The 102,222-nt window shown below is 38.3% G+C and carries 94 protein-coding genes, 2 tRNA genes and 2 pseudogenes (1 of these 98 cut by a window edge); 38 read left to right on the top strand and 60 right to left on the bottom strand.

The window, feature by feature from the left end:
- Positions 1 to 22 precede the first annotated feature (22 nt).
- Together BTN98_RS04160 and BTN98_RS04155 are read left to right on the top strand one after the other, a co-directional pair.
- Positions 23 to 99 (top strand) — tRNA-Val (locus BTN98_RS04160).
- Positions 100 to 242: 143 nt separating this feature from the next.
- A complete protein-coding gene (locus BTN98_RS04155) occupies positions 243 to 587 on the top strand; it encodes a hypothetical protein (protein WP_060996473.1) in 345 nt (114 codons plus the stop codon).
- A 71-nt stretch (positions 588 to 658) separates the two neighbouring features.
- Here the strand turns inward: BTN98_RS04155 and BTN98_RS04150 are convergent, their stop codons facing one another.
- The 4 genes from BTN98_RS04150 to BTN98_RS04135 all read right to left on the bottom strand — a co-directional run bounded on the left by BTN98_RS04150 (position 659) and on the right by BTN98_RS04135 (position 4,831).
- The gene (locus BTN98_RS04150) at positions 659 to 1,720 is read right to left on the bottom strand and encodes an FAD:protein FMN transferase (RefSeq protein ID WP_060996474.1); all 1,062 of its coding nucleotides are present in this window, start codon (positions 1,718 to 1,720) and stop codon (positions 659 to 661) included.
- A gap of 123 nt (positions 1,721 to 1,843) precedes the next feature.
- Positions 1,844 to 2,953 (bottom strand): ABC transporter permease, encoded by a 1,110-nt coding sequence (locus BTN98_RS04145; RefSeq protein ID WP_060996475.1) that lies wholly within the window; start codon positions 2,951 to 2,953, stop codon positions 1,844 to 1,846.
- Complete coding sequence (locus tag BTN98_RS04140) at positions 2,950 to 3,876, bottom strand: ABC transporter ATP-binding protein (RefSeq protein ID WP_060996476.1); 927 nt, start codon at positions 3,874 to 3,876, stop codon at positions 2,950 to 2,952. Before BTN98_RS04140 ends, BTN98_RS04145 begins: the two co-directional genes overlap by 4 nt.
- A complete protein-coding gene (locus tag BTN98_RS04135; RefSeq protein ID WP_060996477.1) occupies positions 3,866 to 4,831 on the bottom strand; it encodes an HlyD family secretion protein in 966 nt (321 codons plus the stop codon). The genes BTN98_RS04140 and BTN98_RS04135 overlap by 11 nt, the downstream gene beginning before the upstream one ends.
- Before the next feature lie 553 nt (positions 4,832 to 5,384).
- On the opposite strand from BTN98_RS04135, the gene BTN98_RS04130 reads away from it, so the two are divergent.
- Entirely contained in the window at positions 5,385 to 6,785 is a 1,401-nt protein-coding gene (locus BTN98_RS04130; protein ID WP_060996478.1) for an APC family permease, read from the top strand.
- An 83-nt stretch (positions 6,786 to 6,868) separates the two neighbouring features.
- Here BTN98_RS04130 and BTN98_RS20825 read toward each other — a convergent pair whose 3' ends face one another.
- The 3 genes from BTN98_RS20825 to BTN98_RS04115 all read right to left on the bottom strand — a co-directional run bounded on the left by BTN98_RS20825 (position 6,869) and on the right by BTN98_RS04115 (position 9,061).
- On the bottom strand, positions 6,869 to 7,084 hold the full coding sequence (locus tag BTN98_RS20825; RefSeq protein WP_060996479.1) for a helix-turn-helix domain-containing protein: 216 nt from the start codon (positions 7,082 to 7,084) through the stop codon (positions 6,869 to 6,871).
- 255 nt (positions 7,085 to 7,339) lie between these two features.
- Positions 7,340 to 8,629 (bottom strand): L-cysteine desulfidase family protein, encoded by a 1,290-nt coding sequence (locus BTN98_RS04120; protein ID WP_060996480.1) that lies wholly within the window; start codon positions 8,627 to 8,629, stop codon positions 7,340 to 7,342.
- Positions 8,630 to 8,680: 51 nt separating this feature from the next.
- Positions 8,681 to 9,061: a RidA family protein gene (locus BTN98_RS04115; RefSeq protein WP_060996481.1), complete on the bottom strand. Its 381-nt coding sequence runs from the start codon at positions 9,059 to 9,061 to the stop codon at positions 8,681 to 8,683.
- 327 nt (positions 9,062 to 9,388) lie between these two features.
- Here BTN98_RS04115 and BTN98_RS04110 point away from each other — a divergent pair, with 327 nt between their 5' ends.
- Entirely contained in the window at positions 9,389 to 10,177 is a 789-nt protein-coding gene (locus BTN98_RS04110; protein ID WP_060996482.1) for an AzlC family ABC transporter permease, read from the top strand.
- A 14-nt stretch (positions 10,178 to 10,191) separates the two neighbouring features.
- Positions 10,192 to 10,572: an AzlD domain-containing protein gene (locus tag BTN98_RS04105; RefSeq protein ID WP_060996483.1), complete on the top strand. Its 381-nt coding sequence runs from the start codon at positions 10,192 to 10,194 to the stop codon at positions 10,570 to 10,572.
- Positions 10,573 to 10,712: 140 nt separating this feature from the next.
- On the opposite strand, the gene BTN98_RS04100 is transcribed toward BTN98_RS04105, so the two are convergent.
- The 4 genes from BTN98_RS04100 to BTN98_RS04085 form a co-directional block, all read right to left on the bottom strand.
- On the bottom strand, positions 10,713 to 11,108 hold the full coding sequence (locus BTN98_RS04100) for a YgiW/YdeI family stress tolerance OB fold protein (protein WP_060996484.1): 396 nt from the start codon (positions 11,106 to 11,108) through the stop codon (positions 10,713 to 10,715).
- Between the two features lie 88 nt (positions 11,109 to 11,196).
- Positions 11,197 to 11,832, bottom strand: coding sequence for an AcfA family outer membrane beta-barrel protein (locus tag BTN98_RS04095; RefSeq protein ID WP_060996485.1), 636 nt, complete (start codon positions 11,830 to 11,832; stop codon positions 11,197 to 11,199).
- A gap of 141 nt (positions 11,833 to 11,973) precedes the next feature.
- Entirely contained in the window at positions 11,974 to 12,528 is a 555-nt protein-coding gene (locus BTN98_RS04090; protein ID WP_060996486.1) for a 4Fe-4S binding protein, read from the bottom strand.
- Positions 12,528 to 13,103, bottom strand: coding sequence for a molecular chaperone TorD family protein (locus BTN98_RS04085; protein ID WP_060996487.1), 576 nt, complete (start codon positions 13,101 to 13,103; stop codon positions 12,528 to 12,530). The genes BTN98_RS04090 and BTN98_RS04085 overlap by 1 nt, the downstream gene beginning before the upstream one ends.
- Positions 13,104 to 13,413: 310 nt before the next feature.
- Here BTN98_RS04085 and BTN98_RS04080 point away from each other — a divergent pair, with 310 nt between their 5' ends.
- Genes BTN98_RS04080 through BTN98_RS04070 form a run of 3 tightly spaced genes read left to right on the top strand, consistent with a single transcriptional unit; the run spans position 13,414 to position 17,329 of the window.
- Positions 13,414 to 15,855 carry a DmsA/YnfE/YnfF family dimethyl sulfoxide reductase gene (locus BTN98_RS04080; protein WP_060996488.1) on the top strand — a complete coding sequence of 814 codons (2,442 nt, stop codon included), beginning with the start codon at positions 13,414 to 13,416 and terminating at the stop codon, positions 15,853 to 15,855.
- Positions 15,856 to 15,864: 9 nt separating this feature from the next.
- On the top strand, positions 15,865 to 16,482 hold the full coding sequence (locus BTN98_RS04075) for a DMSO/selenate family reductase complex B subunit (RefSeq protein WP_060996489.1): 618 nt from the start codon (positions 15,865 to 15,867) through the stop codon (positions 16,480 to 16,482).
- Between the two features lies 1 nt (position 16,483).
- Positions 16,484 to 17,329: a DmsC/YnfH family molybdoenzyme membrane anchor subunit gene (locus BTN98_RS04070; RefSeq protein ID WP_060996490.1), complete on the top strand. Its 846-nt coding sequence runs from the start codon at positions 16,484 to 16,486 to the stop codon at positions 17,327 to 17,329.
- Between the two features lie 91 nt (positions 17,330 to 17,420).
- Here the strand turns inward: BTN98_RS04070 and BTN98_RS04065 are convergent, their stop codons facing one another.
- Positions 17,421 to 17,849: a lysozyme inhibitor LprI family protein gene (locus BTN98_RS04065; RefSeq protein WP_060996491.1), complete on the bottom strand. Its 429-nt coding sequence runs from the start codon at positions 17,847 to 17,849 to the stop codon at positions 17,421 to 17,423.
- A gap of 256 nt (positions 17,850 to 18,105) precedes the next feature.
- Between BTN98_RS04065 and BTN98_RS04060 the strand changes: the two genes are divergently transcribed.
- Positions 18,106 to 19,413, top strand: coding sequence for a hemolysin family protein (locus BTN98_RS04060; RefSeq protein WP_060996492.1), 1,308 nt, complete (start codon positions 18,106 to 18,108; stop codon positions 19,411 to 19,413).
- A 40-nt stretch (positions 19,414 to 19,453) separates the two neighbouring features.
- Here BTN98_RS04060 and BTN98_RS04055 read toward each other — a convergent pair whose 3' ends face one another.
- Complete coding sequence (locus tag BTN98_RS04055; RefSeq protein WP_060996493.1) at positions 19,454 to 19,927, bottom strand: carbohydrate-binding protein; 474 nt, start codon at positions 19,925 to 19,927, stop codon at positions 19,454 to 19,456.
- Positions 19,928 to 20,045: 118 nt separating this feature from the next.
- On the bottom strand, positions 20,046 to 20,327 hold the full coding sequence (locus BTN98_RS04050) for a membrane lipoprotein lipid attachment site-containing protein (RefSeq protein WP_060996494.1): 282 nt from the start codon (positions 20,325 to 20,327) through the stop codon (positions 20,046 to 20,048).
- Between the two features lie 307 nt (positions 20,328 to 20,634).
- Here BTN98_RS04050 and BTN98_RS04045 point away from each other — a divergent pair, with 307 nt between their 5' ends.
- On the top strand, positions 20,635 to 21,006 hold the full coding sequence (locus BTN98_RS04045) for a hypothetical protein (protein WP_060996495.1): 372 nt from the start codon (positions 20,635 to 20,637) through the stop codon (positions 21,004 to 21,006).
- A gap of 104 nt (positions 21,007 to 21,110) precedes the next feature.
- Here BTN98_RS04045 and BTN98_RS04040 read toward each other — a convergent pair whose 3' ends face one another.
- Positions 21,111 to 22,445 (bottom strand): diguanylate cyclase domain-containing protein, encoded by a 1,335-nt coding sequence (locus tag BTN98_RS04040; RefSeq protein ID WP_060996496.1) that lies wholly within the window; start codon positions 22,443 to 22,445, stop codon positions 21,111 to 21,113.
- A gap of 404 nt (positions 22,446 to 22,849) precedes the next feature.
- Here BTN98_RS04040 and BTN98_RS20565 point away from each other — a divergent pair, with 404 nt between their 5' ends.
- Positions 22,850 to 23,224 carry a PAS domain-containing protein gene (locus BTN98_RS20565; protein WP_240616106.1) on the top strand — a complete coding sequence of 125 codons (375 nt, stop codon included), beginning with the start codon at positions 22,850 to 22,852 and terminating at the stop codon, positions 23,222 to 23,224.
- Positions 23,225 to 23,324: 100 nt separating this feature from the next.
- Positions 23,325 to 24,371, top strand: coding sequence for a methyl-accepting chemotaxis protein (locus BTN98_RS04035; protein WP_240616105.1), 1,047 nt, complete (start codon positions 23,325 to 23,327; stop codon positions 24,369 to 24,371).
- Positions 24,372 to 24,485: 114 nt separating this feature from the next.
- Here BTN98_RS04035 and BTN98_RS04030 read toward each other — a convergent pair.
- The 5 genes from BTN98_RS04030 to BTN98_RS04010 all read right to left on the bottom strand — a co-directional run bounded on the left by BTN98_RS04030 (position 24,486) and on the right by BTN98_RS04010 (position 28,464).
- Positions 24,486 to 24,576, bottom strand: a tRNA-Ser gene (locus tag BTN98_RS04030).
- An 80-nt stretch (positions 24,577 to 24,656) separates the two neighbouring features.
- Positions 24,657 to 25,451 carry an ATP adenylyltransferase family protein gene (locus BTN98_RS04025; RefSeq protein WP_060996498.1) on the bottom strand — a complete coding sequence of 265 codons (795 nt, stop codon included), beginning with the start codon at positions 25,449 to 25,451 and terminating at the stop codon, positions 24,657 to 24,659.
- 17 nt (positions 25,452 to 25,468) lie between these two features.
- Positions 25,469 to 25,858, bottom strand: coding sequence for a hypothetical protein (locus BTN98_RS04020; RefSeq protein WP_060996499.1), 390 nt, complete (start codon positions 25,856 to 25,858; stop codon positions 25,469 to 25,471).
- Positions 25,859 to 25,968: 110 nt separating this feature from the next.
- A complete protein-coding gene (locus BTN98_RS04015; RefSeq protein ID WP_231730611.1) occupies positions 25,969 to 26,805 on the bottom strand; it encodes a TPR end-of-group domain-containing protein in 837 nt (278 codons plus the stop codon).
- 510 nt (positions 26,806 to 27,315) lie between these two features.
- Entirely contained in the window at positions 27,316 to 28,464 is a 1,149-nt protein-coding gene (locus BTN98_RS04010) for a polysaccharide export protein (RefSeq protein WP_060996501.1), read from the bottom strand.
- Positions 28,465 to 29,629: 1,165 nt separating this feature from the next.
- Here BTN98_RS04010 and BTN98_RS04005 point away from each other — a divergent pair.
- Positions 29,630 to 30,109 (top strand): hypothetical protein, encoded by a 480-nt coding sequence (locus tag BTN98_RS04005; protein ID WP_105029946.1) that lies wholly within the window; start codon positions 29,630 to 29,632, stop codon positions 30,107 to 30,109.
- 84 nt (positions 30,110 to 30,193) lie between these two features.
- On the opposite strand, the gene htpX is transcribed toward BTN98_RS04005, so the two are convergent.
- Positions 30,194 to 31,078, bottom strand: coding sequence for a protease HtpX (gene htpX, locus BTN98_RS04000; RefSeq protein ID WP_060996503.1), 885 nt, complete (start codon positions 31,076 to 31,078; stop codon positions 30,194 to 30,196).
- Positions 31,079 to 31,464: 386 nt separating this feature from the next.
- Between htpX and BTN98_RS20250 the strand changes: the two genes are divergently transcribed.
- Positions 31,465 to 31,629 (top strand): hypothetical protein, encoded by a 165-nt coding sequence (locus tag BTN98_RS20250; RefSeq protein ID WP_162840637.1) that lies wholly within the window; start codon positions 31,465 to 31,467, stop codon positions 31,627 to 31,629.
- Between the two features lie 63 nt (positions 31,630 to 31,692).
- Here BTN98_RS20250 and bioD read toward each other — a convergent pair whose 3' ends face one another.
- The 4 genes from bioD to bioB are packed head-to-tail and all read right to left on the bottom strand — an operon-like array spanning position 31,693 to position 35,382.
- The gene (gene bioD, locus BTN98_RS03995; RefSeq protein ID WP_060996504.1) at positions 31,693 to 32,397 is read right to left on the bottom strand and encodes a dethiobiotin synthase; all 705 of its coding nucleotides are present in this window, start codon (positions 32,395 to 32,397) and stop codon (positions 31,693 to 31,695) included.
- Positions 32,390 to 33,214 carry a malonyl-ACP O-methyltransferase BioC gene (gene bioC / locus BTN98_RS03990; RefSeq protein WP_060996505.1) on the bottom strand — a complete coding sequence of 275 codons (825 nt, stop codon included), beginning with the start codon at positions 33,212 to 33,214 and terminating at the stop codon, positions 32,390 to 32,392. Before bioC ends, bioD begins: the two co-directional genes overlap by 8 nt.
- Positions 33,204 to 34,343: an 8-amino-7-oxononanoate synthase gene (bioF, locus tag BTN98_RS03985; protein ID WP_060996692.1), complete on the bottom strand. Its 1,140-nt coding sequence runs from the start codon at positions 34,341 to 34,343 to the stop codon at positions 33,204 to 33,206. The genes bioC and bioF overlap by 11 nt, the downstream gene beginning before the upstream one ends.
- Entirely contained in the window at positions 34,330 to 35,382 is a 1,053-nt protein-coding gene (gene bioB, locus BTN98_RS03980) for a biotin synthase BioB (RefSeq protein ID WP_060996506.1), read from the bottom strand. The genes bioF and bioB overlap by 14 nt, the downstream gene beginning before the upstream one ends.
- A 209-nt stretch (positions 35,383 to 35,591) precedes the next feature.
- Between bioB and bioA the strand changes: the two genes are divergently transcribed.
- The 7 genes and pseudogenes from bioA (at position 35,592) to BTN98_RS03945 (ending at position 42,636) form a co-directional block, all read left to right on the top strand.
- Positions 35,592 to 36,854, top strand: a complete 1,263-nt coding sequence (gene bioA / locus BTN98_RS03975) for an adenosylmethionine--8-amino-7-oxononanoate transaminase (protein ID WP_105029995.1) — start codon at positions 35,592 to 35,594, stop codon at positions 36,852 to 36,854.
- Between the two features lie 169 nt (positions 36,855 to 37,023).
- Positions 37,024 to 37,587, top strand: coding sequence for an LON peptidase substrate-binding domain-containing protein (locus tag BTN98_RS03970; RefSeq protein ID WP_060996508.1), 564 nt, complete (start codon positions 37,024 to 37,026; stop codon positions 37,585 to 37,587).
- A gap of 670 nt (positions 37,588 to 38,257) precedes the next feature.
- Positions 38,258 to 38,575, top strand: a pseudogene (locus BTN98_RS03965) (L-lactate permease); the annotation flags it as partial.
- 112 nt (positions 38,576 to 38,687) lie between these two features.
- Positions 38,688 to 39,407, top strand: coding sequence for a (Fe-S)-binding protein (locus tag BTN98_RS03960; protein WP_060996509.1), 720 nt, complete (start codon positions 38,688 to 38,690; stop codon positions 39,405 to 39,407).
- 12 nt (positions 39,408 to 39,419) lie between these two features.
- Positions 39,420 to 40,835, top strand: a complete 1,416-nt coding sequence (locus BTN98_RS03955; protein WP_060996510.1) for a LutB/LldF family L-lactate oxidation iron-sulfur protein — start codon at positions 39,420 to 39,422, stop codon at positions 40,833 to 40,835.
- An 11-nt stretch (positions 40,836 to 40,846) separates the two neighbouring features.
- Positions 40,847 to 41,590 carry a LutC/YkgG family protein gene (locus tag BTN98_RS03950; RefSeq protein ID WP_060996511.1) on the top strand — a complete coding sequence of 248 codons (744 nt, stop codon included), beginning with the start codon at positions 40,847 to 40,849 and terminating at the stop codon, positions 41,588 to 41,590.
- 143 nt (positions 41,591 to 41,733) lie between these two features.
- A complete protein-coding gene (locus BTN98_RS03945) occupies positions 41,734 to 42,636 on the top strand; it encodes a LysR family transcriptional regulator (protein WP_060996512.1) in 903 nt (300 codons plus the stop codon).
- On the opposite strand, the gene mlc is transcribed toward BTN98_RS03945, so the two are convergent.
- Entirely contained in the window at positions 42,633 to 43,847 is a 1,215-nt protein-coding gene (gene mlc, locus BTN98_RS03940; RefSeq protein ID WP_060996513.1) for a sugar metabolism global transcriptional regulator Mlc, read from the bottom strand. The genes BTN98_RS03945 and mlc overlap by 4 nt on opposite strands.
- A 281-nt stretch (positions 43,848 to 44,128) precedes the next feature.
- On the opposite strand from mlc, the gene queE reads away from it, so the two are divergent.
- The 4 genes from queE (at position 44,129) to BTN98_RS03920 (ending at position 49,418) form a co-directional block, all read left to right on the top strand.
- The gene (gene queE / locus BTN98_RS03935) at positions 44,129 to 44,797 is read left to right on the top strand and encodes a 7-carboxy-7-deazaguanine synthase QueE (RefSeq protein ID WP_082732082.1); all 669 of its coding nucleotides are present in this window, start codon (positions 44,129 to 44,131) and stop codon (positions 44,795 to 44,797) included.
- A 263-nt stretch (positions 44,798 to 45,060) separates the two neighbouring features.
- On the top strand, positions 45,061 to 46,461 hold the full coding sequence (asnS, locus tag BTN98_RS03930; protein WP_060996515.1) for an asparagine--tRNA ligase: 1,401 nt from the start codon (positions 45,061 to 45,063) through the stop codon (positions 46,459 to 46,461).
- A 310-nt stretch (positions 46,462 to 46,771) separates the two neighbouring features.
- Positions 46,772 to 48,058, top strand: a complete 1,287-nt coding sequence (locus tag BTN98_RS03925) for a GGDEF domain-containing protein (protein ID WP_060996516.1) — start codon at positions 46,772 to 46,774, stop codon at positions 48,056 to 48,058.
- A 169-nt stretch (positions 48,059 to 48,227) separates the two neighbouring features.
- Positions 48,228 to 49,418, top strand: coding sequence for an amino acid aminotransferase (locus BTN98_RS03920; RefSeq protein ID WP_060996517.1), 1,191 nt, complete (start codon positions 48,228 to 48,230; stop codon positions 49,416 to 49,418).
- A gap of 74 nt (positions 49,419 to 49,492) precedes the next feature.
- On the opposite strand, the gene BTN98_RS03915 is transcribed toward BTN98_RS03920, so the two are convergent.
- Positions 49,493 to 49,798: a hypothetical protein gene (locus BTN98_RS03915; RefSeq protein WP_060996693.1), complete on the bottom strand. Its 306-nt coding sequence runs from the start codon at positions 49,796 to 49,798 to the stop codon at positions 49,493 to 49,495.
- A gap of 218 nt (positions 49,799 to 50,016) precedes the next feature.
- A complete protein-coding gene (locus tag BTN98_RS03910; RefSeq protein WP_060996518.1) occupies positions 50,017 to 50,391 on the bottom strand; it encodes a hypothetical protein in 375 nt (124 codons plus the stop codon).
- Between the two features lie 297 nt (positions 50,392 to 50,688).
- On the opposite strand from BTN98_RS03910, the gene BTN98_RS03905 reads away from it, so the two are divergent.
- Positions 50,689 to 51,351, top strand: coding sequence for a DUF2982 domain-containing protein (locus BTN98_RS03905; protein WP_060996519.1), 663 nt, complete (start codon positions 50,689 to 50,691; stop codon positions 51,349 to 51,351).
- A 2-nt stretch (positions 51,352 to 51,353) separates the two neighbouring features.
- Here the strand turns inward: BTN98_RS03905 and uhpC are convergent, their stop codons facing one another.
- The 10 genes from uhpC to BTN98_RS03855 all read right to left on the bottom strand — a co-directional run bounded on the left by uhpC (position 51,354) and on the right by BTN98_RS03855 (position 63,320).
- Positions 51,354 to 52,649, bottom strand: coding sequence for an MFS transporter (uhpC, locus tag BTN98_RS03900; RefSeq protein ID WP_060996520.1), 1,296 nt, complete (start codon positions 52,647 to 52,649; stop codon positions 51,354 to 51,356).
- 31 nt (positions 52,650 to 52,680) lie between these two features.
- Positions 52,681 to 54,231, bottom strand: a complete 1,551-nt coding sequence (gene uhpB, locus BTN98_RS03895; RefSeq protein WP_060996521.1) for a signal transduction histidine-protein kinase/phosphatase UhpB — start codon at positions 54,229 to 54,231, stop codon at positions 52,681 to 52,683.
- Positions 54,231 to 54,839 carry a response regulator transcription factor UhpA gene (gene uhpA / locus BTN98_RS03890; RefSeq protein WP_060996522.1) on the bottom strand — a complete coding sequence of 203 codons (609 nt, stop codon included), beginning with the start codon at positions 54,837 to 54,839 and terminating at the stop codon, positions 54,231 to 54,233. The genes uhpB and uhpA overlap by 1 nt, the downstream gene beginning before the upstream one ends.
- 210 nt (positions 54,840 to 55,049) lie before the next feature.
- The gene (locus BTN98_RS03885) at positions 55,050 to 55,703 is read right to left on the bottom strand and encodes an MBL fold metallo-hydrolase (RefSeq protein WP_060996523.1); all 654 of its coding nucleotides are present in this window, start codon (positions 55,701 to 55,703) and stop codon (positions 55,050 to 55,052) included.
- Between the two features lie 79 nt (positions 55,704 to 55,782).
- On the bottom strand, positions 55,783 to 56,337 hold the full coding sequence (gene mepK / locus BTN98_RS03880; protein WP_060996524.1) for a peptidoglycan L,D-endopeptidase MepK: 555 nt from the start codon (positions 56,335 to 56,337) through the stop codon (positions 55,783 to 55,785).
- 153 nt (positions 56,338 to 56,490) lie between these two features.
- Entirely contained in the window at positions 56,491 to 58,185 is a 1,695-nt protein-coding gene (locus tag BTN98_RS03875) for a L,D-transpeptidase family protein (RefSeq protein WP_060996525.1), read from the bottom strand.
- Between the two features lie 187 nt (positions 58,186 to 58,372).
- Positions 58,373 to 59,503: a DUF1513 domain-containing protein gene (locus tag BTN98_RS03870; RefSeq protein WP_231730606.1), complete on the bottom strand. Its 1,131-nt coding sequence runs from the start codon at positions 59,501 to 59,503 to the stop codon at positions 58,373 to 58,375.
- On the bottom strand, positions 59,484 to 60,524 hold the full coding sequence (locus BTN98_RS03865; RefSeq protein ID WP_065189927.1) for an imelysin family protein: 1,041 nt from the start codon (positions 60,522 to 60,524) through the stop codon (positions 59,484 to 59,486). Before BTN98_RS03865 ends, BTN98_RS03870 begins: the two co-directional genes overlap by 20 nt.
- 10 nt (positions 60,525 to 60,534) lie before the next feature.
- Positions 60,535 to 61,974, bottom strand: coding sequence for a di-heme oxidoreductase family protein (locus tag BTN98_RS03860; protein ID WP_082732083.1), 1,440 nt, complete (start codon positions 61,972 to 61,974; stop codon positions 60,535 to 60,537).
- Between the two features lie 92 nt (positions 61,975 to 62,066).
- On the bottom strand, positions 62,067 to 63,320 hold the full coding sequence (locus BTN98_RS03855) for an imelysin family protein (protein ID WP_060996527.1): 1,254 nt from the start codon (positions 63,318 to 63,320) through the stop codon (positions 62,067 to 62,069).
- Between the two features lie 286 nt (positions 63,321 to 63,606).
- Here BTN98_RS03855 and BTN98_RS03850 point away from each other — a divergent pair, with 286 nt between their 5' ends.
- Positions 63,607 to 64,107 (top strand): MarR family winged helix-turn-helix transcriptional regulator, encoded by a 501-nt coding sequence (locus tag BTN98_RS03850; RefSeq protein ID WP_060996528.1) that lies wholly within the window; start codon positions 63,607 to 63,609, stop codon positions 64,105 to 64,107.
- A 211-nt stretch (positions 64,108 to 64,318) separates the two neighbouring features.
- Positions 64,319 to 65,164, top strand: a complete 846-nt coding sequence (locus tag BTN98_RS03845; protein ID WP_060996529.1) for a LysR family transcriptional regulator — start codon at positions 64,319 to 64,321, stop codon at positions 65,162 to 65,164.
- Here the strand turns inward: BTN98_RS03845 and BTN98_RS03840 are convergent.
- From BTN98_RS03840 to cmoM, 9 genes and pseudogenes are all read right to left on the bottom strand, one after another.
- Positions 65,115 to 65,894 (bottom strand): TSUP family transporter, encoded by a 780-nt coding sequence (locus BTN98_RS03840; RefSeq protein WP_060996530.1) that lies wholly within the window; start codon positions 65,892 to 65,894, stop codon positions 65,115 to 65,117. The two genes, BTN98_RS03845 and BTN98_RS03840, sit on opposite strands and share 50 nt — an antisense overlap.
- A 134-nt stretch (positions 65,895 to 66,028) precedes the next feature.
- Positions 66,029 to 66,487, bottom strand: a complete 459-nt coding sequence (locus tag BTN98_RS03835; RefSeq protein ID WP_060996531.1) for a group II truncated hemoglobin — start codon at positions 66,485 to 66,487, stop codon at positions 66,029 to 66,031.
- Positions 66,488 to 66,607: 120 nt separating this feature from the next.
- Positions 66,608 to 69,088 carry a trimethylamine-N-oxide reductase TorA gene (gene torA, locus BTN98_RS03830; protein ID WP_060996532.1) on the bottom strand — a complete coding sequence of 827 codons (2,481 nt, stop codon included), beginning with the start codon at positions 69,086 to 69,088 and terminating at the stop codon, positions 66,608 to 66,610.
- Positions 69,089 to 69,159: 71 nt separating this feature from the next.
- Positions 69,160 to 70,343: pseudogene (gene torC / locus BTN98_RS03825) on the bottom strand (pentaheme c-type cytochrome TorC).
- A 40-nt stretch (positions 70,344 to 70,383) separates the two neighbouring features.
- Positions 70,384 to 70,554 carry a periplasmic nitrate reductase, NapE protein gene (locus BTN98_RS03820; RefSeq protein ID WP_060996534.1) on the bottom strand — a complete coding sequence of 57 codons (171 nt, stop codon included), beginning with the start codon at positions 70,552 to 70,554 and terminating at the stop codon, positions 70,384 to 70,386.
- A gap of 216 nt (positions 70,555 to 70,770) precedes the next feature.
- Positions 70,771 to 75,231: a chromosome partition protein MukB gene (gene mukB, locus BTN98_RS03815; RefSeq protein WP_060996535.1), complete on the bottom strand. Its 4,461-nt coding sequence runs from the start codon at positions 75,229 to 75,231 to the stop codon at positions 70,771 to 70,773.
- Complete coding sequence (gene mukE, locus BTN98_RS03810) at positions 75,231 to 75,977, bottom strand: chromosome partition protein MukE (protein ID WP_060996536.1); 747 nt, start codon at positions 75,975 to 75,977, stop codon at positions 75,231 to 75,233. Before mukE ends, mukB begins: the two co-directional genes overlap by 1 nt.
- Positions 75,958 to 77,280, bottom strand: coding sequence for a chromosome partition protein MukF (mukF, locus tag BTN98_RS03805; RefSeq protein WP_060996537.1), 1,323 nt, complete (start codon positions 77,278 to 77,280; stop codon positions 75,958 to 75,960). The genes mukE and mukF overlap by 20 nt, the downstream gene beginning before the upstream one ends.
- Positions 77,277 to 78,110: a tRNA uridine 5-oxyacetic acid(34) methyltransferase CmoM gene (gene cmoM / locus BTN98_RS03800; RefSeq protein WP_060996538.1), complete on the bottom strand. Its 834-nt coding sequence runs from the start codon at positions 78,108 to 78,110 to the stop codon at positions 77,277 to 77,279. Before cmoM ends, mukF begins: the two co-directional genes overlap by 4 nt.
- 119 nt (positions 78,111 to 78,229) lie before the next feature.
- Here cmoM and elyC point away from each other — a divergent pair, with 119 nt between their 5' ends.
- Together elyC and BTN98_RS03790 are read left to right on the top strand one after the other, a co-directional pair.
- Positions 78,230 to 79,036: an envelope biogenesis factor ElyC gene (elyC, locus tag BTN98_RS03795; RefSeq protein ID WP_060996539.1), complete on the top strand. Its 807-nt coding sequence runs from the start codon at positions 78,230 to 78,232 to the stop codon at positions 79,034 to 79,036.
- 213 nt (positions 79,037 to 79,249) lie between these two features.
- Positions 79,250 to 79,486, top strand: a complete 237-nt coding sequence (locus tag BTN98_RS03790; RefSeq protein WP_060996540.1) for an RNA recognition motif domain-containing protein — start codon at positions 79,250 to 79,252, stop codon at positions 79,484 to 79,486.
- An 87-nt stretch (positions 79,487 to 79,573) separates the two neighbouring features.
- On the opposite strand, the gene kdsB is transcribed toward BTN98_RS03790, so the two are convergent.
- The 5 genes from kdsB to BTN98_RS03765 form a co-directional block, all read right to left on the bottom strand.
- Positions 79,574 to 80,320 (bottom strand): 3-deoxy-manno-octulosonate cytidylyltransferase, encoded by a 747-nt coding sequence (gene kdsB / locus BTN98_RS03785; protein ID WP_060996541.1) that lies wholly within the window; start codon positions 80,318 to 80,320, stop codon positions 79,574 to 79,576.
- A complete protein-coding gene (locus BTN98_RS03780; RefSeq protein WP_060996542.1) occupies positions 80,320 to 80,499 on the bottom strand; it encodes a Trm112 family protein in 180 nt (59 codons plus the stop codon). Before BTN98_RS03780 ends, kdsB begins: the two co-directional genes overlap by 1 nt.
- Positions 80,480 to 81,514: a tetraacyldisaccharide 4'-kinase gene (gene lpxK / locus BTN98_RS03775; RefSeq protein ID WP_060996543.1), complete on the bottom strand. Its 1,035-nt coding sequence runs from the start codon at positions 81,512 to 81,514 to the stop codon at positions 80,480 to 80,482. The genes BTN98_RS03780 and lpxK overlap by 20 nt, the downstream gene beginning before the upstream one ends.
- Positions 81,515 to 81,516: 2 nt before the next feature.
- On the bottom strand, positions 81,517 to 83,274 hold the full coding sequence (gene msbA / locus BTN98_RS03770; RefSeq protein WP_060996544.1) for a lipid A ABC transporter ATP-binding protein/permease MsbA: 1,758 nt from the start codon (positions 83,272 to 83,274) through the stop codon (positions 81,517 to 81,519).
- A 140-nt stretch (positions 83,275 to 83,414) separates the two neighbouring features.
- A complete protein-coding gene (locus BTN98_RS03765; RefSeq protein WP_065189928.1) occupies positions 83,415 to 85,709 on the bottom strand; it encodes a DNA internalization-related competence protein ComEC/Rec2 in 2,295 nt (764 codons plus the stop codon).
- Positions 85,710 to 85,738: 29 nt separating this feature from the next.
- On the opposite strand from BTN98_RS03765, the gene BTN98_RS03760 reads away from it, so the two are divergent.
- From BTN98_RS03760 to BTN98_RS03750, 3 genes are all read left to right on the top strand, one after another.
- Positions 85,739 to 86,263, top strand: a complete 525-nt coding sequence (locus BTN98_RS03760; protein ID WP_060996546.1) for a DUF2062 domain-containing protein — start codon at positions 85,739 to 85,741, stop codon at positions 86,261 to 86,263.
- 306 nt (positions 86,264 to 86,569) lie between these two features.
- Entirely contained in the window at positions 86,570 to 87,127 is a 558-nt protein-coding gene (locus BTN98_RS03755) for an HdeD family acid-resistance protein (protein ID WP_060996547.1), read from the top strand.
- 597 nt (positions 87,128 to 87,724) lie between these two features.
- Positions 87,725 to 88,390, top strand: coding sequence for a DedA family protein (locus BTN98_RS03750; RefSeq protein WP_060996548.1), 666 nt, complete (start codon positions 87,725 to 87,727; stop codon positions 88,388 to 88,390).
- 79 nt (positions 88,391 to 88,469) lie between these two features.
- Here the strand turns inward: BTN98_RS03750 and BTN98_RS03745 are convergent, their stop codons facing one another.
- The 4 genes from BTN98_RS03745 to lolC all read right to left on the bottom strand — a co-directional run bounded on the left by BTN98_RS03745 (position 88,470) and on the right by lolC (position 92,756).
- A complete protein-coding gene (locus tag BTN98_RS03745) occupies positions 88,470 to 89,021 on the bottom strand; it encodes an outer membrane beta-barrel protein (protein WP_060996549.1) in 552 nt (183 codons plus the stop codon).
- Positions 89,022 to 89,621: 600 nt separating this feature from the next.
- Positions 89,622 to 90,866: a lipoprotein-releasing ABC transporter permease subunit LolE gene (lolE, locus tag BTN98_RS03740; RefSeq protein ID WP_060996550.1), complete on the bottom strand. Its 1,245-nt coding sequence runs from the start codon at positions 90,864 to 90,866 to the stop codon at positions 89,622 to 89,624.
- The gene (gene lolD / locus BTN98_RS03735; RefSeq protein ID WP_060996551.1) at positions 90,866 to 91,555 is read right to left on the bottom strand and encodes a lipoprotein-releasing ABC transporter ATP-binding protein LolD; all 690 of its coding nucleotides are present in this window, start codon (positions 91,553 to 91,555) and stop codon (positions 90,866 to 90,868) included. Before lolD ends, lolE begins: the two co-directional genes overlap by 1 nt.
- Positions 91,548 to 92,756, bottom strand: coding sequence for a lipoprotein-releasing ABC transporter permease subunit LolC (gene lolC, locus BTN98_RS03730; protein WP_060996552.1), 1,209 nt, complete (start codon positions 92,754 to 92,756; stop codon positions 91,548 to 91,550). Before lolC ends, lolD begins: the two co-directional genes overlap by 8 nt.
- 240 nt (positions 92,757 to 92,996) lie before the next feature.
- On the opposite strand from lolC, the gene BTN98_RS03725 reads away from it, so the two are divergent.
- The 5 genes from BTN98_RS03725 (at position 92,997) to BTN98_RS03705 (ending at position 98,597) form a co-directional block, all read left to right on the top strand.
- Positions 92,997 to 93,581 carry a PilZ domain-containing protein gene (locus BTN98_RS03725; RefSeq protein ID WP_060996553.1) on the top strand — a complete coding sequence of 195 codons (585 nt, stop codon included), beginning with the start codon at positions 92,997 to 92,999 and terminating at the stop codon, positions 93,579 to 93,581.
- Positions 93,571 to 97,032, top strand: a complete 3,462-nt coding sequence (gene mfd, locus BTN98_RS03720) for a transcription-repair coupling factor (protein WP_060996554.1) — start codon at positions 93,571 to 93,573, stop codon at positions 97,030 to 97,032. The genes BTN98_RS03725 and mfd overlap by 11 nt, the downstream gene beginning before the upstream one ends.
- Positions 97,033 to 97,119: 87 nt before the next feature.
- Positions 97,120 to 97,671: a GNAT family N-acetyltransferase gene (locus BTN98_RS03715; protein WP_060996555.1), complete on the top strand. Its 552-nt coding sequence runs from the start codon at positions 97,120 to 97,122 to the stop codon at positions 97,669 to 97,671.
- Positions 97,672 to 97,769: 98 nt separating this feature from the next.
- Positions 97,770 to 98,018, top strand: coding sequence for a YecH family metal-binding protein (locus BTN98_RS03710; protein WP_060996556.1), 249 nt, complete (start codon positions 97,770 to 97,772; stop codon positions 98,016 to 98,018).
- Between the two features lie 105 nt (positions 98,019 to 98,123).
- Complete coding sequence (locus BTN98_RS03705; protein ID WP_060996557.1) at positions 98,124 to 98,597, top strand: BamJ family beta-barrel-assembly machinery protein; 474 nt, start codon at positions 98,124 to 98,126, stop codon at positions 98,595 to 98,597.
- Between the two features lie 98 nt (positions 98,598 to 98,695).
- Here the strand turns inward: BTN98_RS03705 and BTN98_RS03700 are convergent, their stop codons facing one another.
- The 4 genes from BTN98_RS03700 to lpoB all read right to left on the bottom strand — a co-directional run.
- Positions 98,696 to 99,985, bottom strand: coding sequence for an NAD(P)/FAD-dependent oxidoreductase (locus tag BTN98_RS03700; RefSeq protein WP_060996558.1), 1,290 nt, complete (start codon positions 99,983 to 99,985; stop codon positions 98,696 to 98,698).
- Between the two features lie 188 nt (positions 99,986 to 100,173).
- Positions 100,174 to 100,713 carry an alpha/beta hydrolase YcfP gene (ycfP, locus tag BTN98_RS03695; RefSeq protein WP_060996559.1) on the bottom strand — a complete coding sequence of 180 codons (540 nt, stop codon included), beginning with the start codon at positions 100,711 to 100,713 and terminating at the stop codon, positions 100,174 to 100,176.
- Positions 100,714 to 100,927: 214 nt separating this feature from the next.
- Entirely contained in the window at positions 100,928 to 101,848 is a 921-nt protein-coding gene (locus tag BTN98_RS03690; RefSeq protein WP_060996560.1) for a phosphotransferase, read from the bottom strand.
- Positions 101,849 to 101,883: 35 nt separating this feature from the next.
- Positions 101,884 to 102,222, bottom strand: the 3' portion of a protein-coding gene (lpoB, locus tag BTN98_RS03685) for a penicillin-binding protein activator LpoB (protein WP_060996561.1). The gene runs 255 nt beyond the window's last position; only the last 339 of its 594 coding nucleotides appear in the window; the start codon falls outside the window, past its right edge — the gene reads right to left on this strand; the stop codon is at positions 101,884 to 101,886.

The raw sequence follows: 102,222 nt of genomic DNA, 5'->3' as shown, positions 1-102,222 counted from the left end.
GCGGTTTATTACAGTACAATTTGCTCGCTTAGCTCAGTTGGTTAGAGTACTTGCATGACATGCAAGGTGTCACTGGTTCGAGTCCAGTAGCGAGCACCATCTTTTAGATACAACTAAGCCTGCTTTTTAGCAGGTTTTTTTGTATCTGGATCATAACAATTGCAATCAATAGCATAGGTTAGCGACAACCGAACAGTAATTAGGTAATATTTATATCAATTATAATAATTGACGATATAACGATGAAAATTACTGTTGATGGTGGCTCGTTTAAAGTATCAGTTGATACCGAATTTGAAGGCTTACTCACTGAAGCTGCGGCGGTTTTTGATGAAACATTAGTCCAAGCTAAATCAAACGACAAGGCTATCTTACGCTTTCTACAAATCATTCTTGAACACCGTGAAAGCGATGATGCGGTTGGCTATGCTGTTCTCGGTTTACTTGGCTGGTATAACGCCGCAATTAATCCAGTTACAGATAAAGACATTGAATTAAATTTACCTAAAATCGTACCGCATTTACTCAACCCTGCTGGGGATATCAATGCAACTAGCGACAATGAAAAAACAACATTCAAGCATTGATTGACACCCTCCTATCATTAAAAAGCCACTCATCAAGAGTGGCTTATAAGCATCAAAAGATTGTTCTAAAATTAACTTAATGTAATGCGCTTATCTTTTTTAAGTGAATCGCTTTCAGAGCTTTTAAATGTGTTGTTTTCACTTTGAATAAAATATACCGACAAATCTTGCTCATTGGCGACAATTTTACCTTCAACAGGCCCTAAACATAACATTGAGGTTGCCCAAGCATCACTAACAATCGGATTATGACCAAATACAGAAGCTGACACTAAATCATGGGTTACTGGTGCACCAGTTCTAGTATCTAAAATATGAGAATAGTCTTTTTTACCATCTTTAAAATTATGATGGTAAGTACCAGAAGTATTTAATGACACGCCATCTTCCGCATTAATATTAACGATAGTATAAGGACGAATGCCGTCTTTTAATGCTATTGGCTGTTCAATGGCTACCCGCCATTTTTGACCTTCAAGTTTGCGACCTTTAATTTTCATATCGCCGCCAAACTCAACTAAATAATTATTAACACCATCAGCCTCTAAGATTTTACTGAGCTGACTGATCGCATACCCTTCGCCCATTGAAGATAAATCCACTTGTATCTGAGGAATAGTTTTTCTGATCCGTAAATTTACTGGGTCAATTTCAATCTTATCAATACCAATATCTTTTTTCAGCGCCGCTATTTGCTGAGCTGTAGGCACATTAAGCGTCTCACCTTGAAAACCCCACAATTTATACAAAGGCTGAATCGTAGGATCATAACAACCGTGGCTATCTTTATTTAATTTTTTCGCAAGCGACAACATATAAATGAAATCTTTAGAAGCGGGTTGCCACTGAGTCGATGTACTGTGATTAAACTTAGAAATATATGAATCATTACGATAAGTTGAATATTCTTTATCAATCGCTGCCAGCTTTTTATTAAACTGTTCGGTTACCTTCTCAACAGGTACATCCTGTTTTGACCAATATGTCACATGGTAACTAGTACCTTCAGCAAAGCCTGTGATCTTGTGTAATTTGGGCGCTTGACTACAACCAGACAACAGTACGATGGCAGATAAAGACAACGCAGCAACATAGCTTCGCTTTGACAATAATTTTGGCGAATGAGTGAACATAAAACGACCTTAGCTCTCTAAATAATGGTCGAAGTCTAACAATAGCGCCGAAAGATCGCTAGGCTATAAACAAATAATGCCACATCTACGTATACTCAAAAGATATAATTTGCAATCATGATCTTAATCTAACGTTTTCTTAAACCGTATGGACGCGACAATTAAACCAACAATTGTGAATATAATTAACCATAATGTATCACGCCACAAATCGACTAAATCTGCACCTCGCAACACAATGCCACGAATAATACGGATAAAATGGGTGGTTGGTAATACTTCTGCAATCCATTGGGCGACAACGGGCATACCTTCATAAGGGAACATAAACCCTGATAATAAAATTGAAGGCAATAAAATAAAAATGGTCATTTGCATCGCTTGTAGCTGCGTGGTCGCTTTGGTCGAAATCACCAGACCTAAGGTTAAACTCGCAACAATAAACAACAATGTTCCAAGAAATATTTGCGTTAATGAGCCATTAATTGGCACATCAAAAATGATATGTCCCAATCCTAAAATAATAATGGATTGAGTAAGACCAATAAATATATACGGCGTGATTTTGGCAAGCATCAACTCTAATGGCTGAATTGGGGTAGTAATTAATAATTCTAAATTACCCTGTTCTCGCTCACGTACAATGGCAACCGAGGTAAATAAAATCATTGTCATGGTCAGTATTACTCCGAGTAGCCCTGGAATAATATTAATTGCAGATCGCCGTTCAGGATTAAAATACAGCGTTACCTCAAAGTTATTCGGTTGTACTTTTCGTTGTGCGATCACTGCTGTTAATGGCATTTTTTGTAATTGCATGATGGTAGAGCTAATCAATGCATCAGATCCATCAACAAGCCATTGCCCTAGTGGTTGATGAGTTGCTATTCGTCGTTGAAAATCAGACGGAAGCACCAATACCGCTTTTACTGTGCCATCCATAATCGCTTGTTGCCCTTGCTGAGGTGTGGCATAACTCGCTATAACATCAACAACCTGTGTTGCTTTAATCGATTCCACCAGCATACGTCCAGTTGCTGAGTGGCTCTGATCAACGATTGCAGTAGGCACATTACGGACATTGGTATTGATCGCGTAACCAAATAATAACAATTGAATTAATGGGATCATCACGATCATGCCAAAGGTGATACGATCCCGACTAAGCTGTCGTAACTCTTTGCTAACAATTGCATTGATCCGCAACAGACTCCACCATAAGCGAGTGATCATTGTCGTCTCTCCCCTGTGCAGGTTACAAAAACATCCTCAAGGCTTGGTCGGCTAATTGTTATTGTCGCTGTTGCTAATACGGGTATTTGTGTTGGTAACCAACCAACAGGATCCTCAACATCCTTTGATACCAACACCCGTAACCTCACTCCAAGTTGAGCGGCAGATCGTACTTGGGGTAATTGTATAATTTGCGCTTTCAATTGACGTAATTGCTGGGCTTCTATTTCAACAACCGTCACCGCCATTGCCGCCATAAGAGAATTTGGTGTACCGTTAGCTCTTACTACACCGGCTTCCATAATAGCTAAGCTGTGGCATCGTTCTGCTTCATCCATATAATGTGTCGTGACTAAAATTGTGGTGCCTTGATCCGACAAATCAAATAATTGCTCCCAGAAATCACGTCTATTTTCAGGATCGACGGCAGATGTTGGCTCATCAAGAAGTAATAAGTCGGGTTGATGAATGGTGGCAGCAGCTAATGCTAAACGTTGTCGCTGACCACCACTTAATTCACCGGCTCGTCGTTTAGCCCGCTGATCAAGCCCATAAGTAATTAATTGTTGTTGAACACGTTGTTGTCGTTGTGCTCTTGGCATACCAAAAATTTGTGCCATAAATTCAAGGTTTTCTTGAATGGTGAGATCTTGATATAACGAAAATTTTTGGGTCATATAACCAATACGTAGCCGTAATTGTTCGGCTTGACGTGGAATCTCTAATCCAAGCACATTTACGCTACCAGTGGTTGGGGTTAATAATCCCGTTAGCATTCTTAATGTGGTAGATTTACCGCAACCATTAGGGCCTAAGAAACCATAAATTGTCCCTTTCGGTACCACTAAATTCAGATTATCGACCGCAACAAAATCACCAAACTTTCGACTTAGATTAGTTGCAATAATCGCATTATCGTTCATGTGGCATCTCCACTTGAACCGGCACCCCTGCTGGTAAATCCCGACCACTTTCAGGAAAGTCTACTTTGGCCAAATACACTAACCGCGCTTTATCACTACCATTAAGGGTGTAATAAGGTGTAAAAGAAGGCATGGTTGCTATCCAACGTACTGTGCCTTGAAAAGGCTGTTTAATACCATCAACATGTATCGTTAATTTATTGCCTGCTTTTATATTGACACGATAAGGTTCAGGTACATAAATACGTGCATAAGGGGTTGTGAAAGGCGTAATAATTGCAATTGTTGCGTTAGCAGTAACTCGATCACCAACATGATATGGCAGACTTTCAACAACGCCATTACGAGTGGCAATGATTGTATAATCTTGCAAAATTTGCTGTTGCAACGTCACATCAGTGATAGCTGCCATTAGTGCTGCTTGAGCTTGTTTGATATCTTCAACCCGCTCGCCACTGACTATTTTTTTCAGCCCATTAATTGCTGTTTGCAGTTCAGCTTGTGCTATATCACGCTGAGTTTGAGCACGATCACGCTCAGCCGTTGACACAACCTTTTTAGCAAATAAGCGTTGTATGCGTTGGTTATCTTCACTTTTATCGAGAAAATTTGCTTGATATTGTTCCACTTGGGCTTGAGCTGCGGCAATATCTTCAGGACGAGCGCCATTAGTTAAACGCTGTAAATAAGCTTGTGCTTGCTGCTTTACTGCTTGCGCTTTAGCAACTCGCGTTTGTTGTTGTTGCGATTTCAGCGTTGCAACTACCTGACCTTTTTTAATTGCACTGCCTTCAGCAATAGGTTGCGAGGTGATAATTTCATTTGCTGTTGCTGTAAGGGCTATCTGATCACGCTCAATCGTGCCTAGTGCTAAAGTGGCAGCTTGATCATTACATCCCGTAACTACGCCGAATAAGGCAATAAAAATACAATAACGCGACAATACGTATTTCATAATCAGCTCCATTAAACTCAAATAATATCCCTTTAACTGATCATCTCACTGCCAATTTTCAGCAACCACACAGATATACACGGCCATAAGAGATAGGTTTTTACCAAACATGTGTATCAATATTTAGTCGCAATAATATCAATTACAATAGTCATTTATCTTGTCATACGGATATTTGTCTACTTTATAATCAGTAAAGTATTCAAAAAATCACTAAATGATTAATTACTCATTTTTTTATACTACTTAAATAGCCTTAAGCATCGATATTAATTTTAACTACCGACACTTAAATACTACAATATAGCAACTAAATAAGCTTATAATTCTTAAACTTATACTGCTAACATTTCAATGTTGGACTAAAAAAATGTCTAAAAGTATTCATCGTTTACTATAATGAATCGTTATTACCATTTTTGATAATCAATATGTCATTTTTGCCTATATACCAATGTAAGCTACAGGCTCTAAAATGCCATTCTTTTTCTTTGAACACCGCATTGCTTGCTGTTTTATAACACATTTTGCGGACTTAACCTGAGGGCCTTTAATGGGCGATATCGCAAAATCTGCTGCAAAACTAAGCGTTTTCTCGATAATAATGATCACGATTACCTCGGTAGATAGTATCCGTAATTTACCGGGCGCAGCACTCTTTGGTAGCCATGCTATTTCTTTCTTTTTACTGGCAGGATTATGCTTCTTTGTACCAACAGCATTAGTCTGTGCAGAAATGAGTACTACTTACCCTAAACAAGGCGGGGTTTATCTGTGGGGTAAAGAAACTTTAGGCCACAACTTTGGTTTTGTTACTGTATGGTATCAATATGCTGAAAATATTGTCTATTATCCGCCACTGATCTCATTTATTGTTGCAACGGGTACCTACCCCTTTTTCCCTCATCTAGCAGAAAATAATATTTTTATGCTCGTGATGATTAATGTCATTTTTTGGGCGCTAACCTTAGTTAACATCTTTGGCTTACGTCTATCATCAATGATCACTAATGTTTTTGGTATGATTGGTCTGATCTTCCCTATTTTGCTTATTATCGCATTAGGTGGCTATTGGACATATACCAACCCTGAAGCATCACATATCTCATTACGTCATGTTTCAGATTGGTTACCAGATTTCTCTCAAAGTGGTATTGGTGCTAGTTTCACTGCCGTGGTGTTATCACTCACCGGAATTGAAATTACTACCGCTTATGCAAATGAAGTTAAGAACCCACAAAAAGCCTACCCTAAAGCATTATTAGTTTCGACTGTCATGATTTTAGTGTCATTAACGGCTTGTTCATTATCTATCGCAGCGGTTGTTTCACACAATAATTCAAGTTTAAGTGAAGGTATTATTCTTGCATTTAAAACCTTTTTTGAAGATATGAATTTGCCATTCTTATTACCTGTAATCGCACTTGCAATTGTATTTGGTAGCTTGGCTAGTTTGAACAACTGGATTATTGCTCCGACTAAAAGTTTACATGTTGCTGCTAAAGATAAGTTTATGCCTATCCGCTTATCTAAAGAAAACCGCAATAAAGCACCAGTGCCACTACTGCTGTTGCAAGGCGCGATTGTTAGCTTATTATCGTTAGTGTTTGTGTTAGTACCCAATGTAAACCAAGGTATGTGGTTACTTAATATTCTGATGACGCAACTTTACATGGTAATGTACATTTGTATTTTCATCAGTTTCTTAGCATCACGCCGCAAGCATCATCATATTGAGCGTCCTTTCCGCGTACCAGGTGGAAAATATGGCATGATTATCGCTTCAACCCTTGGTTTAATTAGTTGTTTTGTAACTATTTTTGTTTCTTTTGATGTACCATCTAGCATTAACAAAAGTACTGCTGCAATTGCATTAATTTCAGGGTTTATTATTTTTAGTCTTCCTGCTATTGCTGCTATTGTTTATCGCAATAAGCAGCTCAAACAGGCTTAATTACTCAAATAATAAACGTCTGTAGCGACATAAAAAAACCGCAGCATTTACCATAATGCTGCGGTTTTTTATTATTGCACTTATTAATGTAGTGCTTCATGATGACGTAATTCACGCAAATATCGATAAATGGTATGTATAGAAAGATTCAGCCCTTGAGCTGCAATCTGCGCACTGTCTTTTAAGTCAAAAATATTCATTTCATTTAAACGTGTAATAATTTCACGGCTTTTCTTTGATGGTGGAATACTATTATCTCCCATGATCTGAATACGAATCGACTCAATAGCACTATGCATCGTTTCATCATTATTTTGAGCAAACGTTTCAGCAGTAAAGCCCTGATCACAATAACACCTCTGTATGTTCACCTCGCATTGCGGCAATGCCATCAACAATATTCTCAATTGCATGAAGAATATGATAATCACTCGGTGTCAATTTTCGTAATAACATTCATAACTCCATTAGTTAAATTATAGATACAAAAAAACCGCCTTCTATTCTCATCCAGTTAATGAATGAATATAGATTAGGCGGTTAAAATGCAGTGATTATACAGACATAATCTTAATTATTGTTCTGTCAGTATTTGCCATACCTTCAGTAACCATACGACCTACATTACGGATCGTGGTTTCAACGTCATTAGCAATGATACCCTGAGCATGTGCCTCATGGTTATCAATTGCCATTAATGAGCTCATTACAGCTGAGCTGGTTGAACTCTTCACTTTCATCGCACACGTCGATTTAGCACCATCACAAAACATACCAGTGGTATCACTCAGCGTATTTTGAATAGCAAAGCAGATTTTTTCAAATGAGCCGCCTTGTAGATATGTCATCGCCATTGATGCGGCTGAGCTTGTTACCGCACAACCACAAAATGGTGATAGTGGTGGATAAAAGGACTTCATGTAAATAGCACCTAAATGGCTCATGATAAGCGCACGAGCAAGTTGTTCATCAGTAGAGTGACAATGCTCTGCAAAAACAATCACAGGCATAGATGCACAAATACCTTGATTACCACTACCATAGTTACTCATTGCAGGTAATGTTGCGCCACCCATTCGCGCATCAGATGCAGCCGCTGAACACATTACAGCACGGTTAGCGAGGCAAGCTCCTAGAACGCCATTTTCAATGTTCTTTTGGTAAGTACGGCCGACTTGCAGTCCATATTTATTATTCAAACCTTCGTTAGAAAGCGCGACTGTGAGTTCACGCGCTTGTAGAATAAATTCAATATCTGCAAAATCGGCTTCTGTTGCAAACTTATATATACCCGCAATAGAGATATCGATATCATCACATACAGAAGCGGTAGATTTTTGCTGTTGCTCACAGCCATTTAAAGCTGTCGTATCATAAACAATCTCACCGTTTAGGGTCTTTTTAATGATTTGCGTATGACCACCACTAATTTCGACAGTAGCAATACTGTCGCCCGCTTTTGCTTCTGCATAACAATAAATAAACTCTTCAACATCCTTACGACCTACATGCACTTTGCCTGCATCAATGAGTTGTTGAGCTTTCTCGACATCTTCAGCTGTAATGTTAACTAAAACTTCAAGACCACCTTCAGGATTACCACCGATAGCACCTACAGCGGAAGCAATTGGCAAACCAATCTTACCTGTACCAGGAACAAACACACCCATTGAGTTCTTAAATAAGTTGTCTGAAACCTTAACTGTTAATTCTTCAACCTCTTGACCCAATAATTGGGCAACAACAGCTGAGGCATAAGCAGCTGAGATAGGCTCAGTACAACCAAATGCCGGTTTAACTACAGTGTTAATGATTTTTTTGTATTGCTTCCATTGTGTATTCATATTGATGACCCTTAATGGCACTAATTATTTTAGTTATTATTTATGAGTAAATTACTTACGGTATGCAATTGCTTCAATTTCAACCAATGCACCCATTGGTAAGTCTTTAACAGCAAAGCAGCTACGTGCTGGACATTCTGTTGTAAAGAATTCTGCATAAACTTTATTAAAAGCAGCAAAATCATCAATATTTGCTAGGTAACATGTAGTTTTAACAACGGTATTCATATCACCGCTGCCAGCCTCTAATACAGAACGTAAATTTTCTAGAGATTGACGAGATTGCTCAGCAACACCACCATCAACAATGCCACCTTTCTCTTTACATACAGGTAGTTGACCTGATGTAAAAATCAATTCACCAAATACATTACCGTGAGAATAAGGACCAATTGCGTCAGGTGCTTTTTTTGAAGTGATTACTTTTGACATGTTTTTTATCTCTTTCTATCTAAAATTCAAATTTAGTTTAACCTCCAACCACAAAATTACGCAATTTTATTTGCACCAAATATTGAAATCATATGTTGCAACTTTAAATAAATAGCACTTATTCGTTATCAATCAATGATTAAGTTAGTCTTTTTATTAAAAACAATCAAAAACAGTCACAAAATAGCCCGTAATCACTTACAACTCACATTGCAAAAGCCATTTAAATCAAATATATTTGCACAAAACAAAATAGTAAAAAAACACCGTAAACTTATTTTCTGCAATTATTTTTGAATTAGACACACTCATTAAAGTAGGCCGCTCATGAAGAAACAATTAATACAAGCAGGACTAAAAGCTATCTTTCCTCTCTGCGTAGGAGCATTTCCTTTCTCGTTCATTGTAGGTGCGATCAGTATTAATGCCGGCATGTCTGTTTTACAAAGTACGTTATGGTCATTAACCGTCTTTGCAGGATCGGCACAAATGGTAGCACTTGGCTTAGTACAATCTTCGACCGAGATTATTGTTATTTTTGTAACCACGTTTGTTATTAATTTACGCCACATTCTTTATAGCGCCTCATTATCTGAATATGTAAAAGAATACAACATGCCAACACGAATGCTAATGTCATATGGTTTAACCGATGAGGTATATGCTGCAACCATTGGTGAGATGAAACATGAGAAGCCAGGTCGTCAGTGGTTCTATTTAGCGGCAATGTTTGGTTTTTGGGTTAACTGGGTAGTGGCAGATTTCTGTGGTGCAATGATTGGCTCTTCATTCCCACATATTGCAGATTACGGTTTAGATTTTGCGATGGTCGCTGCCTTTATTGCGATTGTTATTCCACAAGTTAAAAAACGCGAATGTATTGTTGCTGCTGTTATTGCAACAGTCACTGGTATTTTATTATCGGGCTTACCTTATTCATTAGGACTTGTGATTGCAGCAATCGCTGGTGTTTACGCAGGTTATAGAATGGATATATCAACAGAGAGAATGGAAGCAGAGACCAAAGCAGAAGCAAAAAAAGTTATTCTTCAAGAACTAGCTGATGAGCAGCAATACCAACAAGCACTTTCATCAACCACCACTATTAATAAATAACAAGGATCACAACCATGCATACTCACGCACATATTGCTTTAGATAATGATTATGTCCTTTATTTATCACTGGCGATGATTGCCGCTACATTTATTATTCGCTTTGCTGTAATTGGAATGGCTGGTCGTTTTACCATGTCAGAGCGATTCAAAAAGACATTACGCTTTGTTCCTGTAACCGTTTTACCCGCGATTATAGCTGTTGAAATTTTAGGTAAAGGTTCAAATTTTGCATTTAACCTTGAGAACCCTAAATTATTAGCAGCGATTGTTTGTACTATGATTAGTTTACGCTTTGGTCTTATCTGGGTTGTTATTGGTGGTTTGATTTCATTAGTTTTATTCCAAACTTACCTTGAGCCTATGATGCACTTTTTTCATCATCTAATGTGCTAAATAATATTACCGACTCTCAATAATAATAAATGTTCCACTCTCTCTTTTCCCGAGCTTTAACGCTCGGTTTTTTTATTTTTATAAATACTAAAAAGCCTAATCTAATAAAAAATCAGGCTTGATTGATATCTCAATATGTATTATTTCTGTGCTAAACGTACGTGATCAACATCAATTTTAGTATGGTTAAATTCTTTATCTATTTCACCTTGAATAGTGATTTTTGTTTGTGGTGTTACTTGAAGACCAAACCACTTGTCATGATCAATTTCAACCGTCATTGTGCCACTACCGTCGGTAAAAGTGTAATGCTCGCCACCCAGTGACGATGTTAGGTAACCTGTTAATGTTACAGGAGTATCATCACTAAACATGCCAGCATCTACTACACCTTTAACCGTATTAATGCCATGTGTAGGACCAGAAAATCCCTGTTGCTGTGGTTGGGCAACTTGATTAATAACTTGGTTATTAGCAAATACAGTTGTTGATGTCATTGCCGCTAGTAACGTAACAAGTAAAATTGACTGTTTCATTATTTAATCACTTCTTAATCTAATTATGTGGGTAATATTAAATGACTATTTAATAATGACATTTAATAGAAAATTTATTTATGAGGTATTAGAAGAAATACGTCGTATTGACTGTTACGTTACCGCCATTTGCAGTACTATCGGCATAATATTCCATGCCTGCACCAATATTGATATTACGGTAAACGTTATAATCAATACCAATACTGGCCATTACACCAAACTCACTCTTATTTTTGCTTTCGCCACCAGGACGAGGGTTACTATATTCAATATCATCATTTAATATATTTTCATACTCATCTTGAGCTGATGATGAATAATCATATTCTGTATAAGCAATACCGACACCTGCTTTTAATTGTACTTTTTCAGTCAGCGCATAAAAATAAACAGGCTTAACAACAAACTGCTGTACGTTAATATCAGCTTCCCACTCTCTTTCGTGAGTAAAGCCACCTTGCAGTGGTAAATATTGACTGGTTGAGCCTTCTAATTCAAATTGCTTATAACCTAACTCAATACCGATATTATTACTGCGGTAACCCACAAAGCCACCAAAGGTTGTTGATGAGTTACTTGGCGTTACAGTTTTAGCATCGGCAACAAAATGAGTGCTAAAATCATGGTTAATTGAAGCTGCACCAACCTCAAGGCCAACATACGCTCCAGCAAATGCTGGTGAACATAGTAAAGCTAACGGTAATAATAATTTGTTATTCATCGTATTATAAGCATCCAAAGCTCTTTCGTTGGAGTAACTTTATAACCATAAGCGTGAAGAGATCGTGAAGAAAGTGATAAATAACAAATTAAAATATATCACCAGTTAAACATTACACTCAACAATGAGACACTCATCACATCAAGTTGCAGTATCTAACCTCAAGGTCACCGCACCGATATAACAATTACTGCGACATAAACCACAACCATCACACCGACGACTGTCGACTTGTGGCTGTTGGTTGTTATTAATCGATAATGCTCGTTTAGGACACTGCTCAACACAGGTTTGACACTGCCCTGAAACGCGATTGAGACAACCTGCGCTAAATATTGGTCGATATTCAGTATCCGCTGTTGGTGATGATAATGCCGATGTTGGACAGAATCGCTGACACTCACCGCATTGAGTGCAGTGATTATAATCAAGATTTAACTGCGGTTTATTATCATCACCCCATTCAATCACTTGCTGAGAACATAGTTGTTCACATACTTTGCAACCATTGCACAATGCCGTAAATAAAGCCTCGTCTAACGCTGTTGGTGGACGAGCAACATCGCGTAACACTGCTATTTGTTGTTGAGGCTGGCTGTTCTTTAGTCCACCAAATAAGCCTCGAAATAATCCACAACGGCTAACATGGTAGTGATCCAAACAACTACGGTAATAACGCTCGTCGCGGTCAGCCATTAAAAATAAACCTTCATATCAGCAGGCGTTAATACTAATTCTTGTTGTAGATAACGTAACCACTGCTGCATAGCTATAGCTAGATATTGATAAGTTTTTGTTTTTGCACTTTTCTCCACCAGCTCTAGATAACGATAAGCCCAAGGTAATAAATGTTGCTCAAGTAACGCTTTTGCAGCTTCATGCTGTTGTTGCTCAATAAGATTTGCTAACGCCAATAACATCAATCCAAATTGATCTTCAGGCTCTCGCATTCCCGTATCTAATGCCATTTGTTGTTGAGCTAAAAACTCACGGTAGCGTAACAATGAATCGCCAAATATCACTTGTTCACGATCTAAATATACTGAGCCCCACGGTGGTGCAGGCATTACGTCCATACCTTCAAATAACTGCTGAAAATCTGTTGCTAAAGCAATTTCACCATCTAATGCCATTCGCTGGGCTAGCCCAGAAAACAAACTTTCCTCATAACTGTTATCCATCGCTTTTACGAGCTCAAGATTATTAGTGTGTGTCAGCGGATAATAAAAAAGGCTACCAAACACACGCGCTAAAATTGTTATTTGTTCCATCAAAGACTACTCACTCAAATTTTGCAAAAGATAACGTAAAAACAAAAAAAGTAAATTGTTCTATGACAAATTAATAAAATTAACAGTAAAACAAATAAAAATTAAAGCTTTAAAATCAACAAGATATACCATTAAGGTATATTACAAATAGTGATAGCCATCACAAATGCACTTAAAATCGATTTATTTACACATAATCATTAATATTTATTGATAAAGAGCAAAGTTATAAACAATTTTTACCGACATTATCGCGCAAAAAATTGCAGCACATAAAAAGCATGCTGCTTAATAAAGAGAATGTCGTTCAATGAAAACAAAAATAAAGCAGTTACTCAGCCCTATTTTTACCCGTCGAGATTTTATTAAATCAAGCTCTGCCGTTAGTGGACTTGCCATTGCAGCGAGCAGTCTTTCGCTACCTTTTAAGACCGAAGCTTCACAGCCTGTAGAAAGTCACAAACAAGAAAAAGTTGTTTGGAGTGCTTGCACCGTTAACTGTGGCAGTCGCTGTCCATTACGCATGCATGTTGTTAATGGTGAGATCAAATGGGTTGATGCCGATAATACCGGTAATGATGAATATGGCGATCACCAAGTACGTGCATGTTTACGTGGCCGTTCTATGCGTCGTCGTGTTTATAACCCTGATCGCCTTAAATACCCAATGAAGCGTATTGGTAAACGTGGAGAAGGTAAGTTCAAGCGTATTAGCTGGGATGAAGCTTACGATGAAATTGCCAATAACCTAACCCGTATTCGTAAAGATTATGGCAGTGAGGCGATTTATCTTAATTACGGTACAGGAACACTTGGCGGTACTGTTACTAAATCATGGCCTCCAGGCAGTACGCTTATTGCACGTCTAATGAATTTAACTGGTGGTTATTTAAATCAGTACGGTGATTATTCTACTGCACAAATTACAGCAGGTTTAAATTACACTTATGGTGGTTTTGCAGCTAATAACTCATTTTCTGATCTTGAAAATACCAAATTAATTGTTCAATTTGGTAATAACCCAGCAGAAACACGTATGTCAGGTGGGGGTAATATTCACCATTTGATGGAAAGTAAACAGCGCTCAAACGCTAAAATGATCATGATTGATCCGCGTTATAACGACACCGCTGGCGGGCGTGAAGATCAGTGGATACCAATTCGTCCCGGTACTGATGCTGCATTAGTGGCCGCTATTGCCCATGTGATGATAAAAGAAGACATGGTAGATCAAGCTTTCCTTGATACTTATTGCGTTGGCTATGATGCTAAAACCCTGCCGGCTTCTGCACCAGCCAACTCTGACTATAAGTCATATATTCTTGGCCAGAGTGAAGATAAAACAGAAAAAACACCGCAATGGGCAGCCCCAATTACAGGTATTCCAGCAGATGTAATTATCAAACTGGCACGTGAAATTGGCTCAACTAAGCCATGTGCAATTTACCAAGGTTGGGGATTACAACGTACCGCTAATGGTGAGATTGCCTGTCGCTCAATTGCAATGCTATCACTGTTAACAGGCAATGTTGGTATTAATGGTGGTGGTACTGGTGCGCGCGAATCTGACTACAACATTCCGTTTGTTCGTTTCCCTATTCCTGCTAACCCAGTAAAAACCGCCATTTCAATGTTCTTATGGACAGACGCTATTGTTCGCGGTCCTGAAATGACGGCGAAACGTGATGGTGTGCGCGGTAAAGATAAACTTGATATGCCAATTAAGTTTATTTGGAACTACGCTGGTAACTGTTTGATTAACCAACACTCAGACATTAACCGTACCCATGACATTCTGCAAGATGACAACGCGTGTGAAATGATTGTGGTGATCGATAACCATATGACTTCATCGGCTAAATATGCCGATATTCTATTGCCGGATCTTACTACTTCCGAGCAAGCTGATTTCTGTATGGATGCCAAAGCGTCAAACATGCCGTATTTCATCTATGCCGATCAAGCTATTAAGCCACAATTTGAAACCCGTGGTATTTACCAAATTTGTAGTGATTTAGCTAAGCGTTTAGGTGTAGAGCAAGCCTTTACTGAAGGCCGTGATCAAGAAGGTTGGTTACGCCATTTGTATCAGCTAACCCGTGCTAGTGATCCAAGTTTGCCTGACTTTGAAACAGTGCGTAAGCAAGGCATTGTTAAACGTCGCGATCCTAATGGTCATTTTGTTGCATATAAAGCATTCCGTGAAGATCCACTTAACAATCCATTAAATACGCCTTCAGGTAAAATTGAGATTTACTCCGAACGACTGGCAACAATCGCTTCTGAATGGGAATTAGCTGAAGGTGATGTTATTCACCCACTGCCAATTTATGCCACTACGCCTGAAGGTTGGAATGATCCTAAACGTCAACAATTTCCGTTACAACTCACGGGCTTCCACTATAAAGCGCGCTGTCATTCAACCTATGGCAACGTAGATATTATTAAAGAAGCTGCTCGTCAAGAAATGTGGATCAACCCAATGGATGCCGAGCAACGTGGTATTGCCAATGGTGATGTTATTCGTATTTTTAACGACCGTGGCGAGTTGCACATTAATGCCAAAGTTACTCCTCGCATGATGCCTGGTGTAGTTGCACTTGGTGAAGGCGCTTGGTATGCCCCTGACGGTCAAAAAGTCGACCACGGTGGTTGTATTAACGTATTAACAACTCAACGCCCAAGTCCGCTCGCAAAAGGCAACCCGCAACACACCAACTTGGTGGAAGTACAACTGGTTAATAATGCATAAGGTTAGATCATGAAACAATACGGCTTTTATATCGATTCAAGTAAATGCACAGGCTGTAAAACCTGCCAATTATCCTGCAAAGATAACAAAGACTTGGATGTTGGCGTTAACTACCGTCGCGTGTATGAATACGCAGGTGGGAATTGGGTAAAAGAAGGCGATACGTTCCGTCAAGACGTGTTCTCTTACTATTTATCAATTGCATGTAATCATTGTGATGAACCCGCCTGTGCAAAAGTATGCCCGTCAGGTGCAATGCGCAAACGCGAGAAAGATGGCTTAGTCGTTGTTAATGAGGATATTTGCATTGGTTGTAAGTATTGCACCATGGCTTGTCCTTATGGTGCACCACAATACAATGAAACCAAAGGTCATATGACAAAATGTGATGGTTGTTTTGAGCGCGTCGAGCAAGGCTTAGATCCTGTTTGTGTCGGTTCTTGTCCACTGCGCGCATTAGAGTTTGGTGATATTACTGAACTACGTGCGAAATATGGCACTAATGCTGATGTTGCGCCATTACCGCCATCATCGCACACCAAACCCAATCTTGTAATCAAAGCAAACCGTCATGCTCGCCCTTGTGGAGACAACACTGGTTTCTTAGCAAATCCTACGGAGGTTTAATATGGCTTGGCATGAATGGCCGCTAATCGTTTTTACCGTATTAGCACAAACAGCTGTTGGCGCTTATTTATTAGTGGGCAGTGTTATTTTACGTAACACCCTAACCACAGAAATCAGTGATCGTTTGCACAAAGCGATGTTCTTCATTTGGGTTCTTATGGGCCTTGGTTTCATGGCATCAACCATGCACCTTGGTAGCCCATTACGAGCATTTAATGCATTGAATCAAGTGGGAAGTTCATGGCTGTCCAATGAGATTTTCACCGGCAGTCTATTTTTTGCATTGGGGGGAAGTTACTGGCTATTAGCACTTTTAAAGCTAGGGCCTGTTGCATTACGTAAAATCATCTTAGTGATAGGTATGTTGGTTGGTATCAGCTTTATCTATTCAATGATCATGGTGTATTTAATTAGCACAGTACCCACATGGAATACCCTCTACACACCGCTAGCATTTGTACTAACGACCATTTTATCAGGTTTGATTTTTGGTCATCTATTACTAACAATTGCAAAGCACAATAATGCCGATATGGATAATGCTCTGCCATTAGTTGGGGCTATTTTTGCAGCGCTATATATTGTGGTTGTAGTTGGTCAGATTATTGACTTGCATAACACAACTTCGGCGTTAGGCTCTGCAATGGATGTGATACCTAATCTGATGCAATTGCAAATCATACGGATCAGTTTATTGTTTGCAGCCATTATCTGCTGGTTTATTCCACGACTCATTAAAGCACGACCAACACTGTTCACCATGTTGTTAAGTTTGATCTTTATCTTACTTGCTGAACTCACTGGGCGTGGTATTTTTTATGGGCTTCATATGACTGTTGGTCTGTAATATAACTTTTATTATACCAACCAAACGATTTTAAGCTTAGGCCTCCTGTATATTAGGAGGCCTTTTTTATTAGTGTTTACAATACAAGAAATTAGTAAGCATCGACGACTGGCTTAGGCAATACCGCAGCGCTGCTGTCCATTGGACGTAGATAGTTATCCCAAATGGTTAATGTCCGTTGTTGGGTTAACGCTAGTTTACAAGAAAGTGCCATAACGCCACGTATTGTGCCCTGTTGCCACTGAGTATACACAGCATTACATTCTTCCTTTTGATATTGCAGCCATTGTTTTTGTGCGTTTTTTATTGCATCAATAAGTTGTTTATCCGTACTATTTTGCTTGATAGCCTGCGCTAAATATTGTTGCAACTGTTGATTAGCCGTATCAAATTTATTCTCAGCACATTGATTAATTTCAATTGTTGTATAAGCATTATCACAATCAATTTTTGTCGATTGTGATAATGCCATTGCCGAACTTGAGACCAATAACCCACTTATTAAGCATAACTTTTTCATTTTACCCTCGGCTATTTTGTTTTCTTTATTATTTGTCTATTTTTATATTAATTATTTACTATCGAATCGGCCTGTAACACTAAACTATGGTGACGTTTCAAATATAATAAATTATTTAACTGAAATGTGGATTTCTAATTTTCACATGCGAGTTATAATGAAAATTGAAGTGGCCTAATAGGCGATTCACCCTATTTGGCGGACTTATTTATCGATTCTCATCATGAATTCGCCTATTTAATTGTTAGGAGTTTTAATGAGTATCGCTATTCTTGTTTTTCTGGTCATCCTCAATGGCTGGTTTGCTATGTCAGAAATAGCCTTAGTAACATCTAGAAAAAATCGGTTACAAGTTCTTGCAGATGAAGGCGATCCCTCAGCCATTACGGCATTAAAATTAGCCAATAAACCGACCACTTTTTTATCAACGATTCAAATTGGTATTACCATCATTGGTATTCTAAATGGTGTTATTGGTGAAGCTGCTTTAGCCGGACCTATTTCATCATGGCTGAAATCATTTGGCGTTCAAGCACACACAGCATCCATTTCTGCCACCATTATTGCAGTGGTTATTATCACCTATTTTTCAATTGTTGTGGGTGAGTTGATCCCTAAACGCTATGCCCAAGTTAATGCTGAACCATTGGCATTACGCGTTGCTCGCCCAATTAGTGTCCTATCATTACTGTCACGCCCTTTCGTTATTTTATTAGCCGGTTCAACCGAATTATTTCTGCGTATCTTTAGTAAAAGTACCAATAATAGTAATCATTTAACCGAAGATGATATTAAAGCCATTATTAATGAAGGGTCTCAAACAGGCATTATTCATCAACAAGAGCATGCAATGGTACGTAATGTTTTCCATTTTGATGATCGCAAAGTTTCATCCATGATGACCCCACGCAATGACATCAGTTATCTCGATCTTGATCATGCCGTTGAAAGCTATCAACAAAAATTACTTGCTAGCCCTTTTTCATGCTTGCCTGTATGTAATCACACTATTGATGACGTCAAAGGCACCATTACCGCCAAACAATTATTACGATTTGAACTTGATAATCGTAATGATGACTCAAAAAATATTCTTGATTATATAACTCAGCCGCTCTTTATTCCGGAGACCTGGACGGGTACAGACTTACTTGAAATGTTCCAAGAGTCTGGAAATGAAATTGCCTTTGTTGTCGATGAATATGGTGATATTCAAGGTATTGTTACACCACAGGATATCCTTGAGGCGTTAACCGGCAAATTTACCACTCAAGATCCAACTGATGTGTGGTCGCAAAAGATCGCCGATAACCATTGGCATCTTGATGGACTTGTTCCAATCACCGTTGTGAAAGATCTCTTAGATTTAAAAAAACTACCTGATGAAGACCAAAATGGCTATCAAACATTAAATGGCATGCTAATGTGGATCAAAGGTGGGTTGCCTCAAACCGGTGATATTATCGCTTGGCAACAATGGCGCTTTGAAATTCTTGTTATTGATCACAATCGGATTGAGAAAGTAAATGTCTACTTATTTGAGACATCTTTATCTGACGAGTAATCACTATTGAGTATCTGTCGTTGTGGGCAGATACTCTGCATTAATTTACTCGTGACCACGCATCACGCCAGTGCTGAGTTTTACCGGGCGCATAACCTTCAAGCTCACACCATGGGGTTGCAGGCCAATCGCGACAACGATAAACACTACCATTTGGCATTCGCACCCTATCACCAGCGCTGTATTTCACTCCAGCACGATAACGGGTTACCTTAAAATTATTTGGCTTGTTATGACTATTATCGTTATCAATTAAACGAACTAATTTCCACGGACCCGATTCATTATCATGTTGAGGACGATCGCCCTGTGTCCACCACTTAGCTACCCATAAACGGCCTAAATAACGCGCACTATCACCTTTGGTATAAACGGTTTCTTTATTCCATGTTTGTAACCCAGGTCGCTCACTTGGCAATGTTGTAGGACGATCATTTGCGTGTGCAACTAACGAAATCGAACTCAGTGACAATGCACTGAGCACGCACATAACTAGCAATGAACTTTTCTTCATAATAGCAGCTATCCCTCTCTACATATTCGACTAATATTTATTTGCTTCATTTTATAAATTTAAAACAGAAAGAACAGCAAATTAGCGCATAATATTGTAAGCAAGGGTATCTAAGTATTTAATAACCACCAGTTTTACGGTATTCCTGCTCTGCAAACTTCTTGCCTTCTGCTGCCGCTGCTTGGCAAGCTTGTGGATCAACATCACCACGCTGAATAACATAACGTGTTAATTGCTGAGCTTTTTGATTACGATTGAAAAACTCATGGTAGCCGATGTTACGACAGAGTTCCCACGATGACACCCCCGCTGCATTATCAACGGTATAACTGTTTGACGGTGTTCCCGCACAGCCCGTTACTATGATAGCCGTAACCGCTGCTACTATTATCTTTTTCATGTTTATCCCTATTGTGAACAACTTATAATGACACACCTCTTTATTATACTAAAGGGAGTGTCTATTTAGCTGTGATTGTAGTCTACAGCTGAACACTATAACAACTGAATCTATTTCATCCTTCCATCAACAAAATACATTACTGTTGCAAATATTTTCTTGATAATGAGTCCAATATTTAGTGCGTATTTTCAGGCACAACTCACTATTCCCTGCACAATTAAATAATTTACTTTTACGCTAGTAATTAAGCTCAAATTAGCATAAGTTGCGAGGCAATATTAATACCGTGATCAGGATACTTTCCATGAACAATTTTCAGAGCTATTCTCAGCTCCTTCCTTGCTTTGATTGTCGTAAAAATACAGCAGAGTCTGACTTAGGTTGGTTAACACCTGCAATGTATGACAGTGTTCAACAACAAATTACCGCAATCATCACGGGTGATGCTGCTTTTGGTGATGATCTAACAGTAATTATCACTTGTACCCCAGAAGAAGCGCGTGATTACTTATTATTAAATGCATTTGGTTACACTGAAGAAGAGTTAACCTCAAATGGTATTGATGCTGATGATCTGAAAGAAATTGAACAAGAAATCGGAGACTGCACAACCGCACTAGGTCAAGTAGCTTTTGAACACGAAATCGCACTGCAAGCTTGTAGCACTTGTGAATAATCGCAAGTTATAGCATCAAAATATAAAGCTGTTAACCTTACTAGCAGCTTTATATTTCTTAAAACTATTAATACCAACATTAACCATAAAATAATTTTTAGCGTTTAATATGCCTTTTTATTATACATTGATTTGTCCGCTAAAATTAACATGTCCCCAAAATTTTCTATTGATTCATCATAAACAGCATAACCCGATGTAATACTTATAGGTATTTGCTTACCATCAAATAATATCGTATCTTGAGTTACATCATTAACTATATTAATAACTCTATCTTTAATATTTATACTATCATTTTTAAACGTTATTAATAATATAAACTCGTCACCGCCCATTCTAGCAACGATATCATTTTTCCTAAGATTATTTTCAATTCTTTTGGTTAATACAGTTAGAACTTTATCGCCTGCAGCATGGCCATAATTGTCATTAATGTGTTTAAATTTATCAATATCTATATTGACAACAATAAATGTTCCATCAATATTACCTAGCTTAGCTTGCTTAAATAGTTTAGCTAATTTTTTAGTTAAATATCTTCTATTTGGTATTTTTGTTAATGCATCATGATACGCATGATGTTCATTAGTAATATATAATAATACTATACTTAGGAATAGTATTATAAAGCCCAAAAATAATGGATATGCGATGATTCTTACACTATCGTTAAAATAATTAGCATTGTGCTTATTGTGTGAAAGATAAATACCCCATTTCCCATATGGCAACTTAACCTCTTCATAAAAAAGGTAATTATTTATTCCTTTTGTCTGACCATAAATGAGAGTTGGTTGTTTATTATCAGATTCATTAATAATCGACAAATCATATTTTTCAAGGTTTTTCATCGACGTTAATGTTTTAAATAATTTATCGTAATTAATAACACCACTTATAACCCCCCAGTATTGATTCTTATTTGGATAATCATAAAATACTGGGACTCTGACAATTAACGCATTTCCACCCTGAACTAAACTAATTGGACCAGAAATTAAAATTTGCTTTGTCATTCTTGCTTTTTTTATATCTTTCCATTGTTTGGGTTTATTTTTATAAACAAGCCCAATCGCTTTAGAATTATTTTCAAACGGGTAAACAAAATCAACAATATCATTCTTTGCAAATCCAATACTTGTTAAATGTCCACTTTTTAATATTACAGCTTCAGAGATTTTATTTAATACTTCATTGCGATTTTCAAAATCTATCGTAGCAATATCCGCTAATGTACTTGTTAAGTAGATATCATTAACTAAACTAGATTCTAATTCAAAACGTAATGCAGCTAAATTTTCTTTTGCCTTATTATTAATATCATGAATAAGTTGTTTATTATAAGTAGAGTTAATATTCTCAATCATTGCAATACCAATAATTGTTATAACTAAAGTTACAATTAAAAATATTATTGTTTTCCGTTTTCTATCCATGGTCACGTTCTTTATTATTGTTCATTTTTACCTCTCTAAATAAGAGTATGGCTCTGTCACAATTTAGTAGCTCCTCCTTGCTTTCACCATTTTATACCATTTATTTAACATTGCCAACCACATGAAAATAAAACAAAAAACACTCATAACTTAGTACTATTCTTTGTTTTGAATGAACAATTATATGTTGAGATAATTAATTTTACTGAACATCAAATGACGTTGTTGATTGTGACTCATCAGTTAATAGACAACAGAAGCTATGCTCTTTCCACCCACGCTCACACATTCGAAACATCAGCACAAAAAAAACAAACAACGATCACAAAATTTACACAATAATTCACTTTATAAATTATCACCTACTATCATGATACAAAACAAGAAGCATATGGTGCGCGATAATGTTACCTTCTAACTTAGAACAAGAAATTCAACTTAATTTATCTAATCAAATCGTCTCAACCACTGATATTGATGGAAATATCACTTATATTAATGATTATTTTTGTGATACATCCGGTTATTCTCGAGAGGAATTAATTGGAAAAAACCACAATATATTACGTCATCAAGATATGCCAGACTGTATATTTGAGGATTTATGGAAAAGTATTAAAAAACAACATTATTGGCGAGGTGCTGTTAAAAATAAATGTAAAGATGGTCGCTTTTATTGGGTTGATGCCTTTGTAACTCCACTTTTTGAAAACAACAAAGTAATTGGCTATCAATCAGTTCGTCTTTATCTTGAGCCTAAAGCAAGAAAAAAAAGCTGAAAGTTTATATAAAAAATTACACAAAAATAGCAAAATAAAAAATAACGTTTCCCCCTCAATAAAGTGGAGCTTATATAGCTTATTAACAGCAATAATTCTAATGTTATGTATTAGCATATCAAGTTTCTTTAGCTTATTGCTGCCAATGCTAACTGTTGCTCTCTTTTATCGTGAATTAATCATCTATCCACTTTGGTTACGACATAATGAACAACAATATAAAAGTTTCTCGCAAGGCATTTTTAATGAAAACACCGCTAACATTGCGGAATATATAATATCGATGAAAGATGCACAAATACGCGCAATTCTAGCACGAACTCAAGAGGCCTCAATTGAAGTTGATGATGAAATAACAAAGATAAACACACTCTCTGTCAATTGTACTAATAAGATAAAGCAACAAAACTCTCATTTAGACAGTATTTCTACAGCAATTGAAGAAATGTCATCAAGCATTAATGGCGTTGCAGAAAATTGCCACCAAACATTAGTATCAACCTCTGTCGCGGAGTCTTCTTGTCATGATACCGAAGATTTAGTTTCTATTACTACAGAGCATATAATGCAGTTAACAACTGATATTAATAGAACAAGTGAATTAACAACCAAACTTGCAACTGAAACCGAGTTGATAACATCAATTCTTCAAGAAATACAGAGTATTTCAGATCAAACTAATTTACTGGCACTGAATGCGGCAATAGAAGCAGCACGAGCAGGAGAGCATGGGCGTGGATTTTCTGTCGTTGCTGAAGAAGTACGGGCATTAAGTGTACGTACACATAATGCAACCTCTCAAATCCAGCAATCCGTTAATTATATTATCCAATCCCTTAATAAAATAGCTCTTCAAATGGAGCAAGGAATTACTAATGCAAATATTTGCGTTACTGATATTAATAATATGACGTCTAAGCTTCAAGATATCTTCAAATTAATCACTGAGATATCGAATGTCTCGATTCAAATATCTACAGCAACCGATCAACAAGCAACTGTATCTAAGGAAATTAATCAAAACAGTCATCAAATTTATGATAGTTCTACAAATAACCTCAAAGAAATGGAATCCATTAATCTTAGTATGAGTCACATGAAAGATAGCTCAATTAAACTTATCACGTTATCCAAAACATTTCAGTAATGCTAGGAGGAACAGTTAAGGTATTGGAGGATTTGAACCCTGTTATTGATCTAACATGTATATCTTTTTGTTAAAACGCAAAAAAGCCGCTATAAATAGCGGCTTTTTAATGTATGGCGGAGAGATAGGGATTTGAACCCTAGATACGCTATAAACGTATGCCGGTTTTCAAGACCGGTGCTTTCAACCACTCAGCCATCTCTCCATGAGCGCTATACTAATCATAACCTTATCAGTTGTAAAGTCTTTATTGAACAATCGCTTAAATATCAAACGATCATGCGGTTATTTTTGCTTAAAGCCGCAATCAATTAAAAACTGCATGAAACCGTAGTGCTCAAGCCACTCTAATTGTTGTTCTGAATTAACTAAAAAACGACCACTGAAATTCACTCCATGGCCAGATAAGGTTTCTACCTGATTTTTAACCCGTGGAATAATCAACATCCAACGTTCAGTTAATAAAATATTATAAGGTAAACACTCACTTAATCCATTGACTAACTTAGTAGTATTTAACTGCAATGATTCCATTGCATCTAAATAATCAACATATAACCGCTTTGGATTCAAACCATGATATAAAAACACTACATGCTTAAATGGTAACAGTCCATCTACAATCTGAGACTCTAAAGGAATAGATGTTCTAACCAGTTGCATGTGCCGATGCATTTGACTTGAGCCAGCAATTCGACCTGAGTTAAAAAAACCTAACACATCGCTGCGAGTAATACCTTTAACCCATGCAGTAAAGTCCGCTAAGGTTAAAACAGACGTCTGTGGAATATAATCTTTAGCACAAACCAATAAATGCGGTACAACAATTGGAAAGCGGTTTAAGAGACATACATACTCCGCATCCATATCTGTTATATAATCACAATGCGTATACGGCGCAATAAAAGGATCTTGTGCAGAAACCGCTGGCGAATGCTTTATTTTCATATTATCAGTAAGCAAATTAACAATATAGTTAACCCCTTGTTGCTTATAAATAATATCATCACTGGTTAAAGGCAATAAATCACCATTACCCAATCCGATTTTTGTTTGTTCCTCGCAAGCATTCCACAGCATTCTTCTATCCCTTTTAATTATTCATCAATCTCTTGGGAACATTCATCACAATTTTGAAGTACGATTTCATGGTTAAAAATAGCTACCCCTTCAACTGTCATATCTTCAGATATTTGATCGTCAATATCAGCAATGACGGTTGGTTTTATATTACCGTGATTAATTTCTGACTCTGAATGATCATAATAATTAAGCAATAAAAAATCTTTGGCTTCATCTTCTGAACAAATGATCTTTACCGTAAAATAAGGTTCGTAAACACTACCGCGCTGTTCCAGCATTAATTCAATTTGATCAATAACATCGGCTTTCATTGCTGGTGTTAACCAACCAAGATCGGTTTTTGCTTTTTTAATATGGCAATTAAAACAAGGTAATTCATAAGTATAAAACAGAAAGTTAGTCATATGTATTTCTTCCAACGCTAATTCTAACTATAAAATTATGCTTCTTCCGTTGTTTTTACTAGCATTAAAAATGCAATGTTGAGTTGTAATTACAAACATAATTAAAAAACTTAATCATATACAGCGGTGAGTAAAAGTTCAAAACGTTCATTACCACGTAAGTTTTCAAAATCATCTTCATCTGCCGCTAATTCACGTAATGATAGACTATCTTTAATTGCTCGCTCTAAATCTGAAATAGCTTGTTCTTCAACCCCTAAACAAGCATAAGCACAAGCTCGTTGATATAAAGCATGTGCATTTGTATCATCTACTTCCAATACTCGATTACAAAGACTTAATGCCCAATGGAACTCTCGCATTTCCATTGTCGCGTCAGCTTTATAGGTTAGCGCTTCTAAATCACCAGGTCGAACTTTTAAAATTTCATCATATATTTCTAGTTTTTGTTCAGGTGTTTGAGAACTTTGCGCACGTAACCATAAGTTATGCACTTCGTTAATTTTTTCTATTTCGCGGTTATTTTCACTAATAATGCGTGTTTTACGCTTTAAATCACGCTCTAAAGCTTTAAATTTTTGCTCATAGCTTTCAGCAATATCTTTCAATTGTACTTCTGCCATGCGTTTGGTGTTTTCTTTTATCTCACGCATTGACTGCCAGCCAATTAATGCAATTAATGACGCAACACCAGCAATAATATAGAAGAAATACGTCACCGTTACATTCGCATAATTCATTGATTTGTCTGCAACAGCTAATTCTCTATCGGTTATATCACGAGTAATTCGACGTTCGAGATCTTGTTGATCCATTCGTAAAGATTTCAATTCATCTAATACATAACGTTCAATCATAGGTTTTTCATAGATACTCTGCTCAGAGTAAGGCTTAGTACTCTTTTCATTAGCATGAGTTATAGGTGCCGCTAACACAAAGTAAAGCATGACAGCACCTAACAACATTTTAAACATAACCTACAACCTTTCAGTAACAATTTGATTTTATATAAGAATAATTCGTAAAATAACAGCTTTAATTTTTCTATTGTCAGTTTAGATTTAAAATCAATAAAATACGAAAAAACATCATATTTAAAAAATAATTAGCACCAATGCCTCATTTTTGTCAAAAAGTCACTTTTAGAGCTGTAAGTAATTCCTACAACGCAATATATACGTCTACAGTTATCATTGAAAGCCGTAGTCATTCCTCTCAGACACGGATATGCAGGAGAGAATATGAAAAGTAGCAAGGATAAATCACTATGGTTAATTCCAGCAGGTGTTAGCTTATTGATAGCGTTATTAGGTGTACTTATACTCATACCAATGATGTAACTTCATTATAGAATGACGCTGTTTATCTCTCTAACTCTCAACGCATAAAAAAAGGGATGCTATTTAAGCATCCCTTTTTTGAACGTTATCAATTATATTGCTTTAACTTACACTTATTTATTTAAGATTGGTGTAGTAATTAAAGCCTTCAGATAAGTTATTAAAGCCATTAATGGTAGGTACAATCTGACGGATAACACGGTTCCAACGTGCAATCGGTGCAGCAGTCACATAAACAATATCATATGGCTGTAGTTCAAATTCAGTACCAATAACCAATGCTGTCGCATCTTTAATGTTTAATTGGTAAACATTAGCAATCATCTTATCGTTTGGATTTTTCTTAACGTCATCACGTGTTGAGCGAATAACGAATACACCAGTAGCATCAGCTTCAAGCTCATTAATACCACCAACACTGCTTAACGCTTCAGTTAAACTCATACCTGCACGATCAATCTTAAGTAGTTTAGGTTGATTAACTTCACCCATAACAAAGACTTTCTGATCATCGTTACGCGGTACGTGAATAATATCGCCATTTTGTAATAAACGGTTCTGCAGTAAATCACCACGTTGCATCAATGCATATAATGAAATCTTCTGATCTTTACCATTACGCGTTAATGTTACATTACGCCAATCAGCATCAGCAGCTAAACCGCCAGACTTATCGATCGCATCAAGTAATGTAAGAGGTACATTGCTAATAGGTTGTTGGCCTGGTGTTTTCACTTCACCAGTAACATATGCTTTTTGAGATCGGAAAGCTGCTACATTAACGTCTACTTGTGGACTTTCAATATAAGCAGATAAGCGACGAGCTATAATTTTACGTACTTCAGAAACAGTTTTACCTTCTACATAGACTTTACCAATGTAAGGGTAAAAAATAGTACCATCAGCATGAACCCAGTTACCCGCTTCACTAGCACTACGGTATGCACCAGCTGGAATCGTTAATTCAGGGTGATCCCAAATTGTAACGTTTAAAATATCCCCGGGGCCAATATGATATTCATAATGTGCTAACTCCGCTTCCAAACGCGGATTTTGCTCAGCTTTCACTTTGGGAGTACGATACTTATTAACAGTATTAGCTGTTAAAGGGTAAACATTAACGCGATCTGAAATGTTAGTACTGTCACCGTCAGCGACTTCGACAACATGCTTACCAGCCAGGGTTAAGTTTGAACCAGGTACAGTACAGCCAGCTAAAGTCGATGAGATTAATGCCGCTATTAGAATTTTCTTTGTCAAATCCATTATAAATTCACATATGTTGTTAAAATAAACTACCGTAATGCACACCTATCTGAATAATTTCAACAATAGTAATATGACACAATAATTAACAAGGTAATTATTGATTACGATGATTAATATCTAGAGTGTTGTTCTAATCATACATATCATTCAGATTTAGTATAATTCAATATCAAACAACCTGGGGATTCAGTTACATTACTGAATAGACATTCCCCATTAAGCTTATGCTAGATAACCTGTACGTGTTATAAATCACATAATAAAATGAGACGATTATCAAACTCGTTTTATAGTAATACTCGTACCTATAAGGGATCAACTTTTAGATATCAAAATAGCAATCCGTAATAGCTTTCAATAGTTAGTCTCAAAAGCTACACATTATATAATATTCACTATATAAATATGATGTCTCATAGAAACAACCTTACCACCACAACAATAATGACAAAAGCAATAAGCTCTCATAAAAAATATACTGTTAGCGCTGCAAGATACTTTTTAAATCTGACTCTAAGGATATGATATTAGTTAAAAAACAGCCATTAAATTAAAATATTAAATTAAAATAAAATAAAAAGCAGATTTACAACACAATAAAAAAACATATAAAACAAAGACTTAAAATCAATATCAATATAAAAACGTAAAAAAACACAGCTATTAACACAGATGTCTCTACGCTCAAGTTTTCTGATTTTCAGATTAAATCAGGTCTTATTTATTTGTAAGGTAAATAAATAAGCTAAAATTAATTGCAACAAGTGATATAAAAGATAATGTTATATCAGTTATAAATAACAAAATTCACTTTATAGTAGCAGATAAAATTTACATCGTTTAAAATATACTCAATATATTATAGCCATTCTCTTTTGTAACCAGATCTAAATAATACTTTTTTTCAGCTAAATATAAAAATAAAACAACATTTTATAAATTTAATATTCCATTTTTATTGCTTCCAACCTTTTTACATAAAACTATAATCACACTCTTAATGATAAGACTATCCTGTATTATTATTTTTCGAGTCTATTTTATGCTATTTAGCTGTGCAATATCATCAGCAATCGTTCTCCTTATTGCTAATAATGTATATCTATAATAAATAAAATATTCATTTTCTCAATTAATAGAAACATAAAGATTTATATAAATAATGAAACTAAATAATATAATTAATACTATCAAATTTTTCCCATTTTATTTACTTTTTGCTCCTTTTTGGTTTTCTAACGGTGTTGTTGATAAGTTCTACGGCGTATTTTTTGGTACCTATGCTGGTGATAGCTGGGCTGGATGGAAAGAATACATTGCCGGTAACTGGGCAAAGAAACCAGTGACAGACTTTCTATTAGTACCCTTTTTTGATTACCTTTTCCCTGTATTAATGTTATTACAAATATTGCCCTTTATTCTATTAGCTGTATCATTCCTTAAAATGGAATTCATGCCAGGTAAATCAAAGTTATGGCTAAAAGCTGGTATTCTTGCCTCTTTATTTGTTACATCTGCAATGTGCTTTAGCCAAACGCTAGCAGGCACATCTGATGTGCAATACTTATTCCAATTCTGGGGTGTTTCATTATTGGGTTTTTGGTATGTAGAAAATCAAGAAAAAGCACTACTTAATAAATAGTTGTGTAAATAAGTAAACAGCACCTCAAAAAAAAGCCCTACATAAATGTCAGGGCTTTTTTATACATAGTAAATTAGTAAATAATCACTTTACATACTCACCACGGCGTAATGCATCAATGCGTTTATCTAACGGTGGGTGAGTCATAAATAATTCTGATAATGATTTCTTACCATTGATACCAAATGCCATCATCGAACCTTCTAAATGTGGTTCTTGACTCATTTTTAAGCGTTCAAGTGCTGCAATCATTTTTTCACGACCGACCAATTTTGCAGAACCAGCATCAGCATAAAACTCACGGTGACGGCTATACCACATCGTTAAAATGCTAGCTAAGAAACCAAATAAGACTTCCATAATCGAAGAAACAATAAAGTAAGTCATGTAACTACCGCCACCTTCCCCTTCTTCACTGTTATTGTTAACACCACTAATTGCACCAGCAACAAGTCGAGAAACAAAAATTACAAAGGTATTTACCACACCTTGCATTAACGTCATCGTTACCATATCACCATTAGCAACATGACTGATCTCGTGTGCTAATACTGCTTCGGCTTCATCACGTGTCATGCTATGGAGCAAACCTGTTGATACTGCCACTAATGAATCATCACGCTTTGCACCTGTTGCAAATGCGTTGATATCAGGCGCATCATAAATAGCAACGGTTGGCATTCCAATACCAGCTTGTTCTGCTTGACGAGCAACGGTATTGATTAACCAATGCTCGGTTTCATTACGTGGGCTATCAATCACAACCCCACCAACAGAACGTAGTGCCATCGACTTCGACATCATTAAAGACACTAATGAACCACCAAAACCAAACAACGCCGCCATTACTAATAATCCAGAAAGGCTGCCTGGCTTCATTCCAGTTACCGCATAAACAATGTTTAGAACAATACTAAACACCAACATTACGGCAAGGTTCGTTGCTAAAAACAACGCAATACGTTTCATATCTGTTATCTTCTCCAATTGAAAGGACATTATTAATCTAGTTTATACCCTATAGACTATATTCTAACGTCTTATTGGTACATTCAGAGTTTTATTACCACTATCTTCAAATAATATGACTGTAAATTAAAGTGCTAAATTGTTACCAATTCTTATCACCTCAAGCTTTACCGCTCTTTGAATCGCAAAATAATTGCAAAACTATTAAGTTATCTCGCTATATACTCACATTCCACTCATATTTTTTACCATTGCTAACAACATTTAATTGCAAAAAAAATGGTGATTAGACTTTGGTCGTATTGCTTTAATAGCATAACTCGATTATTGTTTACGTATTGTTATGAAACAGTGAACATAAAGACATGAGTACACAGGGAGGATTCATGGCTAATAATGAAAGTTATCAAGTTGCTATAGACATTTTGCGTTGTCATCTTGGTATGTCAATCGATGAAGCGCATAAAGAGCTAGGACTTGATAACACTGGTAATCCAGTATCAATGACAGATACACAAGAACAATTGATTGGCCTTAACTCAGCTAATTAATTTTATCTTACTTCATTAAAACAAAAGGCACATTAAGTGCCTTTTGTTGTTTATAGCAACCTCTTATCTTTCACTTAAAAGACTTAAATCAATATATTGAGCTAACTGCTGGTGTGTCGTTATTTCTTTATCTGGTTTATTCATTGGTATATAGGGGATCTCGGCTATTTTTTTACCCGGTAAGTGTTGCTCTAACCACGTTATCATTGCAGTATAATTATCAGTTACTGGATGTATTTGATTAGCAATCCAACCAACAACAGTAAGACCATCAGCCAGAATCGCTTCTGCGGTCAATAAAGCATGATTTAAGCATCCAAGTTTAATACCTACCACTAAAATAACCGCTAATTGCTCCTGCTTCACCCACGATGAAAGGTATTCAGTATTATTAATAGGTACTCGCCAACCACCAGCACCTTCAATAAGTACACAATCAGCTTGTGTTTTAAGCTTAGTTAGCCCTTGTGACAATAGATCAAATTCAATTGTTTTATGCTCTTCTTTGGCAGCAATATGCGGCGAAACAGGTCGATAAAAGGTATAAGGATTAACATCATCATATGTCACTGAAACTGATGATGCTTGTTGGAGTAATAATGCGTCACTATTACGTAACCCTTGGGGCGTATTCTCACTACCTGATGCAATCGGCTTATACCCTACCATCGTAATATTTGTCTGTTGCGCTGCGTATAAAATCGCACAACTACACACCGTTTTTCCTACATCAGTATCAGTACCTGCAACAAAATATGCGTTATTCATTGATCAATACTCCAAAACAGACTTGATAAGTGGCTGGTAGCAAACCATTATCTAAACGAAAAGCGTCATAAGCTCGTTCTAAATCAATAATTGTTTGTCGACCAAACAACCCTGAGCGCCGTTGTTGTTGTAAATGTGTTGCACCAATACCTTTTAAATCTTTCATCAGTTTCATCGCCGTTGAGTAATATACGGTTATAGGCTCATATACTAAGCTTTCAATTGTTAAACCGACTTGGTTAATTTCGGTTGTAATTGCTGTTTGCGATTTAAAGCTATTAACATGTTGCTGATCATCAATATATGACCATACTTGAGTTAACTCACTCAGAGATCCTTCGACCAAGGTTGTAAAAAATATTCTCCCTTGCGGTTTAACAACTCGTTGTAATTCTCGTAACGGAACAGAAAGATCATCACACCATTGTAGAGCGAGATTACTAAAGGCAATATCATAACGGTTATCAGACATCGCAATATTTTCAGCATCTGTTTGTAAATATTGGCAATCTTGTCCACATCGCTGTTGTGCTTGTTGCAACATCTCCGCAGAGAGATCAGCGGCCGTTACAGTGAACCCTTGTTGATGTAAGGCGGCACTAAAGTATCCAGTTCCACAACCAACATCAATAACTGTCGTAGACGACGTAAATACAGAGATTGGTGGTATAAATGATAATAATTGCTGCCCAACCTGCCGTTGAAATGCGGCTGATTTATCATAACCTTTAGCGGCACGACCAAAAGCATTGGCTATCGCTTGTTTGTTGATCTGATCGATTGCGCATAGTGGCTTATTGCCTAATCTATCTAACATCAACCACCTCATTAAGTGCAGTGGCAAGCTGACGAATATCGGCGTCATTATGATTTGCAGTAAGTGTAATTCGAAGTCGAGCACTATTTGGCGCAACTGTCGGCGGACGTATAGCCCCGACTTTAATTCCCCGCTGTTGTAATTGAGCAGCTATTGCCATTGTTTGGCCACTATCACCAATAATGATCGGTTTAATCGGTGTCGTTGTTGCTATCAGACCAATACACTTATCAAGCTGATGCTCTAAAGAGTCAGACAAAGCCTGCAATTTTTCTCGGCGCCAAGCTTGAGTTTGAATCAATGAACAAGCACAGCTTAAAGCAACAGCCTGTGCTGGTGGCATTGCTGTCGAGTAAATATAATGACGAGCAAATTGAATCAAATATTCAGCCGTTTCATCGCTACACAATATCGCCGCACCTTGTATACCAAAGGCTTTTCCAAAAGTAATAATTAATATATCGGCTTTTATACCTGCAAGATGGCAACTACCTTGCCCATCCTCACCTAATACACCGCAGCCATGAGCGTCATCAACCATTAACCAACTATTATGTTGCATTGTTATTTTTCGTAATGATGCTAATGGCGCGCAATCACCATCCATACTAAAAACACCTTCTGTTACCACTAAGGATGCAGTGTTCGCTATCGGTTTTATTTTTGAAAGTTGTCGCTGTAACGCAGACATATCATTATGAGAAAACCGCGTCATTTTCGCAGGTGATAACATACCCGCTTCAATTAACGAAGCATGATTTAACTTATCTTGAAACAGATGATCTTGTGCTTGTAAGAGCGTAAATAGCACCGCTTGATTCGCACTAAAGCCACTATTAAATAGCAATGCCCGCTGATAGCCTAACCATTCAGTGAGTTGCTGTTCTAAATCTGCATGTGGTGCTTGAAACCCCGAAACCAAAGGTGAAGCGCCACTTCCCGCACCATATTTAACCAGTCCTTGCTGCCATGCCGCTATAATTGCAGGTTCTTGTGACAACCCAAGATAATCATTGCTGGCAAAACTTACTGTTTTTGATATCGCCTCTTGGCACTGTAATTGTCGATAGAGGCCTTGCTGTTGACGATCTATAAGTGCTTGTTGATGGCGCTGATTAAAGAGAGGCATCATAAAAAATGTCATCTTTAGTTGGACGTGTAGCAACCCGATCTACAACTTGCTCTAATAATTCTTGCGCTTGAATATCATCAGGCTTTGCTGCTTGATGCAGGCTATTAATACCAAGTTTGGCAAACAGTTGCATGTCTTTATCTTCACCTGGGTTTGGTGTGGTTAATAGTTTACAACCGTAGAATACGGAGTTCGCCCCCGCCATAAAACACAGCGCTTGCATCTGCTCATTCATATCCTCTCGACCAGCAGAAAGCCTCACTGCAGAATGCGGCATAATAATGCGAGCAACAGCAATAATACGAATAAAATCAAATGGGTCGACATCCTGAGCATTTTCAAGCGGCGTACCTTTTACTTTTACGAGCATGTTTATTGGTACACTTTCAGGATGAATTGGTAAATTAGCTAATTCCACGAGTAACCCTGCACGATCTCGCGCACTTTCTCCCATTCCAATAATGCCACCAGAACAAATTTTCATACCGGCATCACGCACATGCGCTAAGGTATCTAATCGATCTTGATAAGTACGTGTAGTGATCACATTGCCATAGTATTCAGGAGAGGTATCAAGGTTATGATTGTAATAATCTAGCCCAGCAGCTGCTAATGTATTTGCTTGATCAGTGGTTATCATCCCTAATGTCATGCATGTTTCTAAGCCTAATTGTTTAACGCCTTGTATCATTTCAAGCAAATAAGGCATATCTCTGTCTTTAGGGTTTTTCCATGCTGCTCCCATGCAAAATCGAGTCGCGCCTGATTGCTTGGCTTTTATAGCAGCATCAAGTACACGCTCAACTTCCAATAACCGTTCTTTTTCTATATCAGTACGATAATGCGCACTTTGAGGGCAATATTTACAATCTTCAGGGCAGGCACCAGTTTTAATAGAAAGCAAAGTACTGACTTGAACCTGATTAGGCTGATGAAATTGGCGATGGATTTGTTGTGCTTCAAACACCAAATCCATAAACGGCTTATTAAATAAAGCCTGCACTTCTGCAACAGTCCAATTACTACGAACTTCCACAATGCGTCCCTCTTTTATATGTTTTTTATTTATATCTTGAAATAAAACTAATACCGATTGAAATCACAATCGATTCATAAATTATTGTTCAATAAACAGCCACTAAGACACTTTATTGCCTTCTCGTTATTGGCTAGTCTACTAACAGCGCGTAGACTGTCAACCATAAACAATAATTTTGGTTTACAATAGTGCAAAAACAACACAGAATTGATCTTACTTTTGATCAGCAGCATATCTGGCACCCTTACACTTCAACTGTGACACCGCTTCCTTGTTACCCGGTAACTGAGGCTAATGGTGTCTATCTTACTCTTGAAGATGGCACCCAATTGATTGATGGTATGTCTTCATGGTGGTCTGCTATTCATGGCTATAACAACCCTCAATTAACAGCCGCAGCTAAAACCCAGCTTGATAAGATGTCCCATGTCATGTTCGGTGGCATCACCCATCAACCAGCGGTTGATCTCTGTAAAAAATTAGTCGCGATAACACCACAAGGATTAGATACCGTTTTTCTGGCTGATTCAGGATCCGTTGCCGTTGAAGTTGCACTTAAGATGGCATTGCAATATTGGCATGCTAAAGGTGAGCCTAGAGCCAAGTTTTTAACTCTTAGTCACGGTTATCATGGCGATACGTTTGCTGCAATGTCAGTCACAGATCCTGACAACTCAATGCACAGTATTTATAAAGGATTTTTACCACAGCATATTTTTGCTGATTCACCACAATGTGGTTTCTGGGATCAATGGGATGAAAATGACATTGGTGATTTTTCAAATAAATTGGCCCACGACCACCAACACATCGCAGCGGTAATTTTGGAACCAATAGTGCAAGGGGCGGGAGGAATGCGGCTATACCATCCCACTTATCTGCGTCGTGTTCGCGAATTATGTGATCATTATGGTGTGTTATTAATTGCAGATGAAATTGCGGTTGGTTTTGGACGTACTGGAAAACTATTTGCTTGTGAACATGCAGAGATTAGCCCTGACATACTTTGTGTAGGTAAAGCTCTAACTGGTGGCTATATGACATTATCAGCCGTTATTACCCAAAAGAGTATTGCAGATACAGTATGCAGCGGTGAAGCTGGGTGCTTTATGCATGGACCAACCTTTATGGGGAATCCGCTTGCCTGTGCCGTTGCCAATGCTAATCTCGAGCTATTAGAACAAAATAAATGGCAACAACAAGTTGCAGCAATTGAAAACCAACTTGCAAATGAATTACCTCAAATTGCCACCCTTGAAAAAGTCAAACAAGTACGTTGGTTAGGAGCTATTGGCGTTATAGAGTTACATCAACCCGTTGACATGGTCGCAATACAACAGGCTTTTGTTAATGCGGGGGTATGGATTCGTCCTTTTGGACGTTTAGTTTATATTATGCCACCCTATATTATTACTTCGAGTCAATTATCATCATTAACTCAAGCGATATATCAGGTTTTAAACATATAATGCTTTTAATCTAAGCAGCCTTTTATTTTACCGCAGTATCATAAAGCAGACATTATTCTATTTTTGTCTGCTTATACTGAAAACAGGTGCCCGAACCACAAAATAATAATGATAATTATATCGAGCGACCATTTACTTATGTTAAAACGCATTAGCTAGGGTTATCATTATGCAGTTACCTCTTTTTCCTCTTGATATCTATTTGTTACCCAATGGTATTTGTAAATTACGTATTTACGAACAACGCTATATTCGATTAGTAAAACTCGCGACTACCAACCATCATGGGTTTGGTTTATGTATGAAAATTGATGACACCTTATGCCATTTTGGAACTCGAGCGATTATTACTGATTTTGATCCCCTTCCCGATGGGTTTATAAGTATTACCATAAAGGGCGTTGAAATGTTTTTAATTAATAATCATTGGCAAGACAGCGATCATCTTTATATTGGTGATACCTCGCCTGTCCCAAATTGGCATAGCAAAGGGATTAATTTTATCGATCAAAGCATTTCAGACAACTTACAACAACTATTCCAACAACATCCTGATCACGCTCGTTACTACCCAGAGCCTAAATTTGATGATATTACCTGGGTATGCCAACGATGGCTCGAAATCCTGCCATTAGAAGTCAACCAAAAGCAGTGGTTTATGAGCCGCAATGATTGCAGTGCAGCATTATCTTTTCTGCACACTGTTATCAGTAATAATGCGAATTTAAAATAGGTAACTATCATGCTAATCGCTTTTACACTCTTCGATTTATGAATAATTATTTGCGATATTTAATAGGAGGTTAAACTTAATGCAAAATAATAACTTTCTGTTATTATTTACTCCAATTAATATATTTAAGCACTACGAAATAACGCTTACCACATTTCAAATAACCATACTAAATGCATTATTAATCGTACTAATGCTCATTATCTCGCTTAAATAATCACTGTACTGATAATCATTATCCTTAATACGGATAAACAAATAAAATAACCATAATAAACACCTAAAATATTAGATTATGTATGCAAATATATTGTTTCCAATAATGATATAATCCTCTTTGTCATTCTTTTAAATATAAACCATAACACCATGATTTATTAAGATTAAAAAATAAAATAGTGGCATCAGTTTTTATATCTACATCACATTTAATTAATACGAATGATAAATACGCAAAAGAAATAGATAGAAAGTTTCTTTTTCCTGCCTAAAATAATATTCCCATTGAGACAATCAGTACAAAAAATACTACTCACATAGTAATAATAAATAAAAATAAAATTCGTCTGTTTGAACATGGAATAAGACGACTCAGTCAGGGAAAAAACACATGCTAAATCTAGCAATATCGATCATTCCAATTTTATTATTGCGGGTGCGATTTTATTAATATGTGCCAGCATTAATTCCTTTTTTCTTGGTTGTTTTCGTGTCGATCCCTTTTTTAAAGATGAATAGACATCAAGTTACAACAGTATTTATCGACACCGCATCACGAATCAAAACACCTTTTATCGCTCTTGTTGGTGCGTTAATTATGGTGAAATTCATGATAATTGGTGGTGATCGTTCACCGATTATGACAACAAGAAATGCTTTTGCTGCACTATTAGGTAAAAATTAGCAGTACTGTGCTGCTTACCTTGGGGCTTTAGGTGCATTATTCTCAGGCTCAGCAACGGTTTCTAATCTAACTTTTGGCGCGATAGTAAGCACATTTCTTTAACCACTAAATAAAATAGGTTGGCATACTGTGTGAAGATGCCAACCGCTAGTTTAAGTCAATATCTCAGGCGCCTTTACGCCATTGGAGCAATAAAATGAAGGTAAACTTTTTTGTCACTTGTCTTGGTGATACTGTAAAAGCAGAGGTTGCTAAGAAGACAGTGCAACTACTTGAACAACTCAAGTGTGAAGTGATTTTTCCAGAACGCCAAGGATGTTGTGGCCAACCCGCACTAAACAGCGGCTACATTGAAAAAAGCAAACCTGCGATGAAAAGCATGATCGAAGCTTTTGAAATTAACGATTATCCAATCGTGACCCCTGCTGGCTCATGTGCAGCTTCGGTAAAAAAATACCCGCATTATTTAGAAGATGAACCAGAATGGGCAGCTCGCGCACAAAAAGTCGCTGACCGTTTATTTGAATTGACCCAATTTGTTGTACGCCAATTGGGGATAGAAAATGTTGGTGCTCGTCTTGAAGGTAAAGGGGTTTATCACCCATCTTGCAGCCTTATTCGTAAATTAGGCGTGCGTGAAGAGCCGCTTATTTTATTAAATAATGTTGAAGGCCTAGAACTATTACCGATTGAAAACCAAGAAACATGCTGTGGTTTTGGAGGTACTTTCTCAGTCAAAATGTCTGAAATTTCAGGTGAAATGGTAACTGAAAAAGTACAACACATTAGTGCAGTAAAGCCGGACTTCTTAATTGGTGCTGATATTAGTTGTTTATTAAATATTGGTGGTCGTATTAGCCGCGAAGGTCAACCAATTAAAGTAATGCACATTGTTGATGTGCTGATGAGTCGTTAAGAGGTCATTATTATGTCAATGAAAACAAGCAACGTTAAATTTAAAGATCGTATTCATCTAAAAATGAAAGACGAGTCAATGCGTGCCGCCGTTGCTAACGCACAAGAACGTATGTTTAAAAGCCGTGCTGTTGCCGCTGAAAAACTCGGTAACTGGGAAGAGTGGCGTGAAATGGGGATGGATATTCGTAGCCATGTCCTTGAGAACCTAGATTATTACTTACTACAACTGAGTGAAAATGTAGAAAAAAATGGTGGCCATGTTTTCTTTGCAGCAACAGCGGAAGATGCAACCAATTACATCGAAACGATTGTAAAGAAAAAGAACGCTAAGAAGATCGTAAAATCTAAATCAATGGTGACCGAAGAAATCGGCATGAACCAGATGATTCAACGTAATAATTGCGAAATCATCGAAACAGATTTAGGCGAATATATTCTTCAGGTGGATGATTGTGATGCGCCTTCACACATTGTTGTGCCAGCATTACACAAAAACCGTACCCAAATTCGCGAAGTGTTCAAAGAAAAGCTCGGTTATGAAGGTCCATCTGATCCTGAAGCCATGACCCGTTTTGTCCGTGAGCATATTCGTCATGATTTCCTTGAAGCAGAAATCGGTATTACTGGGTGTAACTTCGCCATTGCAGAATCTGGCACTGTAACGCTGGTGACTAACGAAGGTAATGCACGTCTAGCCACCAGCTTGCCAAAAACACATATCGCCGTAATGGGTATGGAACGTATTGTTCCAACTTTTGAAGAATTTGATATTGTTGCGAGCCTATTATGTCGCAGTGCAGTTGGTCTACCGTTAACTGGTTATGTTACCGCGCTAACGGGTCCACGTGAGAATGATAATTGCGATGGTCCAGAAGAATTCCACCTTGTTATTGTCGATAACGGTCGTTCAAAAATTCTAGGTTCAGAATTCCGCCCAATTCTACGCTGTATCCGTTGTGCTGCATGTGTAAATACCTGCCCTGCATACCGTCATATTGGTGGTCAATCTTACGGTTCAATCTATTCAGGCCCAATTGGTGCAGTATTATCGCCTTTACTTGGTGGTTACAAAGACTTCAAAGACTTACCTAACGCTTGTAGCTTATGCCGCGCATGTCATGACGTATGTCCAGTAAAAATCCCACTGTCTGATTTATTGCTAAAACACCGCCAAATTATGGGTGAAGAAAAAATCACAGCGCCTGCGGAACGCGCAGCAATTACAGGTTTTAACTTTGTTAACTCTCACCCATTCATCTGGGATAAGACAGTTAAAATGGGTGCGATTATTGCAGGAAAACTGATTAAAGATGGCAAGTTGCCATTCAAAATTGGTCTACTTAGCGCATGGACACAAACTCGTGATTTACCAGAGCCAGCAGGTCAATCATTCCGTAGCTGGTTTAAAAACAGAAATAATAAATAAGGGACTTCCGCATGTCAGAGCAACGCATTTTTAACCGCGATAGTTTCCTTGATAATATCGCTAAACAACTTGGTCGTGAGCGTATTACTGCACCTGTAGCACGCCCAAACTTAAAATATAACTGTCATAAAGAGGTTTTTGCGAATAAAAGCCCTGACGAGTTAAAAGCCATTTTAGTTGAATACACCGAAACAACATTAGCCTCACAAGCGATTGTAACAACGAAAGATAAACTCACTGAAACATTACGCAATGTATGTTTTCACTATTGCACAAATGGCGATGAAAGCATAAATCCTATCGGTGAAACTATCTTTACAGCAGATAATCGTCTACTAGACATCATAAATCCGAAAGATTTAACTGAAAAACAGCACGGTGTCTATATTTGGGATCATAGCGCAGGTTACGAGACAAATATTGCGGTTGCGGAACGTGCTAAAGTAGGCGTAGTATTTGCGGAACAGGCACTTGCAGAATCAGGCACGATGGTACTTTACAGTCAAGCTGCACAAGGTCGAGCGGTTAGTTTGCTCCCTGAAGCGTCTGTATTTATTGTACCTAAAAGTAATATTGTTCCTCGCTTAACGCAAGCGACAGAGTTATTACATCAAAAAGCACAGAATGGTGAACGTATTCCATCATGTGTAAATTTTATTTCAGGTCCTAGTTCGACTGCAGATATCGAGCTGATCAAGGTTGTTGGTGTGCATGGGCCCGTCTTTGCCACCTACATCATTATTGATGATATGTAGTTTTACCTATCACCAATAGTGATAATCAAACTAGCAGGATGCTAGTGGTTAAGCACTTAAACGGGAATACGAAAAAACGCAGTTATCGGACTGCGTTTTTTTCGCGTATAATTCGGCAATAAACCGACCCATGGAATATTAATATGCCTGCCATTGATGATCTCGTTCTTTTTACCCAAATTATTGAGCATGGCTCGTTCAGTAAAGTGGCTGAACTCAATAACATCACCAAATCTGTTGTCAGTAAACGTATCAGCAAGCTTGAGACCAGTTTAGGACTACAACTCATTTACCGCACCACGCGTAAACTAACACTGACCGAGCCTGGTGAAGTGCTCTACCATCGAGCAAAAAGTATCAGTAATATTGCTCAAACTGCGTTTGACTCTGTCACCGGCTATAGTGAAGCACTCTCAGGAAAAATACGAATGTCAGTCCCAAGTATTTCAGGCGAACTGGTGCTAGCGAATGCGGTTTCTACTTTTTGTCAAAAGCATCCGGGCCTCACCGTTGATATGTCACTTAATAATCACTTTGTCGATTTGGTTGCAGATAATTACGACCTGGTTATTCGCACAGGCTACCTTGAAGACTCTAGCCTCATTGCTCGACATATTTTTAACTCTCGCTGGGTTATCTGTGCCTCACCAACCTACTTTGAACAACATGGAATACCTGAAACACCAAAAGCATTAAATAGTCATAACTGTTTAGGCTATAACCCTCAAAGCTCAGGTCCTTTTGAATGGCAATTTATTCGCCAGAATAAGATCTATACCCATAAGGTCAGTGGTAACTTTTCATCAGATAATGCTGCAGCATTAAAGAAAGCGGCCCTCGCAGGTAATGGCATTGCATATTTACCAACTTGTTTAGTCTATGACGAATTACAACAAGGAAAGCTGATTGAAGTATTAGCCGCCCATGCTGGAAAAGTAGTCGGTATCTATGCCGTTTACCCTTATACCCGTAAACCAGCCAAACGCATTCAAGCCCTTATTGAGCATATACGAGAAAGCTATATGGAAATTAAAGAGCAATTTTAGCCATCAATAAGTTTCATTAATAAATGGCCGTCATACAAGGCTTGTTTTACTAAAGCAGCCCCAGGCATGGTTGCTTGTGTATAAAAACAACTTTCTTTTAGCTCTAAATCGCGATTATAAATCGGCAATGTTTGACCAACAATACATTCCATTATTGCAGGATATAAGACCGATTTAGCGCGATTTAATTCGCCTCCAATGAGAATCCGTTGCGGATTAAACAGATTAACCATAATCGCTATCGCTTGCCCGAGATGATGCCCCAGATCGATGATAATTTGACGAGCAAGAGCATCACCAGCCACAGCAGCATCACAAATAGCTTCAATAGTTAGTGTAGATTCAACAAGTGTTGAGGCATGCCCTTCTTGTAAACGAAGCGCAGTCTGTTCTAATACTGCAGTCAAGCTTGCAACGGTTTCTAAACAGCCATGATTGCCACAAAAACAGCGCTTACCATAAGGCTTAATCTGAATATGACCTAATTCACCAATATTACCGGTTCGACCTTGAAGTACCGTATCATCTAAAATAATCCCTGCGCCAACACCATGATGCACTGACACTAAAATTGAATTTGAAATTCCCTGTGAATTACCAAATAATTTTTCAGCTAATGCCCATGATCGAGTGTCATTACCTACAAATACTGGTAATCCTGTTTCCTGATGAATAACATCACTTAACGCTAGATTCTTTATAGTGTAATGCGGCATTTGCAACACGATACCTTCATCAGCATTGACGAGTCCTGGCAATGAAACAGCAATCGCTGAAATACGATCTAACGCACTAACGTGATGGGCAAAAAACACATTAATTTCAGTTAATAATTTAGATACCACATCATCTTGTTGCAATTGCTTAATATCTTGTCGTTCCTCAACCAAAACATCACCACTTAATGAGTGTAGCGCGATGGTTAAATAACCTCGACCTAATCGAATCGATAGAAATTGCCAACCTTCATTAGCTGGTACAAGCCCTATTGCAGGACGGCCACGGCTAGTCGACTCTTGATATTGCGTTTCTTTTATTAAGTGAGCTTCAATTAATTCACGGGTTATTTTGGTAATACTCGCGGGAGCAAGTTGACTACGTTTAGATAATTCAATCCGTGAAATAGGTCCGTACAGATCGATAAGTTTATATACGCTCCCGGCATTATTTCTTTTAATATGATCAATATGACCTGGCTGAGCGACGTACATGTCGATACTCCTAGGGAAAAAACAGCGCTAAATATCATTTAGTTTCTAATTTTTTTACTTTGCGAACTAATTGTGAAGTCTCTTGTTCTCAGGACGTGACAGACGTCACGATGAATCCCTAAAGACTTCCGCTTTCGCTTCTGACATAATGATAAATCGACATTTCGTCGAGTATAAATTCAACTAGCAAATTTAATCTCTTACGTACTTTTACTCAGCGTATTTACTATAGTTTCTCATTGGTAATGACAAAAGTAGCGGTAGAGAATATGAGGTTCCACGTGTACAAAATTAATGAAGTCTTTGAAACCATTCAAGGTGAAGGTGTATTCACCGGCGTTCCTGCTATTTTTGTTCGCTTACAAGTCTGCCCTGTTGGCTGCTCATGGTGTGATACCAAACAAACATGGACAGCTGAACCTGAAGATTTAGTCAGCGTTGATCGCATTATGGTAAAAACAGAAGACTCACCACTTTGGACACAGCTTGATGCTGACGGTGTTGTAAGTTTATTAATTGCTCAAGGTTATACGGCTAAGCACGTTGTTATCACCGGTGGCGAGCCTTGTATTTATGATTTACGTCCATTAACGACTGCATTAGAAGCAGCAGGCTTTAATTGCCAAATAGAAACCAGTGGTACTTCCGCTATTTTAACCAGTAATAATACCTGGGTTACGGTATCACCAAAAATCAATATGAAAGCGAAATTACCAGTTTTAACCTCAGCACTAGCCCGTGCTAACGAAGTTAAACACCCTGTTGGTACACAAAAAGATATTGATCAATTAGACGCTCTTTTGGCAACTGCAACATTACGTAATGATGTCACTATTGCTTTACAACCTATCAGTCAAAAGCCTCGCGCGACTGAGTTATGTATTTCAACCTGTATCGCACGTAATTGGCGTTTATCAATTCAAACCCATAAATATTTAGCGATTGCTTAACTAAAGCCTTTAAAATTATCACACTATAATTTCAACAAATAATAACGCAATGATAAGCCTCTGTTTGATTATCATTGCTAAAATGATCGTTTCTTAACCAACCTTGTGTGTAAATTATCACTTTCCCACATCAATTTATCAATCTAGTGAGATCAATGCTTGATGCTTGACGTAAGAAAGGTAATATTACTAACACAACGATATCTTTAAGCACGTCATACTTTAATTCCAAAGTGAGTGCCTAAACGGAGAATAACTTAAACATGACTTACGCGCCTGTAACAGACGTATTAAGCGGTAAGCTAGCAGTTGACAGTGAAATTACTGTTCGTGGCTGGATCCGTTCACGTCGTGATTCCAAAGCTGGAATTTCTTTCCTTGCCATTTATGACGGCTCTTGTTTCGACCCGATTCAGGCCGTGGTCTCTAATGAGTTAAATAATTACCAGGAAGAAGTACTTAAATTAACAACGGGTTGCTCTGTTGAAGTCACTGGTACTATTGTTGCCTCTCCTGCTAAAGGTCAAGATTTTGAGCTAGTAGCAACCGCAGTTAAAGTTGTCGGTTGGGTTGAAGATGCTAACACTTACCCAATGGCAAAAACACGCCACTCAATTGAGTATTTACGAGAAGTTGCCCACCTACGTCCACGTACTAACGTGATTGGCGCTGTAGCACGTGTTCGTAACTGTCTAGCTCAAGCGATCCACCGCTTTTATCACGAGCAAGGTTTCTTCTGGACATCATCACCACTTATCACATCATCTGACTGTGAAGGTGCTGGTGAAATGTTCCGTGTATCAACACTTGATTTAAACAATCTACCTTTAAACGATAAAGGCAACGTTGATTACGATAAAGACTTCTTTGGTAAAGAAACATTTTTAACCGTTTCTGGCCAATTAAATGCTGAAGCTTATGCATGTGCATTAAGCAAAGTTTACACGTTCGGTCCAACATTCCGTGCTGAAAACTCAAACACTAGCCGCCATTTAGCAGAATTCTGGATGGTTGAGCCTGAAGTTGCTTTTGCTGATCTAAACGATGTAGCAAAACTTGCTGAAGACATGTTGAAGTATGTTTTCGCAGCTGTTCTTGAAGAGCGCCGTGATGATCTTGAATTCTTTGCTTCTCGCATTGATAAAGATGCAATCACTCGCCTTGAGCAGTTTGTTAACGCTGATTTTGCACAAGTTGATTACACTGACGCAATCCAAATTCTACTAGATTCTGGTAAGAAATTTGAATTCGATGTTGAGTGGGGCATCGATATGTCTTCTGAGCACGAGCGTTACCTTGCTGAAGAGCACTTCAAAGCACCGGTTATCGTTAAGAACTACCCGAAAGACATTAAAGCTTTCTACATGCGTCTAAACGATGATGGTAAAACAGTAGCAGCAATGGATGTTCTTGCTCCAGGTATTGGTGAGATCATCGGTGGTGCTCAACGTGAAGAGCGTTTAGACGTTCTTGATGCACGTATGGTTGCTATGGGTATCGACCCTGAGCACATGGGTTGGTACCGTGATTTACGTCGCTACGGTACTGTTCCTCATGCGGGCTTCGGTCTTGGCTTTGAGCGTCTAGTTTCTTACGTAACAGGCATGGGTAACGTACGTGACGTGATTCCATTCCCACGTACTCCACGTTCAGCAAACTTCTAATTTTCATAGTAAGTTCGCAGTTCAAAAAGCCACTTCTAAGTGGCTTTTTTTATACTTAATTAAAATTGCCGATAAGGCACTCTATTACTCAAAATACAATGATTAAAATCAGTACACTATTATCTAATAAATAGTTTAATAATCATTATGTTACAATTTTTATTATGCACAATATGCTATTTAATGCCTGCAGAGCATCTGTATACCATACATAAAATAAACTCATGGATATGACAAGTATTTTTCATTTTAACGTGCTGTATGAATCTATAAAATGCAACTATCGATATTTTAAACCTCATGGATAGTCATGATTATAAATATAAAGGATTTTTTCAAGAAAACGCTACGTCACTTTAAGCTTTTTTGTTTCTTTTTTATAATCAGCTCTAGCCTTTATTTTATTTATAACATTTATAATATTAATAAATTACATGGCCAATATATCACAACCTTAAATAATCTCTATTCTGCTGCTCGTCGCTTTGGTTATTTTTATAATAATACCGGTACAGAAGATTTAAAAGAAGGCCAATACTTATTTAACGGTGTTTCTGTAGTTGTAAACGCGTCAACACAAGCAAAAATATTATCAACAGGTATAAACAAGCTACGTTTACAAATAGATAAATTGACTGAAAACCATATTTGGACAATAGCTGTTTTTGAAACATCTGCTAAATATTCACATTTTGATCCACTTCGTGATGTGTATTTAAAACTCTATGATCATGTGGCACTTAACTCTATTGTTAAAAATGAAGGTCTTATGGATACCTATCAATCATTTTATGGCTGTAATATAAAGCTAACGGATATATACACTGAACAAAGCACAGATCAAATTATTCGTACTGTTTATTTTCCTATATATAATAATAAAAAACTAGACGCTTTATTAGCTATTGATATTAATAATTCAATGTTTAAGAACACATTAGATGATTATAATCGTAATAAAATGACAATTATTAATATGAATAATAATAACATTTATCAAACCCAAGAATTATTACCATGCTCTGAAGTTGATCCTATACATTTAGGCATTAATTTTTATACCCTGCTAAAATTCACCTTTTTACCTTCTATATTATTAATGTTTTTATATCACTCTTTAACAAAACTTATTGCGAATAAAAACTTTATTTTACATTATGATCAAATGACTCAATTTTATCGTCGTGACTTTTATGAAACAAAACTACTTAATCAGTCTAATTTTAATTTATTAATCATTGATATTGACTACTTCAAAAAAGTGAATGATACCTATGGTCATGAGGTTGGTGATGAAGTTATTCGTGCTGTAACCAAACGAATTAATAACTGTATTCGTAATAATGATATTGCTATTCGTTGGGGAGGCGAAGAATTTATGCTTTCATTCCCAAAAATGAATCGTGGGCAACTTACGAGAAAAGCTCAACAAATATGTGACTCAATTGCGTTATATCCTATCTCTGATATTGATATTAGCGTGTCTATTGGTGGTATTAGCGCAAAAAACATCCATTTCAATGATGCTTATAAAGCAGCTGATCAAGCACTTTACCATTCTAAAAACAATGGTCGTAATCAAGTTACCATTGTTTAAATTTGGTATTCATGGAGCATCTTAGTCAATACCATAACTTCTGTTTAGTGTAAAAATGTACAGAAAATATAAATATATATTCACAAATTTGTTGCATCCTCTTGTCAAGGTTCTATCACTAAGGGTATAAATAGAGATATAACTATTTACTTACCCATGGATGAAAAATATGTTTGAAAAGATTACAGCTGCACCCGCTGATCCAATTCTCGGTTTAACTGATGACTTTAAAGCTGATCCTAGAACACATAAAATTAACCTCGGTGTAGGTATTTATAAAAATGAAGCAGGTAATACACCTGTTTTAGCGACAGTAAAAAAAGCAGAAGCTATTCTATTAGCTCAAGAAACAACCAAATCTTATTTGGGTATTCCAGGTACACCTGAATATGGTCTAGCTGTGCAACAACTTCTCTTTGGCGCAGACTCTACCCTTATTGCAGAGAAACGTATTCAAACAGCACAAGCTCCTGGTGGTACAGGCGCTCTACGCGTTGCGGCTGAATTTATTAAACGCCAATTAGGTGATGTTACCATTTGGATCAGTAATCCTACATGGGCTAACCATCATGGTGTCTTTGGTGCAGCAGGTTTAGAGACAAAAACGTATGGTTATTATAACGCTGACACAAAAGATATTGATTTTGATGCGACGATTACAGATCTAAATCAGGCAAAAGCAGGCGATGTTGTTTTACTTCACGGTTGTTGTCATAACCCAACAGGGATTGATCCAACCAATACCCAATGGCAAACATTGGCTAAACTTTGCCTAGATAAAGGCTTATTACCCATGTTTGATTTTGCATACCAAGGCTTTGCTCGTGGTGTGGAAGAAGATGCTCAAGGATTACGTATCTTTGCAGATCAAGTGCCAGAACTCCTTGTTGCAAGTTCATTTTCTAAAAACTTCGGTCTTTATAACGAGCGTGTCGGTGCTTTTACCTTAGTAGCTAAAAATGCCGAACAAGCTACGATTTCTTTTAGCCAAGTAAAGTCAATTGCACGCGTTATTTATTCAAACCCACCAGCACATGGTGCTGCCATTGTTACTCAAATTCTAAGCGATGCTGTATTACGTGCAGAATGGGAACAGGAAGTTGCCGACATGCGCGATCGTATTCAAGAAATGCGAGTACTTTTTGTAGCAACACTAAAACAATGTGGCGTAGACGCTGACTTTAGTTTTATTGAACGTCAAAATGGCATGTTCTCATTTTCAGGCCTCAACAAAGATCAAGTCAATCGTCTTAAAAACGAGTTTGCTATCTATATAGTTGGTTCTGGCCGTATCAGTGTTGCAGGCATGACAAAATCAAACATGCTGCCATTGTGTCAAGGAATTGCTGCCGTTTTATAAGCAATAATAGCTAACATAAACCATAAAAAAGAGGATATTTATCCTCTTTTTTATCGACTATTGTAATAATAATATTAGCCTGATTTGTTTAATGGTAGAACATTACAATAAAGATCATGTTCATAATGTTTCTCTAGTTGTTCACGCCAAGGCCGCTGTGTTATTGGTACTAGATAAAACATTTCTCTTGTTGTGTCAGTGACAAACGCCATCCCTTGTCGCATAACTTCATAATGTATATCGTGAATATAGCCAAGAGAAAAACTCTGTCTTCCCGTCAGCATATTGATATCTTCGCGACTGAAAGATACTCCCTGTGTGTCATCTGCAAATCGTTCAAGTAGCCAACCAGAAAATTCCTTTGCACTTATCATCGTCATAAGATCAGTTTCTCCGAATTTTGCGCACTCCTTGAGAATCACTCTCCATCTAATAGTTATAGCAGAGTAAAAAACAACCGTAAGTTTTATCTATTAAAGATAATAATAGTCTAAATAATAACTGTAGTATTAGAGAGATGAAAAAAATAACATTGCGGGGAGAATTGAAACAAACAACAAAAGACCCGCTTCTTAACGAGAAGCGGGATTGGCATCTCTTAAAGTGCTTTATATAACACTTTATTCCCTGCCAACTGGATACGCTCTACTAACCCTTCTTCAGTTAGTTTTTTTAACGCACCGGTAGCCCAAGAAGCCGCTTTTGCATCTTCCTGGCCTGCTTGTAAACCAATACCTTTTGGATTTAATCCATCGATATTTTTAACAATAATGTCTAATACCTGTTGTTGTTTAGGCGTTAATGTCACCACTGGTTTAGAAGCAACAACTGGCTGAATAGTAACTGCAGCCTCTACTTTTTCAATAACAGTTTCAATGTTTAGAGTATCGTTAACTGCAGAGGTGGTATGAGTTAAAAGGGGTTTCTGTTTATGCAGTTTTCGCTGGATATTACGTTTGTGAGAAATTCTCATGTTTTTATTTGCTCCGTTACACTACTTTCGATCACCACTATTTTCAGCGAGAAAAAGTGAGCGCGTTTTATACCAAGGTTATTTCGCAATTACCAGTAAACGATTATTTATCCATCAATAAATATGATCACTCGCAAATGAAAGTCAAATAATCATGAATTTTGGCATGGTATAAGTAAAAAAAAGCCTAAAAATCGTCATATTCATCGAAATACGTTTTAAAAATACACGTCTAAAATATATTTGATAACAGCATTGATAGAATTATTATAGCAATAATGGTCAAAGGAGGTCGTAATGAAGACGCTTCATATTCATGCGGAAAAATTAACAGCCAAACATTATATTGGGTTGTTTATCGCCATAATAACGATAACCCTCGCTTTTGTAAGTTATTTCAAATCGCAATTATCAGCGCTTAGCGTTGGTATTATGGTTATTTTAATGATGCTAATGTTACTGCTGATGATAAAACTGATGAATACGCCAAGCATCAGTTTTACATTGTCTTTTATGCACTGCCAATATCATAGTCGTTACGGTGGATGGACAACAACATGGCACAATATTGCCGATATCGGTCATGCAACGCTGGGTACTCAGGGCTGGTACACATCCCTACCTTGGATAGGTATTCGCTTAACAGATTATGATGATTTTATTGGCTCCATTTGCCCACGTGTCGCCTCAAGAATTTTACTAGAACAACGCGTTTTATTGGTTATGGCACTTAAATCTCAGCCAGATTCCCCCTATCTACTTGAAGACATGCTATTTGATGACTCACCTTTTATAACAACCAATGGTGAGCAATTTCGTGGACTACAAGCCATGCTTGCCAATCGAATGCGTTATAATAGAATCTTCTTTGGATTTGATTTTTTTATCGCTGACGATGTTATTGATCGACCTATCACTGATTTTATTGGGCTATTACGTCGTTATAAGGCAGCTGCTTAACATTATGAGGATGATATATTAGTGGCCGTTTGTACTTTAAGAAAAGGTAATAATAATAATCCAATAAAAGCTGATGCCACAGATATCACCACAAAAAAACCAGTCCAATGGTAATGGTTCATAATGATTGCCAGCGGATATCCAGCTAACGCCGCTCCCATATAGGCAAATAACCCCACAAAACCCGTAGCGGCACCAACAGAGTCTTTATGAGAACATTCAGCAGCAGCCATACCAATCAACATTTGTGGCCCAAAGATAAAAAAACCAATCGCAAAAAAACAGCCCGATTGTAATATATAGCTCGTCACTGGCATTATCCATAACGCCGCAACCGCTAAGAATATGCCCATCGCAAACAGTAAAATCATTGGGCCACGATTACCACCAAACAATTTATCAGCTCCCCACCCGCCAACCAACGAACCTAAGAATCCACCCACCTCAAATAATGACAATACGCCATTCGCAGATAGTAAACTATAGTGATGCTGTTCGGTTAGATAGAGATTTCCCCAGTCATTAATTGCTGTTCGCACGATATAAACTAACACATAGCTCATCGCAAGTAGCCACAAATACTTATTAGTTAATACATATTTAAATAATATTTGCCGTTGAGAAAGACCAATACCCTCATTTTCTTGAGCTATTTCTAAATGATCATGACGCCATGAACCAATACTGGGTAGCCCCATCGCTGTTGGCTTATTTCGCAATCGCCAACATAAGCCAAGACCAATCACAATCGCAATGATACCAGGAATAAAAAAGCCATAGCGCCAGCCATAATGCAGCGTTAAAAAGCCAACCAGCAACGGAATAAATGCACCACCAACATTATGGGCGGTATTCCAACATGACCACCATAATCCACGCTCAGATCGCGAATACCAACTCGTCAGCAGTTTAGAACATGCAGGCCACCCCCAACCTTGAAACCAAGCATTAGCGACCCACAGCAACGTAAACACCACAATCGAACTTGAAAAACCAAAACAGATATTAATAATACCGGTAGCAATTAAGCCAGTGCCCATAAAATAACGCGGGTTAGAACGATCAGATATCATTCCTGATATAAATTTTGAACAGCCATAAGTAAGGTAGAATAAAGTCCCCATCATACCGATGTCTGATTTATCCCAACCTAAATCAGCAATCATTGCAGGCATAGCATAAGTGAAGTTTTTACGGGTTAAATAAAATCCAGCATAACCAATATACATACTCACCATAATATGCAAACGCCAATATTTATAACGTTGTTCTATTGTCGAATGTGATAAATCAGCCATGCTACACCTGAGAATATAAATACGTTTATGGTTATGTCAACGGTAATACAATTACCAATGTTGTGCCTGTTGCTTGTTTTGGTAATACAAGATGCTGAGATTCATCATAATGATTACTGATAATTGAACATTGCCCGCCTAACACTTCTACCCGCTCACGGATACCTCGTAAACCAAACCCCTTGAAGGCATCTTCTGCTTTAAATCCAATACCATTATCTTCAATTTGTAATCTGATTTTTTGGTCAATATTTAATTCAATAATAACTTCTGTCGCGTGTGAATATTTAGCAATATTATTTAAGGCTTCTTGGCAAATACGGTATAGCGTCACACTAGTGGTATCACACAATGGTTGCTGAAAGTGCCCCCATGCCATTGCAACATCTACGCCTTTATCTTCTAACTTTAAATCACAGACCACTTGCTCAACCGCTTTTTCTAAACCAAGATCATCCAGTGTCTTAGGTCGCAATCGTGATAACAAGCCTTTGGCCGTATCATAAACATTGAGCGATAACTGTTCGATAGTCGAAGCACATTGTTGAGTAACAGGGGTTGTTTCAACTCGCTTTAAAATGCTCGCTTGCATTCTTATTGCGGTAATATTTTGGCCAATTTCATCATGCAATTCTCTTGCGACATCTCGTCTGACTGATTCTTCTGTTTTAATTAACTGTCGCGATAATACATGATTTTTCCCTAACTCTGCAGACAGTTTGCGGTTAAGATCCCGTTGACGTTGAATGCCTAGACCTAACAAAATACCGGTTAGACTTTGCGCTGATAGCGATAATAATAAATCGGTGATTTCCATATTATTAACATCACTTCGCGCCGCAATTAAGGCAATGCTATTAAGTAGCGTGCCTAATAATGCCCCTTGCCACCCGTGTCGAAAAGCAAACACAATAATGGGTATCGCTAAGCAAAATGGCGCAAAGCGACTTAATTCTTCTGGTAAGTTTATTTGCAAAAAAATGTTAGCAATAAAAAGTAATGCGTATAAACATAGATCACGATAGCGTAATTCTAAGGGGCGAGAAATTAAAGCAACAGTCAGTGGAATCCAAGAACGGCTAAATAAAAAGCTCCATAATAAATAACATGTTGGCACTAACATTAAGCCGCCAGTGATACTAATAAGAAAGATCATCCCGGCAGGTGATACTGAGATTAAGTGAATAGAACTAAACACGATCACCACTACAACATTAATCGTGGCGGTTGATATAATACTCACAGCCATGACTAATAATTGTCGCCACTGATCGCCATAATAATAACGTCGTAAACACCATAATAATGGCCACGATAAACCACTGGCTATTAATATTGGCCACCATGATAAATCCTTCAGCACTTTAGCAAGTAAAACAATTAGCCCCCACTCAGCAATATAAATAATTAGCCAATAACGAGCAGCAGTATGCAAAGTTAAGCCTAACCGTAATGCAAAAGGGAACAATAAAATAGCAAGTGCAGGATCACCGACAAAATAAAAAGCAATTACCCACAAACAAAACCAGCTGCAAATAAAAAATAGACATCCACCTAATGAGGTCAGTATATATTGCCGCATTACAACACTTCTTGTGGAAAATATTTGGCTAATTCAACATTATTGCTCACATTAAGCTTATCCATCGCATTAGAACGATGCACATGAACAGTTTTATGGCTCAACCCTAACTCAATCGCAACCGCTTTTACATCTAAGCCTGTTGCGAGCATTTCACTTATTTGACGTTCACGTTTGGTTAAACAGGCAACAGATTGTTGGTAAGGATCAACGTTACCCAACTGAGTCGTTATATCAGCTCCTAAATAACATTGGCCAATAGCGACTTTTCGTACTGCTTGGATAAGCTCATCAGGACTACAGCGCTTGCTTAAATAGCCTTTTGCTCCAGTAGTCAGTGCTTTATTCACTACCGTTGCCGTATCATGGACACTTAACATAATACATGCCATATGTCGTGATAAGTCTTCAAGTAATGTCAAACCGCTCTCATTTGGCATTGAGATATCAATAATACACACATCAACAACTTGCTTAGCTAATCCGTCACGCGCTTCTTGGGCGGAGCTAAATTGACTGACCACTTTTATGTCTGACTCTAATGATAATAATTGCGCAAAACCAGAACGGACAATAACGTGATCATCAACTAAAGCAACAGTAATCATGGCGAAATATACCTATATGAGCATTAAAAAGAACAAAGCCAACTCTAATGCGCATAAAATACCGTTTACAATAACCGCACGCAAGTTTTTGACATGTTAATTATTGCTCAATAAATAAACTAATAAAAAAAGCCACTGATAATCAAAGTTATCAATGGCCTCAAGTTAATCTATTTTAAATGTTTAGCTAACACATTATTAACCAAATCATTAATACAACGGCATTTCATCAGCTACAAACGGGTTTGTTACGCGCTCATGGCCAAAAGTAGATAAAGGACCATGTCCAGGTACAAATGTAACCTCATTGCCTAAAGGCCACAGTTTAGTCTTAATCGAGTTAACTAATGTTGGATGGTCACCTTGTGGAAAATCAGTACGACCGATACCACCTTTAAATAGCACATCCCCAACAAATGCAACTTGAGCATCCGCACTATAAAAGATTACATGCCCAGGTGTATGGCCTGGAGTATGAAACACTTGTAGGGTTTGGTTACCAACCTTAACGATATCACCATCATTTAACCATTGTGTTGGCGCAAATGGTTCCGTCAATGGAAAACCAAACATTTCACTTTGACGAGGTAAACCTTGCAGCCAAAATTCATCATCTCGTTGAGGGCCAATAATAGGCACATTCAATATCTGAGCAAGAGGTGCTGTACCACCGACATGATCTAAATGTCCGTGGGTTAATAATAATTGAGTAACGTTAACACCAAGTTCTTCAACCACTTGCTGAAGCTGCTGAATATCACCACCAGGATCAATAATCGCGGCTTGGTGAGTTTCATCACACCATACAATAGAGCAATTTTGCTGAAATGGTGTTACTGGCACAATTTTGTATTGAAGACTCATTCATACTTCCTAGCTGAGACATTATGCAGCGAAGCATGCCATGAATATGACTAAAAATACAGATTGATACACGAATAAACTACCCTCTCCAATTACGTACTGGTCCGGTATCGATATGAACAAATTGGCTATTTGGATAATAACCCACACCACCAATATTTAAATCTAATGCAGCTTTATGTATCTTCGCTAAAGGAACACCTTCAAGATTAAAGTCGATAGCCTGTGCCTTCATATGGTAACTTTTCTTTGCAACCCCACCACGCTTTGCCAACATCTTATTAGTCTTAGGTGAACGATAACCAGAAAAAAGCTGAGCATAGCCTTCATGACCGAGATAAGATTGAATTTGTGCAATTGCATCATATAAACGGCGATCTATACGAGCAATTTCATTTTGGCGAAAATCACGGCAAAGATGATCCAAGCGTCGAACCTCTTTACCAACATAAGTTTTACCATTGAAGTATTTAGTTTCTAATTCTTCACCAGTATGTAAATTGCGCACTAACATTGTACGAGGTGTTGTCGCTTGAAAAGGACTAGCAACAGCAATATTAGGTAATACACATGCACCTACTGCTAATCCACCTAATGTTAAAAATTTACGACGACTAATATCTAAGTTTGACATATCTTACACAACCGAAAAAATGATCTTTATTTCAAAAAGCAATTCATATACCAATGTCGCAGAACATTATCTTCAGTTATTAAATCAGTCAAATGCATAAGTCACATAAAATAAAACTTATATCTCGATTTTTAATATATCATTAACTTACACTCAATTATTATTGTAAGCAGAGATTAATGGCATCATATTTTGCTGCTCTTTATCATATTCGTAAATATCGAATCGATAATTCACTTCCCCTTCATCATTAATCCATACTGTTTGATAAATAATTTCCACTGGAACTTTTTTATTTTTACTTAGTCTAATTGTGCGCGTTTTTTTACTTCTAGAATATGTGTTAAATTGCGATTCACTTTTGCCAGAATACTCTAATAATGCTAATGCTAATGACTTAGACTCAAGTACACGCACACAACCAGAACTCAGTGCACGCTCATGCTTATTAAATAATATCGGGTATGACGTATCATGCAGATATATAGCTTGATTGTTAGGTATATTAAATTTATATAATCCTAATGCATTTTTTTTACCCGGCTTTTGACGCAAACGGTATGGGAATTTATTCGATAAAAATAAATTATAAGGTATTGAATTAATATTTATTTTCTCAGAACTTCCCCAGCTACGAATAACCTCATAATTATGGCGTTTTAAATAACTACGGCTGCGTCTAACCTTAGGTAATATATCTCTTTTGGTAATTGAATTAGGCACATTCCAATATGGATTAAATACCACTGAATTAATCCTTGAATTAAATATTGGTGTTTGTCGTGTTGGTCGACCAACAATCACTTTACTGTTCATGATCCAACGACCATCAAGCCATAAGTTCATATAATAATTAGGAATATTTACAACAACACCGGTATAAATTTTTGTTGACCATAATCGTAACCGCTGTGCATTTAATGCTAATAACCGTACCCGTTGAGTAGCATTTAATGTGAGCCATTTCTGGGTTTGTGTACCAATAATACCATCACTGTTTAAACCATGCCTAGCTTGAAAGCGCTTTACTGCCAATACTAAACTGCCAGTATAACGCGATTTATACTGCTGTTGATAACGCTTAGCTTCTCGTGGTGTAAGATCCCCTAACTGTTTAAGTACTGTAACTAAATTCGACATAAATTGGATTTTCTTACCTGGTTCAGCTTGACCATGAAAAGAAAAAACTGGCCAACTAAACGTTGGGGTTGACTCTAAACGGTTAATTGATGCAACTAATTTTTTATATTCAGTCGTTTGCGGTTTTAGGCGATCAATAAATTGATTAAATTGATTGTTTTCATAATTCATCAAAATATTTTCAATAACAGTCTGACTTGGTATTGGAAGTTGTGACGGTGGCTTTTCACCAAATAACCACATTTTTCCCTTGCCCTGTAATTGTTCAATAAAACTGAGATAAATTAATAAGGTATCCATTGCAACAATATCATATTGTTGCCAGTTTCTTTGCGGCTGTAGCTGAATAAGTAAGTGATATCTTGCTGTTAGCTCTTTATTCGTTTGAGATAAACTAATGATTCGTAATTGATCAATAAAATCATTGATTGTTCGCTCGTTTTGCCAAAATTGACTAAATCCTGTCGACGAATATAACTCAACTAAGGTTTTTGAATATTTAAGTTGTGTTATATTTGCATTGGCATCAGCAACCCATTGTTGCGCATGATTAAGCATATTTCGTGGTTGTATAGCAGTAGATGTCTTATTTAAAGGCCGCAATTTATCGTCACTAACAATAGACTGAGAATAGACGCTAGATATCTGCCAAGAAAAACTAACACATACAGTGATGACAATTAACAAAGTATCTTTTACTACCGTCATTAAATACCTCCGCAACCCATTTCCAACATTACAAACAAAAATTTATTTGATGATTAAATGTAGAAGAAGATAATGTTCGTAATTCTTAAATATACAACAATTAGTCAACATTTAAGATAATTAGCTCTTTTAATGACAAATATATAATTTAGGAAGAAGTGATAATATATCGCAACCATTACTCTTGTCAGGTTACATTACGATGGTATAACTTAGCCGCTGGTATTGAGCACCAATGGTTGTCCCAAATAATAGCTGTTTGATTATATCGTGACTGTCTAGTAATAGAGACATGAGCAATATTTCCACTACCAGAACTAAGTACCCATTGCTTATTAATAACAGTCGCACCAGAGACATCTGCTAATGGTTTGATCTCAAGCAGCTCACCACTATTGCTATTCCAAATTCCGTAACAATTACCACGTGGCGATGTTGCCAGCACATAATTATCTAAGCTCACAACACTTGATATATAGTGATTAAATCTTTGCCATTGTTCATCATTACCAAATAAGGACTGCAATGATTGGTTACGCCGATGCATTGCTACTAGTGGCACAGTTATATCTGTTTTAGCTTTGTATTGTTGGCCACAAATTACATTCCCATCAGCTGTAACATCTAAATGGCGAATACTTAAATGTTTATTAGCTAATTGAGCCAAATCGACAATTTCGCCTGTGCGCTTATCTATATACATTAAAGCTGATTGCATTGACGCTAAATTTTGTGGTATACGGCCCAGTGTATGAATACCGCCAACAGCGACCGCGAGTGTATGTTCATCGACACTGATCATCTGATGTGGACCAATACCGACACCGTTAAACTCAGCCACTTTGGGCAATCCATCAATAAGTTCATATACACCAATAATGCCACGACTTGTCAGCGCCTCACCTTCTGTAGCATATAAATAGCGGCCATCAGCAGAAAACACGCCATGACCATAAAAATACCGATTAGGATCAGCAGCGCGCACAGTCCATGACGCACCATTGTTGTAATTAACAATTTGAATATATTGTCCAGGACGACGGGAAAAAATAGCGGCTAACGTTCCATTTGGTTGCAAAGTAATTCCATGCCCTCTCGCCGGTAATGGAAATTGATGAACTAACTCACCGTACTTATCAATCACTGCAGCAGCAAAATGCCCTTGTAACGTTCGACAGCAGCCTATCAATGCTGGTTTTGAAACTGGTTTAGTCGCATCTTTACATCCGGAAAGTAACGTCAGCGATAATAATGCTGTAGAAGATAGCGTATAGTTAAGTAACTTGCGTCGAGTAAGATCAGTCACCATCAGTTGCATTAAACCCCATAACAATACCCAATTGAGCTGCTACATCATCATGTAGTGCTAGTTGAATATATTCCAACCCATTAAAAATATTAATTAATTCACGATAGCCTTGTTTCGTATTTAATAAAGTCACCATACTTGATGATGTAGGCCAATCTGCCAGTAGCAATGTAAACCGTTGCTTGATTCGTTGTGCTGTAGCTTGATAACCTTGCTCACGTAGCAATGCATCTAAGCCTGTACCATTGGCGATATACAAAGCTTGTAAAGATTCAATACTTGCTTTTAAATTCGCTAATGAGGTTTGCGAACGCCAGGCTTCGGCTTGATACGGCTTAACGTTTCCTGGTTTTCCCATCGGCTTAACCAGTTTTTTTATCGTGTAATCAAGTTGGTTATTTATCGCTGCCAAATATTCCGCTAACGCTAATGAGTTCGATAATGAATGCCATGGATTGTGTTGCCACGCTTGTGCCAATGTTTGCGCCGTGGTGGCTAAATGGGCCGTTATAGCCTCTGTTAATTGGCACTCATTATCATTTTTCAAAGACTGCGGTTGTTGATATAAAAACCATTCCACAGCACCTAAGCCTTGAACAGCAACGCTCTGCTGTGCTAATTCACCTGATTGCCACTGCTTATTTTGTTTAATCAACTGTCGCAATTTATAACCTGTGGTATTTTTCTTATCCGGCCAAAATTGAATATTCCAACTCAATGCTAATGCTGCTTCACTGCCCTTTTCTCTCCCTTGTAGCCCCACCCATGTTTTCATTGCTTGTTGCCATTGCTGACGAGTTAGAGTTAATTGTTGTTGACTGTATTGTTGGCATAATAGTTGTGTTTGATGCTGTAACTGTTGCGTTTGTTGAGCAAATAACCTTGCTGTTGACAACGATAATTGATGTACATTTTCAAGTACTGCAGTTGGTGTTATATGACTATCTAAGCGTGTTTGAGTATCACAACCACTGGCCATAATCCCCACCAACAATAACGATGAAAGCCTCTTTTTATAGGTTATTTTCATGGTTTTTTTCCTATAGCGAATTTAAAAAAGCAAGCAGTTGCTGCCGTTGTGGTTGTGTAAATGTCAATACGACATCACGACTGTATTGAGCTTCTCCGCCGTGCCATAACACCGCTTCCATTACTGTACCTGCACGACCATCATGTAGAAAATTAGTATGACCATTCACTTCTTTGGTATACCCCAGTCCCCATAACGGTGCCGTTCGCCACTCTTGGCCATTAGCTAAAAATTCTGGACGATGATCTGCTAAGCCCACTCCCATATCATGCAATAATAAATCGGTATAAGGGTTAATCATCTGCTCTGAAAGCGCGGGTAAATCAGGGTTTTTAGCCGTTTTAATTTGGCTGCGATGGCAACTATTACAACCGGCATCATTAAATAGTTGTTCACCTTTAATTACCTCAGGATCAACAATATTTCTTCGTGCAGGAACCGCTAAATGGCGTGAGTAAAATTCTACAAACCGCAACACTTCATCACTGGCTTCATATTCACCACCATTTGGCATTTCCGCACAAACAGACTGCTTATCGCTACAATTTTCTTTTGAAAAAAAACGACTAGTTAACCCCACATCACCATTAAAAGCCGCTGCATTTTGTTGCATTAAATTCGGCTGACCTGCTTTCCAACCAAAACGACCAACAACCGTTTGTTGCAGTTGCACATTCCAAACTCGATTTAACTTGCCAGAAACACCTTGGTTTTGACGCTGTTGTAATTGTGCAAATTCGACTAATGTTGATTCAGGAATTTGTTCTAATAGCCCTAACCCAATCATTGGTGGCGCAATACGTGCAGAAAACATCACATCGGTTGCCATTGCGCCGTAATTTAGCTGTTCAATACTCAATTGTGGTGTACGTAACATGACAACATCACCATTGGTAAACGTGACCGCATGCTCTTTATAAGTAACTGCAATTTGCCCTTCAGGCTTTGCACCTGGTAATGAAAAATCTTGTAACTGATCGCCATAAGTTGGCTCAGCAATTACGCCTGAAATGATCAGTTGCTGTTTTTGTTGAGGAGTAATAGCAGGCACACTTAAACGCACTAACATTGATACTGCATTAGTGTCATTGTTTTCAGGAGGATGACCTCGGCCATCTTTAATATGACAATTTTGACAACCATTGGTATTAAATAAAGGTCCTAGCCCATCACGCGCATCCGTTGTTGCAGGCGCTTGAACCCAAGGATTACGAAAAAAACTGTTACCAACACTAAAATCTAATCGTTTTGACAACGGCAGATTCGTGGCGGGTAATGAAAAAGCATTAGCCCCTGTTTTAGCTGTAGTGGTATTGCCACCTGATTTTAATTGTTGTAATTGCTGAGATGAATAGGTGATCTTAGTGGTCGACTGTTGATGATTACTAGCACTCACCGATGACGACAATAAACCAACAAAAAAAGCAGCAGAGGCTAGCAGTAACTTCATTGCTCACACTCGTTATATTCAATAAAGGGGGGAAATAACGTTACGTGCAGAACACACGCAACGTTGTATACATCTATATTAGACCGTCAACCTTAAAATTGATGATCCGCAGTGTCTGGGTTTAAGTTACTAACACCAATAATTTTAGCTACTTGTTCAATCGCAACTGTCTGTTGTACTAATGCTGAAATTGACTGATTAACTAAACGATTACCAGCTTTATTACTAGCAGCAATCAGTTGATCAAAATGCTGATTATTTTTTTCAGCAGCCTCGACAAGGGTATAAACCTGCGTTCGTGCTGTTTCAAATTGTGCTTTAATGTCAGCTGCTGCCTTGGCATCTTTTTTAACAACTAAATCATTAATACTCGGTCCCTGTAATAAATCACCATTTACAGTTTGGTAACTACCGGTATAAACGTTATAAATACCCTGTTCGTTATAATAATGTGAGTTATGCGTGTTATCAGAAAAACAATCATGCTCATCTTCTGGAGAGTTAGCTTCTAACGCTACTTTCATTCGTTCACCCGCTAACTCACCTAAAGAGAGCGATCCCATACCAAATAACATCTTACGTAAGCCATTATCCGCAGGCTCTGCCAATAATTCAGCTCGGTAATTATTAACCTCAGCTGCTGACCATTGTTTTTCCATCCATTGCAGATCATTAATAAGTAATTGCGCACTTGCCGCTAGATAGTCAGCACGGCGATCACAATTGCCATTAGTACATCCATCACCTTTAACAAAATCAGTAAACGGACGCTCACCAGCTCCTGCCGCTGTACCTTGTAAATCTTGTCCCCATAACAAAAACTCAATAGCATGATAACCAGAGGCTACATTTGCTTCAGAGCCACCCAGCTCATTAAGCCCTGCGATCAATTGCGGTGTAATCTTAGTCACATCAATTTCTTTGTTACCGACCTGCAGCTTATTACTCGCAATAATATTCGCCTTCGCACCATCATTACCAAGTTCATGTTGGTAGTCGCCAGCAACGTAATCAATTAAGCCTTCATCTAACGGCCATGCATTCAATTGACCTTCCCAATCATCAACAACACCATTACCAAATCGAAAAACTTCTGATTGCTGATAAGGTACTCGTGCCGCTTTCCATGCAACACGAGCGGCGGTTAATGTTTGCGCTGAAGGATTAGCTATCATCGCAGCAATGGTTTTATCTAACGTTTGGGCGGTTACTAAAGCATCACTATAAACACTATGAGCGAGATCTGCATAATGGGCGACAACTTCTTGTTTTGTTGTTGCTTGTGCCATCATCGGTAGTAACAATATTACAGCGGCAATCGTGTTATGAGGGAAGCAAGTTTTCATTGAGCATCATCCTTGTTAATACATGACTTTTCAATTAACCATCAAAATGATAATGTAACTGATAATTATTTTTATTTCGTTATAATACATAATAAAAACATTTTTGAAACACTTCAGCGTAATTTTAATCGCACATAATTACATTTATCTATAAAAAATATAATTAGATACCGATAAACAGCAATGAAAAGACAAGAATTCTTGTATACTCTCACCCATCAAAATACCCTATACATCACGATGATTTTATATGGTTATTACGTACAAATTTAATTGGGAGAGTTAGATGGATAGGCACGAAGAAGTACTTATTGCTCTAAGACAAATTATTCGAGCAATAGATCTACATTCTAGGAAATTAAATAAGAATGCCGGACTGACTGGCCCACAGTTGGTATTAATGCGTGCAATCCGTGGTTCAGGCGAAATTACTATTCGCCAACTCTCTAACAACACCAACATGAGCCAAGCAACAGCCACAACGATTCTTGATCGTTTAGAAAAACGAGGCCTCGTTGTTCGTAAGCGTAGTGTGCTTGATAAACGTAAAGTGCATGCACATCTTACGGAAGCTGGGCTGGTGTTACTTGATAAAGCACCGCTGCCATTGCAAGATAGTTTTATATCTCAATACCAAGATTTGGAAGATTGGGAGCAATCGTTACTGCTTTCTTCTGTACAGCGCATTTCAACCATGATGAATGCTGAACACCTTGATGTTGCGCCACTACTTGAAGTCGGCAGTATCACTAAACAAGAAAAATCCAATAGCGAATTGGACGAGTAAACCGCAAATATCTACCAACAGATAATAAAAAACCGATCATTAGATCGGTTTTTTATATTTGCTAAAATCCTAATATTGTCAGTCTATAAATTCACAGTAATACGTAGTTGTTTAATTCACGGTTATCACCACACTATTCTTCAGCTCATCTAGCCTATTTAGCCATCATTCCGTATTATTGATTCCTCTCTTTCATCAATGGAATGAACCGATGTTGCTTGAAGGTATTGAAACCTTATTAGTCTTAGCTGAAGAAGGTACTATGAGTCGTACTGGCAGCCGATTGTATATTAGCCAATCGGCAGTGAGTAAACGCATTGCCAAACTTGAAACGACATTAGGGACCAAACTGATTATTCCTGCAGGTCGATTAATTAAACTTACCCCTGATGCTCATTCGCTGATAAAAAATGTTGGCCCAAGTTTTAATGAAATTCGTGGCTTAATTTTTGAGCATCAGAATCTAGACGATCAAACGATTATTACGCTAGATTGCTCTGAAACCTTAGTTGCTGGCTATTTAGCCTCGGCATTAGGCGATTATTTTCAGCGTGATAAATATATTTCAATTACCACTCACCACACGCCAGTCATTGTTGAAAATGTTCAATCAGGTCAAGCATCTATTGGTTTTTGTGCTGGGCATTTACCAGCAAATTATAATTTTATCGCAAAGCATTTAATGGATGAACCGTTTAAAATAATATTTAATCAACCGCTAACTGTACTGCCTAAAGCGATCGTAGTGAACGATTTAAAAAATCCATCCAACATTTCCCAAGCTGCTGTATTGCAAAAGCATGGCATCACGCCATTAATGGAGATGGATTCTTATACCGCATCAGCCCAGTTAGCATTAGCAGGCATGGCGCCAGCCCTCGTGCCAAAATCTATAGTAAAAACGTTAGGAATTGACGATAATTTCTGCTTTGAGTTTGAGGAATTAGCCGAACTCATTCGCCCTATTAACCTCATTTATCGTCACAATAGTTATAAATCACCACGTATTAAAAACCTAATTGAAACCATTGCGGATGTTGTTGCCACAGCAGTTTAATCGCCATTCCCATCGACATGATAACCACCATAGGTCGAATGAAACGCTGACCTTTACTAATAACAATATGCGCACCTAACCGTGCGCCAATAAAGCCACCAGCAGCCATAATCAGGCCCACTTTCCAAATAGGTAAGCCAGCTAGAATAAATAAGATTAATGCCGCAATATTAGAGGTGAAGTTTAAAATTTTAGTGCGAGCCGTTGCTTCAACTAACCCTAACTGTGCAATAACAACAAAACAAATAGTAAAAAATGAACCGGTACCAGGGCCAAAAAAACCATCATAAAAACCAATACTTGTTCCTACGGAAAACGCAAAAGCCGCTTCAGATAACTTAGGTGTACCACCACCAGCGCCTATATTGGGTGAGAATAAAAAGTACAGTGAAATGCAAACCAATAATATCGGTATAAGACTCGTTAGTATCGTCGCATCAATATGCTGAACTAATATTGCTCCGGTTGCTGAGCCTGCAAATGTGCACCCAATTGCTAGTCGCATTTGTTTTAAATTTACCAGTCCATTACGAACAAAATACCAAGAGGCTGAAAAACTGCCAAATGAACTTTGTAATTTATTGGTGGCTAATGCTTGAGCAGGAGGAATTCCAACCGATAATAATGCTGGTACTGTAAGCATACCGCCACCGCCAGCAATCGCATCAATAAACCCAGCAGCTAGCGCTACAAAAAATAAAATCGCGAGTAGATCTACACCTAATTCCATTTACTATCACTTTTATTAGTTAACACCTTGATAGCAGAATAATAACGGTGATTTGAAATAGCGAATAGTGAAAGCTTGGATAGCTATCCATTCCGATTTGGAATTGATTAAATAACGATAATTATACTCATTACCTAATTTCGATTACGACACATCTCAGCAGGAAAAGATAACCGCACCATAATAAAACGTTTTAATAATTCATCATAAGATGGTTGAGCATCTAACGCTTTTTGCATACAAGCTAACCAAGCTTGCTTTTCAGTATAACCAATATCAAGATGACGATGGGCACTGGCAAGATTCATGCGTCCGTAACGTTCAACATAACGATCTTCTCCTCCCATCCAGCCAACTAGAAAGGTAGTCAACTTTTGTTGTGATTGCGTAAGATCATCACTATGCATTGCACGTATCGTTGCCGCTTCTGGCTCATTATCCATATAGTAATAAAAATCAGCGACCAACTGTTGTACACCTGCCTCACCACCAGCTGCAATCAACGTGCTATTGCCTTGTCCAAATTCTGGCACCTCACGCTTTTTTACGCCTGAAAAATCATCAGCCTCGGGAAGCTCACTGTTATTCGTCATGTATTAATTATCCTTCTCTTTATTACAATCCTTTATTAATTGTATAAGGAATGAATAAAGAGCCACCGTAGTGGCTCTTCATTATTGATGGTGGATCACATTCTACTAGCCTATTTTTAATTAACTAACATAGATAGGCCCACTGAACGATGTAACAGGGGGAACTTTGCCCGTAAACTTCTCAAAATCAACCACAACAGTATTTGCACTGGTCGCTTGCGCAAGTTCAGATGTAGGAATATCAATAGTTAAAGTATTAGGATCGCCATAAGTATCAATAGCACCAATATCATTATTCAATGGTCCAAACCATGCACCTTCTTCGATACGAATCACCCCTGTTGGATAATTATCAGAAAGTACTGCCCCTGCAAGTAGCTGCCCACGATCATTAAACACACGTACAATATCACCGCTTTTAATGCCCTTCTTCTTGGCATCTTGTGGATTAATATAAACGGGTTCATGATCTTTTACCGCATAGGTATTACGAAACTCTTCTGAATCACACATTTGTGAATGTAAGCGTTTGTTGGGATGGCATGATTGTAACCAAAATGGGTATTTATTTGATTTAGGGCCACCATGGGAACGTTCTTCTTTTTCAAACCACATTGGATGGCCTTGGCAATGTTCATAGTTATAACGGGCAATTTTACGACTATAAATTTCAATAAAACCCGATGGTGTTCCTAAACCATTAATTTCAGGATCTTCTCTAAAAGCAGCATGACTGACATAGGTTTGATCTGTTGTAAATTCCACTAACCCTTGTTGCCAAAACTGTTCAAATTCTGGCATTTCATGCTTACCTTTATTTGCTTTTCGACAATCATTATACAGTTGCTCAATCCACTGCATTTCCGTCATATCACGTGTATATTGTTTACTTTTACCAAATCGCTTAGTGAGTTCGGTAAAAATTTGAAAATCGGTTTTTGAGTGATATAAAGGATCAACTAATTGATGCATAGCGAGTACACCAGAAGTTGAATAGGTACCGTACTGATCGAGATCATTACGTTCAAACTGAGTACATGCAGGTAACACGATATCAGAGAATCGACAGGTTGGCGTCCATGTATAATCAATGTTCACTACAGTTTGTAATTTTCTGAACGCTTGTTTCATTCGGTTACGTTGTTGATGATGATTCCATGGGTTACAACCGCTAAATACCATCATTTTAATATCAGGTAATACGACGTTACCGCCGTTATATTTGATCTTTTTCCCCGGATCCATAATCGAATCAATCCACCGAGCAACGGGAATCACCGCACTATAGCCTTTGAAATCATTGTTATTCCAAACTGGCTCTTGCCCTTCATCGACATTTCGTGGAAAACCACCCGGTCCTGCTGCGGTACTAAACGGCAGCCCAACACCACTATAGAAATGAGAATAAGAAACCCCACCACCGGGTAACCCAATTTGCCCTAGCATGGATGCCAACACTGCTCCCATCCAATACGGCTGTTCACCATGTTGCTGGCGCTGTACTGCCCAGCCAAACATTATCATGGTGCGATCTTTAACTAAACTACGGGCAAATTTTCGAATATCATCAGCTTTCACACCACAAATAGGCTCTGCCCATTCTGGCGTTTTGGCTATTTTATCTTTTCCGGTACCCAATAAATAAGGCAAGAATTCATTAAAACCTAAGGTATAAGTTTCAAGAAATTGTTTATCGTACAGATTCTCTTTATACAATGTATGCGCAATGGCAAGCATGAAAGGCACGTCAGTTTGAGGATTAACGTATTGATGTTCACAATTAAAATATTTTTGCGATTTTGATATCACAGGATCAACCGAGATCATTCTGATCCCACCTTCAGCGACCTTCTGCTTTAATTTTTCATAGTAAGCATAAGAGCCGTGAGTTTCACATTGCCAACCTATTTGACTATTCTTAATCGGATCATTTGACCACCATATCAATGTCTTACAATCTTTCAATATAGTTGACCATGTAGTGGCTTGAGCATAAACTTCAGTAGAACCTAAAACATAAGGCAAAATAGTTTGGCCTGCCCCTGTAGAATAATCCCCCACCTTCTTAATAAAATTACCATGCATCCCAACCGCACGTTGCATGTGTGAAGTACAACTTTGGAACTGTCCTGTTTCTCGCCATCCTGTTTGACCAGCGTGTAATGCCCACGGGCCATAGTCTTTCTGCACTCGCTGTAACTCTTGATAAAACAAATCTAATGCTTCATCCCATGTCACACGAACAAAACGATTATTTCCCCGCGTTTCGCCACTGTACTTATTTTTCTTGAGCCAATCTAACCGCACCATTGGGTAACGCACTCGTGAAGGACTGTAGATTAACCCTTTGATACCATTGAGCATATCAGTAGGGTTTTTATCAAACTCTAACGGTTTAATTTCAGCGACTTGACCATTATAAATTCGCGCTCTGAATGCCCCCCAATGTGAACCTGTTACTTTCCATACGCCCGGTGGCTCTGCTGACTGTGTTACTTCTTCAGCAGCCTTAACAGCTTGCATCAGCAATCCGGGGCCAATAACAGAAGCCGCGCTTGTCGTTGCCAGGCCTTGCAAAAATTTACGTCGACTCAGTGACATAAAAAATTCCTCACGATTAAAACGTAAAAAGGTCGCTGAACATGATGTTTGTTTAGCAACCTTTAGCTTGATTAATGTTCAGCTTTAGAAAAGTCCGACGAATGGTTTTGTAGATATTTCAAAACAATAGCTTCGCTATCGGTATCAAAATTCACAAATGCAAGCATACCGTTAAACATGCCAGGCCAAGTATTTGCGTCAAAATGGTTTTCTGCTGGCTGAGTATGACATACGCTACAATTGGTGTTATATGCTGATTTTGCCGCGGTCCAAACAGTATTTATATCACTAACAAAGTTCTTTTTCTCAACCCATAGTGTGGCAGTCACTTGTTGCCATTTTAGCCCTGTAACATCATCTTCTTTTTGTTCAAAGCCTTTTACAATATCTGCGCTTTGGGCGGCGTTTTTACTCAGTGCTGCGGTAGGTATATTCATCCCGAAGCCTTGATTAATCACTCGACCAAAACCTTTTTCTTTACGCCAACCATTTAGTTCAATTTGCAGCATATCGTCTTTAATCGCCACCACTTTCACCGCTGATGCTGGCTCTAAAGAACCACCGTCTTTAGTTTTGGCTTCATCTTCATAAAGAGATAAAAACTGTACGCTGTAATAAGTATTGCCGCTGGAGTAATCGGTACTATGTGATGCTGCAGCCAATTCAGAAACAATACCACCAGACGAAGCCATATCAGCAGGTAAGTGATGTGCAATACCTTTATGACAATCAATACAACTTTGATCTTTAACTGCTGCTTGCTTCATTTGTGCCTGTGCACGTGGTGACATTTCATCCCATTTCATGCTGGCATAACTGTGGCAACTCTTACATTCTAACGACCCATTAGCTGCAAAACGTTTCCACTCATGTTGGGCCAGCTCTAATCGCTTGGCTTCAAATTTTTCTGGAGTATCAATAGAGCCAACAATTGCACCAAAGACTTCTTTACTGGCCTGCATCTTACGGGCAATTTTATCGGTCCAATTATGTGGTACATGACAATCAGGACAAGTTGCCCTTACACCTGCATTATTTTCCCAATGGATAGTACCTTGTAATTCTGGATAGACAGTATCGCGCATTGAGTGACAACTTATACAAAACTTTTCAGTATTAGTAACTTCGAGCGCAGTATTAAACCCCCCCAAAAAATAGCACCTGAAATAAACCCACCGAGGGTAAGTACACCAAGGCTTATCTTTGCTGCAGGACGCCAAAAGGTTACCCATAGTTTTTTTATGAACGTCACCATTGTTCTCCCTCCGTTGTTTATTTCATCGAAATGCTACCGCCTAACCATGCCCAGGAGGACCAAAAATAAAGACTTGTAACGCCCAGATCGTAAAACCATAACCACTCACTAATGCTATGGATAACAATGGAAATAACAGAATAATAATGAATAAAAAGGCCCACCATTCATAGCGACCTCGTTCTTGCTCGGTGATCTCAGTACTAGCCATAATCGACCTCTCAGTGATCATTACAAAAGTGATATATCATTTGCGAATAACAATGGAATGATAAAATTATAGTCAATGATAATTAACCTTCACGGTCTTACTGCAAATAACTGCCTTCGTTTTTTATTCATACTTCAAATTGCAGCCATAAAAAAAGCCAGCATCACTGCTGGCTTTATGCACATAATCAATAGCGTTTACAGATATGAATATTGTTTATACTGGCTCAATATCCAATAGCGTTTGTACTGGCATTTCTACTTTCGGTTTGTTGCCAAAGCCGCGTAAACCCACCACGTGTACATGTTCACGATCTTTGAAAATCTTACGTACCAATTTATAGGTTGTGCCCTTTTCAGGACTGATATTTTCAGGTGCCGCAATCAGTAACTGCATGTCTAAGCGTTCACATAACTCAAACAAAGTTGCGATAGATTTACCATCAAGTCGTGCCGCTTCATCCAAGAACAATAGTCGACAAGGAATAATATCTTTACCACGTAAACGGCGCGATTCTTCTTCCCAGCTCTGAACAACCATTAACAGAATTGCCTGACCAGTACCAATCGCTTCACCTGTCGATAATGCGCCTGACTCGGCTTGCAGCCAACCATCGGTACCACGGTTAACTTCAATACTCAGCTCTAAGTAGTTACGGTAATCAAGTAACTCTTCACCCAGAATTTGTGGTGAACGCTGACCCATATCAATATGTGGATTTAAGCGTTGGAACAGTTTTGCAATCGCTTCTGAGAACGTTAAACGATTATTGCCAAACAAGTCATTATGCTGATCTTTTTGATCAATTAATCCAAGCAATAATGATTCGTGAGTATCACGTACTTTAACGTTAAGACGCACACCACGTACTTGACCAAAACCAATATTTTGCAAACCTTGGTTAAGCATTCGAATACGGTTTTGTTCACGTTGAATCGTCTTACGAATAATATTCGCTACCAAATCAGAACTGATTGCTAAACGTTGTTCACGTGCAGTAAGTTCTTCGGTTAAACGTGCCAGCTCAACTTCCATTTCTTCAATGGCTTCAACTGGATCATCAGTACGAATAATATCGTGACGAATACGCTCACGCAGATGTTGATACACCGCGATATAGAACAATACTTTACGTTCAGGACGAGCCACATCTTCTGATGCCCGTAATGCGTCGCGTAAGTTCTCATTATCAGCAACCGCTAAACGCAATGCACCTAAAGCTTTATCTGATAATGAACGTAGCTCATCTGCAGACATATAGGCCATTTCACGACGGTGTAAACGGCGCTCAACATCACTTTCACGCGCAAGGCGTAATACCGCACACCAGCCCGCTTTAGCATTAACAACCAGCTTACGGAAGTCTTGGTAATCTTTACCTACTTTGCGTAAACGTTTCATCAAGCCTTTCATTTCAAGCTCAATAGAAGTGGTTGATTTTTCCAAGGTGCTACGACGATTACGAGAGCTATGTAAACGCTCATTGAGCTCATTACGACGTACTAATGCGCGCTCTTCAGCTTCAACATCAGCTCGAACACCTAGCTCTTGTAGCTCACGTTCAAATTCAAGTACGGTTTCATTTTTCGCTTGATGAGAACTTTTTAGTGATGCCATCAACTGATTATACTGGTTTGCCTGTGCACGTGATTGCTTCAAGCTTGCACGCGCAGTATTACGTTGTTGCTCAGCTGTCGCGAGTTTTAGTTTTAACTGCTCATTAAGTTCAGAACTTTTATTTAATAGCTCAACTGAATCGGCATAACTAAAGTGATGACGACGCTCAGCTAAATCTGCAACCGCAAAAATCAGAGTTTTGAGTTGTTGTAATTTTTGATCGGCAGCTTCGTAATTAGCTTGTAATGCATCAAACTGCTCTGGATCGGCATCAAGTGCTGACACTAAACCTTCAAGTTCAGCTAATGCTTTACCGTAACGATCAAGGTAATTACGCGCTTCATCCATTTGCGATAATTGCAGTTCAACCTCAGAAAAACGTGCTGTTAACGTTTCATCTTCAAGCAACGTCACCACCGGATTTAACTTACCTAATAAGGTTAAACCTTCGCGCGCAGCCGCTAATTGACCGCGTTGCTGTTGCTCTTGTGCTTGTGATTCCGCTAACTGACGCATGATCTGATTACGCTGATCACGCGCTTGTTTCAGTTCAACTTCAGGATCGGCATTAAACGCAATCGCCATGTGAGTCGCAACAAAACTATTAAAGCTTTGGTATAAACGCTGCAGCTTTTGTGAATCAAACGCAGCTTTAGCATGATCTTCAACCACTTGATCGCGTTCATCACGTAAAAACTCTAATCGTTGCTCACGTGCTGCACGACCAAATAATGGTACTTTTGGAAAACGAGAGTAACGCAGTTGGCGATCATTTAAGTGAACACAAACCGCATTCTCAAGCTCATCAACATCAAAACCACTATCATCAAATGAATCAGCATCACCTTCAATGATATACAAATCATCAGGGCAATCGTCTAGGGCAATCAGCTTTTCTTTAATACCACTTAAATCAGGAACCACAATCGCATGACGCGACGGACCGTACATCGCACTGAAATATGGTGCATCAGCAAGGGTAATGTCATCATAAATTTCAGATAACATAGTTCCGCCAAGAGTATCGGCTAATGCACGTAAACCTGAATCATCACTACCGCCAGGCTGTGCTAAGCGTTCAATATCTTGCTCTAAGGCTTGCTTTTGTTGCGCTAACTGATCACGTTTAGCTGACACTTGACGTTCATTATCAAGTGTTGCTTGCATCGCATCCATCACAGCTTGGCTGCTAGTTAACTCAACATTGGCTTGATCAGAAAGTGTCTCTAATGCATCTGACGCAGCAATCCACGCTGGAGCAGAAGCTTCTAATGCTGTAATGCGGGCGGCTAGACCTTGCTCGTTATGACGCATATCGTTACGCTGTTCAACCAAGCTTGCTTGATCTTGCTCTAAGCTTTCTAAGGTTGCTTCATGGCGAGCTTGCTCTTCGGCTAATGCTAATTCACCATCAATAGTGCTCGCAAACTTCTTAGCGTAAGTGCCTGCAAATTCAATTGCTTGGCGTTGACTACGAACACTACGCTCTAAATCACGATATTGCGCTTTAAGCTGCTCGCCACGTTCAGAAACTGAGCGCAGTTGACGGCCATGTTCAATCAATTGACGTGCTTTATCGCTAGCATTGGTACGATCAACTACACCGGCAATAGTCGTAACAATCGCTAAACCTTTTTCAAACTGCTGCGCTGCGGCTGATGACATATCCAGCTTGTGCTTTAATGCTAATAACGCGGTCGTTTGTTGCTCTTGCTGCTGTTTAAGCTGCGATAAATACGGTGGCGCTTGATCAGCCAGCATTTGTGAGTCGCCTGATAGCTGGCGCGCCTTTTCTAAGGCTTGTAATGCTTGTTGATATTGCAGCGCACGAGTTTGCTGCATATCAAGTGCTTGTTGATAATCAGCAAGTTGAGTTTTTAAACTATCAACTTCTTCTTCAGTAAGCTGTGATTGTTCTTCAGCAATAGCAAGCTGCTCTGCCGCTTCTTCAACCACCATCACTTGCTCTTCAAGACGCTCAGTCAGCTCTTCAAGATCTTCTTTATAGCGTGCAATTTTCTCAGCTTGACGGACCGCAGCTTGCACCAGTTGTAAGTGATCAGATGCTGATTGATGATCTTGCTCAAGCGCACTTTCTTGATCGGCTAATTCTGCTAACTCCGCGTTCATGTTATTTAACGATGATTGCTGATCAACCAAGGTTTGACGTGACCCCATTAGCTCGCCACGTAAACGTAGGGTTTGCTCTAGCTTCTGCTGGCGCTCGTTAGCATGACGCATATAATCGGCAGCTACATAATTAGTTGCTTCTGAGATTAAATGCTTAAATAAATCACGATCACTTTGGGTTAACTTAATCGCTTCCAACGTCATGCGGTTTTCACGCAATGCAGCTTCCATATCTTGGAAGGCTTTTTTTACCCCTGAATTGTGTGGTAATAAATAATCACGTAATGAGCGAGTGATCGCACTTGAAATACCACCATATAAAGAGGCTTCAATTAAACGATAGAACTTTGAACGATCTTGGCTATTACGTAATTTCTTTGGTAGTACACCCATCTCAAACATTTGCACATGGTAATCTGTTACCGAGTTAAATGTTTTAAACTGCACCCCTTCGTATTGGCTAACAAGATCTTTAACATCATTAAGCTGACGTACACGCGCTTGATTATCTGAAATCGTTTCCACTAAAATTTCAGCGGGCTTGATATGTGACGGTAAACCTTGAATCAAAAAGGGCTTAATATCTACCTTCTTATCACGGCCAGCAACTTGCTGTAATTTAACTGCAAAAACAATACGTTGTTGCTTTGAGTTAACCACGTCAAGTGCAGCGTAACAGGCGCCTGGTTTTAATTTACCATGCAGGCCTTTATCGCGTGATGCATTTGAGCTACCCGCTTCGGTGGTGTTACGAAAGTGAAGTAAACTTTGGTCTGGAATCAGTGTAGTGATAAACGCTGCCATTGTGGTAGATTTACCCGCACCGTTACCGCCTGAAAGCGTTGTCACCAGGTTATCAATATCAAAGGTACGTGCAAAAAAGCCGTTCCAGTTAACCATGGTGAGCGATTGATACTTGCCGCGTTCCATTAAATATTACTCTCCTGTACCGCTTGCTCTACATCTTGTTGCATCTCAAGCTCTTCTTGATTGTTAGTGTCAACGTCATCAAGCAAACTTGACTGACTTGACGGTTGCTGATGCACTACGGCTTCACCGTCACGAATCAATCGCAACTGTGCTTCACGCACATCATCGCCAGTACGAACATCAGCACCAAAGCGGAATACTGATTCACTGATACGGAATTTACCATTTTCACCAATTGGAATAAGCATTCCAAGACGACGTAAACGGCGTAATGAGGTTTTTACTTTATCAAACAGCTTTTCACGATCAAGATCAGAACCTGAAGCGCGGTTAGTAACCAGTTTCATTAGCTTTTGTTCATCAGCTAATACTAATAGCTCATCAAATAGCTCTTGGTTGGTGAAGATACCTTCATGTGCTAAACGCTCAGGACTAAGGTAAAGAAAACACAATACCTTACCGACGAGCATGTCAATTTCAGACAATATTGAACGTCCAATCAATGACGTTGAACGGGGACGTAAGTATAAAAAGCCTTCAGGTGCACGTACTAATTCAGCATTGTAGCGACGGTAAAACATCGCTAATTCTTTCTCAAACTCAATTAAGTAAGCGTGGTTATCTAAATCTTCACTTGAAACATGGCGACCAGAACGCAAGGCGTTATCTAGTGCAGGGAAAAGTGGGTTAGCTATCGCTTTAGCCAACTTCTCCGGCATAAATTCTTCAATATTTGTCAATGACATGGGCTTGTACCTTAGCTCCGTATTCGTTAATTGCTTCCCAATCAGGCTGAATGGCATTGAAATCAGCTTCGGAATACCCCATTCTTACGGCCTGATCTATCACAATCCGTGCTAAATCAAAATGTTGTGCATACGGATGTTGTGACAAATAGTCTTTAAGTAGCGCACTCAAATTAATAGGTGCGCCTGTCGCTTTATGGGCCTGTAACATCAAACCGACTTTTTCAGCCAGTTGATCATTAACCAAATCAAGCTCTTCAAATTCCATCTCACCAGGGACAATACCTGTTACTTCATCATCACGTAATATTAAAGTTTCATCACGCATATCAAGTAAACGTTCGGCATCGGCAAATGTCAGTACCCATGGCGCATCAAAATAATCGGTAACCGATTGACGTAACCGCTGACTAAAGGCGCGGTTTTTATCCATATCAATTGCAGTACGAATAAATTTATGCACATGGCGATCATAGCCAATCCATAAATCGATAGTTTGCTGACCCCAACTGATAATACGATCTAGCTTCATTTGCAGGATGTAAACCATACCATCAACGAAGTCGAGATCATCATGCCCTTGGATTGCTTCTTGAATCGCGAGTAGCTGACTTTGAAGTTGGTCACCTGCCGCTTGCAACGTATCTTGCAACTCACGCAAAGTCGATGATGTTTCATCAAGTAATGCTTCACAGCTACTGATCGCAGCTTGCCAGTCTTGATTTAATAACTCAGCAATATCGAGCTTAACTTGTTGCTGCTGCTCATCCATTGCACGCTGGTTTAAATCAATACGGTCAAATATTTCGGCCACTGAGTATTTTAAGACCGCATGCACATTATTACGCCAATGCTTCTCATCGCCGCCTTCTTGCGCTGCTGTCGCTGCTTTATTAATCTCATCCGCTACCATTGCTAATTGAATAGATAGCTTTAACGTTGAAAACTCACGTTGTCTCACGTAATAATCAGTAATACCAAGTGCTAACGGACTTAATCGATAAATGCTAGCACCGTCAGTCACCTCACTGGTAAAACGTGAAATTAACCGCTGTCTTACCAATTCATTTATGGCGTTATTGGCACGAAAAGCCAGGGTTTCCTTGGTTTGGCCGAACATCTCGCTCACAATGCGAAATGCATCAACCAACTCACCTTCCCCTAATTCTTCATCAAAGCGATCGCCACTTAATATCGCAATCGCTAACAAGAACGCCAGCCGTTCAGTTGGTAAATTAAGGGCAAACTCATTATTTTTGACCCAATTTACTAACTCAGGAACAGTCTGGGTAACGTCACTCATCCCTTGTCCTTATTACTATCATTTAAATTTGTCATCAATGGTGGTGTTACTTCAGTAATAGGCTTTCGCGCATACACGTGAATATAACGTCCTAATGACAAAAAAGGTTCCTGACGACAAAGCTTTTGCTCCATATCAAGAACTTGCTCAAAAGTGTAATCACCCATTCGATCATGCTGCATGTAGTCATGGAATGTGCGTACGCCGGTTTTCCCCATTATGTCAAACCCAGCCTCGGTTAGACACTGATATACTTCATCTGGTTTAATACCTTGCTGAGGTTGTAACTTAAACCGTTTGCGGTGTGGCATGCCCTGTTCTATATGGGTCAGATTTCCACAAATCAAATTCTTAAACAATAACCCGTTATAGTTATAAAACATGACCGAAATAACACCACCGGGTTTTACATTATTTAATAAATCAGCCAATGTTGCTATCGGATCAACCAGCCATTCCATCACTGCGTGGAAAAGAATTAAATCAACGGGTGCCTCAATGTGCTGATTGATTTCTTGTACTGGTGAATGCACTAACCGATATTGCTCAACTAAGCCGTTTTTAGCAATTTCTTGTGCCGCTAATGTCAACATTTCACTAGAAAGATCACATAACGTCACTTTATGTCCTAGTGCGGCTATTTTTTGAGAGATCTGTCCAATACCGCCACCAGCATCTAAAACTTGTAGCGATGCATCAGCATTCAATTGTTCCAATATATATTCAATATCCTGCCAAACAACGGTTTGTCGTATTTGGCCTTTCGCTGTGCCATAAATATTTTCAGCGAACTTTTTCGCCAAATCGTCAAAATTTCGGTCTTTTTTCATGGCTCATTTACGTTATGATAGCGACTCTAGAATGTGACTTATTTTCTCACAAGCGGTAAAGGAATAAAGGCTTGTGATCGGTTTTATTGCTCAACTGCTGAAATTTCGGACGACATACTATGTTTATACTAAAAAAAATCATCTCTGCACTGTTGATGCCACTACCGTTTCTTTTATTAGTGGGTGTTATCGGTCTATGTGTACTGTGGTTTACACGCCAAAAGAAATTAGCCTCTATTTTGGTTAGTGTATCTCTAATAGGCATCTTTTTATGTTCTTTCCAGCCATTAACCACCGCACTATTACGCCCGTTGGAACAAGAGAATCCAGCTTTTGTGAGCACCACTAAACCTATTAGTTACGTAATGGTATTAGGCAGTGGTCAAATCATTGATAAAACTTTCCCTATTACCTCAGAATTATCACCAACTGCGATCACGCGCCTTGTCGAAGGCATTCGAATTTTCCGCATGTACCCTGGTGCTAAGCTGATTTTATCAGGTTACGGAGGTATTGCTTCTCATGGTATCAGCCATGCTCGATTAATGGCTCATCTTGCCGTGGCATTAGGTGTTGATAAACGTGATATTTTATTATTTGAATCTACTAAAGATACCAAAGAAGAAGCTTTCCAAGCTGCTGATGTCGTTAAAAATAAAAATATGATCTTAGTAACGTCTGCCAGTCAAATGTCACGTGCGCTCTATTATTTCCATCAAGCTGGATTGCAACCAATTGTTGCACCAACCAACTTTAGAGCCAGTAATCAAATGCGTAGTTACATTCCTGATTCAACCTATTTAACACAAATGGAAATTGTTGAACATGAACGTTTAGGCCAATTATGGCAGCGTATTGCAAGCAAGTTTTTAAATCCAAAAACTGAGCATTTAGAGGCTGAAAAAGTAAAACCTAAGACATTATAGGTTTTTCAATGTCATTTTTTGGTTAATTAATAATAAAGCTGGCGACTGCACGAAACAGTCACTGGCTTTTTTAAAACGGTTTCTTTTTGCATAACTATTAAAATTATACCGCTCACAATAATGTTAATCTGATTATTTCATTCCAATCTCAGCATCCTTTTCTGTATTTCATGGTAAAATAAATCGTTTATTACTTAATAAAGAATTTAATTCATGAAACTTTTAATCCGTAATCTTTCTCGCAGTACAACTGAAATCCAAATTCATAAAATGTTTGAAGAGTTTGGCAAGATTAGTGCGTGTAACCTTGTATTAGACGAAAAAACAGGTAAATCAAAAGGATTTGCATTTGTTGAAATGGCTGATGATGAGCAAGCAACTCGCGCAATGAAAGCACTTCATGAAATGATGGTTGATAAAAGCCGTATCCGCGTAAAAATCGCTGAATAATTACAGTTTATAGCGTAATTTGAAGACAAAAAAACCGAGTAAATCCTACTCGGTTTTTTATTATATGGTATTAAGCATGTACGTTAATTAGCCAACTAACTGACGTACTTGTTCTAGATCTTCAGGTGTATCAACCCCTGCAGGTGGTGCATCTATTGCCACATCAACATGAATTTTCTCGCCATACCACAACACACGAAGTTGCTCTAAAGATTCAATGTGCTCAAGTGGGCTTGGCTGCCAATTAATGTAGGTATTAATAAACCCTGCACGGTAAGCATAAATCCCAATATGACGCAGTAAATTATGATGAACAATACGTGGTTGCTGAGCAAAATTATCACGATCCCAAGGAATAGCTGCACGACTAAAATACAGCGCATAACCGTCTTTATCAGTTACAACTTTAACTGCATTGGGATTAAAGATTTCATCATGATGATCAATCTCTACCGCTAATGTTGCCATTGATGCATTAAAGTTAGCAATATTGTCGGCTACTTGACGAATAATCGTATCAGGGATCAATGGCTCATCGCCTTGCACATTCACCACAATATGATCATCAGCAAGTTGATATTTCGCTACAACTTCAGCTAAACGTTCAGTGCCTGATTGATGATCGGCACGCGTTAAGCACACTTCCCCACCAAAACCTTGCACCACATCGACGATACGCTGATCATCTGTTGCTACAATCACTTGATCGGCACCAGATTTAGATGCTTGTTCATACACCCATTGCACCATAGGTTTGCCAGCAATATCGGCTAACGGCTTACCAGGTAAACGGGTTGATTGGTAGCGCGCTGGTATAATAACGGTAAATGCCATTATTTAACCTCGTCAGAACTTAATGTACGTGCATCTGATTCAAGTAAAACTGGAATGCCATCATCAATAGGATAAGCAAGACGATCAAATTTACACACTAATTCATTATTTTCTTTATCGAAATTCAATTTGCCTTTACATACAGGGCAAGCAACGATTTCAAGCAGACGGTGATCCATACTTTTCCTTAACCTCTATAATCCGTTTAATAATAGCTGATGCTTGTGGTTCGGAGATAACTGCGTCAACAGGCAAATACCACCAATTATCCTCAGCAAATGGGTAACATTTTACCGCATCTTTTTCAGTCATTACTAAGTGTTGCCCTTGTTGGGCTAAATCTAACAACGCCTGATGTGTAAAGGGTTGATGATCAGCAAAAGGCTGACAAACAATGGGCTTTACACCTAGCGTATTCAATGTCGTAAAAAATCGTGGCGGGTGACCAATGCCAGCCATCGCTACAACTGCTGTTAATGATGTAGCAGCACAACGAGCACCAGTCTTAATATTAATTAATTCTGATGGTGCTAAATGCATTGTAGCTTCATTCGTGTGCGCTTGACCGCCATTACAGATAAGAAAATCAACCTCAGTTAATCGCTTACATGATTCACGCAGTGGGCCTAAAGGTAATAAATGTTGATTACCAAATCGACGTTGGCCGTCAATGACAACTAACTCAATATCACGCGCAAGGGCATAATGTTGTAAGCCATCATCGGTAATAATGACATCAACATCATGTTTCAAGAGTAGTTTTACTGCTTCACTGCGCACTGGTGCAACGGCAACAGGCACACCAGTGCGACGGCGAATGAGTACAGGCTCATCACCCGCTATCTCGGTGCTGGTATCACTCTCAACAAAATAAGGATAATATGGCGCTTTCCCTCCATACCCACGCGATACCACGCCAGGTTTTAATCCTTGTGCTAATAGTTGTTCAACTAGCCACACCACAACGGGCGTTTTACCATTACCACCTGCGGTAATATTACCGACAATAACAACCGGAACAGGCGCTCGATAGGCTATTTTTTTACCGTTAGCATATTGCTGTCGTTTACGACGACTTATTACACCAAATAGCGCACTAAGCGGCCACAATAATGGCCATAGTAGCCAGTAAACAACCCGTACTTTTCCACTAAGTACAGGTTGATACCAGATAGCTTCAATCAATGAGGCCACTATTAATCACCAAATTGAATACGATGAAGTTGCGCATAAGCACCATTATGGCTAATTAACTCACCATGGGTGCCACGTTCAATAATTTCACCATCATCAACTACTAGAATCTGATCGGCATTTTCAATTGTTGATAAACGGTGAGCGATCACTAATACAGTACGATCTTTTTGTAGTTCATCTAATGCGCGTTGAATCGCACGCTCAGACTCGGTATCCAACGCAGATGTTGCTTCATCAAGAACTAAGACAGGTGCGTTACGTAGCAATGCACGTGCAATAGCAAGACGTTGGCGCTGTCCGCCTGACAAACTCACACCATTTTCACCGATAATAGTATCAAGCCCATGATCCATGTCTTTAATAAAGTCCATCGCATAAGCAAGTTCAGCTACTCGTTCAATATCGGCGCGAGTATAGGTATCACCGCTGGCATAAGCGATATTATTAGCAATAGTGTCATTAAATAAATGCACGTTTTGCGATACTACCGCAACCTGAGAGCGTAAATTAGCTAAAGTGTAATCTTTTAGCTCAATACCATCTAAATGCAACTCGCCAGAGTCAATATCATAAAAACGGGTCAACAAGTTAGCAATGGTACTTTTACCTGAGCCAGATCGGCCAACCAATGCTACCGTTTTACCAGCAGGAAGCTCAAAACTAACATTACGTAATGCAGGTGTATCTTTAGTTGGGTAAGTAAAAGTTATATCTTTAACTGATACATCACCGTTAACACGCTTAACTTCATGCTTACCGTTATCTTTTTCAGTTTCTAAATCCATTAACTCAAATAATGTATGACATGCAGCCATACCACGTTGAAACTGAGAAGTAACATTAGTTAATGATTTTAACGGACGCATCAAACCAAACATTGCACCAAACACAACCGCAAATGTACCCGGTGTTAATGTTTCTCGTAATGATGGTGTGTTAGCTAGGATCAGCACCACAACCAATGCAAGTGAAGCAATAATTTGAATAATTGGGTTCGCTATCGCTTGTGCAGAGACAAGTTTCATACTTTGACGACGCATTGAGTTACTTACGTAATCAAAACGTTCTTTCTCAACCTGTTGACCACCATAGCTTAATACTACTTTATGGCCTTTTAGCATTTGCTCTGCTGAAGAAGTCACCGATCCCATTGCATCTTGCATACTGCGTGAGATTTTACGAAAACGTTTAGAAACAATACTAATACTAATCGCAACCACTGGCGCGATAACGATTAAAATCGCAGATAACTGCCAGCTATTCCAAAACATCAGCACCATCAAGCCAATAATAGATGCACCTTCACGAACGATACTCACTAATGCGCTACTGGTGGCTGAAGCAACCTGCTCAGAGTCATAAGTGATACGTGATAACAATGCACCTGACGCTTCTTTATCAAAGAATGCTACTGGCATTCTCATAAAGTGCTGAAATAATTGGCGACGAAGGTTCATTACAACATTGCCAGAAACCCATGATAAACAATAGGTTGACACAAAACCACTAGCACCACGCATGATCATTAAGCCAACAAGATAAATTGGCATCATGGCAAGGAATCCTGAATCCATGCTATCAAAGCCACCAAAACTTTTATCAAGTAGTGGCTTGATCATCGAAAGCATTAGTGTGTCACCCGCTGCATTTATAATCAGCGCAATGACAGCCACAATAATACCGGCTTTATAAACTTTGATATAAGGCCACAATCTTTTATAAGTATCTTTGGTTGATTTTTCTGTTAATTGCGTCATGAATGCCAATTTGGATGAAATACAATACTCCTATTCTACCCTTAACATTGCTATCAACCAAATTTGTCCATACCCATTTTTTATTAAAGCGTTTTTTCCGCTCACAAAAACACCATTAACGACCTGTCACGGTTATTATTTTATTGTTTAGTCAGCCATTTGGGTCGATACCATTGTTGAGAATAATTACGTTGCCTTTTAAAACTGTAATCATCCTCTGTCATGGTAATCGTTATTTGACCACTATCTTGAGTACTTAGCCAAGCAATATGATTATCTTGATAGCGTTTTTTCACCATTTGAGACGGTAGCTCCCATGGATTAAAGTGGCCAATAGAAGCGACAGCTAACGATGGCTGAATAGCACTGAGTAAGGTTTGGGTTGAAGAAGTATTACTGCCATGATGCGGCACGATTATTATATCAGCCTGCCAAGCTTGAGTTTGCATTAACATCACTAATTCTGATTTAGCGTCGATGTCCCCTGTTAATAAAATACTTGGCCCCTGACCGCCAATCGTTTGAACTCGAATAACACAAGAATCTGAATTGGTTGCTCGAGCTGTTACTTTAGGTGGCCACTTAACTACAAAATCAAGACCTTGCCACTGCCACGCTTGTCCTATAACACACTCAGAAAATTCTGCTCGTTGATCACTACTGTATTTCGCAATAGGCTGATAACGCTGAATAAGATACTCACTACCACCAGCATGATCACTATCAGCATGGCTCAAAATTACCCCATCAACAGCGGTTATTCCTTTATAAGCCAATATTGGAGTAATGACAGATTTTGCAATGCTGTTTTCATTCCACGAATTCCCCGTATCATAAATAAACACTCGCTGTTGTTTTTCAATTAAAATGGCTAAACCGTGGCCTACATCTAAGACACTGAGTGTCCATTGCGGCTGTTGATGATGATTATTTTCCCAGCGCCAACTCACTACAATAAAAATAACACTGCAATAAAGCCATCGAAAAAACCGTAAAGGTAATAATGGCCATACAACGATAGTTATTGCACCAATCACCAGCCATGATGTTATAGCGGCTGGTAACATCATCCACGCACCATGACTCCACGCTGCAACATTTAAAATAGGATTCAGTGACAAATCAGCCAGTAGCCAGCACCAAGACGACAACCAAGGCCACCATGACGTTATGACACCAATTAACACTAAGGGAACGGTAATAATACTGACCCAAGGCACGGCAACTAAATTAGTTAATGGTGCAGCGAGAGATACACCGCCAAACCACCACCATTGCATTGGCAGCATTAACAGTAATAAATAGCCTTGTAACTTACAGAGGTATTTTATCTTTTGATACCCGCGATGATACCAAGGTAAAGCCACCAAATCTGGTGTGTCATCTGTCATCATCAGGGCTAAAAATATAATAACAGCACCAAAAGATAGCCAGAACCCCGCACTGTAGCTCACAAAAGGTTGCCATAACAAGCAGATGCCGACAGTCACTAATACCACCTGCCACGGCAGCCAATAGATTGCAGTTATTCTTAAAATACCGACGATTAAACACATTAGTAATGCACGCAAAGTGGGTAAACTAAAACCTGCTAGCCATGCATAACCTAACGCAAAAGCCAATCCACTCAATAACGGTAGCCATAACCAATAATGTGTTTGCGGAAGGCATAACCGTAATACATAGCCTAACCACCACCCCATTAACATCGCAAGTCCGATATGAAGTCCTGATATTGCTAATAAATGTGCTAAACCACTATCACGTAGATAAACCCAATCTTGAGCCTTAAGTCCATCTCTCAGTCCAAAGGTTAATGCGGTTAAATAGCTTTGATTATCTCTGTTTTTAAGTAATGGCGTAATTTGATCTAACCATTGCTGTCTCAATGAGGTTGATGAAGAGATACGTATTGGTATTACATTACCGCTGTTCACCACTGCACGACCATGAATACCACGACTTAAAGCATATTGTTCACCATCAAAACCAGCCTGATTAACTCGACCAACAATACGGCTTATCCTTACAGGTAATCGCCATACTTGTCCTTGCTTCAACTGCGGAGGATCTTTCCACATCACCATTAGCCGTATTGGAAAAACAAAATCAACATTGGCGGAATGTAAGTTGAGTACTTTGACCTCAAAATTCTCAACTGGTATATTTTCATTAAAAAGCGTACTAACGCTAACATCTATGGTAATATTAGTTCTGTTTTTTGGAATGCTATCTATATTGTTAATATATTGATTAGCATCAAAAACAACCCATAATATAGCAAGTGAAAAGCAAATAACGATAACATTTCGACACACTATAAATATAATGACACCAACAGATATTGGTAACAGCAAATACCAATATGGCGGCAATATATTAAAAAAATGTAACGATAGAAAACCGCTGATACTTGCTATAAATATTTGAACCATATGGCCTTAGCCAGTTTAAAAAAATTATTATGCCAAGACATTTCATTAAAAAATTTCTGCCTAGCCATGAAGTAATTAAACGCCAAAAAGCGTTGAAAATATTTGGAAATCTACTTTATAACCCTAATTTATGGTGTTTAAACCGCCGCTCAGCGTCTGGCGCATTTGCTGTTGGTCTGTTTATGGCCTTTGTTCCACTCCCTAGTCAAATGTTAATGGCTGCAGGTTTAGCGATTATGTTTGGTGTAAATTTACCGCTCTCTGTTGCGCTAGTATGGGTTAGTAATCCTGTCACTATGCCAGTACTCTTTTATGGTGCTTACAAACTAGGTGCATGGGTATTACATAGCCCAGATGTTGGATTTCATTTTGAATTAACATGGGATTTCTTGTTAAATCAAATGAGCCAAATCGGTCCTCCATTCTTACTTGGCTGCTTTATCTGTAGCGTTTTAAGTGCATTAATCGGATATTTTGGTATTCGCTGGCTATGGCGCTACTCGGTTGTACGTAGCTGGAATCGCCGAAAACTCCGTATCCCTAAAGCTCGCTAACGCCTTTTTTATCACAATAAAACTCCATCATTGTGGAGTTTTATTGTTAATCATTTTTTTTGAGAAATAGCCCCCACTATTTTAAAAGCTCTTACTCGTCCTTTCACGATTAACCGATCTGCTGCACATCTATTGGGCACTCCTCATTCAAACACCCATCAAAAACTTATATTGCTAATTAGTTGCATTTTATCTCTAGTAATTATTATTGTTCCGTCTACTATTGAAAAATAAAATACATCCTTAAATAGCAATCACTTACTAACAACTAAATAAACATTAATAATTTGATTAAAGGGAAATAAGATGGAAAACCCAGTGAAAAGTTTACTGACAAAAGGTTGGAAATGGTTTGTCATCGTTGGTGTAATAGTGGCACTTGCAGGTATTTTTGCCATTAGCTTGCCTGTTGTAGCAGGCATGACGATCACCACAATTATTGGTGTGATCTTTTTAGTGATTGGACTGGTACAGGTTTATCACACCTTTAGTATTCCACAATGGAAAACCAAACTATGGTATGTCATTAGTGCACTCTTTTACCTCATTGGCGGCTTATTTATTTTAGGACAACCTTTTATTGGTTTAGTCACTATTACCGTACTAATGATTGCAACTATGATCTTTAACGGTATTACACGAATGATATTTGGATTTAGTAGCAGAGAGCATCTTGCAGGCTGGCGCTGGATTGTATTTAGTGGCTTATTGTCTACCGCGATTGGGGTGTACTTCTTTAATTTAATGCACAATCCAGAGTTTTCAATGTCACTATTAGGAATTTTTGTTGGGGTTTCATTAATATTTGAAGGAATTAGCTTTATTTTTATTGGTTCACAAATGAAAAAAGCACTTCATAAGTAAAAACTAACATTAAAATTACTATTCAAGCTTCAGTATTCTACTGAAGCTTTTTCTTTATAATTCAAATAATAACTTACTAAAAACATAACCAACAAATCATTTTCATCACAAGTTATTATAAAAATATTGCCTTTAGTTGAAAATTTAAGTAAAAGTGTTTTTTTTATACTTAGGTGATAGTGTTGATGGGTTATCTTACTCTATTTAGCTTACTGCTAAGCGTTTTACTAATAAACGCCACGAGTATAACTACGCCAGCAACATCCTCCTTGTATGTTTTACATTCATCATCATTTAGCGTTACCAGTAATAAAGAAAACTTGAACGATAATGTCCTTATTTTATCGAATAATAATCATAAAACACGACAGCTATCAAAAACCGAGAAAAAGAGCTTTGTTCCAGCTCTAAATTATAACAACAATGCCATTCAGCGATTACACCCAATAATAAGTCATTGTTCTAAACTTCAACGGTATCCACTTCTTGAGCTTGCTAATTTTCAATACCGTTTTACCCATAGTCGTAGGCAGTTAAGGTCACTCAATTACCGCGACATTTACTTTAATTATGACTCTGACTACAAGGACTACATAGATGCTTGATTCATTTGTATCTATTTTTTCAGCGCTATGGCAACAAGATTTTGCAGCATTACAAAACCCAGAAAGTATTGTAATGATCTATTTTTGTGTCACCTTTGTTATTTGGCTCGAAAGCGCATTTTTACCGGCAGCACCGCTACCTTGCGACAGTATTGTTATTTTAGCTGGCACATTAGGTGCCATGGGGATCATTGATTTTAAACTGATTGTGTTTTTATTAATTGTTGCTGCTGCAGTTGGTAGCTGGTTGGCATATTTACAAGGGCGCTGGCTTGATCATTTACCAAAAGTAAAACGTTGGGTAGATATGGTACCACCTCATCGAATGCAGACTGTTGATAAGCTACTTATTCGCCATGGTATCGTAGCCTTATTTACAGCGCGATTTATTCCTGTTGTACGACCACTATTGCCATTAATGATGGGATTTAGGGTTAAGAATCAAGCTCATTTCTTCCGTTTTGCTTGGCTGAGTGCAACGGCATGGGTACTACTGCTAACTGGGCTAGGTTACTTATTAACGCTATTGCCTGAAAATGTTGCGCGTGTGACCACAATGATATTAATGGTTGCGCCTTTTGTTACTTTAGGCATCGCAATCATTAGTCTGTTAAGTAGCTGGCTGCTTAAGCGGATTAAAAAAAATAACATCACTTAACTAAGTGTTAATTATCAATAGCTATAAAAAACCCGCTAACAGTTAGCGGGTTTTTTATCATCTGTATACGGGCTTAAACTTAGAAGTAGAAGCGAGTACCGAATACAACGTTAGTTAGGCTATCTTTAGCTTTGTTGCCAGAGAACTCAATATCGTCAGTTGCGATGTTGTAGTTAACTTCTGCACTTAGTGCAACGTTAGGGTTGATGAAGTACTTAACACCAGCAGCTAGTTTAATATTTAGCGCCCAAGAATCGCCATCTTTACCAACATTGCTATCAGTACCAGTCTTTTCGTTGTAGCTTAGAGCTGCAAGCTCAGTTGCTGCACCAACGTAAGGAACCCAGTTAGTAGAGTTAACAAAGTTGTACTCAGTGAATACACCTAGCTTACCGCTAATTGCATCGTTTTCATCTTTTGCTGCAACAGTTGCAGTACCACCAACTTCCCAGTTATCTTTTACGAATGTACCGTAAGAACCGTTTAAGTTTAGATCCCAGCCACTACCAAGCTTAGCATTACCTTGAACACCAATCTCTTGTGTGCCAGCAGGAAGTTGAACAGCTGCTTGTGCCGCAACAGGAGCCATTACAGCAAAAGCTACTAATAAACCAAGTGCATTCTTTTTCATGTTAATTCCTAAATTGTGTTTTTATTAACAAAATAGCTGTCCATTATAATTAATAGTCATATCGATGCAGGATGATTCCCTTTCCAATAACGACAACAGCATACTTGTATTTAAGTAACGCCAAATTATCACGTAAAAATGACACTGTTAAATTAAACAATATAAATTCACAAAAAAAAGAACAGTGTTCGTAATTTATATATAATAATACCCCTGATCAGTGTTCGCCGGCAAACCTCAGCCTGCATCAGTGCTGACTATTAGTTTATTTTAAAGCCTTACCAGAGAAACTTTTGAAAACAGCAGGCCATAAAATAAAAAAAACAACGTTTATTATCGTCAATAATAATCACTTTTTTGGTCAAAAAATAACCATAACGGTTAAATAAGCATCAATATAATTGCTTTTAAATATTATTTTTATATTTATTTATTCATCAAAATGAACTTATTTGTTTAATGACAATCAAAAATCAATATCTTACGATACTGATAATATTTGTGCTTCCTTAATGACGTTATATCGCTAAAGTACTCAAATAAAAACGAAGCCGAAGCTCCGTTTTTTATTAATCACACCAATACAAACCCAATTAATTATTACTTTGCACTTAACACACGAGCTGGTTGTAATCGACTCGCTCGAGTGGCTGGGTACCATGTTGCGAGTAAACTTAATACAATCGCTGTTGCAGTGACAATCGCCACATCCTGCCAAGCTAATTGTGTTGGTAAGAAATCGACAAAATAGATATCGCCAGATAAGAATCTATGCCCGACGATTTTTTCGATTACTCGTACAATATGAGTTAAATTAATCGCAACTAATGAGCCAAATATCGAACCAATAATACTTCCAAGTACACCAGACAATACACCATGCCAAACAAAAATAGCTTTAATCAGCCGATTACTCGCTCCCATAGTACGTAAAATGGCAATATCTGCAGCACGATCTTTCACGGCCATCATTAGCGTTGAAACAATATTAAAACAAGCAACGCCTATCACTAGTACCATCACCAGATACATAATAGTTCGTACCATTTGAATATCACGGTATAAATAACCGTATTTTTGTATCCAGCTTTTTAGATAAACATAAACAGGCAGTGTGTCACCAACTTCTTTTACTATTTGTTGGGCATCAAGCACATTATCAACATTCATCTCAATGCCAGAGACACCCTGCCCCATATCTAAATATTGTTGTGCATCTTGTAACGGTACGATCGCTAAACTGTGATCAATTTGTCCGCCTAACGCAAGTAAACCCACAACTTGAAGACGAATACGTTTAGGCGCTCTTAACTTCATTTCAGGATCGGTATTTGGAATCATTGCAGTGATCCAATCTCCGACCTTTAATTTAAGTTTAGTTGCAACACCTTGCCCTAAGATCACCTCGCGTTTACCCGCCGTGAAAGTTGACCATGCATTATTCTTCACATAATGAGGCAATTCACTCACTTTAAGCTGTTCTTTAGGATCGACACCACGCACAGCCACTGCTTTTAATTTGGCGCCTCTTTCAAGTAATGCTGTAAATTCAACATAAGGCGCAGCAGCTGTTATATGTGGATGTTGCTCAACCTGCTTTAATAGTGGTTTCCAATTATTCAATGGCGGCTCTACTGCTTGTAACTCTCCTTGAGGAATAACAGACAGTACTCGCGTTTGTAGTTCACGCTCAAAACCATTCATGGCAGATAAACCAATGATAATCACTGCCACCCCAACTGCAATACCAAGCATCGATGACAATGAAATAAACGACACCATACGATTACGTTTTTTAGAACGGTTAAATCGACCACCTATATAGAGGGATAAAGGACGAAACATTACTTCTCCTTAACCTCTGCTAAAATACCATCTTGCATGTACATACAACGATCAAGTTTTGATGCTAACTGCGTATCATGAGTTACCACTAAAAATGCAGTACCTGATTCTGCATTTAACTTGCGCATCAGATCATAAATATCTAATGCTGTTTGGTGATCTAAATTACCTGTCGGCTCATCTGCAAGCACAATCGCAGGGTTATTAACCAATGCACGGGCAATAGCAACCCGTTGGCGTTCACCACCACTGAGTTCTGAAGGACGATGTTCAAAACGATGATCTAGACCTACCATTGCCAACATATCTTGAGCACGAGTACGCGCCTCGCTTACAGCTATGCCACCAATCAATAATGGCATCGCTACGTTTTCTGTTGCGGTAAAGTCAGCTAGCAAATGGTGAAATTGATACACAAAACCAATATCTTGATTACGAATTTTAGCTTGTTTATTTGAACTTAAAATATCTAACCGCTGTCCTTTAAAAAACACTTCGCCGTTAGTCGGTTCATCGAGTGCCCCTAAAATATGCAATAAGGTACTTTTACCCGAACCTGAAGAACCAACAATAGCAACTAATTCATGATCTGCTATTTCAATATTGACCTTTTTTAATACTTCAGTTTGTAACTGACCTTCTTGATAGGTTTTACATAATTGCTGACAAGATAATAAAGCATTATTCATAACGAAGAGCCTCAGCAGGACGGACAGCGGCCGCACGATAAGAAGGGAAAATAGTCGCTAATAAACTCAAGATAATAGCGCCAACAATAACAGCCAAAATTTGCATCGGCTCAAAATCTACCGGTAGAGAACCACCAATAGCAGCTAGGTTAACACCGAAAAATGCCATAATTGGATTAATGTAATGAGACAGTATCACACCCAAAATACCACCTAATAATGCACCAATAACACCACTACTTGAGCCTTGAACCATAAATAGTGTTAGTACCTGTCGATGAGTCATACCTTGGGTTTTTAGGATGGCTACTTCTGCTTGCTTTTCCATTACAACCATTATTAATGCGGAAATAATGTTAAACGCTGCGACACCAATGATAAGCCCCAACATCAGCCCCATCATGTTTTTCTCCATTTTAACCGCTTGAAATAATTCACCGCGTTGCTCTCGCCAATCAGACCATTTCCAATTATTAGGCAACGGTATTTTTGCAAGTTCAGTGACGGCAAATGGATCATCAAGATACAACCGCCAGCCTGACATTTGATCAAGTTTATAATGCAATAATCGACCAGCATCAGAAATATTCGTGAAAACTAACTGTTTATCAACGTCAGAACCAGTATCGTAAATTCCAGACACTGTAAAATTACGCTGGCTAGGTAAGCGACCTAAAGGCGTAAATTGGCTGGCACTGGTGACCATTAGACGAATTTTATCACCAGGCTGAATATCTAATTCAACAGCAAGTGCTTGACCAATAATTACGTTAAAACTGCCTGGCTGAAGGTCTTTTAATGAACCCACCATTAAATGATCAGCAATAGGATCATATTGGTTTGGTTCAATACCTATCATCATTCCAGCAGCTAATGAATTCGCACTTTGAATGATAGTTTCACCCCGTGTAATTGCCGTAACTTTGGTTACATGTGGCAATTGCTTGAGTACTGTTGGGACCTGTTCAGAAAGTGGAACTCGCCCATCCGCTTGCGTCACAACAGCTTGTGGTAACACACCTAAAATTCGGTCTTTAAGTTGTTGTTCAAAACCGTTCATGACCGACATTACGGTAATTAATGCCATCACTCCAACAGTAATACCCGCGGTTGACATATAAGAAACGAAGCGACTAAAACGGTCACCTGAACGTCCTCGTAAATAACGTAAACCAATAAAAAAAGATACAGGATGAAACATAGGCTTAAAAAACCACTCCTTTATTTAATGACTCAAGAATACGCGTTAACGGCACTGTTTACCATCTAGCAAGGTAAATGTAATGTAAAAACAGTGAGTAAAAGATAGCCGCTTAACGGAGATCACTTGCTCGTTGGTACGCTCTAAGTAATAATTAACACATATGTCACCGATATAACTTGGGTTACATAACCTCAATAGTGACAACGTCGATGACAACTAACAGGCAGTGAGTAAGTAATGAGACAAAATGAATATTTTTCAGTTCACTTAGGACTAACAATCAATGTCGAACCATTAACTGATGGAAAACCACTCCCCGATGTCGACACCTTTCGTGCTGAAATACCGCCACTGTTTCGTATCGCCAGCGAATGTAACACGCTCGAAGAAAATGCAGAACGCTTATTATCTGGATTTGGCAAACAAGACAGTAAACTATTAGTCGATTACCTTAGTGCTCAAAACAGTAAAATAAACCTGCTGTTATCTTACGTGCTATCTCAACAAGATAATGCTACTTATCGATACATAACTGAAACCTTTGGTGCGAGTAATGTAAGCTTTTATAGCTCACATGAATTTCCAATTGGGCAAAATGTCACCGTTAAACTATTTTTAGATCACCCTGCGGCAGCTATTTATTGTTATGCTGAGGTGGTTAATTGCTCCGTTTTAGAGGATCGTTTTTTAGTTCAACTGCATTACACGCGACTATTAGAAGACGATCGTGATTTATTAATCCGTGCCGCACTGCATTGCCAACAAAAGCTTTTACGTCAGCGGACCCAACAACGAAACATGAATAATAACAATGACGAATAAAACATTACTTTCAATTCCCGTACCTAAAAAATCTGGGGATAATCGTTACATCGGTAATTTATCAGGTTCTGCGTTGGCGTTGTCATTAGCAGAAATAGCGGCCAAACATAATGGGCCGGTACTTACCGTTGTTGCTGATACGCAAACGGCACTAAAACTACAGCCTGAAATAACTCAATTTTGTGATATTGATGTCCATGTTTTTCCTGATTGGGAAACACTGCCGTATGATAATTTCTCGCCTCATCAAGATATTATCTCTGAGCGCCTCGCACGTTTATATAAAATGCCAACTCAAAAAAATGGTATTATATTAGTCCCTATAAGTACGCTACTGCAGCGCCTTACACCTCAAGAATTTATTCTTAAGCATGCCTTGATTGTCAAAAAAGACGATCGCATTTCGCTAGAGAAATTGCGCATTCAATTAGAAGCATCAGGCTATCGTCATGTTGATCAAGTGATGGAGCATGGTGAATATGCAAGCCGAGGTTCGTTAGTTGATCTATTCCCAATGGGTAGTAATGCCCCCTACCGAATCGATTTTTTTGATGATGAAGTTGATTCTATTCGTCAATTTGATCCTGAAAATCAACGTTCAACAGCAGAAATCGCCACTATAGATCTTCTACCTGCGCATGAGTTCCCAACCGATGAATTAGCGATAGAAAACTTTCGTATGCGCTGGCGTGAACGTTTTGAAGCGCGCCGTGAACCAGAATCTATTTATCAACAAGTCAGTAAGAAAATCTGGCCAACAGGTATCGAATATTGGCAGCCACTGTTTTTTGACCATACCGAAACCCTGTTTGATTATTTACCTAGTAATGCACTATTGGTGACATTAGGTGATTTAGAGCCAGCAGTAGATACCTTTTTACATGATGCAGAGTACCGCTATGATCAGCGTCGCGTTGATCCATTACGACCATTACTCGCCCCTAAAGAATTATGGCTAACTAAAGATGAAATGTTTAGTGGCTTTAAACAACTGCCGCGAGTAAGAATACAGCGCGATCCAATTGATGATGAAAAAGTAGGCCGTTATAATCCTGCATTAACCGCAGTTCCAACTATCACCATTAATCATCAACTCAAAGAGCCGTTTGCTGAACTGCGTCAGTTTACTGAGCAATTTAAAGGGAAAATTATTTTCTCAGTGGCTTCAGAAGGTCGCCGCGAAGCATTATTTGATCTGTTAGCTCGAATTAAGCTCCGTCCAACTGTTTTTGATAGCCTTGAAGCGGCAATGGCTGACAAAAAAGCCAAGCATTGTCTTGTAATTGGTGCCGCTGAAAATGGTTTTATTTTAGAAAAACCCGCTGTCGCTTTTATTTGTGAAAGTGATTTATTGGGCGAACGTATTCAACAACGCCGCCGCAATGATAAAAAAACCACGGTTAATGCTGATACCATTATTCGTAACCTGGCTGAATTACAAGTCGGTCAACCTGTGGTTCATATCGATCATGGTATTGGTCGCTATCAAGGTTTACAAACCTTAGAAGCTGGCGGGATTAAAACCGAATATGTCACCCTTGAATATCAAGGTGGTGCAAAACTGTATGTGCCTGTTGCTTCACTGCACCTTATTAGTCGTTACTCAGGTGGCGCTGAAGAAACTGCCCCTATTCATAAATTAGGTGGTGAAGCGTGGGTTAAAGCGCGCCGTAAAGCCGCTGAAAAAGTACGTGACGTTGCAGCAGAATTACTAGAAATTTACGCCATGCGTGAGCTAAAACCAGGCTTCAAATTCAAACTTGATCGTGAAAGCTATGCTGATTTCTGCACCAGTTTCCCTTATGAAGAAACCTACGACCAAGCATTAGCGATTAACGCGGTACTGTCTGACATGTGCCAACCTAAAGCAATGGATCGTCTAGTATGTGGTGACGTTGGTTTTGGTAAAACAGAAGTCGCAATGCGAGCAGCTTTTGTTGCTGTTGATAATAATAAACAAGTAACGATCCTAGTACCGACAACACTATTAGCGCAACAGCATTTCGAGAACTTTCGCGATCGTTTTGCCAATACTCCTATTCGCGTTGAAGTGCTATCTCGCTTTAAAACAGCCAAAGAACAAAAACAGATTCTGGCAGATGTTGAAGAAGGTAAGATTGATATTCTTATTGGTACTCATAAACTACTTAATAGTAGCGTTAACTACCATGATCTTGGTTTACTGGTGGTTGATGAAGAACACCGCTTTGGTGTCCGCCAAAAAGAAAAAATTAAAGCGATTCGAGCCGACGTTGATATTCTAACGCTAACTGCAACACCAATCCCTCGAACGCTTAATATGGCAATGAGTGGTATGCGTGACTTATCAATCATTGCTACTCCACCAGCGCGTCGTCTAGCAATTAAAACTTTTGTTCGACAAAATGATGAAAATATTATTCGCGAAGCAATATTGCGTGAAATCAGCCGTGGTGGTCAAGTTTACTTCCTGCATAATGAAGTTGATAGTATTGAACAGACTACGGAAGATTTAGCCAAGTTAATTCCTGAAGCACGAGTCACTTTTGCACATGGTCAAATGCGTGAACGTGAACTTGAAAAGATCATGGGCGATTTTTACCACCAACGTTTTAATGTATTAGTTTGTACCACCATCATTGAAACCGGTATCGATGTACCTAGCGCCAATACCATTATTATGGATCGTGCCGATAATCTTGGTTTAGCCCAATTACATCAGTTACGTGGCCGTGTTGGTCGTTCTCATCATCAAGCTTATGCCTACTTACTAACTCCTCACCCTAAACGTATGACCAAAGATGCAGTTAAACGTTTAGAAGCTATTGCATCATTAGAAGATCTTGGTGCCGGCTTTACCCTTGCAACCCATGATTTAGAAATTCGTGGTGCTGGTGAGTTACTAGGTGACGAACAAAGTGGTCAAATTCAATCCGTTGGTTTCAGCCTATTCATGGAAATGCTAGAACAAGCTGTTGAATCATTACGTGAAGGTAAAGAGCCAACACTTGATGACTTACTCAAACAACAAGCTGAGGTAGAAATGCGTATTCCAGCATTACTACCCGATGATTATATTCCTGATATTAATACTCGTTTATCGCTCTATAAGCGCATTGCTAGTGCTATAAATGACAATGAACTTAATGAGATAAAAGTCGAGTTGATCGATCGCTTCGGTTTATTACCAGAAGCGGCAACTAACCTATTAACGGTTAATAGTCTTAAACTCAAAGCTGCCATTATTGGGGTTAAGAAAGTAGAGAGTAATGAAAAAGGCGGCTATTTTGAATTTAAACAAGATGCCGCTATTAATCCTCATTTTCTAGTGAGCTTGCTACAGACACAACCGCAGCATTTTAGAATGGAAGGACCAACTAAGCTCAAAATTGTATCGGAACAAACAGATCGTAAAAAGAGAACTAAATTCATTGAAGATCTGCTTAACCAATTTAGAGAAAATATGATCTAATACCGACTTGCCCTAGACACCCGTCTAGGGTTTTTCTTTAGTATCATTATTATCTTGCCCACCATCACTTCATAGACCACTATTATCATGAAACTTGATTACCAACTTACCACGCCACGGCTTATTTTAAGGCCATTTAAAACTGTCGATTTACACGTTTTTTTTGAAGCAGTTAGTCAATCAGCGCCATACCTTGAGCCTTGGTTAGAATGGTGTGATAGTGATTTTGACCAACAACAAGCCCATGGATGGATAGCTGCTAGTCGTTTAAGTTGGCAACATGATTACAGTTATGAATTAGCGATTTTTGATCGTTTTAGTGATGATTTTATAGGTACGGTTTCGCTCAGTGCTATTACGCCATTATTTAATTCTGCCAATCTCGGCTATTGGATCAGCCACAATTATCATCGCCAAGGCATGGCGACGGAAGCTAGTCTTGCCATTATTCAATTTGGCTTTCAAATATTAGGCCTTACTCGACTAGAAATCATTACTCATATTGATAATTATGCCAGCCAAAAGACAGCACTGGCTTGTAATGCTATTTTTGAATGCGAAGCAAGAAATCGTATTTTTTATCGAAATAAACCAATCAATGGCTATGTGTACTCCCTCACACCACAAGATTTATATTAAACCTCATTATCGGCATTGATATTAGTATGCATCAATCTTTGATTCCCTCATATCTGGTAACATTGCCGATTCTTTATTTAATAAAATGGTCACTTTTTATGCACACCACAGCAAGCCGTCACGGTCACGATGTTCTCAACCTTATAGCCGATGCATCAGCACCTTTCACTCTTGAAACATTACACACCTATGTCGAGCAACATTGGGGAACCGACGTTCGCTTTCATACTTGTAAACTTAACGATCTTTCATTAGATGCACTGCTGACGTTTCTTTTATCTCGCAATAAGATCACCCTTAATGGTGATCACTTACATACCAATAGAGATAACATCTGTCAGCATTAACACAATCGTCTTATCTAGTTTAAAAACAAATAATTTCACGAGGTTGCTGTTCACTGTTACGAGTAATGGTAAGATAAATCAACTTAACTTAGTAAGGACACACTAGTGCCAAAAATTATTATTGCAGTGGTTATCGCTGCCGTTGTTGCGTTTTTTCTTTATCGCTCTTATAACAACAAACAAGCTGCACAAGAAAATATTAAAATTGGGCAAGAATTTCTAGCGGCAAACAAACTAAAACAAGGCGTGCAAACCACTGCTTCAGGATTACAATATTTGGTATTACAACCAGGTACTGGCACTGAACATCCAAAACCAACAGATACAGTGACAGTCCATTACCATGGTACATTGATTAATGGCACTGTATTTGATAGTTCAGTTGATCGTGGTGAAAAAATTTCATTTCCACTAAATCGAGTGATTAAGGGCTGGACGGAAGGCTTACAACATATGGTTGTTGGCGAAAAAGTACGCTTCTTTATTCCTGCAAATCTTGCTTATGGTAATAATGGTGCTGGTAGCATTCCACCAGGATCAGTGCTGATCTTTGACGTTGAGCTATTTAAAATTAATTAATCTATCAACACCAATAAAAACGCCAGTATGAAACTCTACCAAAAGAGTTACGATCATACTGGCGTTTTTTATTACTTTACTATTATTACGCTAATCTATTAGTGTAATTTCAAACTTGGACGAAGTACGCGGTTAATTCGACCCACTAACATGATCAAACCGGTTTTAAACATCCCATGTAATGCCATTTGGTGCATACGATACAATGAAATGTAAACCATACGTGCAATACGGCCTTCAACCATCATTGAACCTTTTGACAAGTTACCCATTAAGCTACCAACAGTAGAAAAACGGCTTAATGATACTAATGAACCATGGTCACTATAGATGTAAGGTTTTTGCTCACGATCAGATAATTTAGCCACGATATTAGAAAAACAACGACTTGCCATTTGATGGGCGGCCTGCGCACGTGGTGGTACAAATGAACCATCTTCTTGTACACATGATGCTAAGTCACCAATAACATAAATGTTATCATCACGAGTCGTTTGCAGCGTTGGTTTCACCACTAACTGATTAATGCGATTAGTTTCAAGACCTGCGATATCTTTCATGAAATCAGGCGCTTTAATACCAGCGGCCCACACCATAATTTGCGCAGGAATATGTTCACCATCTTTAGTAGTTAAGCCCGTTTCATCAGCCTTTGTTACCATCGTCGCAGTACGAACATTAACACCTAACTTAGTTAGCTCATTATGTGCCGCTTGAGAAATTCGTGGCGGCAAGGCTGGTAAAATACGCTCGCCGGCTTCAACTAAGTTAATATTAAGACGAGAACTATCAAGATCACCAAAACCGTAGTTATGTAACTCTTGTACAGCATTATGTAACTCAGCAGAAAGCTCTACACCTGTCGCACCGGCACCAACAATTGCAATATCAACAGTTTTTTGATCTTTATTGGCATGTAACTTCATGAATTGGTTGTTCATTTCACTACGGAAACGATGTGCCTGCTCTGGGCTATCAAGGAAAATACAGTTATCACGTACACCTTGAGTATTGAAATCATTTGATGTCGAGCCAATCGCCAATACTAAAATATCGTATTCTAGTGAACGGGCAGGTACCAATAACTCATTATGTTTGTCATATAATGCCGCTAAAGTGATAGTTTTAGTATCACGATCAATATCCTGCAATGAACCCATTTGGAAGTCAAACGAATGGTTTTTAGCGTGAGCACGGTAACTAATTGCATCAACACCTGCATCTAACGATCCTGTTGCAACCTCATGCAATAACGGCTTCCATAAGTGGCTTGCACGACGATCAACTAATGTTACTTCAGCACGACGCTTACGTCCTAATGTACGACCTAACTTAGTGGCTAATTCTAAACCACCAGCACCACCACCTACAACGATAATACGTGTCAAGATAGCTTCCTCTCTATTATTTGATTTTTAAAAACTGACAAAGACTCAATTGCATAACAGTCTGCTAATCGTAAATAATCAAGCATTAAGACCGCTAGGCGAAAAAGTATCTATATGTTTAAGTTCACGTACGTAGGTAGACGGATCTACGACCCGTCTATGGTATGTATGAGGTAAAGGTTCCGTTATTAATGCGCTTTAAACGCTTTTATTTTTTGTAGATGTTGCGAGATTTTTGTAAATTTATGAGATTCATTTTCATCCCATATAATATCGTAAAATTGATCTAGCTCATCTTTTGTTTGCTGATTATCTAACACTTCATCATGAGTTGAAAGGATACAAAGACAATTTCCTGTATTTTTTTTACGAAAATTTGTTACACATTTTGTCAGAATATCCTCATATTCCTCAGGACGGTCTATTTTTCCTTCCATATTATGCTCAGGATGCAAGTTTGGATTAAACATTACCTGTTTTATGCCGGATAAAAACCCAATCCGCTCAGCCCAATAACCACCAAGACCAACACCACAAATTAGCGTTTGTTGATCATTACAGGTTTCGAGCAATTTATGCACTTCTTTCAATAAATGTTGCATGTCATGCTTAGGGTGCAGCGTGCTATAATTTAGAAATCGAACATCTGAATCAATAAATTGTAATTGCAATACTTTTTCATGATTACCAGGGCTTGTAGAGTCAAAGCCATGTAAATAAATAATCATTGTTGTCCCTCACTATCGAGCAATAATTTTACGTACTATCTATACCGATATCGCGAGGTTAAATCCATAACCCGAGTAGCGTTTTAACAAATTTAAAACAAAAACTATGATCTCGTCTACAAAAAACTTTCATATAGATAATATTAGTTACAACTCAAGTGCCATTTTTAATAACTTACTTATTGTTTTTAAAGAATATTTAATTATATATCACTTAACACTTATTAATGTATTCAATAAGTTGTAACTGTAATTGCGAAGCATGCTGTAAATATTGTGGTTGATGCCAGACCTCATAACCAACGTAATACCACAATAATGCTAAATATTGACACCACGGTTTCCAGCCAATAACAGCTTGTAACCAGTCATGTTTATTGAAATTCGTTTCTTTCTCAACCATCTGTCGACGATCACAATAATCACTTATAGCTAATTCATCATCGAGGTCATTGGCAATAATTGTCATGGCTAAATCTAAACTCGGATCCCCCGCAGCAGCATATTCCCAATCAATAATTTTGGCATCTTCCGCCGTTAAACCTTGCTCTGAACATGGTACGATAACGTTATAGCGCCCGAGATCAAAATGGCAGCAACAATCATCAAATGCTGTTGGTATGGGGTGATTTTGAAAGAAATTATAGATAGCAGTTAATAACGGTGTTTTATATCCAGTATTAATGTATTGCCAATAATGCAGTCCTCGCTGTTGAATATCTAATCGCCAACAAGGTACTGGTAGTTGATGCACTTTTGCTTGTAATTGACACAATGCTGTATTCGAAAAATGAGGGGATGCTTCTATGCCAGCAAGCCATTCAACAAACAATCCTGTTACTTGCTCTGTTGATGAATCAGTGTTAACAAGCAATTGTAATGGTTTAGGAGCTAAACCCGTCTCAGAGATCATTGTTAGTAAATCGTATTCATGTTGACGTTGAACACCAAATGCATGAGCCGCAGTAGAGAATGGCCGCCATACATAGTGTTTTGTTTGATTTGTCGATCGATGAAATAATTCGACTTTCCAACAACGGTTAGTTAACCCTCCCGCTAACCTTGATGCTGAAACAAACTCAGTATCGGGTAAAGTCCGTAAAAGATCATGATTAAAATACGCATGATCACCCATATTATTGCTCCTTACCCGATACCAATACGTCTAAATTACCAAGCAGCACTATTGATTGCGGAAGCTTGTATAATTTGATCTTGACCAGACCATTCAATCGTACCTGATTTTAAATCCATCAAACGCATTGTCATTTTATAATATGCTTGCTTACCGTTTGAGGTTGATTTCATGACTGTTGATACGTGCCCATACAACATATATTGCGCGCCAACCATATTACCAAACTGAATAGCTGTGCTTTGGTTAACAAAACGATCATCTTGACTAAAATGTAATTGTTTACGCACCGCTTTAACCCGTGCCGGATCAACAAAACGGAACTTACCTGAATCTTGAAGACGCTCACTGATCATTGCCGTTAAAGCGTTAGT

It is taken from the genome of Photobacterium aquimaris, from assembly GCF_002954455.1.
GTDB lineage: Bacteria > Pseudomonadota > Gammaproteobacteria > Enterobacterales > Vibrionaceae > Photobacterium > Photobacterium aquimaris.
The sequence above is the reverse complement of the archived record's forward strand: the minus strand, read 5'-3'. Positions and strand labels throughout refer to the sequence as shown.

Coding starts and splice junctions, on each gene's coding strand:
- mlc (WP_060996513.1), bottom strand. CDS start 43,847: ATGTACGTCGCTCAGCCAGGTCATATTGATCATATTAAAAGAAATAAT.
- mepK (WP_060996524.1), bottom strand. CDS start 56,337: ATGTCAAACTTAGATATTAGTCGTCGTAAATTTTTAACATTAGGTGGA.
- BTN98_RS03910 (WP_060996518.1), bottom strand. CDS start 50,391: ATGAGAATTTCTCACAAACGTAATATCCAGCGAAAACTGCATAAACAG.
- BTN98_RS04040 (WP_060996496.1), bottom strand. CDS start 22,445: ATGGATAGAAAACGGAAAACAATAATATTTTTAATTGTAACTTTAGTT.
- BTN98_RS03960 (WP_060996509.1), top strand. CDS start 38,688: ATGAAGGTAAACTTTTTTGTCACTTGTCTTGGTGATACTGTAAAAGCA.
- BTN98_RS04070 (WP_060996490.1), top strand. CDS start 16,484: ATGGCTTGGCATGAATGGCCGCTAATCGTTTTTACCGTATTAGCACAA.
- asnS (WP_060996515.1), top strand. CDS start 45,061: ATGACTTACGCGCCTGTAACAGACGTATTAAGCGGTAAGCTAGCAGTT.
- mfd (WP_060996554.1), top strand. CDS start 93,571: ATGACGAATAAAACATTACTTTCAATTCCCGTACCTAAAAAATCTGGG.
- BTN98_RS03950 (WP_060996511.1), top strand. CDS start 40,847: ATGTCAGAGCAACGCATTTTTAACCGCGATAGTTTCCTTGATAATATC.
- BTN98_RS04110 (WP_060996482.1), top strand. CDS start 9,389: ATGAAGAAACAATTAATACAAGCAGGACTAAAAGCTATCTTTCCTCTC.
- BTN98_RS03710 (WP_060996556.1), top strand. CDS start 97,770: ATGCACACCACAGCAAGCCGTCACGGTCACGATGTTCTCAACCTTATA.
- BTN98_RS04005 (WP_105029946.1), top strand. CDS start 29,630: ATGAAACTAAATAATATAATTAATACTATCAAATTTTTCCCATTTTAT.
- BTN98_RS04105 (WP_060996483.1), top strand. CDS start 10,192: ATGCATACTCACGCACATATTGCTTTAGATAATGATTATGTCCTTTAT.
- BTN98_RS04045 (WP_060996495.1), top strand. CDS start 20,635: ATGAACAATTTTCAGAGCTATTCTCAGCTCCTTCCTTGCTTTGATTGT.
- cmoM (WP_060996538.1), bottom strand. CDS start 78,110: ATGAAAAAAGACCGAAATTTTGACGATTTGGCGAAAAAGTTCGCTGAA.
- BTN98_RS03860 (WP_082732083.1), bottom strand. CDS start 61,974: ATGAAGTTACTGCTAGCCTCTGCTGCTTTTTTTGTTGGTTTATTGTCG.
- uhpB (WP_060996521.1), bottom strand. CDS start 54,231: ATGCGGCAATATATACTGACCTCATTAGGTGGATGTCTATTTTTTATT.
- BTN98_RS04085 (WP_060996487.1), bottom strand. CDS start 13,103: ATGGAACAAATAACAATTTTAGCGCGTGTGTTTGGTAGCCTTTTTTAT.
- BTN98_RS04090 (WP_060996486.1), bottom strand. CDS start 12,528: ATGGCTGACCGCGACGAGCGTTATTACCGTAGTTGTTTGGATCACTAC.
- BTN98_RS03920 (WP_060996517.1), top strand. CDS start 48,228: ATGTTTGAAAAGATTACAGCTGCACCCGCTGATCCAATTCTCGGTTTA.
- lolD (WP_060996551.1), bottom strand. CDS start 91,555: ATGAATAATGCTTTATTATCTTGTCAGCAATTATGTAAAACCTATCAA.
- BTN98_RS20250 (WP_162840637.1), top strand. CDS start 31,465: ATGGCTAATAATGAAAGTTATCAAGTTGCTATAGACATTTTGCGTTGT.
- BTN98_RS04100 (WP_060996484.1), bottom strand. CDS start 11,108: ATGAAACAGTCAATTTTACTTGTTACGTTACTAGCGGCAATGACATCA.
- BTN98_RS03970 (WP_060996508.1), top strand. CDS start 37,024: ATGCAGTTACCTCTTTTTCCTCTTGATATCTATTTGTTACCCAATGGT.
- ycfP (WP_060996559.1), bottom strand. CDS start 100,713: ATGATTATTTATTTACATGGCTTTGACTCTACAAGCCCTGGTAATCAT.
- BTN98_RS03840 (WP_060996530.1), bottom strand. CDS start 65,894: ATGGAATTAGGTGTAGATCTACTCGCGATTTTATTTTTTGTAGCGCTA.
- msbA (WP_060996544.1), bottom strand. CDS start 83,274: ATGACGCAATTAACAGAAAAATCAACCAAAGATACTTATAAAAGATTG.
- BTN98_RS04145 (WP_060996475.1), bottom strand. CDS start 2,953: ATGATCACTCGCTTATGGTGGAGTCTGTTGCGGATCAATGCAATTGTT.
- mukB (WP_060996535.1), bottom strand. CDS start 75,231: ATGGAACGCGGCAAGTATCAATCGCTCACCATGGTTAACTGGAACGGC.
- BTN98_RS04050 (WP_060996494.1), bottom strand. CDS start 20,327: ATGAAAAAGATAATAGTAGCAGCGGTTACGGCTATCATAGTAACGGGC.
- lolE (WP_060996550.1), bottom strand. CDS start 90,866: ATGTTTCGTCCTTTATCCCTCTATATAGGTGGTCGATTTAACCGTTCT.
- BTN98_RS20825 (WP_060996479.1), bottom strand. CDS start 7,084: ATGCATAGTGCTATTGAGTCGATTCGTATTCAGATCATGGGAGATAAT.
- BTN98_RS03925 (WP_060996516.1), top strand. CDS start 46,772: ATGATTATAAATATAAAGGATTTTTTCAAGAAAACGCTACGTCACTTT.
- BTN98_RS03745 (WP_060996549.1), bottom strand. CDS start 89,021: ATGAAAAAGAATGCACTTGGTTTATTAGTAGCTTTTGCTGTAATGGCT.
- BTN98_RS03865 (WP_065189927.1), bottom strand. CDS start 60,524: ATGAAAATAACCTATAAAAAGAGGCTTTCATCGTTATTGTTGGTGGGG.
- BTN98_RS03820 (WP_060996534.1), bottom strand. CDS start 70,554: ATGGCTAGTACTGAGATCACCGAGCAAGAACGAGGTCGCTATGAATGG.
- BTN98_RS03790 (WP_060996540.1), top strand. CDS start 79,250: ATGAAACTTTTAATCCGTAATCTTTCTCGCAGTACAACTGAAATCCAA.
- BTN98_RS04060 (WP_060996492.1), top strand. CDS start 18,106: ATGAGTATCGCTATTCTTGTTTTTCTGGTCATCCTCAATGGCTGGTTT.
- BTN98_RS20565 (WP_240616106.1), top strand. CDS start 22,850: ATGTTACCTTCTAACTTAGAACAAGAAATTCAACTTAATTTATCTAAT.
- BTN98_RS04095 (WP_060996485.1), bottom strand. CDS start 11,832: ATGAATAACAAATTATTATTACCGTTAGCTTTACTATGTTCACCAGCA.
- BTN98_RS03835 (WP_060996531.1), bottom strand. CDS start 66,487: ATGACGAATAACAGTGAGCTTCCCGAGGCTGATGATTTTTCAGGCGTA.
- uhpA (WP_060996522.1), bottom strand. CDS start 54,839: ATGATTACTGTTGCTTTAGTTGATGATCACGTTATTGTCCGTTCTGGT.
- BTN98_RS03715 (WP_060996555.1), top strand. CDS start 97,120: ATGAAACTTGATTACCAACTTACCACGCCACGGCTTATTTTAAGGCCA.
- BTN98_RS03955 (WP_060996510.1), top strand. CDS start 39,420: ATGTCAATGAAAACAAGCAACGTTAAATTTAAAGATCGTATTCATCTA.
- BTN98_RS03755 (WP_060996547.1), top strand. CDS start 86,570: ATGGAAAACCCAGTGAAAAGTTTACTGACAAAAGGTTGGAAATGGTTT.
- BTN98_RS03945 (WP_060996512.1), top strand. CDS start 41,734: ATGCCTGCCATTGATGATCTCGTTCTTTTTACCCAAATTATTGAGCAT.
- BTN98_RS03845 (WP_060996529.1), top strand. CDS start 64,319: ATGTTGCTTGAAGGTATTGAAACCTTATTAGTCTTAGCTGAAGAAGGT.
- BTN98_RS03760 (WP_060996546.1), top strand. CDS start 85,739: ATGCCAAGACATTTCATTAAAAAATTTCTGCCTAGCCATGAAGTAATT.
- BTN98_RS04130 (WP_060996478.1), top strand. CDS start 5,385: ATGGGCGATATCGCAAAATCTGCTGCAAAACTAAGCGTTTTCTCGATA.
- BTN98_RS03725 (WP_060996553.1), top strand. CDS start 92,997: ATGAGACAAAATGAATATTTTTCAGTTCACTTAGGACTAACAATCAAT.
- BTN98_RS04150 (WP_060996474.1), bottom strand. CDS start 1,720: ATGTTCACTCATTCGCCAAAATTATTGTCAAAGCGAAGCTATGTTGCT.
- bioD (WP_060996504.1), bottom strand. CDS start 32,397: ATGAATAACGCATATTTTGTTGCAGGTACTGATACTGATGTAGGAAAA.
- lolC (WP_060996552.1), bottom strand. CDS start 92,756: ATGTTTCATCCTGTATCTTTTTTTATTGGTTTACGTTATTTACGAGGA.
- BTN98_RS03690 (WP_060996560.1), bottom strand. CDS start 101,848: ATGGGTGATCATGCGTATTTTAATCATGATCTTTTACGGACTTTACCC.
- BTN98_RS04035 (WP_240616105.1), top strand. CDS start 23,325: ATGTTATGTATTAGCATATCAAGTTTCTTTAGCTTATTGCTGCCAATG.
- BTN98_RS04120 (WP_060996480.1), bottom strand. CDS start 8,629: ATGAATACACAATGGAAGCAATACAAAAAAATCATTAACACTGTAGTT.
- htpX (WP_060996503.1), bottom strand. CDS start 31,078: ATGAAACGTATTGCGTTGTTTTTAGCAACGAACCTTGCCGTAATGTTG.
- BTN98_RS04020 (WP_060996499.1), bottom strand. CDS start 25,858: ATGACTAACTTTCTGTTTTATACTTATGAATTACCTTGTTTTAATTGC.
- BTN98_RS03885 (WP_060996523.1), bottom strand. CDS start 55,703: ATGAGTCTTCAATACAAAATTGTGCCAGTAACACCATTTCAGCAAAAT.
- BTN98_RS04025 (WP_060996498.1), bottom strand. CDS start 25,451: ATGCTGTGGAATGCTTGCGAGGAACAAACAAAAATCGGATTGGGTAAT.
- BTN98_RS03780 (WP_060996542.1), bottom strand. CDS start 80,499: ATGGATCACCGTCTGCTTGAAATCGTTGCTTGCCCTGTATGTAAAGGC.
- BTN98_RS03870 (WP_231730606.1), bottom strand. CDS start 59,503: ATGCAACTGATGGTGACTGATCTTACTCGACGCAAGTTACTTAACTAT.
- mukE (WP_060996536.1), bottom strand. CDS start 75,977: ATGTCATTGACAAATATTGAAGAATTTATGCCGGAGAAGTTGGCTAAA.
- BTN98_RS03915 (WP_060996693.1), bottom strand. CDS start 49,798: ATGACGATGATAAGTGCAAAGGAATTTTCTGGTTGGCTACTTGAACGA.
- BTN98_RS03750 (WP_060996548.1), top strand. CDS start 87,725: ATGCTTGATTCATTTGTATCTATTTTTTCAGCGCTATGGCAACAAGAT.
- elyC (WP_060996539.1), top strand. CDS start 78,230: ATGTTTATACTAAAAAAAATCATCTCTGCACTGTTGATGCCACTACCG.
- BTN98_RS04140 (WP_060996476.1), bottom strand. CDS start 3,876: ATGAACGATAATGCGATTATTGCAACTAATCTAAGTCGAAAGTTTGGT.
- mukF (WP_060996537.1), bottom strand. CDS start 77,280: ATGAGTGACGTTACCCAGACTGTTCCTGAGTTAGTAAATTGGGTCAAA.
- BTN98_RS04055 (WP_060996493.1), bottom strand. CDS start 19,927: ATGAAGAAAAGTTCATTGCTAGTTATGTGCGTGCTCAGTGCATTGTCA.
- BTN98_RS04080 (WP_060996488.1), top strand. CDS start 13,414: ATGAAAACAAAAATAAAGCAGTTACTCAGCCCTATTTTTACCCGTCGA.
- kdsB (WP_060996541.1), bottom strand. CDS start 80,320: ATGGCATTTACCGTTATTATACCAGCGCGCTACCAATCAACCCGTTTA.
- BTN98_RS04155 (WP_060996473.1), top strand. CDS start 243: ATGAAAATTACTGTTGATGGTGGCTCGTTTAAAGTATCAGTTGATACC.
- BTN98_RS03765 (WP_065189928.1), bottom strand. CDS start 85,709: ATGGTTCAAATATTTATAGCAAGTATCAGCGGTTTTCTATCGTTACAT.
- BTN98_RS03850 (WP_060996528.1), top strand. CDS start 63,607: ATGGATAGGCACGAAGAAGTACTTATTGCTCTAAGACAAATTATTCGA.
- bioC (WP_060996505.1), bottom strand. CDS start 33,214: ATGTTAGATAGATTAGGCAATAAGCCACTATGCGCAATCGATCAGATC.
- BTN98_RS04010 (WP_060996501.1), bottom strand. CDS start 28,464: ATGGATTTGACAAAGAAAATTCTAATAGCGGCATTAATCTCATCGACT.
- BTN98_RS04075 (WP_060996489.1), top strand. CDS start 15,865: ATGAAACAATACGGCTTTTATATCGATTCAAGTAAATGCACAGGCTGT.
- BTN98_RS04065 (WP_060996491.1), bottom strand. CDS start 17,849: ATGAAAAAGTTATGCTTAATAAGTGGGTTATTGGTCTCAAGTTCGGCA.
- uhpC (WP_060996520.1), bottom strand. CDS start 52,649: ATGGCTGATTTATCACATTCGACAATAGAACAACGTTATAAATATTGG.
- torA (WP_060996532.1), bottom strand. CDS start 69,088: ATGTCACTGAGTCGACGTAAATTTTTGCAAGGCCTGGCAACGACAAGC.
- BTN98_RS03855 (WP_060996527.1), bottom strand. CDS start 63,320: ATGAAAACTTGCTTCCCTCATAACACGATTGCCGCTGTAATATTGTTA.
- bioF (WP_060996692.1), bottom strand. CDS start 34,343: ATGCCTCTCTTTAATCAGCGCCATCAACAAGCACTTATAGATCGTCAA.
- BTN98_RS04015 (WP_231730611.1), bottom strand. CDS start 26,805: ATGCTTTACTTTGTGTTAGCGGCACCTATAACTCATGCTAATGAAAAG.
- BTN98_RS03875 (WP_060996525.1), bottom strand. CDS start 58,185: ATGACGGTAGTAAAAGATACTTTGTTAATTGTCATCACTGTATGTGTT.
- BTN98_RS04135 (WP_060996477.1), bottom strand. CDS start 4,831: ATGAAATACGTATTGTCGCGTTATTGTATTTTTATTGCCTTATTCGGC.
- BTN98_RS03905 (WP_060996519.1), top strand. CDS start 50,689: ATGAAGACGCTTCATATTCATGCGGAAAAATTAACAGCCAAACATTAT.
- BTN98_RS04115 (WP_060996481.1), bottom strand. CDS start 9,061: ATGTCAAAAGTAATCACTTCAAAAAAAGCACCTGACGCAATTGGTCCT.